This window comes from Brevundimonas sp. TWP2-3-4b1, assembly GCF_049897665.1.
Lineage (GTDB): Bacteria > Pseudomonadota > Alphaproteobacteria > Caulobacterales > Caulobacteraceae > Brevundimonas > Brevundimonas subvibrioides_B.
Window position 1 is genome coordinate 1 of the sequence record NZ_JAFCWQ010000012.1, and the last position, 91,174, is coordinate 91,174.

General features: G+C 65.8%; 82 protein-coding genes and 2 tRNA genes. 49 read left to right on the forward strand and 35 right to left on the reverse strand.

Features of this window, described 5'->3' with window-relative positions; translation table 11 throughout:
• Window positions 1-441: 441 nt before the first annotated feature.
• Window positions 442-1,617 carry a UDP-N-acetylglucosamine 2-epimerase gene (gene neuC / locus ACP7A5_RS10465; protein WP_426041870.1) on the forward strand — a complete coding sequence of 392 codons (1,176 nt, stop codon included), beginning with the start codon at window positions 442-444 and terminating at the stop codon, window positions 1,615-1,617.
• Here the strand turns inward: neuC and ACP7A5_RS10470 are convergent.
• Window positions 1,614-2,327, reverse strand: coding sequence for a cytidylyltransferase domain-containing protein (locus ACP7A5_RS10470; protein WP_426041871.1), 714 nt, complete (start codon window positions 2,325-2,327; stop codon window positions 1,614-1,616). The two genes, neuC and ACP7A5_RS10470, sit on opposite strands and share 4 nt — an antisense overlap.
• 104 nt (window positions 2,328-2,431) lie before the next feature.
• On the opposite strand from ACP7A5_RS10470, the gene ACP7A5_RS10475 reads away from it, so the two are divergent.
• The 6 genes from ACP7A5_RS10475 (at window position 2,432) to ACP7A5_RS10500 (ending at window position 8,216) form a co-directional block, all read left to right on the forward strand.
• Entirely contained in the window at window positions 2,432-3,436 is a 1,005-nt protein-coding gene (locus ACP7A5_RS10475; RefSeq protein ID WP_426041872.1) for a GDP-mannose 4,6-dehydratase, read from the forward strand.
• The gene (locus ACP7A5_RS10480; protein ID WP_426041873.1) at window positions 3,433-4,494 is read left to right on the forward strand and encodes a nucleotidyltransferase family protein; all 1,062 of its coding nucleotides are present in this window, start codon (window positions 3,433-3,435) and stop codon (window positions 4,492-4,494) included. Before ACP7A5_RS10475 ends, ACP7A5_RS10480 begins: the two co-directional genes overlap by 4 nt.
• A 139-nt stretch (window positions 4,495-4,633) precedes the next feature.
• Window positions 4,634-5,410, forward strand: a complete 777-nt coding sequence (locus ACP7A5_RS10485) for an ABC transporter permease (RefSeq protein ID WP_426041874.1) — start codon at window positions 4,634-4,636, stop codon at window positions 5,408-5,410.
• 40 nt (window positions 5,411-5,450) lie between these two features.
• Complete coding sequence (locus ACP7A5_RS10490) at window positions 5,451-6,614, forward strand: chain-length determining protein (protein ID WP_426041875.1); 1,164 nt, start codon at window positions 5,451-5,453, stop codon at window positions 6,612-6,614.
• A 1-nt stretch (window position 6,615) separates the two neighbouring features.
• Entirely contained in the window at window positions 6,616-7,287 is a 672-nt protein-coding gene (locus tag ACP7A5_RS10495) for an ABC transporter ATP-binding protein (protein WP_426041876.1), read from the forward strand.
• The gene (locus ACP7A5_RS10500) at window positions 7,284-8,216 is read left to right on the forward strand and encodes a hypothetical protein (RefSeq protein WP_426041877.1); all 933 of its coding nucleotides are present in this window, start codon (window positions 7,284-7,286) and stop codon (window positions 8,214-8,216) included. The genes ACP7A5_RS10495 and ACP7A5_RS10500 overlap by 4 nt, the downstream gene beginning before the upstream one ends.
• Window positions 8,217-8,235: 19 nt before the next feature.
• On the opposite strand, the gene ACP7A5_RS10505 is transcribed toward ACP7A5_RS10500, so the two are convergent.
• Window positions 8,236-9,297 (reverse strand): class I SAM-dependent methyltransferase, encoded by a 1,062-nt coding sequence (locus tag ACP7A5_RS10505; RefSeq protein WP_426041878.1) that lies wholly within the window; start codon window positions 9,295-9,297, stop codon window positions 8,236-8,238.
• A gap of 243 nt (window positions 9,298-9,540) precedes the next feature.
• Between ACP7A5_RS10505 and gmd the strand changes: the two genes are divergently transcribed.
• Together gmd and ACP7A5_RS10515 are read left to right on the forward strand one after the other, a co-directional pair.
• Complete coding sequence (gmd, locus tag ACP7A5_RS10510; protein WP_426041879.1) at window positions 9,541-10,524, forward strand: GDP-mannose 4,6-dehydratase; 984 nt, start codon at window positions 9,541-9,543, stop codon at window positions 10,522-10,524.
• Window positions 10,525-10,529: 5 nt separating this feature from the next.
• A complete protein-coding gene (locus ACP7A5_RS10515; RefSeq protein WP_426041880.1) occupies window positions 10,530-11,474 on the forward strand; it encodes an NAD-dependent epimerase/dehydratase family protein in 945 nt (314 codons plus the stop codon).
• 4 nt (window positions 11,475-11,478) lie between these two features.
• Here the strand turns inward: ACP7A5_RS10515 and ACP7A5_RS10520 are convergent, their stop codons facing one another.
• Window positions 11,479-13,269, reverse strand: a complete 1,791-nt coding sequence (locus ACP7A5_RS10520) for a glycosyltransferase family 2 protein (protein WP_426041881.1) — start codon at window positions 13,267-13,269, stop codon at window positions 11,479-11,481.
• Window positions 13,266-15,878 (reverse strand): rhamnan synthesis F family protein, encoded by a 2,613-nt coding sequence (locus tag ACP7A5_RS10525; protein WP_426041882.1) that lies wholly within the window; start codon window positions 15,876-15,878, stop codon window positions 13,266-13,268. The genes ACP7A5_RS10520 and ACP7A5_RS10525 overlap by 4 nt, the downstream gene beginning before the upstream one ends.
• Before the next feature lie 332 nt (window positions 15,879-16,210).
• Here ACP7A5_RS10525 and rfbF point away from each other — a divergent pair, with 332 nt between their 5' ends.
• The 5 genes from rfbF to ACP7A5_RS10550 are packed head-to-tail and all read left to right on the forward strand — an operon-like array spanning window position 16,211 to window position 20,718.
• Complete coding sequence (rfbF, locus tag ACP7A5_RS10530; RefSeq protein ID WP_426041883.1) at window positions 16,211-16,978, forward strand: glucose-1-phosphate cytidylyltransferase; 768 nt, start codon at window positions 16,211-16,213, stop codon at window positions 16,976-16,978.
• Entirely contained in the window at window positions 16,975-18,045 is a 1,071-nt protein-coding gene (rfbG, locus tag ACP7A5_RS10535) for a CDP-glucose 4,6-dehydratase (protein WP_426041884.1), read from the forward strand. The genes rfbF and rfbG overlap by 4 nt, the downstream gene beginning before the upstream one ends.
• Window positions 18,045-19,283, forward strand: coding sequence for a methyltransferase domain-containing protein (locus tag ACP7A5_RS10540; protein ID WP_426041885.1), 1,239 nt, complete (start codon window positions 18,045-18,047; stop codon window positions 19,281-19,283). The genes rfbG and ACP7A5_RS10540 overlap by 1 nt, the downstream gene beginning before the upstream one ends.
• Entirely contained in the window at window positions 19,232-19,810 is a 579-nt protein-coding gene (gene rfbC / locus ACP7A5_RS10545) for a dTDP-4-dehydrorhamnose 3,5-epimerase (protein WP_426041886.1), read from the forward strand. Before ACP7A5_RS10540 ends, rfbC (ACP7A5_RS10545) begins: the two co-directional genes overlap by 52 nt.
• An 8-nt stretch (window positions 19,811-19,818) precedes the next feature.
• Window positions 19,819-20,718: an NAD-dependent epimerase/dehydratase family protein gene (locus ACP7A5_RS10550; protein WP_426041887.1), complete on the forward strand. Its 900-nt coding sequence runs from the start codon at window positions 19,819-19,821 to the stop codon at window positions 20,716-20,718.
• Here ACP7A5_RS10550 and rfbA read toward each other — a convergent pair.
• The 5 genes from rfbA to ACP7A5_RS10575 form a co-directional block, all read right to left on the reverse strand.
• Window positions 20,685-21,557 (reverse strand): glucose-1-phosphate thymidylyltransferase RfbA, encoded by an 873-nt coding sequence (gene rfbA, locus ACP7A5_RS10555; protein WP_426041888.1) that lies wholly within the window; start codon window positions 21,555-21,557, stop codon window positions 20,685-20,687. The two genes, ACP7A5_RS10550 and rfbA, sit on opposite strands and share 34 nt — an antisense overlap.
• Window positions 21,554-22,468 (reverse strand): dTDP-4-dehydrorhamnose reductase, encoded by a 915-nt coding sequence (rfbD, locus tag ACP7A5_RS10560; protein WP_426041889.1) that lies wholly within the window; start codon window positions 22,466-22,468, stop codon window positions 21,554-21,556. The genes rfbA and rfbD overlap by 4 nt, the downstream gene beginning before the upstream one ends.
• Window positions 22,461-23,519 carry a dTDP-glucose 4,6-dehydratase gene (gene rfbB / locus ACP7A5_RS10565; RefSeq protein ID WP_426041890.1) on the reverse strand — a complete coding sequence of 353 codons (1,059 nt, stop codon included), beginning with the start codon at window positions 23,517-23,519 and terminating at the stop codon, window positions 22,461-22,463. The genes rfbD and rfbB overlap by 8 nt, the downstream gene beginning before the upstream one ends.
• A gap of 25 nt (window positions 23,520-23,544) precedes the next feature.
• Window positions 23,545-24,126: a dTDP-4-dehydrorhamnose 3,5-epimerase gene (gene rfbC, locus ACP7A5_RS10570; protein WP_426041891.1), complete on the reverse strand. Its 582-nt coding sequence runs from the start codon at window positions 24,124-24,126 to the stop codon at window positions 23,545-23,547.
• A gap of 79 nt (window positions 24,127-24,205) precedes the next feature.
• Window positions 24,206-24,751 (reverse strand): cell wall hydrolase, encoded by a 546-nt coding sequence (locus ACP7A5_RS10575; RefSeq protein WP_426041892.1) that lies wholly within the window; start codon window positions 24,749-24,751, stop codon window positions 24,206-24,208.
• Window positions 24,752-25,351: 600 nt separating this feature from the next.
• On the opposite strand from ACP7A5_RS10575, the gene ACP7A5_RS10580 reads away from it, so the two are divergent.
• The 3 genes from ACP7A5_RS10580 to ACP7A5_RS10590 all read left to right on the forward strand — a co-directional run bounded on the left by ACP7A5_RS10580 (window position 25,352) and on the right by ACP7A5_RS10590 (window position 28,035).
• A complete protein-coding gene (locus ACP7A5_RS10580) occupies window positions 25,352-25,972 on the forward strand; it encodes a prepilin-type N-terminal cleavage/methylation domain-containing protein (RefSeq protein WP_426041893.1) in 621 nt (206 codons plus the stop codon).
• A 61-nt stretch (window positions 25,973-26,033) separates the two neighbouring features.
• Entirely contained in the window at window positions 26,034-26,996 is a 963-nt protein-coding gene (locus ACP7A5_RS10585; RefSeq protein ID WP_426041894.1) for a hypothetical protein, read from the forward strand.
• The gene (locus tag ACP7A5_RS10590; protein ID WP_426041895.1) at window positions 26,965-28,035 is read left to right on the forward strand and encodes a hypothetical protein; all 1,071 of its coding nucleotides are present in this window, start codon (window positions 26,965-26,967) and stop codon (window positions 28,033-28,035) included. The genes ACP7A5_RS10585 and ACP7A5_RS10590 overlap by 32 nt, the downstream gene beginning before the upstream one ends.
• Here the strand turns inward: ACP7A5_RS10590 and ACP7A5_RS10595 are convergent.
• Together ACP7A5_RS10595 and gspG are read right to left on the reverse strand one after the other, a co-directional pair.
• The gene (locus tag ACP7A5_RS10595; RefSeq protein ID WP_426041896.1) at window positions 28,022-28,465 is read right to left on the reverse strand and encodes a pilus assembly FimT family protein; all 444 of its coding nucleotides are present in this window, start codon (window positions 28,463-28,465) and stop codon (window positions 28,022-28,024) included. The two genes, ACP7A5_RS10590 and ACP7A5_RS10595, sit on opposite strands and share 14 nt — an antisense overlap.
• The gene (gspG, locus tag ACP7A5_RS10600) at window positions 28,440-28,946 is read right to left on the reverse strand and encodes a type II secretion system major pseudopilin GspG (protein WP_426041897.1); all 507 of its coding nucleotides are present in this window, start codon (window positions 28,944-28,946) and stop codon (window positions 28,440-28,442) included. The genes ACP7A5_RS10595 and gspG overlap by 26 nt, the downstream gene beginning before the upstream one ends.
• 118 nt (window positions 28,947-29,064) lie before the next feature.
• Here gspG and ACP7A5_RS10605 point away from each other — a divergent pair, with 118 nt between their 5' ends.
• The 3 genes from ACP7A5_RS10605 to ACP7A5_RS10615 all read left to right on the forward strand — a co-directional run bounded on the left by ACP7A5_RS10605 (window position 29,065) and on the right by ACP7A5_RS10615 (window position 32,513).
• Entirely contained in the window at window positions 29,065-29,715 is a 651-nt protein-coding gene (locus ACP7A5_RS10605; protein WP_426041898.1) for a hypothetical protein, read from the forward strand.
• On the forward strand, window positions 29,712-30,188 hold the full coding sequence (locus ACP7A5_RS10610; RefSeq protein WP_426041899.1) for a SctD/MshK family protein: 477 nt from the start codon (window positions 29,712-29,714) through the stop codon (window positions 30,186-30,188). Before ACP7A5_RS10605 ends, ACP7A5_RS10610 begins: the two co-directional genes overlap by 4 nt.
• A 231-nt stretch (window positions 30,189-30,419) precedes the next feature.
• Window positions 30,420-32,513, forward strand: a complete 2,094-nt coding sequence (locus tag ACP7A5_RS10615; RefSeq protein WP_426041900.1) for a secretin N-terminal domain-containing protein — start codon at window positions 30,420-30,422, stop codon at window positions 32,511-32,513.
• A 6-nt stretch (window positions 32,514-32,519) separates the two neighbouring features.
• Here the strand turns inward: ACP7A5_RS10615 and ACP7A5_RS10620 are convergent, their stop codons facing one another.
• From ACP7A5_RS10620 to ACP7A5_RS10650, 7 genes are all read right to left on the reverse strand, one after another.
• Window positions 32,520-32,942: a prepilin-type N-terminal cleavage/methylation domain-containing protein gene (locus ACP7A5_RS10620; RefSeq protein ID WP_426041901.1), complete on the reverse strand. Its 423-nt coding sequence runs from the start codon at window positions 32,940-32,942 to the stop codon at window positions 32,520-32,522.
• On the reverse strand, window positions 32,939-34,147 hold the full coding sequence (locus ACP7A5_RS10625) for a type II secretion system F family protein (protein ID WP_426041902.1): 1,209 nt from the start codon (window positions 34,145-34,147) through the stop codon (window positions 32,939-32,941). The genes ACP7A5_RS10620 and ACP7A5_RS10625 overlap by 4 nt, the downstream gene beginning before the upstream one ends.
• Window positions 34,144-35,934, reverse strand: a complete 1,791-nt coding sequence (locus ACP7A5_RS10630; protein WP_426041903.1) for a GspE/PulE family protein — start codon at window positions 35,932-35,934, stop codon at window positions 34,144-34,146. Before ACP7A5_RS10630 ends, ACP7A5_RS10625 begins: the two co-directional genes overlap by 4 nt.
• Window positions 35,935-35,983: 49 nt before the next feature.
• On the reverse strand, window positions 35,984-36,244 hold the full coding sequence (locus ACP7A5_RS10635; protein ID WP_426041904.1) for a hypothetical protein: 261 nt from the start codon (window positions 36,242-36,244) through the stop codon (window positions 35,984-35,986).
• A 41-nt stretch (window positions 36,245-36,285) separates the two neighbouring features.
• Entirely contained in the window at window positions 36,286-37,212 is a 927-nt protein-coding gene (locus ACP7A5_RS10640) for a glycosyltransferase family 2 protein (RefSeq protein WP_426041905.1), read from the reverse strand.
• The gene (locus ACP7A5_RS10645; protein ID WP_426041906.1) at window positions 37,209-37,892 is read right to left on the reverse strand and encodes a hypothetical protein; all 684 of its coding nucleotides are present in this window, start codon (window positions 37,890-37,892) and stop codon (window positions 37,209-37,211) included. The genes ACP7A5_RS10640 and ACP7A5_RS10645 overlap by 4 nt, the downstream gene beginning before the upstream one ends.
• A gap of 94 nt (window positions 37,893-37,986) precedes the next feature.
• Window positions 37,987-39,540, reverse strand: a complete 1,554-nt coding sequence (locus ACP7A5_RS10650) for a hypothetical protein (protein ID WP_426041907.1) — start codon at window positions 39,538-39,540, stop codon at window positions 37,987-37,989.
• 418 nt (window positions 39,541-39,958) lie between these two features.
• Here ACP7A5_RS10650 and ACP7A5_RS10655 point away from each other — a divergent pair, with 418 nt between their 5' ends.
• The 3 genes from ACP7A5_RS10655 to ACP7A5_RS10665 all read left to right on the forward strand — a co-directional run bounded on the left by ACP7A5_RS10655 (window position 39,959) and on the right by ACP7A5_RS10665 (window position 44,544).
• Window positions 39,959-40,456: a hypothetical protein gene (locus ACP7A5_RS10655; protein WP_426041908.1), complete on the forward strand. Its 498-nt coding sequence runs from the start codon at window positions 39,959-39,961 to the stop codon at window positions 40,454-40,456.
• A 37-nt stretch (window positions 40,457-40,493) separates the two neighbouring features.
• Window positions 40,494-42,671: a tetratricopeptide repeat protein gene (locus ACP7A5_RS10660; RefSeq protein ID WP_426041909.1), complete on the forward strand. Its 2,178-nt coding sequence runs from the start codon at window positions 40,494-40,496 to the stop codon at window positions 42,669-42,671.
• 121 nt (window positions 42,672-42,792) lie between these two features.
• Window positions 42,793-44,544 carry a hypothetical protein gene (locus ACP7A5_RS10665; protein WP_426041910.1) on the forward strand — a complete coding sequence of 584 codons (1,752 nt, stop codon included), beginning with the start codon at window positions 42,793-42,795 and terminating at the stop codon, window positions 44,542-44,544.
• 70 nt (window positions 44,545-44,614) lie between these two features.
• Here the strand turns inward: ACP7A5_RS10665 and ACP7A5_RS10670 are convergent, their stop codons facing one another.
• Window positions 44,615-48,484, reverse strand: a complete 3,870-nt coding sequence (locus ACP7A5_RS10670) for a M10 family metallopeptidase C-terminal domain-containing protein (protein ID WP_426041911.1) — start codon at window positions 48,482-48,484, stop codon at window positions 44,615-44,617.
• 110 nt (window positions 48,485-48,594) lie between these two features.
• On the reverse strand, window positions 48,595-50,808 hold the full coding sequence (locus ACP7A5_RS10675) for an AGE family epimerase/isomerase (RefSeq protein WP_426041912.1): 2,214 nt from the start codon (window positions 50,806-50,808) through the stop codon (window positions 48,595-48,597).
• A gap of 174 nt (window positions 50,809-50,982) precedes the next feature.
• Here ACP7A5_RS10675 and ACP7A5_RS10680 point away from each other — a divergent pair, with 174 nt between their 5' ends.
• The 7 genes from ACP7A5_RS10680 to recQ all read left to right on the forward strand — a co-directional run bounded on the left by ACP7A5_RS10680 (window position 50,983) and on the right by recQ (window position 58,547).
• A complete protein-coding gene (locus tag ACP7A5_RS10680) occupies window positions 50,983-52,053 on the forward strand; it encodes a class I SAM-dependent methyltransferase (RefSeq protein WP_426041913.1) in 1,071 nt (356 codons plus the stop codon).
• 66 nt (window positions 52,054-52,119) lie between these two features.
• The gene (gene argB, locus ACP7A5_RS10685) at window positions 52,120-53,046 is read left to right on the forward strand and encodes an acetylglutamate kinase (RefSeq protein ID WP_426041914.1); all 927 of its coding nucleotides are present in this window, start codon (window positions 52,120-52,122) and stop codon (window positions 53,044-53,046) included.
• Window positions 53,043-53,720 carry a pyrimidine 5'-nucleotidase gene (locus ACP7A5_RS10690; protein WP_426041915.1) on the forward strand — a complete coding sequence of 226 codons (678 nt, stop codon included), beginning with the start codon at window positions 53,043-53,045 and terminating at the stop codon, window positions 53,718-53,720. Before argB ends, ACP7A5_RS10690 begins: the two co-directional genes overlap by 4 nt.
• Window positions 53,717-54,589: a 2,3,4,5-tetrahydropyridine-2,6-dicarboxylate N-succinyltransferase gene (gene dapD / locus ACP7A5_RS10695; RefSeq protein ID WP_426041916.1), complete on the forward strand. Its 873-nt coding sequence runs from the start codon at window positions 53,717-53,719 to the stop codon at window positions 54,587-54,589. The genes ACP7A5_RS10690 and dapD overlap by 4 nt, the downstream gene beginning before the upstream one ends.
• 127 nt (window positions 54,590-54,716) lie before the next feature.
• Window positions 54,717-55,814 carry a GSCFA domain-containing protein gene (locus ACP7A5_RS10700; protein WP_426041917.1) on the forward strand — a complete coding sequence of 366 codons (1,098 nt, stop codon included), beginning with the start codon at window positions 54,717-54,719 and terminating at the stop codon, window positions 55,812-55,814.
• A 148-nt stretch (window positions 55,815-55,962) separates the two neighbouring features.
• Window positions 55,963-56,601 (forward strand): thioredoxin domain-containing protein, encoded by a 639-nt coding sequence (locus tag ACP7A5_RS10705; RefSeq protein ID WP_426041918.1) that lies wholly within the window; start codon window positions 55,963-55,965, stop codon window positions 56,599-56,601.
• Window positions 56,602-56,672: 71 nt separating this feature from the next.
• Window positions 56,673-58,547 carry a DNA helicase RecQ gene (gene recQ, locus ACP7A5_RS10710; protein ID WP_426041919.1) on the forward strand — a complete coding sequence of 625 codons (1,875 nt, stop codon included), beginning with the start codon at window positions 56,673-56,675 and terminating at the stop codon, window positions 58,545-58,547.
• On the opposite strand, the gene ACP7A5_RS10715 is transcribed toward recQ, so the two are convergent.
• A complete protein-coding gene (locus tag ACP7A5_RS10715) occupies window positions 58,544-59,077 on the reverse strand; it encodes a phosphoribosyltransferase (protein WP_426041920.1) in 534 nt (177 codons plus the stop codon). The genes recQ and ACP7A5_RS10715 overlap by 4 nt on opposite strands.
• Window positions 59,070-59,981, reverse strand: coding sequence for a zinc-ribbon domain-containing protein (locus ACP7A5_RS10720; RefSeq protein ID WP_426041921.1), 912 nt, complete (start codon window positions 59,979-59,981; stop codon window positions 59,070-59,072). The genes ACP7A5_RS10715 and ACP7A5_RS10720 overlap by 8 nt, the downstream gene beginning before the upstream one ends.
• Window positions 59,982-60,058: 77 nt before the next feature.
• Here ACP7A5_RS10720 and ACP7A5_RS10725 point away from each other — a divergent pair, with 77 nt between their 5' ends.
• The 4 genes from ACP7A5_RS10725 to ACP7A5_RS10740 are packed head-to-tail and all read left to right on the forward strand — an operon-like array spanning window position 60,059 to window position 63,056.
• Entirely contained in the window at window positions 60,059-60,769 is a 711-nt protein-coding gene (locus ACP7A5_RS10725; RefSeq protein WP_426041922.1) for a cell division ATP-binding protein FtsE, read from the forward strand.
• Complete coding sequence (locus tag ACP7A5_RS10730) at window positions 60,766-61,698, forward strand: cell division protein FtsX (RefSeq protein WP_426041923.1); 933 nt, start codon at window positions 60,766-60,768, stop codon at window positions 61,696-61,698. The genes ACP7A5_RS10725 and ACP7A5_RS10730 overlap by 4 nt, the downstream gene beginning before the upstream one ends.
• Before the next feature lie 9 nt (window positions 61,699-61,707).
• Complete coding sequence (locus tag ACP7A5_RS10735) at window positions 61,708-62,334, forward strand: YdcF family protein (RefSeq protein ID WP_426041924.1); 627 nt, start codon at window positions 61,708-61,710, stop codon at window positions 62,332-62,334.
• Window positions 62,331-63,056 carry a lysophospholipid acyltransferase family protein gene (locus ACP7A5_RS10740; protein WP_426041925.1) on the forward strand — a complete coding sequence of 242 codons (726 nt, stop codon included), beginning with the start codon at window positions 62,331-62,333 and terminating at the stop codon, window positions 63,054-63,056. The genes ACP7A5_RS10735 and ACP7A5_RS10740 overlap by 4 nt, the downstream gene beginning before the upstream one ends.
• A gap of 12 nt (window positions 63,057-63,068) precedes the next feature.
• Here ACP7A5_RS10740 and hisC read toward each other — a convergent pair whose 3' ends face one another.
• From hisC to ACP7A5_RS10770, 6 genes are all read right to left on the reverse strand, one after another.
• Window positions 63,069-64,166: a histidinol-phosphate transaminase gene (hisC, locus tag ACP7A5_RS10745; protein ID WP_426041926.1), complete on the reverse strand. Its 1,098-nt coding sequence runs from the start codon at window positions 64,164-64,166 to the stop codon at window positions 63,069-63,071.
• 30 nt (window positions 64,167-64,196) lie between these two features.
• Window positions 64,197-64,904: a hypothetical protein gene (locus tag ACP7A5_RS10750; RefSeq protein WP_426041927.1), complete on the reverse strand. Its 708-nt coding sequence runs from the start codon at window positions 64,902-64,904 to the stop codon at window positions 64,197-64,199.
• Complete coding sequence (locus ACP7A5_RS10755; protein WP_426041928.1) at window positions 64,904-65,953, reverse strand: DUF2125 domain-containing protein; 1,050 nt, start codon at window positions 65,951-65,953, stop codon at window positions 64,904-64,906. Before ACP7A5_RS10755 ends, ACP7A5_RS10750 begins: the two co-directional genes overlap by 1 nt.
• 393 nt (window positions 65,954-66,346) lie before the next feature.
• On the reverse strand, window positions 66,347-66,931 hold the full coding sequence (locus tag ACP7A5_RS10760) for a demethoxyubiquinone hydroxylase family protein (protein WP_426041929.1): 585 nt from the start codon (window positions 66,929-66,931) through the stop codon (window positions 66,347-66,349).
• Window positions 66,909-67,445 (reverse strand): disulfide bond formation protein B, encoded by a 537-nt coding sequence (locus ACP7A5_RS10765; RefSeq protein ID WP_426038764.1) that lies wholly within the window; start codon window positions 67,443-67,445, stop codon window positions 66,909-66,911. The genes ACP7A5_RS10760 and ACP7A5_RS10765 overlap by 23 nt, the downstream gene beginning before the upstream one ends.
• A 169-nt stretch (window positions 67,446-67,614) precedes the next feature.
• The gene (locus ACP7A5_RS10770; protein WP_425989118.1) at window positions 67,615-68,190 is read right to left on the reverse strand and encodes a YqaA family protein; all 576 of its coding nucleotides are present in this window, start codon (window positions 68,188-68,190) and stop codon (window positions 67,615-67,617) included.
• A gap of 201 nt (window positions 68,191-68,391) precedes the next feature.
• Here ACP7A5_RS10770 and hppD point away from each other — a divergent pair, with 201 nt between their 5' ends.
• Window positions 68,392-69,498, forward strand: coding sequence for a 4-hydroxyphenylpyruvate dioxygenase (gene hppD / locus ACP7A5_RS10775; RefSeq protein ID WP_426041930.1), 1,107 nt, complete (start codon window positions 68,392-68,394; stop codon window positions 69,496-69,498).
• 187 nt (window positions 69,499-69,685) lie between these two features.
• Here hppD and ACP7A5_RS10780 read toward each other — a convergent pair whose 3' ends face one another.
• The gene (locus ACP7A5_RS10780; protein ID WP_426041931.1) at window positions 69,686-69,907 is read right to left on the reverse strand and encodes a hypothetical protein; all 222 of its coding nucleotides are present in this window, start codon (window positions 69,905-69,907) and stop codon (window positions 69,686-69,688) included.
• 35 nt (window positions 69,908-69,942) lie between these two features.
• On the opposite strand from ACP7A5_RS10780, the gene ACP7A5_RS10785 reads away from it, so the two are divergent.
• The 8 genes from ACP7A5_RS10785 to ACP7A5_RS10820 all read left to right on the forward strand — a co-directional run bounded on the left by ACP7A5_RS10785 (window position 69,943) and on the right by ACP7A5_RS10820 (window position 75,929).
• Entirely contained in the window at window positions 69,943-71,001 is a 1,059-nt protein-coding gene (locus ACP7A5_RS10785; protein WP_426041932.1) for an isoaspartyl peptidase/L-asparaginase family protein, read from the forward strand.
• Entirely contained in the window at window positions 70,998-71,474 is a 477-nt protein-coding gene (locus tag ACP7A5_RS10790) for a methyltransferase family protein (RefSeq protein ID WP_426041933.1), read from the forward strand. Before ACP7A5_RS10785 ends, ACP7A5_RS10790 begins: the two co-directional genes overlap by 4 nt.
• On the forward strand, window positions 71,465-71,734 hold the full coding sequence (locus ACP7A5_RS10795; protein WP_426041934.1) for a hypothetical protein: 270 nt from the start codon (window positions 71,465-71,467) through the stop codon (window positions 71,732-71,734). The genes ACP7A5_RS10790 and ACP7A5_RS10795 overlap by 10 nt, the downstream gene beginning before the upstream one ends.
• A gap of 108 nt (window positions 71,735-71,842) precedes the next feature.
• On the forward strand, window positions 71,843-72,592 hold the full coding sequence (locus ACP7A5_RS10800; protein ID WP_426041935.1) for a hypothetical protein: 750 nt from the start codon (window positions 71,843-71,845) through the stop codon (window positions 72,590-72,592).
• A gap of 38 nt (window positions 72,593-72,630) precedes the next feature.
• Complete coding sequence (locus ACP7A5_RS10805; RefSeq protein WP_426041936.1) at window positions 72,631-73,638, forward strand: fumarylacetoacetate hydrolase family protein; 1,008 nt, start codon at window positions 72,631-72,633, stop codon at window positions 73,636-73,638.
• Between the two features lie 97 nt (window positions 73,639-73,735).
• Window positions 73,736-74,278: a DUF1453 domain-containing protein gene (locus ACP7A5_RS10810; RefSeq protein ID WP_426041937.1), complete on the forward strand. Its 543-nt coding sequence runs from the start codon at window positions 73,736-73,738 to the stop codon at window positions 74,276-74,278.
• Window positions 74,279-74,304: 26 nt separating this feature from the next.
• On the forward strand, window positions 74,305-75,057 hold the full coding sequence (locus ACP7A5_RS10815) for a hypothetical protein (RefSeq protein ID WP_426041938.1): 753 nt from the start codon (window positions 74,305-74,307) through the stop codon (window positions 75,055-75,057).
• 50 nt (window positions 75,058-75,107) lie between these two features.
• Entirely contained in the window at window positions 75,108-75,929 is an 822-nt protein-coding gene (locus ACP7A5_RS10820) for a hypothetical protein (protein WP_426041939.1), read from the forward strand.
• On the opposite strand, the gene ACP7A5_RS10825 is transcribed toward ACP7A5_RS10820, so the two are convergent.
• Window positions 75,926-76,969 carry an LLM class flavin-dependent oxidoreductase gene (locus tag ACP7A5_RS10825; RefSeq protein WP_426041940.1) on the reverse strand — a complete coding sequence of 348 codons (1,044 nt, stop codon included), beginning with the start codon at window positions 76,967-76,969 and terminating at the stop codon, window positions 75,926-75,928. The genes ACP7A5_RS10820 and ACP7A5_RS10825 overlap by 4 nt on opposite strands.
• On the reverse strand, window positions 76,966-77,904 hold the full coding sequence (locus ACP7A5_RS10830) for an ATP-grasp domain-containing protein (RefSeq protein WP_426041941.1): 939 nt from the start codon (window positions 77,902-77,904) through the stop codon (window positions 76,966-76,968). The genes ACP7A5_RS10825 and ACP7A5_RS10830 overlap by 4 nt, the downstream gene beginning before the upstream one ends.
• Window positions 77,905-78,058: 154 nt before the next feature.
• Between ACP7A5_RS10830 and ACP7A5_RS10835 the strand changes: the two genes are divergently transcribed.
• Window positions 78,059-78,143: transfer RNA gene (locus ACP7A5_RS10835), tRNA-Leu, on the forward strand.
• Between the two features lie 5 nt (window positions 78,144-78,148).
• Here the strand turns inward: ACP7A5_RS10835 and ACP7A5_RS10840 are convergent.
• Window positions 78,149-79,516: a DUF6880 family protein gene (locus tag ACP7A5_RS10840; protein ID WP_426041942.1), complete on the reverse strand. Its 1,368-nt coding sequence runs from the start codon at window positions 79,514-79,516 to the stop codon at window positions 78,149-78,151.
• Between the two features lie 131 nt (window positions 79,517-79,647).
• On the opposite strand from ACP7A5_RS10840, the gene ACP7A5_RS10845 reads away from it, so the two are divergent.
• The 4 genes from ACP7A5_RS10845 to ACP7A5_RS10860 all read left to right on the forward strand — a co-directional run bounded on the left by ACP7A5_RS10845 (window position 79,648) and on the right by ACP7A5_RS10860 (window position 85,477).
• Window positions 79,648-79,962 carry a hypothetical protein gene (locus tag ACP7A5_RS10845; RefSeq protein ID WP_426041943.1) on the forward strand — a complete coding sequence of 105 codons (315 nt, stop codon included), beginning with the start codon at window positions 79,648-79,650 and terminating at the stop codon, window positions 79,960-79,962.
• An 88-nt stretch (window positions 79,963-80,050) separates the two neighbouring features.
• Window positions 80,051-81,301 (forward strand): multidrug effflux MFS transporter, encoded by a 1,251-nt coding sequence (locus tag ACP7A5_RS10850; protein ID WP_426041944.1) that lies wholly within the window; start codon window positions 80,051-80,053, stop codon window positions 81,299-81,301.
• A gap of 62 nt (window positions 81,302-81,363) precedes the next feature.
• Window positions 81,364-83,322 (forward strand): M1 family metallopeptidase, encoded by a 1,959-nt coding sequence (locus tag ACP7A5_RS10855; protein WP_426041945.1) that lies wholly within the window; start codon window positions 81,364-81,366, stop codon window positions 83,320-83,322.
• A 487-nt stretch (window positions 83,323-83,809) separates the two neighbouring features.
• The gene (locus ACP7A5_RS10860; RefSeq protein ID WP_426041946.1) at window positions 83,810-85,477 is read left to right on the forward strand and encodes an amidohydrolase; all 1,668 of its coding nucleotides are present in this window, start codon (window positions 83,810-83,812) and stop codon (window positions 85,475-85,477) included.
• Window positions 85,478-85,615: 138 nt separating this feature from the next.
• Here ACP7A5_RS10860 and ACP7A5_RS10865 read toward each other — a convergent pair whose 3' ends face one another.
• Window positions 85,616-88,255, reverse strand: coding sequence for a TonB-dependent receptor plug domain-containing protein (locus ACP7A5_RS10865; protein ID WP_426041947.1), 2,640 nt, complete (start codon window positions 88,253-88,255; stop codon window positions 85,616-85,618).
• 79 nt (window positions 88,256-88,334) lie between these two features.
• Window positions 88,335-89,852 (reverse strand): hypothetical protein, encoded by a 1,518-nt coding sequence (locus ACP7A5_RS10870; RefSeq protein ID WP_426041948.1) that lies wholly within the window; start codon window positions 89,850-89,852, stop codon window positions 88,335-88,337.
• A 300-nt stretch (window positions 89,853-90,152) separates the two neighbouring features.
• Here ACP7A5_RS10870 and ACP7A5_RS10875 point away from each other — a divergent pair.
• A tRNA-Gly gene (locus ACP7A5_RS10875) sits at window positions 90,153-90,226 on the forward strand.
• Between the two features lie 200 nt (window positions 90,227-90,426).
• On the opposite strand, the gene ACP7A5_RS10880 is transcribed toward ACP7A5_RS10875, so the two are convergent.
• Complete coding sequence (locus ACP7A5_RS10880) at window positions 90,427-90,855, reverse strand: hypothetical protein (RefSeq protein WP_426041949.1); 429 nt, start codon at window positions 90,853-90,855, stop codon at window positions 90,427-90,429.
• Window positions 90,856-91,174: the final 319 nt, after the last annotated feature.

Sequence of the window (91,174 nt, forward strand, 5' to 3'; positions counted from 1 at the left end):
TTCGGCATTCCAGTTCACGCCGTTGCCGGACGCTTCCAGGTTGATGTCGTCGATCTTGTGGTAACCGGCGTCAATCGCGCCGTACCAGCCGTCCGGCTCAGCCGAAGCAGCACCAGCGGACAGGGCGAGAGCCGCCGCCGCGCTGGAAGCCAGGAACAAGGTCTTGAAACGCATGGGTGTGAGCCCTCCGCAGCCATAATTAATCATTGCGGCGGTCTCACCGCCTTCCGGGGTCATAACAGCGTTGCCGCAGGAGGTCGATAGGTTCCGAAGCAGTTCGACCGGTCAAACTGCAAGCGTGACGTTGAAGCTACAGGAGAAATCGGCGCCCCCGCTTTCACGAACATCGTTCCGCTGTCCGTTCTGGGGGCTCGATCGTCCCGCTATCTCGACGCGCCGAAGCCCGCTATGCCCGCGTGGCATGACGGGAACCATCAACGGATGATCGGGGCGAACACGGGCATAGGCGTCTTCACGGCCACGCGGGCGGAGTACGGCCTGCTGCGGCCGGTGCTCGCCGCAATGGAGGCCTCGGCGACAATTCGCCCACATCTGATTGTCGGGGGCCCCCATTTGTCGATCCGGCACGGCGCGACCCTGGCGGAAATCGAGGCCGACGGACGGCGCCCCGCCGCCCGGGTTCCGTCGCCCATGGCCGGCGATGACGGCCTGTCGGCGGCGCAGGATATGGCTGCGACCCTGTCAGGCTGCGCCGAGGCCTATGCGGCGCTGGGTCTGGAAGCCGTGCTGATCCTGGGCGACCGGACCGAGGCGCTGGCGGCGGCGGCGGCGGCGGTTCCGCTGGGGCTGCCCATCCTGCATCTGGAGGGCGGACACAGAACGGCCGGAGCGGTCGACGATGCGATCCGCCATGCGATCACCAAGCTGGCGGCCCTGCATTTCACCGCCGCCGAGCCCTATCGCCGCCGCCTGCTGCAGATGGGCGAGGCGCCCGGGCGCGTCTTCACCGTCGGCTCGACCGGCGTGGACAACCTGACCGCCTTCGGACGCAGCACGCCGGCGGAGGCCTCCGCCCTGACCGGGCTGGACCTGCCGCCCGGCTTCCTTCTCGTGACCTTTCACCCGGAGACCCTCGGAGCCCTGTCGCCGGAAAGACAGATCGAGGCCTTCGTGGGCGGCCTGGCCGGTGTCGAGGATCGCGTCATCCTGATCACCCTGCCCAACGCCGACGCGGGCGCGGAGGCGATTCGGGGGGCGATCTCCGCCTTTGCCGCCGTCCGGCCCGGCCGAATCCGGATCGCTGAATCGCTGGGCGCGCGCGGCTATGTCGCGGCCCTGACCGCCTGCGCCGCCGTCATCGGCAACTCATCGAGCGGCATGATGGAGGCGCCGGCCGCAGGCGTTCCGGTCGTCAACGTGGGCGACCGCCAGGCAGGACGGCTGCGCACGCCGGGCATCATCGACTGTCCGCTCGAGGCTGAAGCCATAGCCGGGGCGATCGCCCGGGCCCTGTCGCCCGCCTTCCAGTCCATGGCGCGAAGCCAGCCCGCCCTGTTCGGCGACGGCCACGCTGGAGAACGGATCGTCTCGATTCTGGAAGCGACGGACCTGAGGGGGTTGGCGAGGAAGCCCTTCGTCGACCTCGACTGGACCTAGCGCCTTACGCTGTCCAGAGGCCCGGCCGCCTCGCCCCGCACATGGGGCCACAGCGCCTCGCAGACGGCGAAGTCGAAAGCGGTGTCTACGTCCCAGCCCCGCTCGGGCGGCATCAGATGCGCCAGGGTGTCCGGACCGACGAAGGTGCGCCGCTCCAACAACGATTCCGGCCGTCCGACATAGACGGCGCCATTGACCACCACCGGCTCGTCGGGTCGCGGTGCGTCCGGACAGAAGAGGCGGCCTTCGGTCACCCGTCCGTAGAAGGTCTGGGGTTTCAACACCGGCGAGACCCCGATCACCGCAGACGCTCCGCTGGCGTGGCAGAGCTCGACCGCCGCATCAATGTCGGCGCCAAGGCGAAGCGGCGAGGTCGGTTGCAGCAGCACGACATAGTCCCAGGACCCGCCCACCGTCTCCAGCGCATGCGCGACGGCGTCGATGACCGAGGCCTGCGGTCCCGACAGGCTGTCCGGGCGGCGGAACGGCGGCGGGAATCCCATTTCGGCCGCGACGGCGGCCACGGCCTCGTCGTCGGTGGAGACCACGACCTGATCCAGTACGCGGGATTCGCGACAGGCATCGAGGGTCCAGGCCACCATCGGCCGGCCGGCCAGCGGACGGACGTTCTTGCCCGGCAGACCCTGCGATCCGGCGCGCGCGGGAACAAGCCCCAGAACCCGTCCGGCGGATGCGCCCTCGCCGATCATGTCCGTCTCCGTGACGCGCCAGTAGCTGTCCTTTAGACTCTGATTCGGACGGTCCGGGCGCAATCACGCCGCCGGATGGCGTCCTTGCGGACGGCGGGTCTTTCGTGAACGTCGAAGCGATCATTGGCGCCCTGAAGGGCCGACCGGTCCTGGTCACCGGAGGGGGCGGCTTCATCGGCAGCCGGCTGTGCGAACGGCTGGTAGAAATCGGGGCCGAGGTCCGCGTCCTGGTCCGCTACACCTCGGACGGCGACGCCGGCTGGCTGGACCGTTCGCCGATCCGGGGCGAGATCGACGTCCGACGCGGCGACCTCGCCGATCGCGACAGTGTGCTTGACGCAGTCCGCGACCGCGAGATCGTCTTCCACCTCGGCGCCTTGATCGCCATTCCCTATTCCTACCTCGCGCCCGAGAGCTACGTCCGCACCAACATCCTCGGCACGCTGAACGTGCTGCAGACTGTGCGCGAACTGGGCGTCGCCCGCCTGATCCACACCTCGACCAGCGAGGTCTATGGCTCAGCCCAGTTCGTCCCGATGACGGAGGCCCACCCGCTGGTTGGCCAGTCGCCCTACTCCGCCTCCAAGATCGCGGCCGACAAGCTGGCCGAGAGCTACCATCGCTCGTTCGGAACGCCGGTCGTGACCCTGCGGCCGTTCAACACCTTCGGCCCTCGCCAGAGCGCGCGCGCGGTCATCCCCGCGATCGCGGTCCAGTTGCTGGCCGGACGACCGGTCCGCCTGGGCGACACCCGGCCGACGCGCGACTTCGTCTTCGTGGACGATACCGTCGACGCCTTTCTCAGGGCCGCGGCCCTGCCGGGGATCGAGGGTCTGACTGTCCATACGGGCGGTGGCCGCGAGATCGCCATCGGCGACCTGCCCGCCATGATCGCCGCCGCCGCCGGCCTGCCGGTCGAGGTCGAGGCCGATCCGAAGCGCATGCGGCCCGCCGCAAGCGAGGTCGAACGCCTGCACGCCGACGCCTCGCTGGCGAAGGAACGGCTGGGCTGGACGCCGTCTATCTCGGTCGAGGAAGGTCTGGCCCGGACGGTCGCCTTCATCCGCGACAATCCGGCGCTCTATCGTCCCTCGGAGTATGCGGTGTGACCCCCGCGGGCGACATCGCCGGGAACCTGCTGGGACCCGACGCCCCCCTGCTCGACGCCATCGCCCGGCTGGATGCAGTCCGTCGCAAGCTGATCGTCGTCGTCGACGAGGATCGCCGTCTTCTGGGCAGTGTGACCGACGGCGACATCCGGCGCGGTCTGCTCCGTCGCCTGCCGATGGATGCTCCGATCCGCGAGGTGATGAACACAGAGCCGGTCTCGCTTCAGATCGACGGTTCCGACATCGCGGCCCTGCAGCGGCTGGAGGAGCGCGGCGTGACCCTGGCGCCTCTGCTGGACCGTGCCGGTCGGGTTGTCGGCCTCTATCCCGACACGGTCGGCACGCCGCGCCCCCGGGACAATCTGGTGGTCATCATGGCCGGAGGTCGGGGTGTTCGTCTCGCGCCCCTGACCCAGACCTGTCCCAAGCCGATGCTGAAGGTGGCCGGACGCCCCCTGCTCGAGACCATCATCGAACGGCTGAGAGCCCAGGGTTTCGGCCGCTTCCGGCTCGCCGTGAACTACCTTGCCGAGATGATCGAGGATCATTTCGGCGACGGCGCCTCAATGGGCGTCGAGATCGAGTATCTGCGCGAGGACCATCCGCGCGGCACTGCCGGGGCCCTGTCTCTGGTGCGCGATCCCGTAACCAGCCCCATGCTGGTCATGAACGGCGACGTCCTGACGCGGATGGCCTTCGGCGGCCTGATCGACTTCCACGAGGAGCACGGCGCCCTGGCCACCCTGTGCCTGCGCGAGCACCAGTTCCAGGCCCCTCACGGCGTGGCCGAGGTGGACGGCGTGCGGATGACGGCCCTGCGCGAAAAGCCGACCTTCCGCTGGCTGGCCAACGCCGGCGTCTATTGTCTGGAGGGATCGGTCCTGTCGCGGATTCCGGCGCAGGGGCCCTATGACATGCCCGAACTGCTCGCGGGCCTCGCCTCGGACGGAAAGATGGTCGGCGCGTATCCGATCCACGAGTACTGGCTCGACATCGGCCGGCCGCCGGACTTCGAGAGCGCCCAGACAGATTTCGGAGCGGTGTTCGCCGCGGGCTGAGGCGGGCCATCAGCTCCCTTGCGCTAACCTTGGGGGCGAGTATGGTCCCGGCGAATTTCCAAGGGCCGACGGCGCTGCCGAAATCTCCCGCAAGGCTATCGCGCATGTTTTTCCCAGAGAACGTTCCGACCACCAGAATATGAAAATCACGAACATCTACCGGCATTTTCGGATCGTCGGGGCGTTGCTGATGCGCGAGCTGACAACGCGTTTCGGCCGCGAAGGCCTGGGCTTCGCTTGGGTCATCGGTGAGCCTCTTCTGTTCTGCTTTGGAGTGCTTATCCTCTGGACACTACTTAAGCCGGAGTATGAACACGGCATCCGCCTCGGCCCGTTCGTCATGACCGGGTACATGTCCATACTTCTGTTGAGACACCAGGTCAGCTTCTCGATGTCGGCGCTGCAGGCGAATATCGGGCTGTTGCACCATCGCCAAGTCCACGTTCTTCATCTCTACATCGCGCGAAATCTCCTGGAGTTCTTCGGATCGACAGCAGCATTCATTGCCGTCTATGCGATTCTGTTCGTTCTCGGCCAGGTCGGGTTGCCAAAGGACGTTCTACTTCTCTACGGCGGCTGGTTGATTTTGGCGTGGATGGGAATGGGCATTGCTCTCGTCTTTGCAGGGCTATCCCTCCGATTTGAAATCATGGAGCGGCTGGTCCCGGTTCTCACCTATGCCATGGTGCCTGTTTCTGGATCGTTTTTCATGGTCGCCTGGTTGCCTGCGGACGTCCGCGACATCTACCTGACCATTCCGATTCCTCATGGCATCGAGATGGTTCGAGCCGGGGTGTTCGGCGAGTTCGTGAAAACATACTATGACCCCGCCTACGCGATCATGTGGGGCGGCATATTAAACATGCTTGGCTTGGTTCTAATTGCCGGAGCCAAGGACCGTATCGATATCGAATGACGCCGCAGGACCCGTTGCCTATCCAACGCTCGAGAACCAGATGACCACGCCCGAACTCAACTATGTCGGACCTATCCCAAAGGCGCTGACGTTCAACCCAGAACGACCCGTTTGGTGGAAGCGGGTGCCTTGGCCCTTCATTGTCATTGTGGTGCTGCCAACCATCGTGGCGATCGTCTATTTCCTTTTTATCGCCTCCCCTCGTTATGTCTCGGAAGCCCAGTTTACCGTACGGTCCGCAACCCGCTCGCAACCGTCGTCGCTGGGCGCCGCTCTTCAGGGCGTGGGTCTGTCCGTCAACTCAAGCGACGCTTTCGCCGTGCATGAATACATCAGCTCGCGCGACGCCATGCGTGAGCTGCAGAGGCGCAACGACCTGATCGACATCTTCGGATCGCGCCAAGCGGACTTCTGGACGCGCTATCCCGCATTCGGCGAAAGCCGCTCGGAGGAGGGACTTTACAAGGCATTTCAACGTTTTGTCGAGGTGGGTTACGATTCGACGACGGGCATCAGCACCTTGCGTGTCGAGGCATTCAGCGCGGCCGAGGCCCGAAATCTTACCGAAGGTTTGCTTCAGGGCGGCGAGCAGCTGATCAACCGTCTCAACGAGAGATCCGCCGACGACGCCGTAAGCTATGCAGTCTCAGCGCGGGATCAGGCTCGCGACCGACTGGCCGAGGCGCAGGCAGGCCTCACGTCGCTGCGAAACAACCAGCAGTTCATTGACCCGGAGCTCAGCGCGCGTGAGAGCTCCCAATTGATCGGGAGTCTGCGTGCGACTATCGCCACCTTGATGGCCGAGCGGTCCCAGTTAGCGAGCGAGGCGCCTTCCAGTCCCCAGCTGCCTGTGCTCGATTCACGGATCGCGTCCTACAACGCCCAAGTTGCGGCAGAGCGCTCAAAGGTTACAGGCGGGGCCGGTTCCCTCGCGTCACAAGTCGGCGTGTACGAACGTCTGACACTTAATCAGGAGCTAGCCGATCGAGAGTATGCCAACGCGAGCGCACAGCTGATCTCCGCTCAGCAGGAAGCGCGCCGACAAAAGCTGTATCTTGACCGGATTGTGAGCCCCAACATGCCCGACCGGCCCGCGCAACCGAAGCGGCTGCTGTCGATCCTAGCCGTGTTCGGTACGGCAATACTGGTTTACGGCATCGGCTGGATGGTGTGGTCCGGCGTCCGCGAACACAGGCAAGACTGAAGTGGCCGATGAAGGACCCGTCGGACTGAAGGTCACCGGTCTGACGAAGGTATATCATGGCCGAAAGGACCCGGTATTCTCCGACCTTAATTTCACTGTCGGGACAGCGGGCAGGCTCGCCATTCTGGGGCGAAACGGCCAGGGAAAGTCCACCCTGATCAAAATCCTCGGGGGCATCATGCCATATTCGGAGGGCAAGATCGAATGGCCCATGACCTCGTCATGGCCGATCGGTTTCGGCGGCGGCTTCCAGGGCAGTCTGACCGGGCTCGACAATATCCGCTTCCTGTCTCGCATCTACAGGCGAGATTTCCAGCGAACTCTTGAGAGGGTCGATAACTTCGCCGAGCTGGGATCCTCCCTGAAGCAGCCAGTGAAACACTACTCTTCCGGGATGCGGGCGCGCCTCGCCTTTGGCCTATCGCTGGCCATTGAATTTGACTGCTACCTGATCGACGAGCTCGTGGCCGTGGGCGACGCGCGGTTTCAGCAGAAGTGCATGGAAGAACTGTTCCAGCATCGCGCCGACCGCGCGTTCATTATGGCGTCCCATGACGTCTCGTTGATTGGCGCCCACTGCAGTCGAGCGCTGATAATTGAGAGCGGCAGAGCAAAAATGTTCGACGATATCGAAGAAGCGATCGAGGTTTACTCGTGGCTGAGAGTGGCGTGATCAGCAGTCTGGAAACACCGACCGGCGCTCGATGGATCGTTCTGATCCCATCCGCGAACGATGCAGGCTGGCGCGAGGCGATATCCCAGGCGGTTCAGGCGGCTGGCTGTCGTCTGATTATAGAAGGTGATCATTCTTTCGAAGAGCTCGCCGCCGACCCCGCCTGCGTATGCCTCGTCACCGATGCCGCGATGACGGCCTTGGTGCCTTCTGAACGGGTCGCCATTCTTATGCCGGATCCGTCATCCTGCGCTTCCGCCTGCGCTGCGAGGTACGACCTGACGGCACCTTATGATTTGCGCCATGCTTCAAATCTCTTGGCTAACGCCACACGGCGCGGCCTTACCCGCCAACCGTTGGCGCCCGCGGCCTTGGCCGGGGGGCATCCGATCGCCGTGTTTGACGACATCACACTGTCGCCTCCGCTCGTCGTGGCCCGTAACGCCGGCAATGTCGAAACCGCAGTCGACGCCACGCGGGATGCATTGCAAATGTATCAGGACGGCATACCTCAGCCCGGCGCCCAGGCCGTTTGGGATTCCATTCTCTTCCACTACGACCGAGCCATCGAAGCGGCGCAGGGCGGAACGACGTTTGACGTCACAGGCAAACCCCGCACCTTGGCCTATGGCCCCTACTTCACTCTGCCAGCAGGTCGGTGGCGCGCCACCATACGGTTTGCAGTCGACGACGACGCCGCCATGCGGCGATATCGGCTGGATTGGGGCGCCGGCGATGACTACGCCATGATGTTGGTGCACCCCGACGCTTCAGGGATCTACGAACTGAGCATTGATCACCGCTTCGACGGAGAGACGGGCGCGCAGATGCGTATTCTTTTGATGGAAGGCGCGTTTGCGGGTTTTCTCACATTCCACGGCGGGCACGTTGCTCTGCTGAGTGACAGCGAGACCGGAAATCTAGCCTAGCGCTCTGCCGGAAACACGATCAGTCTCCTCGTTGAACAATGATGCCGATCGATGTCGTGGCGTAACCGGCCAAGGCCAGCTTCAGATGCGGCTCGTCTAGGTAAGGGGCGACATCGACATAGCGGTCGACCTTCCCATAACCCGGGTTGAAATCGATGGGAGCAATCCTGTGGCCCTTGCTCGCCAGTCGCGCCGCAAGCGCCTCGAAATCCTGACGCCGGAAGAGAACCGTTCCACCTTCCGACAGCGTGTCGTCGTTGGAGCTAACGTTATACTCGGTCGTATGCACAGCGATCCCCCCGGGCCTGAGTGTTTCTATTGATCGCTCGATGAACGCCATGCCGAGGTCAATGGAACCCAGATGCTCAAGGGCGCAGGCGGACCAGCAGAAGTCGAAGTCGACCAGATGTTCAGGCACGGCGTTCATATCGACGGTCTCGAAGCGCACGCGAGCATCGAAAAGCTCTGGCGGGCACAGGTTGGGGCGACCAAGCGCCTGCTTGCCTGCGGCGTGTTGGGCCGATGCGGCCCAACCAGCTGTTACGGCGTCGTCGGATGCCATGTCCGTTCCAACAACCGTGCAGCCTTGCGCTGCGAAATAGGCGCTCAGAGGCTCTGCGCCGACGCCGAAACCCAGGCCGCGGCGCTCGGGCGCCAGCATGCCGCGTTCGTATAGCACCTGGCAGACGAAGACGAACTCCCAGAGCTTGCGATGATAACGTAGGGGCTCGCCCAACTGGGCAGCCCAGTAGGAGAAGTAGGGCTGCCGGAAGCTGTGCTCTTTACAGAGCCTCCCGTCGGGGAAGATGAAATCGCCGGGGGCCATATCCGGCAAAAGACCAGGCATGGTGTGCCAAAGAGCTCGATCAGGGAGCAGGAGTTGCCGCATCAGCAGCCGGTTCTGGCGCTCTAGCAGATCGAGCCGCGCGATTACCGGTGTCAGAGCCTCGGCCAGATCCCGAGTCATCGAAGTGTATTCGGGAAACGGTAACGGATTTGGAGCGGGTTCGGGCTTGGACCGCTGCAGCTTGCTGGCGATCACCTGCAGCAGGCTTTGCGGTTTTTCGTCACGCGAGGGCATACAAAACTCCGATCCACACGCACGAACGGCGTCTCGGGGGGGGCATACCGGCGGACAGAGGCCTTGACCAGACACCGCTTGCGCTGAGAGGACCAGATCAGGCGTTGTCCTGCAAATGCGTTTGGTACGGCTTCGGAAGGCGGACATTGGGCCGTGACGCGGAGGCGTTGCCGCACTATGCAGTGACTAGGGGCTCCATGAGGAGCAGAGCCGGTCATCTGGGCTGTCTAGAAAGCGGAAAACATGAGCAAACGGGCGTTGATCACCGGCATCACCGGACAAGACGGAGCCTATCTCGCCGCCTCACTTCTCGGCCGCGGTTACGAGATTTTCGGCATGGTCCGGCGCTCCAGCCACGCCGGCGTCGCTGATCATCGCCTTCGCTGGCTTGGCATCGCCGACAAAGTAACGCTTCTTGATGGAAATCTCCTGGATCTGTCTTCACAAATCCGGATCATCCAGGATGTGAAACCTGCCGAGGTCTACAATCTGGCGGCCCAGTCCTTTGTCAGTGCATCCTGGCAGCAGCCCTATCTGACCGGCGAAATCACCGCGCTGGGCGCCGCCAATATGCTGGAGGCGGTTCGGATCGTCGCGCCTGAGGCCCGCTTCTACCAAGCGTCGTCTTCAGAAATGTTTGGTCTGGTGCAGGAGCCCGTTCAGTCGGAAACCACGCCATTCTACCCGCGATCGCCCTATGCGGTAGCCAAACTCTACGCACACTGGATGACCGTGAACTATCGCGAAAGTTTCGGATTGCACGCATCCAGCGGAATCTTATTCAATCATGAATCACCCCTGCGCGGGGTCGAATTCGTGACGCGAAAAGTGACCGACGCGGCAGCCCGCATCAAGCTGGGACTGCAAAAAGAACTGCGGCTGGGCAATATCGACGCCAAGCGCGACTGGGGTCACGCGCGGGACTATGTGGAAGCTATGTGGTTGATGCTTCAGCAGGATACGCCAGACGACTATGTTGTTGCGACCGGGCGGACGACAACGGTCCGGGACATGGTGGAAATCGCGTTCGCCCACGTCGGATTAAGGATCGAAGACCACCTCGTAATCGACCCAGCCTTCCTGCGCCCGGCCGAGGTCGACCTGCTCCTCGGCAACCCGAACAAGGCGCGGGAGACCTTCGGATGGGAAGCCTCGATCAGTCTTGAAGATATGATCGTCGAAATGGTGGATGCCGACTTGAAACGAGTCGCTTCACAGGCGGCGTGATGTCTATGCGCCTGCTGGTCACCGGTGGCGGCGGGTTCGTTGCCGGACATTTTCTCAACCTGGCCGCCAAGAAGTGGGCAGGCGAGATCCTCACAACACGCTTCAATTCAGCGGGCACCACACCCGCTGGCATCGCCTCGGCTCCCCTGGACATCCGGGATCGCGAAGCAGTCCTTGAGATCGTGCACGCGTTTCGGCCGACCCATATCCTCCATCTTGCCGCGATCAGCGCACCTGGTCAGGCACAGCAAAATCCCGCCGATGCCTGGCGTGCAAACGTCCTGGGCGCACTTCACATCGCCGAGGCGGCGGTCATTTGCGGAGCGCAGCAACTCATTTTTGCCAGTTCGGCCGAAGTGTATGGACGGGCATTTCTGGCCTACCCCATCGCTGATGAGCGGGTGGAACCGGAACCCGCCTCAGTCTATGGGCGGATCAAGTATGCAGCCGAACAGGCGGTGGCTGACGTGTTGGCTGGTTCATCTTGTGCAGGCGTTGCCGTTCGCGCAGCAAACCACAGCGGGCCGGGGCAAGACGAGCGGTTCGTCACCCCGGCCTTCGCGGCCCAGGTGGCTCGCATTGAAGTAGGCGAAATCCCACCGGTCGTGGCGACCGGCGATTTGACGGCGCGTCGGGATTTCCTGGATGTAAGAGATGTGGCCCGCGGGTACCTGGCCATCCTGACCGCGCCGTCGCATCCCGGCATGACGGTGCTGAACCTCGGCTCCGGCGTAGCCAGGCCGGTTGCGGAAATCATCGACGTTCTCAAGTCGTCCAGCCGAGTCCCCTTCGACGTGGTTTTGGACCCGGACAGACTACGCCCTCAGATTATTGAGTCCGCTGCCCTGGACGCCACCCGCATCGCCGAAGTTTACGGGTGGCGGCCTGAGATCGCGTTCGAGACGATGGTGAGAGACGTGCTTATCGACTACCGAACCCGCGTCGGGTGACGTTCTACCACGCTCCAACTGCGCAGTCCGTCCGGTCCCTTGGAAGGTTGGGATTGTAGTAGGGGTCTGCGTCCACGAGATGACCCCACCGGCGCAGGAAGGCCGATTGATCGGGTTGGCTCACAGAGTGCCTTACGAGCGATGATCCCTCGAAATGATAGAGGGTCGCGAACGGCGTATAAACGATACGGTATCCCAACTCTCCGAGCCTCAGGCAGAAGTCGATGTCGTTGTAGTCGATGGCGAGATCTGGGTTAAAGCCGCCGATTTCGCGCACCAGGCTCATGCGGGTGGCCAGAACTGCGCCTGTTACCGCGGAATAATTACGCACGAGATGCGAGTATCCGCAGTAAGCAATATCGTCTTTCGGCTGGTTGTGGAAAATATGCGTGGTTGGACCATTCACACCCATCACGATGCCAGCATGCTGGATCCGATCGTTAGTATACAACAGCCGCGCGCCGACGGCGCCGATCCTTTCTCGCCTTGAATGGCTCAACAGCGCCTCGATCCAATCCTCAGAGATTACCTCGATGTCATCGTTCAGAATGATGACGTCCTCTGTTTCGACCAAGTCGAAAGCAGCGTTGATTTTCCTTGGAAAGTTGAAGGGAGGGTCAAAACTATAGGTTTTTACAGTTACACCCTTGGAGACGAGTTCTTCCTCGACATCAGGTAGCATATTGCCGTTGTCGAGCACGACGATTCGAATATTCTTGAAAGTCGATCGGGTCAAAATGCTGTCGATCGCGTGTTTGACCATAAGAATTTCACCCCGGCCCTCGACAAACTTTGAGCGACTGTCAGTCAACATCAACAGCGTCACGGGGCGGTCGGGATCAACCGGCCATTCGACGCGGAAGCTGCCTGTAAACAGGCCAGGCGAAACGGCCGCGCCGGGATCCTCAGCGCACACGACATCACGCACAGCCAGGCCGGCGTTGATCAGTGCCTGTGGCTTCGCGTCGACGACGGCGGCGGCTGATCCCGCGATCTTGCGCCAGTGGTAGAGAACCTTCGGCACATGCACGACGCGCCGCGCTCTTGCGGTGGCACGGAGAGAAAGGTCGTAGTCCTGGGCGCCCGTAAACTCGTGGCGCAAGCCTCCCAATTCAAAGAACAGGGATTTTCTGACCAGCATGAAATGCAGGATGTAGGCTACGGATGTCAGATGCTCGGGCGACCAGTCCGGCTTTAGATAGGGTTCGCTCAGTGACCCGTTCTCTTCAAGCTTATCTTCATCTGAATAGACAACGTCGGCGTCAGGATGGGCCTCGATCGCCCCGGCCATCGTCGCCAGGGCATGAGGCAGAAGCTCGTCATCGTGGTCAAGGAAGCCAACGAACTGGCCCGTTGCGAACTCAGCCGCCAGATTGGTCGCCCGCGCAATGTGCAGGTTGGCTGGGGCGCGGGTGATCTTGATCCGGGGGTCGAAGCCTCGATAGGCCTCGAGCACTCGCAAGGTCTCCTTGGCGCTGGAATGGTCGTCACAGATGCAAAGCTCCCAGCGCCCGAAGGACTGAACGAGAACCGACTTGATTGCGGCCTCGAGCACGTCCGCCGGTGTGTTATAGACGGGCATCAGGATGCTGATCTTCAACGGCGCGCCGGACGTCGACGGCAAGGCAACCACGACAGGCTTTGCCGCCGGAACCGGGCCGGCTGCAACCGCTCCGGCACCCGGTGAAACCACTACGCCACGCAGGCCGCGCGTCAGTACGGCCAAGGCTCGCTTGGGTCCATCGATACGCAAGGCCTCAAGCGCCCGGGTGAACGTTCCTGGCGTAGTCGTCATTTCGCGGCGATCTTTTTGGTTGGGGAGGTCGGTCGGGCGGCAGCCGGACCGACGGGGGTCGAAGCGAAGGTTCCGCCGGACCGCGTCCAGATATTCCTGATTTCATCATCAATGATGCTGGCGACATTGCTGACCGAGAACAGCTCTGCGACTTTCGCTTGGCCTTTCGCGCCAACCTGGGCTGCGCGTTCGCGATCTGAAAAGACAGCCAGCATGGCCTCGCGAAGGGAGTCCGGCCGCGGCTCTCCCCAGACGAATGTGCTCGGGTAAGGCTCGGCGCCCTCGCCAACCTCGACCAGATCGTGATCGACGACATAAGCGGTGTCAGGCGTCACAAAGTCACTGACGCCGCCCAGCCGCGTAGCCACGACCGGCTTTCCGGCCCGCATGGCCTCGACGACCGTCAAACCCAACCCTTCAGAACGATGGGGTGAGACATAGCAGTCGATGTTGGCGAACAAGCCTACCATCTCTTCTTCTGTCAGAAGCTCCGTCATGAAGACGACGTCGGGCCGCCGACGGCTCAGGGCGATCAACTCCTGCAGTGCCGGATCACCGGGGTCTGCATAGTTGAGTTTGATGACCAGACAGGCCCCCTGCTCGGGAGTAAAGGCATCGTCATAGGCCCGCCACAGGGCCTGGGGATTCTTGCGTCGGATCACGCTGCCGGCGTCGGCATTATAGAAGAAAATGAAGGGATCAGCCGGCAAGTTCAAAGAAGCTCTGTCATAGGAACTGACCGTGGGAGCCGCCGATATGGCCGGGCGGATTACCCGCACAGGAACCGGTGTGATGGCTTCGATCGCTCGCTTCATGAACTTGCTGGCGACCCAGAGCTCATCGAAGCGATTGATGACATTGACCCATTCGGGCTTGATCGACAGCAATTCCCAATAGAAGGCCGCGATGTTGAAGCGGCCGGGCATCAATCTGTTGAGGGGCAAGGAATCCAGCAGATTGGCGTCGTGCATCAAATCCAGATTCACATGCACGAGGTTGATTGGCTGCTCTTCGCGGGAAGGATAGGCGTGCGCCTGCATCTTCACGCGCTCAAAGCCCAACTTCCACTCCATGACGTTGAGAGGAAGACCTGTCTCCAGCAGTGCGTCCGCGTAGCCTCGCGCGCTGACGCCAAGGCCGTTAACGGCTCCAACAGGGCCGATAAGCGTAACGCCGGGACGGGCGCCCTTGGGGGCCAACCACGTCAGACGCCGGCCCTTTTTAACCAGGGGAACAGTCTCGGACAGTTGCGCGGTACGGACCGGTAGGAATTGCGCCGGTTGGAAGGTGCTAGTGAAATGAGGCGCTCTTTCGATATCGACGCCTGAGGCGACACGTTCGCCTGTAACGTCCGACAGGCCGATGCGCATGCCTTCCATCGCGACGGCGAGCCCCAGCATCCGCTCTAGCGCATGAGCCAGTTGCGCGTCACTGGAGGTATTTTCGACCTCGAGGCGGGCCTGAAAATCGTTGCCGCGCCAGCGTTTCAGTAGCGCTGGACGGAACCAGAACATTGTACCAGCAAAGAACCCCCACTCGCGGGGTATGACGGCCTCCGGATAGAGCTCACTGGCGATCTGCTTCAGAAGCGGGCCGTTCTTGGTGATGAACATCGGCCCGTCGAGATAGAAGTCCGCTGGACCCACGACGCCCAGGCTGGGATCCTCCGAAAAAGCCCTCAGCACATTCGAAACGAAAATCTGACTTCCCAGAAGACCCTCGTAGTGGAGATAGCGCCACGTTGCAGGCTCGGTCGCGCCCTTCTTGGAGTGGATCTTGCAAACGGCGTCATAGCCGCCGTCCAAAAGCTTCGGCAAAACTGCAAGAAAGCCGCCCAGATCGCGACCAGCGTTCGTTACCTCGAAAACCTGGGCTTCGGGCCGACTTTCCAGGATGCTGGCGCGCAAAGCGGGCGAGCCGATCGGGATGGTGACGAAAAGGTCAAAGTCCACAGCGATTGAGTCGAGCCGGCCATCGATCTCGGGCCAAACATCCTCATAAAAAACGTGAGCCGCTACAGCGATCCTCGCGCCCCTCCCCGCCGAAGCGACATCGAAACCCGGTCGGCCTTCGCTGTGGCCTACAGCCAGATAGTGGGCCAAGGGTTCGGAGCGAGACGCCGCAACGTCATGGTGGCTGGTCAAGTAGAAGTCCGCATCGAACATGGGATGCGGGGATTCCAGGACTTTCGATCCGTAGCGAATGTAATGGATCAGCGGATCAGATCGGCCGATCTCCGGATGCCGACTACGGTACCAATCAGTGTCGAAAAAGGGGTTGGGCGCGCGACCGTCAAGATGACCGACGCGGAGATAATGAACCAGCGGATTGATCCTGGCCCGCTTAACCAGCGGATTGCGGGCAAGATAGTAGCGCGAATGGAACCATGCGCTGGGATGGCGTCCTTCTTGTCCGCCATGCTGAAGAAAATGGTCGAGCGCCTCGTCGGCACGGCCGGTCACGTCAGAATACCGATCAAGGTAAAAGCCCGGGTCGAACAGACCGCTCGCCTCTACCAAGGTCCGATCGTCTACGAGGATGACTTCGGCGCTTGCCGGTGATGGGGAGTATCGGAAAGCATCGCTTCCCGCCAAATCGACTCGATTCATTCCGGTCTCGTAACAAGTGTAAAGTCGAAAGAGGCGTAGGTCAGGAACGAGACGCACGATTGGCACAGCGCCAAAGATAACAACCTAAAGTCGCCGGCAGACAGCTCCTCTTTCCGACTGAGTGTCGTCCATCGAGCTTCGTCCCGCCTTTGTTCTAGACCATTTTGCCGAAACATCACAAGGCTTTCGATCGATCGGGAGCGAGGTCGCGGACATCGTTGCCCCGGTGACAAAGCCAGTTATCATTGACTCGGCTACACACGGTCTTTAGGCGACGGGCAGGCGAATTCGGGATCGACGGGCGGCGGAATTCGACCCGTAAGAGGACTGGGATGAAGGCAGTAATTCTCGCCGGCGGCTTGGGGACACGACTTTCGGAGGAAACCGACGTTCGCCCCAAACCCATGGTAGAGGTCGGCGGCAAGCCGATCATCTGGCATATCATGAAGATATACTCTGCGGCCGGAATTACCGACTTCGTCGTGTGCCTAGGGTATAAGGGTTACGTAATTAAAGAGTACTTTGCGAACTACTTTCTGCACCAAACAGATGTCACCGTCGACATTCGAAACAACAAGATCGAATTCCACCACAGCGCAGCTGAACCGTGGACCGTCACAATGGTGGATACGGGCGGCGAGACCATGACGGGCGGCCGCCTGAAACGTGTGAAGCAGTATCTGGACGATGAACCGTTCTGCATGACCTATGGGGACGGCGTGGCGGACATCGACATCCGCGAACTCTTGTCCTTCCACGACAGCCACGGCCTGGACGCAACCTTGACTGCAACCCGGCCCCCGGGCCGGTTCGGCGCTGTCGACATGGACGGCGACCGCGTGACGGCTTTCGTCGAAAAGCCTCATGGCGACGGCAGCTGGATCAACGGTGGCTTCTTCGTGCTCTCTCCGAAAGTCATCGACCGGATCGCCGACGACACGACCGTCTGGGAGCGCGAACCCCTTGAAGGTCTGGCTCGCGATCAACAACTCGGCGCCTACCGTCACGACGGCTTCTGGCAGCCGATGGACACCATCCGCGACAAGCGAATGCTCGAAGCTCTTTGGGAAAGCGGCGAAGCGAAGTGGAAGCTCTGGTGACGCCGTCGGCCGATTTTTGGCGAGGCCGGCGAGTTCTCCTCACGGGACATACGGGATTCAAGGGCGTCTGGACGGCGCTTTGGCTGGAGAAATTGGGCGCGGTCGTTGGCGGGATAGCGCTGGCTCCGGAAACCAGCCCGGACCTCTGGACTATGGTCGGACGGCCGCTGGAGGCGGACGGTTTCCTCGACATTCGCCACGCCGATGAGGTCCGCGACCGTGTCGCTGCGTTTGCGCCGGAGATCGTCATCCACATGGCGGCGCAGGCTCTGGTTCATGCTTCATACGGTGATCCGGCGGGCACCTTTGACACCAATGTGATGGGCCTGATCAGGGTGCTGGACGCGTGTCGCGCCACCCCATCGGTGCGGGCGGTCGTCAACGTTACAAGCGACAAATGCTACGAGAACCGCGAGCAGATCTGGGCGTATCGCGAAGATGACGCCATGGGAGGTTCGGACCCCTATAGCGCCAGCAAAGGCTGCGCCGAACTGGTCACCGCATCCTATCGCAAGTCGTTTTTCAGCGCGCCGGGCGGCGCGCGCCTCGCATCCGGACGCGCCGGCAATGTCATAGGCGGCGGAGACTGGTCCGCCGATCGTTTGATCCCCGACTGCGTCCGCGCATTTGAGGCGAACAAACTCGTCGTGATCCGCAACCCGCTCGCCACACGTCCGTGGCAACACGTGCTCGAGCCGATCTGCGGCTATCTGACCTTGGCACAGAAGCTGTTCGAGAGCGGAGACAGCGTGGCGGAGGGTTGGAATTTCGGGCCTGCGGATACCGACGCCTGGCCCGTGCGGCAGGTACTCGACGGGATCATCGAGGCCTGGTCGGATGGCGCGTCATGGGTTCAGGACGACGCCGCCCACCCCAAGGAAGCCATGCTCTTGCGGGTCGACGCCACCAAGGCGCGTGTCCGGCTAGGCTGGCAGCCCCGGTTACCGCTCCCCCTGGCCCTGCGCTGGACAGTCGACTGGTATCACAACGTCCGGGCGGGCAGCTCGGCGCGTGACCTGACACTCGAACAGATCGCCGCCTTCGAACAGCTCGCAAAGATCCATTGATGACATTCTCCTGCCGCTTCTGCGCATCTCCACTGACGACCACCGTTGCGGACTTGGGTCTTTCGCCGATCTCGAACGACTATGTTCCCATGGACTCGGCGGCGTCCAGCGAGCCCTATTTTCCGCTGCATGCCCTGGTTTGCGGCGAGTGCTTCCTCGTGCAACTGGGCGACTCGGAAAACGCCGACCGGCTGTTCCGCGACGACTATGCCTATTTCTCGTCCTTCTCGGAATCCTGGCTCGCCCACGCCCGGGCCTATGCCGAGAAGACCGTCGCGGCCGAACGACTGGGTCCGGGCTCGACTGTGGTCGAAATCGCCTCCAATGACGGCTATCTGCTGCAGTATTTCAAGGCAGCGGGGGTCGCTGTCCTAGGGGTGGAACCGACGGCCAATACGGCCGCTGTCGCTCTTGAGGCCCACGGCGTGGAGAGCGAAGTCGCCTTCTTCGGCCGGGAAACCGCCGAACGCCTGCGAGCCCGCGGGGTGCAGGCCGACGTCATGGCCGCCAACAACGTTCTCGCTCACGTGCCTGACATCAATGATTTCGTTTCAGGCTACCCGATCCTTCTGAAGCCCGGTGGAGTCGCCAATATCGAATTCCCTCATCTGTTACAGATGATCCAGCAGGGCCAGTTCGACACCATCTACCACGAACACTATTCCTACCTCTCGCTGACGACGGTGCGCCGGATTTTTGCTGCGCACGGGATGCGTGTGTACGACGTGGAAGTACTGCCGACTCATGGCGGCTCGCTGCGAATCTACGTCGCGCACGACGGCGACCTGAACCGACGGGATACGGTCCGCGTGACCGAGATGTTGACGCGCGAGGTGGACGCCGGGTTGACCGACCTGGATACGTACCGCGACTTCTCGAAGCGGCCGATCGAGACAAAATGCGATCTGCTCAGTTTCCTTATCCAAGCGCACAGGGACGGCAAGTCCGTTGTCGGCTATGGAGCGCCAGCAAAGGGCAACACTCTGTTGAACTACTGCGGCGTGAAACCCGATCTCATTCAGTTCACTGTCGATCGCAGCCCGCACAAACAGGGACGCATGCTTCCCGGGGCGCGGTTGGAGATTAGGGACCCCTCGGCCATATTCGAGGCCAAGCCTGACTATCTGCTCATCTTGCCCTGGAATCTCAGGGAAGAGATCATGGGCGAAATGGCCGGCGTCCGGGAATGGGGTTGCCGCTTCGTGACGCCGATCCCAACCGTCAGGATCTACGATTGATTTTCGAGGAAACCCGCATCTCCGGAGTCTGGCGCGTTCTGGCGTCGCCGATGCGTGACGAGCGCGGCTTTTTCGTCCGCACCTTCTGCAGTGAGGCGTTCGCCTCTCAGGGACTCGTTGCATCGTTCGAACAGAGCAGCCTGTCGCATAACCTGAAGTCTGGGACGCTTCGCGGCATGCATTTCCAAGCCGAACCCGATGCGGAAACCAAGTTCGTGCGGTGCGTACGGGGGGCGGTCTTTGACGTGGCCGTCGATCTTCGACCCGGTTCGCCGACCGAGGGGCACTGGGTTGGCGAGACGCTGACCGACGAGAACGCTCTGGGCCTCTATATTCCACCAGGCGTCGCCCACGGCTTTCAGACCCTGACGAACAACAGCGACGTCCTCTATCAGATTACGCCCGCTTTCCGGCCCGGATTTGGTCAGGGCGTTCGCTGGAACGACCCAGCGTTCGGCATCGATTGGCCGATCGCGCACCCTGAACTCAACACGCGCGACGCGGGCTATCCGGACTGGCGACGATGAAGGTGCTGGTGACCGGAGCCACCGGGTTCGTTGGCCAACGCGTGGTCGCCCAGCTTCGGGCTGAAGGTGTAGACGTGGTGGGCGCCGCTCGAGGCCACGGACCCGGCGGCGAACCTTGGGCTTCCTTCGATCTGCTCAAGGCTTCGGCGCCCCGGGACCTGATTGCCGCCGTTCGTCCGACCCACCTCATCCACCTCGCCTGGAATGCCACGCCCGGTCGCTTCTGGACCGCACCCGACAACCTCTCATGGACCGCCGCCAGCGCCGCCCTGGTCCGGTCCTTCTGGGACGCTGGAGGCGAACGACTGGTCATGGCCGGAAGCGTGGCCGAATACGACTGGTCAACGGACATCCTGGGCGACACCTCGAACATGGCTCCTGCGACGCTCTACGGAACGGCCAAGGACGCTCTGCGGCGATTGATCGAGGCGGCAGCGCGCCAGGAAGACCGGTCCTTCGCCTGGGGCCGGATTTTCTGGCTTTATGGACCCGGCGAACACCGCAATCGCCTTGTATCGGATGTCGCGGCCAACCTCGCAGCAGGGCTGCCGGTGGAATGTTCAGAGGGCTTTCAGGAGCGCGACTTCCTGCATGTGGACGACGTCGCAAGCGCCTTCGTGGCGGCACTCAGATCAGATTGGAGAGGGCCTTTCAATGTCGCTTCAGGCCGTGCCGTGGCAGTGCGAGACCTCATCGGGCGGCTGGGAGAGCTATCGGGCCGCCCCGACCTGATTCGGTACGGCGCCCGGCCCACGCCGGCCAACGAGCCGCCTGTCCTTGTAGCCGACGTCAGGGCGCTGATTGACGGCATCGGCTTCACACCGCGATGGAGCCTCGACGACGGCCTGGCGGACGCCTGGGCCTACTGGCGCGCTCAGCCAGCGCTGGACAGCGCGCCGCGTAGATAACGACCGTAATCGCTTTTTCCAAGTGCCTGGATGAGCGCCTCCATTTGCGTCGCGTCTATGAAGCCCTGGTCGAAGGCGATCTCCTCCGGACAGGCGATCTTGAAGCCTTGCCGCTTCTCGAGGGTGCGCACGAACTCAGCGGCTTCCAGCAGACTGTCAGGCGTCCCTGTGTCCAGCCAGGCGAAACCCCGGCCCATGATTTCGACCGAAAGCTGCCCGCGCTCAAGGTACTCGCGGTTGACGTCAGTGATCTCCAGTTCGCCGCGTGGTGACGGCTTCAGATTGGCAGCGATATCCACGACCTGCTCGTCGTAGAAATATAAGCCCGTGACGGCCCAGGGCGACCTCGGTTGCAGGGGCTTCTCTTCAATCGACAGAGCGCGCATGTCAGTATCGAACTCGACCACGCCATATCGCTCTGGATCATTGACGTGATAGGCGAAGACCGTCGCGCCGCTGGGCCGCGTCATCGCGCTCTTGAACAGGTCGATGATGCCGTGTCCATGATAGATGTTGTCGCCCAGGATCAAGGACGAAGGCCCTCCGGCGACGAAATCTGCGCCGATGATATAGGCTTGGGCCAGGCCGTCCGGGCTGGGCTGGACAGCATACTGGATGTCCATGCCCCATTTCGATCCGTCGCCCAACAAGGCCTGAAACGACGGGACGTCCCGTGGAGTGGAGATAATCAACACCTCGCGAATGCCGGCCAGCATGAGGGTCGACAGCGGATAGTAGATCATCGGCTTGTCGTAGATCGGCATCAGTTGCTTGGATGTGACCAAGGTCATCGGATGCAACCGGGTACCTGAGCCGCCAGCGAGAATGATACCCTTCATGCGATCGTCTCCTGATGCAGTTCCGCGACGATACCGGCCACGGCGTCACGCCATGGCCGGGGGCTGATTCCGTAGTCACGGCTGATCTTGAACGTCGACAGCCGCGAGTTCGCAGGGCGTCGCGCAGGTGTCGGATAGTCGGCGGTCGCGATGCCTTCGACTTGGGCGGACGGGCCGCCGTGCAAAACACTTTCGGCGAAAATCGCGCGCGCCAATCCTGCCCAGCTTGTCGAGCCTGCATTGACGAAATGATAGAGCCCTGTCGGCGCGGCCGGGTCGGCGATCATCCTCAGCGTGATCGCAGCAAGGGTCTCGGCGATGTCCTTCGCAGACGTCGGGCTGCCGGTCTGGTCGTCGACGACGCGCAGCGCAGGCCGGTCGGCGGCCAGCCGCAGCATAGTCTTCAGAAAATTGGCGCGATGCGGGCTCAGCACCCAGGCAGTGCGCAGGACGACCGAGCGACGGTTGCCGGTCCGCACGGCGACTTCGCCTGCCAGCTTTGAGGCGCCGTAGACTCCCAGAGGCCCCACGGGATCGCTCTCGACATAGTCGGCCTGCGACGATCCGTCGAAAACGTAGTCGGTCGAGACCTGAACCAGGGGTATGCCCGCCTTCCCCGTGAGTTCGGCCAGTATGGCCGGCCCCATAGCGTTGGCGGCGAAGGCGGCCGTCACCTCAGTCTCAGCCTTGTCCACGGCGGTATAGGCACCGGAGTTGATGACCGCCTTGAACGCCGTCGCCGCAAACAGTGCGCGAACCGCTTCTGCGTCGGCCAGATCCAGTTCGTCCCGCGGCGGCATGTGCAAACGAACGCTATCCGGCCACCCGGCGCGGGCAAGCTCCAGCCCCACCTGCCCTGCTCCGCCGGTCACCAGGATATCACAGACCTCGTGAGGGACCGGTTCAGCCACCAGCGATGCCCAGTCGCTCGGTTTTGTAGCGGCCGTCCAGGATCGCCTGCCACCAGGTCCGATTGCCCAGATACCAGCGAACGGTTTGCTGGATGCCTTCCTCGAAGGTCACCGACGGATTCCACCCCAGCTCATCGCGAATCTTCGTCGCGTCGATGGCATAGCGGGCGTCGTGGCCGGGCCGGTCGGTGACGAAGGTGATCTGTTCGGCATATGGCTTGCCGTCAGCGCGCGGCTGAAGCCCGTCCAAGGCGGCGCAGATGGACTTGACCACGTCGATGTTCCGCCGCTCGGCATTGCCGCCGACATTGTAAGTCTGGCCCGGACGTCCGCGTTCAAAAACGGCCTGCAGCGCGCGGGCGTGATCGTCGACGAACAGCCAGTCACGCACGTTCGACCCATCACCGTATACTGGCAGAGGCTCCCCGTTCAGTGCACGGATGATGATCAGGGGGATCAGCTTCTCGGGGAAGTGATAGGGGCCATAGTTGTTCGAACAGTTGGTCATCACGACGGGCAGGCCATAGGTGTGACCCCACGCGCTGACGAGGTGATCAGACGCCGCCTTGGACGCCGAATAGGGCGAACGCGGATCGTAGGGCGTCGTCTCAGAAAACAGTCCGGTTTCCCCCAGCGATCCGAAAACTTCGTCAGTCGAGATGTGGTGGAAACGGAAGGCGGCCTTGTTGGCCTCATCCAGCGTGCGCCAGTATCCAAGCGCCTGTTGCAGCATGTTGAAGGTGCCGACAACATTGGTCTGGACGAACTCGCCCGGCCCGTCGATGGAGCGATCGACATGGCTCTCGGCGGCCAGGTGAGCGATGATCTGCGGTTTGAAGTCAGTCAGCGCGGCGGCGACTGCAGCAGGATCGCAGATGTCCGCCTGGACGAAGCCATAGCGGTTGCTGCCGGACGCCGGCTCCAGAGAGCTCAGCAGACCGGCATAGGTCAGTTTGTCGAACACCAGCACCTCGTGCTCGGTGTTCCCGATCAAGCGACGGACCAGGGCCGAGCCGATGAAGCCGGCACCGCCGGTGACTAGAATTCGCATGGGGCCTCTTGATCTTAGACGCGCGTCAAACCGCGCTCAGGACTGCGGTGGTGCCCAACGGAACGCCGTCATAGGCGAATGGACTGTCGAACTGGGACAAAGCCGGCAGGATCGCATCTTTGGACGAGACCATCGCCCCCTCGGTCGGCAGAGGCCAGTCGATCCCGAGCGCGGGATCGCTCCAGAGGATTCCGCCGTCGCACTCAGGGGCGTAGATGTCGGAGACCTTGTAGACGACCTCCGTGTCCGGCTGCAGCGTCACGAAGGCATGGCCGTAACCAACCGGGACCAGCAGCTGAAGGCCGTTGTCCGCCGACAGCTCGACCGCGACATGCTGACCATAGGTCGGAGACTGGGCGCGCAGATCGACGGCGACGTCGAGGATCGCGCCCCGAATGCAGCGGACAAGCTTGATCTGGGCGTGGGGTGGACGCTGGAAGTGAATGCCGCGAACCGTACCGACAGGCTTCGACAGGGAGTGATTGTCCTGAACGAACGGAATATTCAGGCCCATCGCCTCGAAGGTTGCGGCCGACCAGGTTTCGCTGAACCAGCCCCGATTGTCCCCGAAACGACGAGGTTTTATAATCTTGACCGGAGTGGTCATTCGCAATCCTGTCCGCCTCAGCCTTTGGAAGCGGACGTATCGGTTATTCCCGACGCATTCAATACGGAACGCTGGCCGGTCAGTTCGGGCGAGGGGCGTCCGGGCTGGAAGTTGCGACCTGCACCGAAGCCGCGGTTGCGCTGGCATAGGCGGCATCCAGGGCTGCGTTTCGCACGAAAGTCAGACCCAGTGTGCGGACGGGGGCCACGACCGCGTTCGAGGCTCCCGGTGTGGTCCCAGACCGGAGCGGCGCTCCGTAGAAGATGTGCGCACCGATTTGGCGGATGCGGGCAAGCCGGCTGCCCCACGACGGCCGCACATAGTTCGCGTGGTAATTAACCGAACTGGCAGGCAGCAGCGCTTGCGATGACCCGGCATAGACGGAACGGGCGATCCGTTCCGCGCGTGCCCAGGCGGTGGCGTTCACGGCACCCCGACCGATCGACCCGTCGCAGGTGAAGGTGAACTGACACGTCCGGCTGTTGCGCTGATAAACGACCGCGCAGACGTCGGCAGGATAGACCCCGCTGCGCGACCGGTTCAGCACGACCTCGGCGACCGCAGCCTGACCGTCTTCGCTTTCGGTCCGCGCTTCGTAGTAGATGGCCTGCGTCAGGCAATCCAAGGCGTTCGTCGGAACCACCGGCGCGGTTCGCAAGTCCAGGGAGGGAGCGCGATAACCCCGCCCGATTGAACGGACCGCAGAGGTGCGGACCGGTGGCGGCATGATCGTCGACATCGGCTCACGCGTGGACGCCAAGACCGCAGGGGACGTGACCGCACCGGGACTCTCCGCGCGCGGACTGTCGGCGCGAACGACGGCGTTGGTGGGCCTCGACGGCCGAACGGCACGGCGCGTTTGAGGAGCCTTCGGGTCCGCCAGCCTCTGGCCCGAGCCCGCACTGAGGGCCTCGGACAGTCTCGCGTTGAAGGCCGATCGTCTTTGCGCATCAGTCAGGGTCGGGGTCGATGGAACCGACGTCTCAACCGGGGCTTCGATGGACACAGGTGCGAGGGTCGCCGGAGACGCAGCCTTCGTGGTGACGCCCGCGACCCACATGGTGGTCGCGACGCCCAGAACCATGCCGATTGACTTCAGACCGCGCAACGTATCCCTCCGATAGATTGCATCTACCAGTCCAGGCCGACAAGGCCAAGCGGAGCGGCAACGGTCCTGTGCGGGCGGGACTGTCCTGACGCAGCCGCCTTCGCTAGACAGGACGGCATGAACCCCTGTCCCCGACGTTCGGGATTTTCCCTGATCGAGGCCCTGGTCGTGCTCGCGGTCGGCGGCATGGCCCTGGCCATCATCTTTTCGATCGGCGTGAAGGCGGGCGACACCGGCTTTGCCCTGGGCCGAAGGGCAATGTCGGTCGCGGACACGGATATCGCGGTCGGCGATCTGCGGGCGACGTTCCGCAGCTTTTCCCTGCCGCCGGCACGGTTCTTCGACGCCGCTCTGGACACGCCGATCGAGGGTGACGCCCAGCGTTTGACTGCTCCCGTGGTCATGGAGCGCGCGACCCAGTGTGCGCCTCAGGGATGGGCGGGCCAGATGGTCCTGACCTTGGAGACGGTGGGAAACGACGCCGTCGTCTACTGTTCCATCGACGGTCACAAGACGTCCTTGTTGACCATTCCCAATGCGACGGCCCGGTTCAGCTATTCGACCGACGGGTTGGTGTGGGGGCCGAGATACTCCAGCCTGCCGCCAGCCAGCGCCAGATTGGAAGAAGCCCGTGCCCAGCGTGTTTTCATCCGCATGCAGGCGAACAGATCCGACATCATCGAACAGGTCACGTCGGGGCCGCCGGCCGTATGGATGAGGCCCGATGACCTCACATAATCGGACGCATCGCCAAGGCTTCGCCCTGCCGGCGGTTCTGGCCATCACGGGGGTTGTGACCTTGATCTTCCTGGTCGCGATCACTGCCTTGTCCAGCCTGAACGCAGAAGCCGGGTCGGCGCGTGCGCGGGTCAGATTCACGGAACGTGCCCTGACCGGCGAGGCTCTGATTGTCTATGCCGCCACGACCGAACCGATGAATCTGCGTGGCATTGCGATCGGCGGGGTGCGGTTCGAGGAGGATATGGGGGACGGGGCGTTCACCGGTACGAAGCTGGCAAGGGCGGAGATCTTCCTCGACGGCCGACCCTATTCGACCGATGTCCAGGGACCGATCGCGTTGCGCCTTCAGGATCAGGGCGGTCTGGTGAACCTGGCGACGCTGGATGATCGAGGATTTGGAAGACTGGCCGCCTTGCTGGGCATGAATACAGAAAGCGTCCGTGGGCTGCGTGCCCGCACCATGGACTACACCGACAGCGACGCCCTGGAGCAGATCAATGGGGCCGAGAAATCGAAATACGGATCGGCCACGATCGCAAACCGCACCTTGAGACGTCCCAGCGAATGGCTTTCGGTACTCGGCATTCGCAACGCGGTGCAAGGTCGGGCGTGGCAGAGATTGAAGACGTCGATCACCGCCGATCCCGCCGCGCCGTACTGGAACGTCAACACCGCCACGCCCACGACCTTGCGCGTGTTGCTGGGCATGACTGACCGCGAGATCGAAGCCTCGATACGCGAGCGCGGCCAGCGCCCTCTGACCAGCCTATCCGACCTGGGGGCTGCTGCAGGTATGGCGCTGACAGACGACCCCGAGCAGATTTATACCTTTCCGAACGGAAAGATCGTTTTCGAGATACGCGACGGTCGCTCTCGATGGACCTATAGGGGGCGTGTCGTTCTGACACCGTCCCGCCCGGAACGGCCCTTCTGGGTCGATCAGCATGAAACGCTAGAAACTCCCGACCCTACCGGAACCGAACTGTCGAATGCTGAACCGTTTCCTTACGCCGCGAATTGATCGCCTCGGGTCCGATGGCCACGTCGAGGAAGTTCACCCGGGCACAGCCCTAGGGCGGCTGCGTCCGCGCGTGCTGTTGCTCGGGCGCGAGCTGTGCACCTTCTTCTGGTTCGATGCCGGCGCAATGAGCCCCCGCCGCCGGCGTCAGGCGGCTCGTCTGCATGCCCGGATCGCCTCGCCCTACCTCGTCAGCGGCGGCACGATCGTCAAGGCCGGGGCGGGTTTCGGCGTCTGGTGGTGGGATCTCGCCCGCATCCAGCCGTGGCTTCAGGATCAGTATGGCACACGTCGGCCGGTGATCCGTCCCGAGACCCTGGCTCAACCGCCGGGGCGCGACTGGCGGATCCTGAAACTGGATCACGGCTACGAACTGCAGTGGTGGCAGGCGGGGGCACTGATGGCCTCGGCCTGGCGCGCGATACGGCCCGACGCCACATCCTGGAGCGGTTTCGCCAGGCTGCAGCGCGGTGCCGAGGACAGCGGGTCCGTTCCGGTCGTCGAGCAGGTGCCGATTGCCCTGAACAGCGAGGCGTTCGTCCTGTCGGGCGCGGAAATCACGCGTGAACAGGCGGTCCTGGCCACGGCCGGGGGGTTCGCCATGATCGCCATGATCATGGCCCTGTTTTGGGCGGGCCAGGCGCTGCAGCTCCGAAGCGACGCCGACAAGCTGGAAATCCAGGCCGCGACGCTGGGAGCCGGGGCGAGCCGGCCTCAGGCGCTTCAGGTCTTCGAAAACGACCGTCGGCGAATGGCCGCCTTTCAGGAGATCGAGCAGCGCACCAATCCGATCAGTTCGGTGGGCGCGGCGCTCGCTGTTTTGGCGATCCACGATCTTCAGCCCACCCAGATCGAGGCGACGGTCGACAGCCTCACCCTGACCCTGCCCTATGCCGCCAGCCGTCAATCGGACGAACTGGTCGAAGAGTTCGAGGCATCAGGCTATTTCTACGATGTTCAGCCCGCGATCCAGTCGCCAGCCGCAGCCTTGAAGATCACCATGAAGGTCAGGGAACGAGCGCCGCCCCTCAACGGACCCTGATAAACCGGCAGGTCGCATCCCGGCTCTGAAGCGTCATAACAACCCGGTCTTCGCTCAAAAGATTGACCGTGGCGATGCCACAGGCTCCACCCTCTGCGATCGTCAGTGCCGGCGCGACCGTGTAGCGCCAGGGCCGTCGAAGCGAGATTACGCGGTCACCGTCGTCTTCCGAAGGCGTCACCGCCGGATCGATCAGACGAACGGCAAGGCCTGTGCGGTTGGCCTCTCGACGAAGGTCGGACACGTCGCGCTGGAACTCGAAGAACACGGCGTGGGCGGTGGCCTGGTCCAGCAGGCGTGACGTGGACGGCATGATGACCGCCGTAGCCATCGCGAAGATGGCCAACACGACGAGCAGTTCGATCAGCGTCATGCCCGCGCGGGGCGTACGACCTCGGACGCGATCAGCGGGCTTGATCGGACGTGACATCGGCGTTGGGGCCCTGCCCGCCCTCCTGCCCGTCAGCCCCGTAGCTGAGGACCTTCGGACGGACCTCGATCGACGATGGGGCCGCGCCCTCGCTCGCCGGCTGGGCTTGGGCCGGTGTGTAGACATAGGGCCGCCCCCACGGATCGGATGGCAACGCCTTGTCCAGATAGGGGCCATACCAGCCCGAGACCTGCTGCGGATCGGCGGCGACGAGGAGGCCCAGACCTTCCTGAGGGGTTGGAAAGCGCCCGATGTCCAGTTGCATCGTCTCCAGCGCTGCCTCCAGCGAGCGAATCTGTAGGCGGGCCGTCGTCGTCTTCGACCGGTCTAGTTGTGCGAACAAGCGTGGGCCAACGACCGCAGCGATCAGCGCGATGATGGCCAGAACGACGAGGATTTCGAGCAGACTGTAACCGGCCCTGGCAGTGCGCCGCGCCGAGCGGGCCGAAGGCGTTTCCGAAGGTTTTGCGTGAGGAACCAAGGCGACTATCCGGAAAGTCAAAGCTGTATCATCAGGTTGACCGCTGCTATAGCCCAGCCGGGGGGAACGGTCGATGCGAAATACCGCGCTGGAACCTTCTCAGATATTCGGTAGCCACTTGCGCAGACTCTCTTTGGACATCGCGTCGTGGTCGCTCGCGGCGAACGCCCGACTGGCGCGAACGACGGTGCGCGAGCGCGTGTTGCTCGGAGGTCTGGCGCTGTCGGCCCTAGTGCTGGCCCCCGTCACCGCGCTCAATGTGCGGGCCAATGAAGAAGAACGGTTCGTGGAAGCCCAGACCGCAGTCGATACCGCCCGGCTGGACGCAGCGACCGCGCGTCGCATCCAGCTGGCCGCTCTGGACGAGGCAGCACGGCGCGATCTGGACGCGTGGGGGTTCAGGGGGACCAATCTCGCCGTGGTCCGCGTCCGTATCGAGGAACGCATAGCCGCCGCGGCGGCCGAGGCGGGCCTGACCAATGTCACCGTTGCCGCCGGAGATGCCTTGGAAGCCGATGGCCCCACCCAGTGGCTTCGGTTCGACCTTGAGGCCGATCTGAAGTGGAGTCCCACCTTCGCCCTGCTGGACATGATCTCTGCCTGGCCAGAAGGCTTCCGTGTGCTCGAGTTTTCCTTTGAGGGCTATCAGACCGCCGCCCCTGATGCGGCCCCTGTCGCAGGCTACATCATCCAGGCCGGGCCCACTGCAAGGGTCAGCCTGGCCCTGTCATTTCCCGTCGTGGTTCCAGAAGAAGCGGCACCGCAATGAGGGGGCTGCCTCTGCTCATGGTGGCCATCCTCGGTCTGGCATTCGTGCTTGGTCAGGCCTTTCCCGGCCGGCCCGAGGCCGCCATCGGCGTGTCGCGTGGCTCTGGCCGGGGAGAGACCGGGCTACTGCTAAGGCCGGGTGAGAGCACGACCGGCGCGGTGTCGTTCCTGCGGACATTACGTTCCGATCCGCCGCCGCCTCCCCCACCGCCACCGCCGCCTCCTCCTCCGCCCCCGCCTCCACCGCCGGACGTCGCGATTACCTTCCGCCTGGCGCTCAGCGCGATCGTGGCCGACCCGGCCAGCGGCAGGTTTATCGTCCTGGTCCGTGATCCCGCCGCGTCTACGCCCCAAACCACGACCATGAAGGTCGGCGATCGGTTCGGCGACGGTTGGCGGATAAGTCAAATCTCGGCGGATGCCGTTATGCTGAGAAAAGGCCGGGATACGCGCACCGTGCGTCTGTTCGGTTGAGTCAGAGAGAACAAGATGTCCTCACGTCACCGTCTGATAACCCGTACCGCGGCCGCCTATCGGCTCGCGCCAGTGATCGCACTGGCCCCCTTGGTGTTAGCGGGGTGCGCCGCGTTTCCGACCCTGACGACGACGACTGCCGTGCGGCCAGAGGTTCAGAACAGGCTTCCGGAAGACGACCCGTCGTCATCTCAGCGGCCGGGCGGCCCCCGCCGGGATCCGCAGAGCCTGTTGATTCCGGGTGCAGTCGCGCCGGTCGCGCCTGTGCGGCAGTCGGCCACCACCGACCAGATCACCGCCCTCATTCCGGACGAGTTGGTCGACGCCTCCTTGGCCCCACAGACGATCCCCCAGTTCGTCTCCACCGTCTTCGGCGGCGTGCTCGGCCTGCCCTATACGATGTCACCCGACGCCGCCGTCCGCACGGAGATCATCGCCGGTGGAACGGGTGGGACCGTGAGCAAGCGCGATCTGTTTCGCCTGACGCAGCAGGCGCTTAGTCAGTATGGTCTTGAGGTCTATATCGACAACGGCTTCGTGACCGTCGGCCGACCCGAGGCCTCCGGCATCGACGCAGAACTGACGCGCGGGCGGACGGTCAGTGGTTCAGCCGGCCGTGTGGTCCAGTTCTTCCCGGTCCAGACGATCGACGTGAACTCGCTGCAGACCCTTCTGCAGGACCTGTTCCCCAGCCTGACCGGTGCCCGGATCACCGTCGATCCACTGACCAACAGCCTGATCGTATCGGGTCCGTCACGCGAAGTCGCCGCGGTCATCCGGGTTCTCCGCCAGATCGATCAGCCCCGGTTCGCGGGCGCGGAGGTTCTGCGGATCGAGCCGTCCTTCCTGTCGGCCACGGATCTGTCCGCCGCTCTGGAACAGACGCTGACCACCGAAGGCTACATCGTGTCGACCCAGTCACTGGCTGGTCGATCGATCACCATGCTGACCTTCGCCAGCTCAAATCAGATTCTGGTCTTTGCACAGGACCCGGCGCTGCTGTCGCGCGTCCGGTTCTGGGTTGATACGCTCGATCGGCCGGCCTCGCTCGGCGATCAGGCGACGACCTTCGTCTATCAGGTCCGTAATACGGACGCCCAATCCCTGGGTCAGCTGGCGATCGGCCAAGCCCCAACCTCCACCACGGCCCAGGCCCCGGTCGGTGTTCCTGGAACGGCACCGGTTAACGACGCGTCGATGGCGTCGCGACCCACTGCCCAGGGCGCGACGGGCACCTTCCTCGGTGGCCGACTTTTGACGGATCCGACGGGCAACCGCATCCTGTTCACCGGCAAGGCCGCAGACTACGCCCAGCTAAGAACCTTGCTGGACACGCTCGACCAGCCGTCACCTCAGGTCGTGATCGAAGTTATCATCGCAGAGGTCACGATCACCGACAGCACGTCGCTCGGTATCAGCCTGTTCGGCACGGAGGCCCGTGGGGATGGGCTGCTGACAGGCGGGACGGAGGGCATCAATGTGAGCTCCGGCGGTCTTCTGGCCACGTTCATCGGTCCGGAGTTCCGTGCCCGGCTGAACGCCGAGGCTTCCAACAACCGTATCAACATCCTTCAGCGCCCGCAGATCGTGGCACGGAGTGGTGGGACGGCCCGGTTCCAGGTCGGTAGCGACGTGCCGATCATTACGTCGCAACGCGCGACGGATGTTCAGTCTGGCACGGGAAGCACCGACATCCTGCAAAGCGTCCAGTACCGCCAGACAGGTGTCATCCTCGACATCAAGCCGGTGATTTATGGCGACCGTGTCGATCTGACGATCAGCCAGGAGATTTCCTCCGCAGGCGATCCGCCGAACGCCGCGATCGCCAGTCCGACCATATTGAATCGCAGCCTGACGACCCAGATCGCCCTCAGCGACGGCTGGACAGGCGTGCTGGGCGGGCTGATCAGCAATAACTATACGACGAACAACGTCGGCGTGCCCTTCCTGAAGGATTTACCGATCATCGGACAAGCTTTCCAAAGCAGCTCCGTTACCGGCGACAGGACAGAACTTCTGGTCATGATCACGCCGCACATCGTCCGAAACGACGAGGACATGGCGGATTTCGCCGAGCGATATTCGAGGGATATGAACGCGGCGTTCCAGACTGGCAGGGGATGGTCGTATACGCTGACGCCGATCGCGTTGGGCAGCCGGTTCCGGGGCGTGGGCTTCAACCTGCCGACACCGGGACGCGCCTCGGAAACCCAACCGCTGTTCGGGCCGCGTCTCAGCCCGGGCAGCGCCACGCCGTCCGCCGCGCCGCAGCCCGAGATGGCACCGGCGCAGGACGTGCCTGCGACGGCTGCGCCCGTACCCTGACGCCGATCAGACTGCAGAGTCGCCGGCGGAGCGCCAGCCCATTCTGTCAAAGGTCAGCGGAGGGACAGGGCGTCCCGATGGCCGCTCGGTCGTAACGGTCACTGTAAATAGCTGGACCAGATAGCTGCCATTTCCCGAGGGAAAGCCGACGTTGGGGATCGGCGTGCCTTTGGGCACCGAAGTCCAGCGGTAACGGAGGCCGTCAGGCAAGGCGACCAGCCCCGAGGGCTCCAGCATGGGGTTAATGTCGCGGGTCAGGGCGATGGCATTTTCCTGGATCTGGACGATTTCCAGAACCTGCTCCGCGCGGCGCTGACCGCGTGTCATCTGGATCTGAAGCTCGAAGATCGCCGTCAGCGTCATGGCCGCGATGGCGAGGGCGATCAACGCCTCGATGAGGCTGAACCCGGGCCGGCTGGCGAGGCTCAAACGACGCCCTCGTAGACGCTCGACAGCGCGAGTACGAGCGACAGCGCCACGAAGCCGACGATCAGCGAAATCAGGGCGATGGCCGTTGGCTCCAGCAAGGCGGTCATCCGCTTCATGCGGTCCCTAAGACGCCCTTCGTAGTTGTCGGCCATGAAGCCGAACATCGCCCCGACGGCTCCGGACTTCTGACCGGCTCTCAGCATGCTGATATCCATTGCTTCAAGCGAAGTATGCGACGCCAGCGACGCATCCAGCGTCAGACCCGCTCTCAGATCGCTCTCCAGCAGATCCAGACCCTTTCGGAAGGGACCGATCGGCACCGCCGCCTTGGCCAGTTCGGCGGCGGACAGGATCGGAACGCCGTTGGTCAGGGCGAACGCCGTCAACCGGGCCCATGAGGCGATCTCACGGGCCTGAAGCACCGGGCCGACGACCGGCAGGCCGTGCGCGATTTCATAGGCCCGCGACCGGATAGTTGGATTTGACACGATGAGAACGCCAAGCCCGACCAAGGCCCCCAGGATCACGCCGAGCGCGAGCAGATGCGTGTTCGCGAACTCTCCGGCCGAAAGGACCCACCGCGACATCGCCGGAACATTGGTGCGGTCTTCGCCGATCATGGTCGCAAACCGCGGAACCACCTGGGTGAAGATGAAGCCGACGGCCGATACCCCTGCGAATCCCAGGAAGGCCGGGTAGGTCAAGGCATTGCCGAAATCCCGACGCAGCCGGTCGTCATAGGCCATCTGGTCGGCGGCTTCCTTAAGCACCTCGGCCACCCGGCCCGACGCTTCGCCCACCCGCGACATGGCGTAAACGTAGAACGGAAAGCCCGGGATGTTATCTTCCAGCGCCTGACCGAGTGAATCACCACGGCGGAGGGCACCGATCGCGGCCTGAAACTGCTCGCGACCTTTCCGCGACTGCATCCCCTGAGCGACCGTGTCCAGCGTCTCCAGCAGGGAGACGCCCGCCTCCAGCATCAGCGCCATCTGTTGCAGCACCAGAACGCGTTCGGCGGGTCGCAGCGGACGATCCTGACCGGCCGCGCGTTTCTCGACGGCAGGACTGATCTTGACCACCGTCAGACCATCCGAGCCGAGACGACGCGCGAGGGCCCCTTCGTCGACGGCGGTCAGAATGCCTCGGGCGACCGAGCCGTCACGGGCCACGGCTTCGTATTGGAAGGCGCGGACGTCGGTCACGTCTCTTCCAGCGCCCCGGCGATGCGATAAACCTCGGACAGGGCGGTTTCCCCGCGTCTGGCCTTCAGGAATCCGTCATCGGCGAAGCTGAGGAAGCCGGCACCGCGCGCAAGCTGGGTCAATCGGTCTTCATCGGCGCTTTCCCGCAGTGCTGCGGTGATGCCGACGGAAGCGGGCGCAATTTCGTACAGACCAACCCGGCCGCGGAAGCCGCTCCTGCCGCATTGGGGGCAGCCGGCCGGTTCGTGCCAGTTCTGCGGTTCGTCGCCGATGACCGCCTTCAGATGCGCGGGCATGGCGGCCTCATGGACCGCGGCCTCCGACGGGCTCGAAGGACGGGCGCACGTGACGCAGAGCCGCCGGACCAGCCGCTGGCCGGCCACGCCTCGCAGGACATCGGCGAGCAGATAGTCTTCGACACCCAGATCGAGGAGACGCGGGATCGCGGCGAGGGCGGAGTTAGTGTGGACCGTCGAGATCACCATGTGGCCGGTCAGGGCCGCCTGAACGGCGATCCGTGCGGTTTCGGGGTCGCGGATTTCCCCGATCATGATGACGTCGGGATCCTGGCGAAGGATAGACCGCAGGCCCGCGGCGAAGGTCAGACCGATTTCCGACCGGACACGGACCTGGATCACACCGGGCAGGTCCAGCTCGACCGGATCCTCGACCGTGATGATCTTGCGTTCGCCGTCGTTCAGATGGGTCAGAAGGCGATAGATGGTCGTGGTCTTGCCCGACCCGGTCGGGCCGGTGATCAGGAAGACGCCGTTCGGATGCTCCGACAGGCTGAGGAACTGGGCCTCCTGCGCCGGGCCGACCCCCAGCTCGCGCAGTTCCGGCAGGCGGCTGGTCTTGCCCAACAGACGAAGCACCAGCGACTCGCCCCACGAACATGGCAGGCTGGAAACACGCAGATCCATATCCTGGCCCGAGACCCGAATCGACTGGCGTCCGTCCTGCGGAAGTCGGCGCTCGCCGATGTCCATGCCGCTAAGCAGCTTGATCCGCGAACACACCGCGTCGAACTGGGATCGCGGAGCCGCGCGGGCGGTCGTCAGAACGCCGTCGATCCGCATGCGGACCAGGAAGCGATCCTCATAGGGTTCGACGTGCACGTCGGACGCCCGGCGCGTCAGGGCCTCGGCGAAGACGCTGTTCACGAAATCGATCGTCGGCGCTTCCTGGGCCAGTTCGCGCAGGCGGGCTGCGTCTGATGCGCCAGACGGGGATGTAACGTCGAAGCCGGAGGAGGCGTCCGCGCCCACGTCCTGGGTCAGGGCCTCGACGAGGGCGCGCTGGGCCAACAGGAAGATGACGGGACTGGATAGCCCCTGCCCCAGGCGTTCGGCCAGCATGGGGTCCAGAGGCTGGACCGCCGCGCAATAGATCGGCCGTACGGCGTCCTCGTCTTCGGTCGCGTCGGCGCGCCAGGCGACGGCCTCGCGATCGGACCACCAGCTGAGCGGGGCACCGATCTCAGCCAGGAACTCGGCGATCTGGCTCGGGTTGGGGGCATCGTCGGGCGCCAGCACGCCCAGACCCAGTTGCTCGGACAGGACCTCCAGCAGCTGGGCCTCGGAGATCGCGCCCAATCGCACCAGGTTCAGCCCCAGTAGTCCGCCATTCTGCGCCTGCAGGGCCAGACCGTTGGCCAGGTCGGCCGGCCGGATCAGCCCGCGTTGCAGCAGGATTTCACCCAGACGTGGATTCGCGATACGCGGCGTTGCGAAATCAGGAACGATGAGGGCGGCGGTCAGGGGGTCGCTCCGGAGGTGAGGGTCCACCATAGCCGCATGGGCGGGGTCCGTCACGCGCGAGGGGTGCCGACCCGGCTCAGTCGTTCAGTTCTGGGATCAGGCCCAGGACGACGCCGCGCATGTTGGTATGGGCGGGGGCCATGGCCTTGAGGAAGGCCAGGGTGTTCCCTGCGGCCCCTTCAAAGGTGAAGCTGGCGGTGTTGAAGCGGCAGTTGTTGAACGCCGGCGGGGTTCCGCCGCCATAGACCAGGGTGGCGCCGTCGAAGTTGACGTCGGTAAAGGTCTTGCCGTCGACGTTGACGCGGTCGCTGACGATGGTTTCGATGTTCGATGCCATGGGGATGCTCCTATTGACGGCCGGGTGGACCGTCGTTTGCCTCAGCCTATAGCCGAGACGTCGGGAAAGAACAGCCGCCCGACGGCGGGATGGGTCAGGCGGCCGAACAGGAAGGGATGGCGGCTGGCGGGCGCATAGGCGTGACCGCGCACACGGGCGTATTCGGCCGCATAGACCTGGCCCAGGGTCTCGCCGTCGGCGGCGACGGCGCGCCGGATGCCGCTGGCCTGGGTCGTGGCGCCGTAGTGGAGCTGATGAAACGTCGCCTCGCCCACCAGGAGGATCAGGGGTGCGGCCGGATCGGCGAGCGCGCGCTCCATGACGTCGAAGTTGGCCAGGCCGCCTCCGGGGCTGGCGAATCGTTCGTCGAACCCGCCGATGGCCAGAAACCGATCCCTCGCCATGGCGAAGAAGGTGGTTTCGGGCGGAGAGGCCCAGGCCCCGCGCGCGTAGCTTTCTCCCAGGGAGGAGATTTCGAACAGCCGGTAGCCGTCGTCCGGCCAGCCGATGGAGGCCAGAAGCCCGTCCTCGACAGCGCGGTCGTAACCCTCTGTCACCGAGATTTGCTGCACCTTGGGACCGAGGTGGAAGCCCAGGGTGGCGACGAAGGCGAGGGGATCGATACCGCAGGCCTGGACCGCCGCGGACAACAGCCCGGGGGACGCCATGCGGGCCCCATCGACCATGATCGCGATCAGCCGGCCCCGGGCCTCGGCCGCCGCCCGATTTATGCCGCGGCATGGCGAGACCCCGCCGTCCTTGATCCGGATGATGCGCAGGTCCGGGAGGGGGGGCAGGGTCTCGGCGGAGACCGGCGGCGTCGAGCCGTTGTCGACGACGAGAATCTCCACCTCGCCACGCGCCAGTCCCTGCTGAATGTCGGGCGACAGGGACCGGAGGGTGCGCGGCAGCTCGCGCGCCATGTCGAAGCTGACGATGATGACGGAAAGCACGGGCCCGGCGGTCATGCGGCGGCGTCTCGAAGCCGGTCCCACAGGGCGGCGACCGAGGCCGGGGCGGGATCGGCGGCGCGTTGGTGGGTCAGTTCGTCTGTCCGGAAGGGCATCGGGGCTTCGGCGTCCAGGCCCAGGGTCGAGGCCGCCCGGCGCACCCGGGTCTCATAGTCGGGAGCGTCGTAGTCGATGACGGCGGTGACGGCGCCCTGGTCGATCCAGCGCAGCAGCGCCTCGTTGTAGCCGATCCAGATCGACAGGGCCTGATCCAGCGGCGTGTCGTTGCGGGCGGCGAGCGAGGCGGCGACGGCCAGGGGGTGGCGGATGGAGGCGACGAGGCGAAGGTCGGGCAGGACTTCGAACCAGCCGTCGAGAATCACGGTGGTCCGGGGGTCCTTGAACCCCCACGGTCGGGGAAGGCCGTCGTAGTCGGCGAGGACGGCCCGGAGGGCGTCGACCTCATCCGCATTCCAGACCACGGGTTCGGCGGGAGGATGATCCCAGGCGGCGCCGACACGGGCGAGCACCGCGTCGTGGACGGGCCAGAGGCGGGCGTTCTCGCGGTTGCCCTTGCGGTTATGGGGGGCGGCGGTGTTCACCGCGCCGAGGGTCAGGCCGAGATCCTCCAGGCAGCCGGCGAGGCAGGAGGTGCCGGAGCGGTGCATGCCGAGGATGGCGACGGGGGCTGCGGACATGGGGGCCTTCACGACAGGCATGGGGCGATGGGCGGCAGGCAAGAAAAAAGGGAGGGCCGAAGCCCTCCCTTTCCCAGTCGAGCGTGAGCTCTTCTTAGTTGGTGGTCGCCACGTCGGCCGAGATCGCGCCGAGCGACTGCTCGGTGGTGCTCGCGGAGCTCGTGATGCGCATCTTGGCCGACAGGTTCACTGCGACGGCCTGCACCGACACGCGGATGTCCGCGCGGGTGAAGGTGGTGCCAAAGCAGGTGGCGAAGTCTGCCGAGGTCAGCTGCAGCTCGCTGTTGGCACCGATGTTGGCCAGCTTCGGCAGGGTGGCCGAGGTGCAGACTGCACGGGTCACGCTTGCATTGGTAACGACGCCGCTAGACGCTGTGACGGGCGAAAGGATCGTAAGGGTCACCGGGCCCGTTTGAGCTCCGCTGTTACCGACGCGGATCACCGAGGTGCTCGCGGCACCGACGTTACCAACCCAAGGCGCAATGAAGTTGGTGCCCTGCAGAGTGACGGTCTCAAGATTGATGACCGAGGCAGCAGGAGCGGCGACGACGGCAGTTGACGAGAAGAAGGTTGCCGACCCCGTCGTGGCTTGAGCAGCCGTGGCCGTGGTTCCTGTCGCTTGAACCGCGATCGTGTAAGGAACAGACAAACCGGTGTAGGTGAAGCTGGTATTGGTTCCGTTCGGAGCCGGGTTGGTAACCAACGTACCAAGCGTATCGTCGGTTGCCAAGCGGGGGATCACCGAGGTGAACTGGCCACCGTTGGTAGCGATAACGAGGTCGTAGGTCAGCGTCCCGCGAGAAGCAGCCGCGAGGTTGCCAAAGATCGTCGGAGTAAGAGTAACAAGTGCCGCGTTGGTCGGGGCCGCGGCCAACGCAGCCCTGACGGAGCCAATGATGGTGTCGTTGTTGCCAGCGCTTACGACCAGAGCGGAATAGACCGGCGCGCTGGACAACGAAAGGCTAGTCGGCAGCCCAGTCGCCGCGGACGTAGGCAGCGGGCTAACCGCAGCCGACCAGTTGACGGCCTTCTGAACGAGCGACCCGGCGGCGTTGGCACCGCCATAAACGGCAGCCGTTGACGTTACGGTGAAACCGGCACTAACCGACACAGTCGAAGCAGTCTGGTCCATTGTGAACGGCATGTCGAAGGTCACGGTGTCGACCATGTTGACCCCGGTCGAACCGCAGGTCGCGGCTGCGATCGTGAACACCACGGTGACGCTGGTCTGCCCTGCACCGCCGCCGGCAACGACGTTAGCCGTCGGAGTGCAGCTGCCGGTGTTGGCGGCGCCATTCTGGGCGAAACCGATCTGCGAAGGCTGGACGGCGCTCGAGAATGTGGCACCGGTCAGCGTATAAGTCGCGGCGTAACTAGTCGAAGTCGTGCCCGGAGCAAACGCAGCGCCCGACAACACTGAGATGGTGTTGTTGGCGGGGGTGACCGTGGTGGTCCGGTTGCCCAACGTGCTGAAGACCGACTCATTGGCCACAGTGTAGACCGTCGTCGTCGTGCCGCCAACGACACCGGCAGTCACGCCCAACGCGATGTTGGACACCTTGGCGGACGTGATGGTGGAGGCTTGGGCGGTGCCGGCGAGGGCGATGACGCCCAGGGCAGCAGTGGCCAAAAGGATGTTCTTAGTCATTTTCAGAGTCTTCCCCAAAGGAAACAAGTTGTGTGGACGAGCCAACGAGTGAACGCCTTTCGGCCACAGTTCAAATCCTCTAAGGGATCGTGCTGCGCCCACGGCACGTTACTCCTAGCCCGCCTCGCTCCAGACCGTCAAGCGCAATCATCTTTCCCCGGAGAGCAGCGGCGTGGGAAAAATGTCATACTTCACGGGCCGTTACGTTCGCCTGAGAGGCGACAAGCCACGGAAACTGACGATATCCGACCGACGGAGCCAAGCGTCACCGGTAAATCAGAAAACGGCTCCGCTTGGTCGCGATTTCGCCCCACACCGGGCGAGTTGACCTGCGTTCCCCCGGTTTGCCGCGCCGCGCGAACACATTATGGGTGGGGGGAGTCAGCGGCACAGCCGCGCGTACAGGGAACTCATCGGGATGCTGGATAAGCTTCTAACTTTCTTCAAGGGTTCGGGCGCGGGCCGTGTCGCGCCGGGCGCCGCGGGCCAGGCAGATGCCAACGCGCCGCTCGACCCCGCCCATGCCGAGCTGATCGCCGGGGACGAGCGTCGGAACGGCCGCGCCTGGTCAGCGGCGGCCCGCCACTATCGCGCCTATCTGAAGGACCAGCCCGAGGATTTCGCCATCTGGGTGCAGCTGGGGCATGCGTTGAAGGAAGATCACCGGCTGACCGACGCGGACGACGCCTATGGCGAGGCGAGGCGCCTGCGCCCGGCCAACGCCGACCTGCTGCTGAACCACGGCCACCTGAAAAAGCTGCGGGGCAATTTGGCCGATGCCGCCGCGCTGTATATGGCCAGCGCCGAAATACAGCCTGGGAGTGACGTCATGCTGGAGTTGCAGAACCCGCTGATCCAGCATCAGCTTTCGGAGTCCCAGCGGCGGTGGTTGCAGGCCCGGCGGCCGCGCCCTTGACCCCCGACTCGCGGCTCCAGTCCGCACAGGCCGGCGCGTGACCCCGTGGGGCCGCCTGCGCCGCTGGTTCAGGCGGCTGGGACCGCCGCCGCCCGCAGTGCCGCCTTCAAGAGCCCAGCTCCTGGCGGGCGCGAATGCGGCGCGCGACCGACGGGACTGGGCTGAAGCGGCGCGGCTGTACGCCGATGTGCTGGCCCTCGACCCCGCCGACGGGCCGATCCAGGTGCAGAGGGGTCATGCGCTCAAGGAGGCCGGTCTGATGGCCGAGGCCGAGGCCGCATACGCCGCAGCCGTGGCGCTGAGGCCGACCGACGCTGACGCCCATCTGCAGCTGGGGCATCTGTTGAGGCGCCTGGGGCGGCCGGGGGAGGCGAACGCCGCCTTCGCGCAGGCCCTGGCCCACGACCCGAACCTGACCGACGCGCGCGAGGCGTTGATCGCCGCCGGTGTCCGGCGCGACCTCCCCGAGGGCAGCTTCGGCAGGCCGATGGCGGCGACGTCACTGGATCGCATCGCCGTGACCCTCGAGGCCAGCCTGGACGCCGTACGCGACTGGGTGTCGGTCTCGACCTTTCCGATCGAGGCCTATGGGTCGTTTCGCGGGGCCCATCCGATCCAGCCGCCACCCATTGCTGGGGTCGCGGCCGGCGTCGAGGCCGCTCCGCCCGTTCTGGTGATCCTGGATGCCCGCGCCGCCACGCCCGCCCAGGTCCGCACGACGCTGAACGATCTGATCGACCAGAGGGTCCAGGCCTGGACCGCCCTGGTCCGGGCCGAACCGGAGATCGCCGCCCATCCCGTCGCCGGGCACCAGAACCGCGACCCCCGCATCCACTTCATTGCGCCGTCGCCTGAGACCCTGGTCGATCAGGCGCGTGGGCGGCCCGACCACGCCGTCATCAGCCTGCCCGCCGGGGTCCGCATGGACCGGGAGGCCCTGGGCTGGATGACGTTCGCCCTGACCCGGACCGGGGCGACGGCCGTCTATTGTGATCACGACCACCATGACCTGCACTGGCGCGAGGGGGTTATGCACCGCGATCCGGCCCTGCATCCGGCGCTCGACCCCATCGACCTGCTCGCCACGCCTTCGCCGCCGATCGCGGTGATGACCGCGCCGGGCCGTGTCTCAATCGACCAACGGCCCCGGGAAACACTGCTGTCTCTGTCCCGTGTCGCGCCGGTCGCGCACCTGTCGCGCATCCTGTTCAGCCTGCCCGCAGAGGCGACCGGTTTCGCAGCGGACCCGGTTGCCGAGACCATAGCATCCGGGGCCATCCTGGGCGTCGTCATCCCTACTCGCGACCAGCCCGGCCTACTTGCGGCCTGTGTCGCAAGCCTGAGAGCGAAAGCCGCACGACCGGATCTGCTGCGGATCCTGGTGCTCGACAACCGCAGCCAGGCCCCTGAGACGGCGGATGCGCTGGCGCGGCTGGTCGAGGCGGGCGAGATCGAGGTTCTGGCGGTCGACGAGCCGTTCAACTGGTCACGGCTCAACGACATCGGCGCCGCGCGCGTCGCCGGCGACTATCTGGTATTCGCCAACGACGACATCGAGATGCGGACCCAAGGCTGGGATGATCACCTGCGGGCAGTGCTGGAAACCGCCGGGGTCGCGGCGGCGGGGGTGCGGCTGGTCTATCCCGACGGCGCGCTGCAACACGGGGGGATGGCGCTGGGTGCCGGGGACGGACGGCCGGGACACGAGGGCGTCGGGGCGACGTCGTGGGACCATGGTCCCCTGGGCCGCTGGGCCCGCAATCGACTGGCGGCGGCTGTCACCGGCGCCTTTCTGGCGGTCCGGCGCGACGCCTATACGGCTGCGGGCGGTTTCGATCAGGCTCTGGCCGTCGGCTACAGCGACATCGACCTGTGCCTGCGGCTTCGCCAGGACGGGGGGTGGGTCGTCTATGCGGGCGAGGTCGAGGCCACCCACCATGAATCCCGGACCCGAGGCCTCAACGACACCCTCGCCAAGGTCGCGTGGGACGACGCAGAGCTGTTCGACCTGTTCACGCGCTGGGGTCAGGCAATCCTGTCGGACCCCAGCGTCAATCCGCAATGGTTTGGGGACCGCAACCGTCCTTTCGAGGCGATTCGCGACCTGAGCCTCAGTCAGGTTCTCGCCAGCCTGGACGCCAGTGCGACCCGCAATCCCTGGTCGGCGAACGCCGTGCCTGTCGTTGCGGCCGGGGAGAAGACGTTTCCGGGTTGAAAGCATAAGGGAACGGAACGAATAAGGGGGCTAATCCATCATGGCCCGTTCCTGAAGAGCGGGCCTTGGACCATTTTCAGAGACCTGCGCGGGGCGCGCAAGGTTTTCGGAGCGTTGCATCTTGAAAGAAGCGATCGTCGTCCTCGGCATGCATCGCAGCGGCACGTCGTCCGTGGCCGGCGCGATCGCCAAACTGGGGGCGGTGGTGCCCCAGACGCTGATGCCGGACCACCCGGACAACCCCAAGGGATACTGGGAGAGCGGGCCCCTGGTTGATCTGAGCGATCGCATTCTGGCGTCGGGCGGGTCGTCCTGGTCGGACTGGCGCGCGTTCAATCCCGACTGGAGCCAGTCGCCCGAAGGCCTCGCCCTGACCAAGAAGCTGGCCCCAGCGATCCGCGCGGAGTTCAACGGTGCGCCGCAGATCGTGATCAAGGATCCGCGGATGTGCCGGATTTTCCCGATCTGGCAGGCGGGTCTGAAGGGTGCCGGCTATCAGGCACGCGTGCTGACACCGCTGCGCTCGCCGAACGAAGTGGCGGCCTCCCTGCACCATCGCGACGGGTTTACCCTCGCTCACGGGATGATGATCTGGCTGCGCAACGTCCTGGATGCCGAACGGGCCAGCCGGGAGCTGCCGCGCGCGTTTGTTCTATGGCGCGATGTCCTGTCAGACTGGCGTACGCATCTTTTAGCCGCGCTGGCCGACGTCGGGGCAACGCCGCCCCGGCGCTCCGACCTGGCCGACGCCGAGATCGACGCCTTTCTGGACGCCGGGCTTCGGCGACAGACGCACGATGCTCTGGTCGGAGCGCCGGACTGGGTCGAAAAGTCCTGGACTGCACTTCTTCGCCTCCGGTCGTCTCCCGGTGAGCCAGACGCACTGGCGGATCTGGACGAGGTCCGTGAGGAGCTGGATGCGGCGACCGCCATCTTCGGCCCTGTCCTTGTGGGCCTGGAACGGGACGCGGGCGGCTTCCTCGCCGCACGTCGCGAACTGGACGTCCTTGGCCCGGACCATGTCAGGCTGGGTCATGAACTGATCGGCATGACCGCCAACCGGAATGACCATGCTGGCTTAGCGCATACGAGACTTGAGGCGCTGAACAACGCCGAGGCGCAACTGATCCATGCGCAGGCCGAGTTGGACAAGCTCGCGGTCGCCAGGCTGGCCTTGGACGAGCGCCTGACGCAGACATTGAACGAACTCGTCGGCATGACGGCAAACAGGGACGATCACGCCCGACTGGCCGCCGCCCGCCACGTGGCCCTCGAAACGCTTGCCCTTCAGTCCAACGACCTGTCGGAGAGGCTGGCTCGCAGCGAGGCCGTCCGAGATCGGCTAGAGGTCGTGATCGTCGCCAGGGACGCGGCCTCGGCTGAGGCGTTGTCCGCGAGCGAGGCGCAGCTGGGACGTCTGACCCAGGCCTTGGAAGGCATGACCGCCAACCGCGACGAGCATCAGAAAATCGCCTCGGAGCGCCAGATCCTGATCGATCAGGTGAAACACGAGGCCATGCGGCTGGCTGCGCAAGCCGACGAGCAGCAGGCGGCCGAAAGCCGGAAAATCGCCAGCCTCGAAGCGACTCTGCGCGAGGAATCGGACCAACGTCAGACGCTGGCGGACGCCCTGGATCAGGCCGTCGTCCGCGAGGCGCACCTGCTCGAACAGGCCGCCGAGGCCTCGCGGCTTCTGTCGGAAAAGGAAGCCATAATCGCGATCGCGCTTCAGGAGCGGCAGGCGATCGAGGGCGAGCGAAAGGCGCTTTCGCAGGATCTGAACGCTCTGCGACAGCGCCAGATGGAGCGACCGGTCCGGTCGTCGCTCGACCTGATCGGCGATGCCTGGACCCGTAGGGCCAAGGCCTCCTGACGCGCAGTCGGGAGCCTACTTCACGGCATCAGCGAAGTCGCGAAGCGATGCGATCTCAGCCGATCAGACCCTAGAACATCCAGGCGTGACTGGTGCCGGTCTCATGATCCTGCAGTCCATGCCACGCCAGGGCACCGAAGTCGTCCAGGCCGTCCAGGCCGATCAGGGCGGGGACATGGCTGACGTCGGAGACTGGCCAGCCCAGATGTCCAGCGTCGAAACCGAAGCCGGCATCAGTGTCGTGATTCTGGGCCACATCGAAATGCTGGAGCAGGAATGCATCGGCGATCGCTGCATCCTGCAACGACATATGAGCGGCGGCCTCCGGTTCGCTAGCGGGAGCCGAAGCCACCGACGTGACGGAAACGCCGTATCGCCCTGACGCGCCGGCCATGCCGTTGACGACGACGTACACGCTGCCGGGCGACGTGGTGGAGATCGAAACCGATGCCTGGCCGGCTTGCAAACTGGCTGTGGTCAGAAGCTGCCCCAAGGTATTGTAGATCGAGATCGAACCGGAGGCCAGGGCCCCGGCACCTGTGGCTGCAAGGTTGATCGACACCCGCTGAGAGCCCGCGATGTCCAGCTGGAACCAGTCCCTATCGCCCGCCTGCTCGATAGAGGCGCTGGCGGCGACGGAGGCGGAGAGCGCGTGGTTCGGCTGTTCCCGGCCGAAGGCGGCGTCGCCGACGCGATTTTCGTCGGCACCGTATCTCAGCCAGTGGGTCAGCGCGCCGCCGGAATTCATCCCGGCAAGATCGGAATAGGTCAGAAGGTAAGCGACCGAATCGAAGCCCGACGTCGCTCGGCCCTCCAAGACGCCGAACTGAAGATAGTGGTTCGTCGCGGCGAGACTGTCGGCACCGAACGCCGCCGCCAGGTCGGTATGGCTCGCTGCATAGAGACGCGCGTCGAACAGCGTCGCGCTGCGCCCCTCATAAACCCCCGACTGCAGATAGTGTCGCGTCGCGGCGTCCGCATTGGTCCCAAAGGCCTTGGCCAGATCGACGTAGCTGGCGGCATAGGTCAGGCCGCTGAAGGTTGCGGCGCGCCCTTCAAAGACGCCCGACTGAAGATAATGCCGCGTCGCTGCCGCCGCGTCTGTCCCGAACGCCTTCGCAAGGTCCACATAGCTGGCGGCATAGGTCAACCCGCTGAAGCTGGTCGAAGAGCGCCCTTCGGTCGCGCCATAACGGACATAGTGTTCCGCACCCGCGCGGATATCGACGCCGAAGACGTTCACCAGGTCCAGGTTGCTGGCCAGGTAACGCAGGCTGTCGAACCCCGTTGACGACCGTCCTTCCGCCTGGCCGGTGGTGATGAAATGCCGGTAGGCATCCCCGGCAGAGCTCGAGAAGGCCGCCCGAAGGTCCGAATAGGCCGCCATATAGCGGTAAGCGTCGAAGCTTGATGCCGCCGCAGTTGCGATGGCTACCGATGCGGCCGTACCCGCTCTGACCAACTCCACGCCCGATACGGTGTCCACGTCTGTCGCGCCGTCATAGACCCGCCATCCATTACCGGAGCGTTCGAAGAAGTACGATGACGTCGCACGGTCGATCACAAGCGTGTCGACACTGGCGCCGCCCTGAATGATGTCGCTGCCGGCGCCGCCATTCAAATCCGACCCCACACTCACCAGAGGTACGACCGAATGACCTGGAACAGAGACGTGCAGGGTATAGGTACCCCCGGCCGGCGGCGCACTGGAGGTAAAGGTGTTGCCAGAGTTGGCGGCCCACTGTCCGACAGCGACGTAGTAGACCCCGGCCGTTGCGGCGGTGAATGAAATCTGGGAATCTGTGGCTGGTCCGCCGTCCGGATTCGCGTCGTCGTTAGTGGCGACTTCGACGCCGTTCGCGCCGAACAGGCGAAGCGTGGAGTCAAACGAACCGTTGTCTATGTCGATCAGGATCGTCTGGCCAGCTGCGACGGTGAAGGCATAGTATTCAGTACCGCCATGGGCGATGGCGTTTACCGTGGCGTGCGGAATGGTTGTCGAATTGGTGATATCGGCTGCCGCAAGAAGGTCGAACGCTCCGTCCAGCGCGACAGCAGTCGCGAAGCTGGCATTGGCCAAGGTGCGAACCTTCACGACATCGGGCGCACCGCCCGCCAGCGCACCGGCTCCAGCAATGAGGAAATCGTTGCCCGCGCCCCCGTTCAGAACGTCGGCACCGGCGCCCCCTTCGATCCGGTCGTCACCCGCAGAGCCAGTCAGCACATCCGAGAAACTGCTGCCCCGTATCGCCTCGATGCCTGTCAGAGTGTCCGCGCCTGCCGCTCCGGTCGCCGTTCCCAGAGACAGATTTACGGTCACTGCGCCGGACGCGCCCGAATAATCCGCAGTGTCGAAGCCGTTTCCGCCGTTCAGCGTGTCGTTGCCCAGACCGCCGATCAGGATGTCGTCGCCATCGCCGCCCAGGATATTGTCGTCGCCTGAACCGCCGTCCAGCGTGTCATTGCCTGCGAGGCCGGACAGGGTGTCATTGCCGCCCAATCCGTTCAGGGTGTCGGCGGACGCCGTGCCGGTCATGGTGTTGTTGAGAATGTCGCCGCTGACGTTCAGGCCGCCGGTGAAGGCCGCCGCAATCGTCTGGTCGGCGAAGCGCAGGGATTCGACGTTTGAGATGACATCGGTGCCGTCCGGCCCGACGACGGTGGCCGTCTGGCCGTTCCAGGTGATGGTATAGGCCGAGCGATTGCCGCTGAACACGACGGTGTCGGTCCCCAGACCGCCGTCGATGCGGTCATTACCGGCGCCGCCGGTCAGGACATTGTCGCCGGAGTTGCCGAACATAGTGTCCGCACCCGAGCCGCCGATCGCATTCTCGATCACCGCGCCGATCGCGATGGAGACGTTGCCGATCAGGGCGCCCACATTGGAGAAGCTGCCCTGACGCAGATCGATGACCTGGGCGTTGTTGTAGCCCGAGAAGTCGAAGGTGTCGGTCCCGCCGGCATCCCACACCGCGAAGATCACGGCCGAGGTGGAAGAGGTCGCACTGAACCAGGCCTGAACCGCATTGGAATTAAAGCCATAGGTCGTGTCGGCAGTACGGGTCGTCATGTTCGCGCCGTACAGGCGCTGCGCTGCGGCGATGTCGTCCATGAGCGGGGCCGAGGAGTATCGCCCGGAACCGAAACTGGCCCCGGTGTTGCTCTCGCTGAAATAGCTCATGACCGTGTACTGGCGGCTGTCCTCGAAATAGCCGGCGTTGGCCGCGTAGGTCAGGCTCTGGCCGGGCGCGGCGTTGTAGGCCGCCGGGTGGGACAGGCCGATGGCGTGGCCGATCTCGTGCGTCAGCACCTGCTGCCCGTAGCCCAGCAGCACCGGCGCGGCGTTGTAGGACAGGCTGTTGTTGATCCAGACGTCGCCGCTGTTGCTGCTGTCGGTCCGCGTGGCGGGCAGATAGGCGAAAGCCGCCGCGCCGTCGGAACCGGACGCATAGTTGCCGAACAGCATGGTGGCGCCGTCGGAGAAGCCGTCGCCCGCGTCCACCCGGGTGAAGGTGATATTGGCGACCTCGGACCAGGACGCCAGGGCCAGCAGGGTGGCGGTGATCTGCGCGTCGGTGAAGCGGGTGAAGCCGACCGTATCCGACGGCATGGTCGTCGGGGCCGTGGAGCGGAAGGCAAAGGTGACAGTGCCTGGCTGGCCCAACGTCGTGGTCCAGGCCAGGTTCGAGCGCGTGATCTGGTTTCCGGCGCCGACGGTCGTCAGCGACACCTTGCCGTTGGTCCCGAAACCCCCGCGATCGTCGGCGTTCAGCAGGCCCATCGGTCCACCGCCTTGCTCGAAGATCGCGTGGAAGCCGCCGCAGCAGCCGCACGGTGAATAACCACCAACATCGCCAAAATCGATGCGACCCTCCGTGGCGAACGAGCGGGCATTGCCCGGAAACGTATCCACCTCTTGCAGCGCCAGGGCAGCGGTCATGATGTTCGCACTCTGCTTACGTGAAGCACCACCCTAGCGGATGGCTAGCCGGTCACAAGCGGTGCAGGCGATTTACGGAACAACTCCCGGTGAACCGCTTTCCCGGCCGTCTACCCAAGGCCAATATCGGACATGCCGCGCAGCCCCTCGACGCGGCCCGTTTCGGCCAACTGACCAAAGGCAGCGGCGATATGATAGAGCGAGCTTGCCGGCGCCGGCTCGTCGATGAATCCCCCGCGCGGCAGTCGCTTGTCGCGCCACAGCCCGTCCGGCGTGAGATACAGCCACAGGGCTCTCATCGCCGTCGCCGCGTCGTCCATCAGCCGCTGGCGTTCGCCGTCCGTGGCCGTCTCGGCCAGGATCAGCGAGGCCTTTAGCCATTCCGTCTGCGGCCACAGCCGGGCCCGATGGCTGCGCACCGTTCCGTCGTCGTTCAACGCATCGATGACGATCATCGGACGCTCGGAAACGCCCGTGCGACCGGCGGCGTACAGACGCTGCGCCGCCCGGGTCACATCGGCCCGGTCCCGCGCCCGCCCGACCCGAGCCAGCAGCCACGCCCATTCGAACTGGTGGCCCGGCTCGACCAGCCGGCCGTCCTCGCCCGCCGCCGGCGCCCAGTCCGCGCCGAAGAACTCGCGCAGGAATCCGCCGTGCGGGTCGATGAATTTGGTCAGGGCCAGGTCGACCATGCGGTCGGCCAGCGCCGTCCATCCGGCGTCGCCGCCCGCCGACTCCCAGCCCAGACACGCCTCGAGCAGGTGCATGTGGGCATTGGACTGATACGGCTGCTCTCCCGCCTCTATCAGCCCGCCGGTCGCCGGTCCGGCAGCCAGCAGGGCGTCGCGCAACTTGATCGCCCGGTCTTCCAGCGTCGGGTCGTCGATCCCCGCGCTCTTCGCCGCGGACAGGGCGAACAGGACGAAGGCCTGATCATAAAGGTAGGCCGTCTCGTCCAGCGGCGCCCCCTCGAGCGTCAGCGTCGTCCGGCACAGGCCGTCGGGCCTCAGATAATCGCTGTAGAGCCGTTGAAGACCGCGCTCGACGATGCCGCGCCACGGTCCCTGCCAGCCGTTCATCCCGGCATTGGCGTAGACGAAGATCTGGCGGGCCTGCACCCGCGCCCGGCGCGGAAGCGTTAGCGCCCGCCCCTCCAGCGACAGGACTTCGGCGAAGCCGCCGTTCGTGGCCTGACCGAGCGTCGACCAGACCGGCAGGGCTTTCAGCCGCATCCAGTCGGCGAAACGGATCGCGCCCTGGGCCAGCCCCTCCTGCGGCGCCGTCTCGAAATCCAGGTGGCGCGGTGAGGTCGCCTTGATCCGCTCGACCACCTGCTTGACGCTTTGCGACTGCGACAGGTCGCAGACCAGGACCGCGTCCTCCTCAACCACGATGGCCAGGTTCCGCACCCCAAGGGCCGCCACCAGAATACCGTCCGGAGCCCGGACCAGGCACCCTTCCGCATCCTCGAAGATATGCTGCCCGGTATCGCCTTCGCCCGATGCGGCGATGGAGTCCCAGGCCCCCAGATCGGACCAGGCGAAGTCGACCTCCAGCACCGAGGCGCGGGCGGTCTTTTCCATCACCGCATAATCGATGGAGATTTTCGGCGAGGTGACGAAGGCTGATCCCAGAGTCTGCACATTGTACGCCGCCTCGTCCGGCAAGGCCGACCGGGCGGCCTCGAGCACGGCCGGCGCATGCGTCGCCAGCTCGTCGATCAGCACGGCGGCGGCGACGATGAAATTGCCGCTGTTCCAAAGATAGCCGGCGTCAATATAGGTCTGCGCCTGGGTCCGGTCCGGCTTCTCGACAAACGATGCGATGGCGGACAATCCGCGCCCGGACGGCCTGATGTACCCATACGCGCGGGACGCTCCCGACGGCGTGACCCCCAGCGTCACGATCCGCCCCTGTGCGGCCCCCCGGGCGGCCTCAGTCACTGCTTGGCGAAAAGCCTCGTGGTCTGGAATGTGGTGATCGGAGGCGACGACGGCGATGATAGCCTCGGGATCGCGGCGCGCCGCCCAGGCGGCGGCAACAGCCATGGCGGCCGCGGAATCACGCGCCTCCGGCTCCAGCAACACCTGCGCCTCAATCTCGAGTTCACCGAGCTGGTCGACGATCCACTCGCGGTGACGCAGGCCGCCGACGACGATCAGTTTCCCGTCGTCGCCAGCGAGAGGCGCAACCCGGGCCGCCGTTTCCTGGAACAAGGAGCGATTGCCGGCCAAGGGAATGAATTGCTTGGGGCGAGATGGACGTGAAGCGGGCCACAGACGGGTGCCGGCGCCGCCGCACATGATCACTGGGAATATCAGCATCCATTATCCCTAAGCTGCAGGGGGTGCCCGGCGATACCCCGGAGCGCAGGCTAGGCTGATACCTCGAGCCTCCGACTCTTGTAATGCTTTCTTTTTTAGTCATTTCGCAGACGGCTTCGTTGCGTGTACGAAAGTCACGTACCTTAGGCGAGAGCCGCTCTCACGGGATTTCGAATGTCAGAACCTCATTTCTTCCCGTTGCTCAGAAGCGAGATGGGCGGCGAAACCTGGTGCCTGGATAGTTTCACCATTGACGCGCACCATTACCACGCCAGCGGCTGGGCGATCCCTATCGAGGGCGACCTTGGGCGCGGCCGTATTCTGGTCAACGGTCTCGCCCCAACCCATGCGTCCTATAACGGTCACCGCAGCGACATCGAGCAAATATACGGCTATCTCCCAAATGCGGGGTTGAGCCATTTCGTGATCTCGGGACCGCTCGACGTCGCGGGGCGGGACTATGTCGAGTTGAGCTACGACGACCCGACACAGGCGAGCTTCGCGGATGCTCACAAGAACTATTTCATTCCGCTTTCAGCGGAACGATTTCCGTTCCCGGATGACGCTCGTCGTCACCGGACGACCGGCCCATCGCCGGAAGCGACCTTTGCCTACGGCGGCTATACGATTGCTAGGAAGATGGACGGCATCCTGAAGTCCGTGACCGGCCAGGGCCTGAATTCGCGCAAGTCGATCCTCGACTGGGGCGGTGGATGTGGGCGCGTGTCCCGCTATCTCGCAACGTTGGCCCCCGACGCAAAGATCACTCTGGGCGATATCGATGCGGACAACGTCGCATGGTGTGCAGCCAACTTGCCCGGAGTAGAGACTTTTACGCTTGCGCTTTATCCGCCTTCGCCCTTCGAAGACGGCGCGTTCGACACAGTGATCGGAAACTCCGTGTTCACCCATCTCATGGAGGACACACAGTTCCTCTGGTTGGAGGAGTTGCGTCGAATAACAACGTCGAAGGCGATCTTGATGGTCACTGTGCACAGCATCAAGGATTTGATGCGGAGAACAGATGATCCAGCCGCGTATGACGAACTGATCAGCAAGGGCTTTGTCGACCGCTATATCGACGAGGCCCTGACCGGCCAAATATCAGACGAAACCTACTATCGCGCCTCGTTCCACACCCACGCATACATTCGAGAAAAGTGGAGCGCGTATTTCGAGGTCGTCGAGATTGTTCGGGATGCGTCCAACAACCACCAGGACATCGTGGTGATGCGTCGCGCCTGACCGGGGACGCGTCCTGACGCTTTATCTCGCGTGACACCGGGGGGCCTCGCCTTTATCAGGCCGGGCATGGACGAAAGCGAACGGCAATCCGAGGAACGGGGCTGGGCTACGGCAAAGACGCTGGCCGAAGCCCTGCCCTACATCCAGGTTTATGACCGCGAGACCGTGGTCATCAAATACGGCGGCCATGCCATGGGCGAAGTCGCCGTGGCCAAGCAGTTCGCCGCCGACGTCGTGCTGCTGAAGCTGATGGGGGTCAACCCCGTTGTCGTCCACGGCGGCGGGCCGCAGATCAGCGCCATGCTGGACAAGGCAGGCGTCAGGTCGAGCTTCATCGACGGCCTGCGCGTGACCGACAAGGACACAATGGCCATGGCCGAAATGGTCCTGTCCGGCGCCGTGAACAAGGAGATCGCCCACTGGATCACGGTCGCGGGCCGCGAGGCCGACGTTCGTGGCGTCGGCCTGTCCGGCAAAGACGCCGGCCTGCTGACCGTCGAAAAGACGACCCGCACCAAGCGCGACCCCGACAGCCTGATCGAGCACGAGGTCGATCTCGGCTTCGTCGGAGAGCCGACGAAGGTCGATCCCAAGCTGATCGCGGGCCTGATCGCCTCGGAGACCGAGGACTGGGTGCCCGTCATCGCCCCGATCGGCGTCTCCGAGGACGGCCTGACCTACAACGTCAACGCCGATACCGTGGCCGGCGCGATCGCCGGGTCGCTGAACGCCAAGCGCATGCTGCTGCTGACCGACGTGAAGGGCGTGCTCGACAAGACGGGAGCGATCATCCGCCAGATGACGGTCGCGGAGGCCCAGGCCCTGATCGATGACGGCACCGCCTCCGGCGGCATGATCCCCAAGCTGGAGACCGCCATGGCCGCCGTCCGCGCGGGCGTCGAGGCTGTGGTCATCCTCGACGGCCGTCGCCCCCACGCCATGCTGGTCGAACTGTTCACCGAATACGGTGCGGGCACCCTGGTGAAGGCGTGAGACTCGATCTCTCAAGCATCAACGCCTGGGTCTTCGACCTCGACGACACCCTCTATCCGCCTGAACAGGGCGTGATGGGTCTCGTCCAGGGCCGGATCAACGCCTTCATGGTGGACGCCGTCGGCCTGCCCGCCGACGAAGCCAGGATGCTTCAGCGTCAATTCCTGAACGAACACGGCACGACCCTGGCCGGGCTGATGGCCAACTACGCCGTGGATCCGGAGACATTCCTCCGTGAGGTTCACGACGTGCCGCTGGACTCACTGGAGCCGAACCCGCGTCTGGCTGAGGTCCTCGCCCGGCTGCCCGGCCGCAAGTTCGTCCTGACCAACGGCGCCCGCTGCCACGCCTCGCGCGTCCTGGACCGGATCGGCGTCATCGCCCTGTTCGACGGCGTCTTTGCCATCGAGGACATGGACCTGACGCCCAAGCCTGCGCCCTCGACCTATCGGCATTTCCTGGAGCGTTTCGGCATCGATCCGACGCAGGCCGTCTTCTTCGAGGACACGCCGCGCAACCTCGAGCCGGCCAAGGCCATGGGCATGACCACCGTGCTGATCGCCTCATCCGAACACCTTGCGGCCCGGGGGCTGGCGACCGGCGACTGGATCGACGCCACCGCGCCTGATCTGCTCGACTTCCTGACTCCCTATGCACTCAAGGAGGCCGCATGACCGATCACGCCCAGCTTGAAGCCGTCATCGAATCCGCCTGGGAGGCGCGCGCCGACCTGTCGCCCTCGACCCACGGGGAGACCCGCAAGGCCGTCGAGACCGCCATCGACCTGCTGGACTCTGGGCAGGCCCGCGTCGCCTCCCGCGCTCCGGACGGCGTCTGGACGACCCATCAGTGGCTCAAGAAGGCGGTGCTGCTGTCTTTCCGCCTCAACGACAACGAGATCATGCGCGCCGGGGAGCGCGGCCTGTCGGCGCCCTCCTCCAGCGGCGGCGTACCCGCCGTCGGCCCCTGGTACGACAAGGTGCCCAACAAGTTCGCCGACTGGACGGCCAACGAGTTCAAGGAAGCCGGCTTCCGCGCCGTCCCCGGCTCGATCGTGCGCAAGGGCGCCTTCATCGACCGCAACGTCATCCTGATGCCGTCCTTCGTGAACATCGGCGCCTACGTGGGCGAAGGTTCCATGGTCGACGGCTGGGCCACGGTCGGCTCCTGCGCCCAGATCGGCAGGAACGTCCACCTGTCGGGCGGCGTCGGCATCGGCGGCGTTCTCGAACCGCTTCAGGCCAACCCGACCATCATCGAGGACGGATGCTTCATCGGCGCCCGCGCCGAGGTCGCCGAGGGGGTCATCGTCCGCGAGGGCGCCGTCCTGTCGATGGGGGTCTATCTCTCCGCCTCGACGAAGATCGTCGACCGGGCCACCGGCGAGGTCACGCGCGGCGAGGTCCCCGCCTACAGCGTCGTCGTCCCGGGAACCCTCCCCGACGCCAACGGCGGCCCGTCGCTCTACTGCGTCGTCATCGTCAAGCGCGTCGACGCCCAGACTCGGGCGAAGACCGGCGTGAACGAGTTGCTGCGGGACTAGCGGTCAGGACAGGTCATGATGTCTCGCCTCGTCACGCTTACGCTGGTGTCAGTCCTCCGGTTAACCGCAGGGCTGACATCGGCGTAAACGAAGGAATAGGATCGCGGTCAGACCGGAGGCCAGCACGATGACGATCAAGGGCGAGGACGCTTGGCGTAACGCAGCGGGGCGGTCGAACAGCCGTTGGTTCGATGACATCGAACGCTTCAATCACGCGCCGTCACGGGTCGCGCACGAGGCCAAATTTTCGATCGGGAGGACCGACCGCTTCTTCTGTCTTGGGTCATGCTTCGCCCGAAACATAGAAGAATATCTGATCTATAACGACATCGACGTGCTTAGTAAGCAAATCCTGTCGCCGAAAAACGAGTACTCTGACACGGTCAGGGCGAACGCCTTGGTGAACAAGTTCACGACGGCCTCCATCCTAAACGAAATCCGCTGGATCAGCGACACACCCGAAATGACCGCCCGCTTTTTCCTTGAGACGGCGAAAGGTTGGATCGATCCGCAACTGGGGCCTGGTCAGTTGCCCGTAAGTCTGGAGAGGGCGATCCAGCGCAGAACCTATCTGATGGCAGAATATTTCCCGAGGATCGCACGGGCCGATGTGATTGTGATGACGCTGGGCCTCAACGAAGTTTGGAAAGACGACGCGCAGGATCTCTATCTCAACATCGCACCTGGCTTCGCCGCGACGAGAAGGGAGGCGGCTCGCTACGTTCTGGAGGAGACCGACGTCGCAGAAAACATCAATGCTCTCGAAGAAATTTGTGGAATGATTTGGCGGCTGAACGCCTCGGCGCGCATTGTCGTAACAGTGTCGCCGGTTCCAATGCAGGAGACGTTCTCCGGACGAGACGTCCTGATTGCCAACACTGCATCCAAATCGACGCTGAGGGCGGCAGCAGAATCTATCGCGAGACGACATCAGGCCGTCGACTACTTCCCGTCGTTCGAGATGGTCACAGCGGGGCCTCGGGCGTTTGCCTACATGGAGGATTGTCTCCACGTAAACGACGCCGTGGTTGGCGCAGTGGTCCAGGCATTTCTCAGAAGCTATCTGGGCGAAGATGGTCGCGCGCCGCTCTTCACGGACCGAGCCTATCTCAGGGCGAACCCTGACGTCGAGTTGGCCGTGCGGGCGGGCCAGTTCGCATCCGGCTATGAACACTGGATCATATACGGTCGTGCCGAGGGGCGAACGGTGACCTTCGATGGCTGAACCCGCAGCTTGAGAAACGGACGCGGCGCCTGCAAAGGACCCGTTCAATGCTGGCGGGGATGGGCGGCCGAGCTGCCGGGTGCCAGGTTGACCGCAGCCAATTTTGTGGCAATCGGGACGACGCAGGCCGTCACCCAGGAGTTAGAAAATGTTCTTGCAAGCCGTCGCCTTGATCTTGGGGCTCGCCGCCGGCCCCATCCAGGCCGAAATGCCGCCCCCACCTGCGGACGGCGTGGCCCGACCGGTACCGCCAGTGACGGAGGACGAACTGGTCCTCGGCGATATCGACGCGCCGGTCACCATCATCGCCTACACCTCCCTGGTCTGCCGCAACTGTGCGGCTTGGCATGAGGAGGTTCTGCCGAGAATTATTGAGACTGAGATCGCGACCGGCCGCGCACGTCTGGTGTATAGGCAGTTGCCGACGGATCCGCGTGCAATTTCAGAGGTCGCCACCGGAATCGTCCAGTGCGCCGTACGCGAAAACCGGATGAACGTCGCGGGCGCCCTGTTCGACGCCCAGCAGACGATGATCGACGGCGGCCCCGTGATGGACTGGTACCTGGCCGGCATTGAGGCCAGCGGCCGCAACAGAACCGAGATCGAGGCCTGTCTCGCCGATCCGGCGACGATCCCTGCCCTGCGCGCGGTCCGGGCCAGCGGCATCGCTGCAGGCGTCACCACGATGCCCGAATTCTTCGTCAACGGTTCGCTCGTCGCCAGCGGGGCTCTCGACCACCTTCAGAGAGCAACCGAGGCGGCAATATCGGAGTCGCCGACCCTCTGACGGGTCGTCTGCGGTGTTCCCCTTCTGTTTCGGCGGATGACACCCGGGACCGGATCGGGCACAAACCGCCGATGCTCGCCGACTCACCCACCTCCCCGCCCGGCCTCGACGCCGCGCGGCAGACGCTGGAGCGGGTCTGGGGCCATGCCGACTTCCGGGGGCTGCAGGCCAGGGTCGTCACCGAAATCATGGCCGGCCGCGACGTCCTCGCCGTCCTCCCGACCGGCGGCGGCAAGAGCGTCTGCTACCAGATCCCGGCCATCCTGCGCCCGGGCCTCGGCCTCGTCATCTCCCCCCTGATCGCCCTGATGACCGATCAGGTCGAGGCGCTGAAGCAGCAGGGCGTGGCGGCGGCCCGGCTCGACTCCGGCCTGTCGCTGAACGAACGCACCGATGTCCTGCGCGCGGCGCAGTCCGGCGAACTGGACCTGCTCTATGTCTCGCCCGAAGGCCTGGCCTCCGGCGCCCTGACCGACCGTTTGCGCGACCTGCCCCTGTCGCTGATCGCCATCGACGAGGCCCACTGCGTCTCGCAATGGGGCCACGACTTCCGCCCCGACTATCGGACCCTCGGTCGCCTCGGCGAACTCTTCCCCGGCGTCCCCCGCATCGCCGTCACCGCCACCGCCGACGCCCGCACCCGCGACGACATCCTGGCCTCGCTCCGCCTCGAGCACGCCGCCGTCTTCGTCGACAGTTTCGCCCGCCCGAACCTGCAGCTCTCGGCCATTCGCAAGGAGAGCGCCTCGCGCGCCAGGACCGACGCCCACGTCATCGAACTGGTTCGGGCCCGACGCGGCCAGTCGGGCGTCGTCTATTGCGGCAGCCGCGACGGCTGTGAACGCGTCGCCGACGCCCTGAAATCCGCCGGGACCAACGCCATCGCCTATCACGCCGGAATGCCGGGCGGAGAGCGCGACAGGCGGCTCGAACGGTTCCTGGCCGAAGACGGCGCCGTCATGGTCGCGACCATCGCCTTCGGCATGGGGGTCGACAAGGCCGACGTCCGCTTCGTCATCCACGCCGATCCGCCCGGTTCGCTGGAGGCCTACTGGCAGGAGATCGGCCGCGCCGGCCGCGACGGCGAACCGGCCGAGGGCATCACCCTCTACGGCCCCTCCGACATCGCCTGGACCCTGAAGCGTCTCGACAGTCGCCCGATGGCCGAGGAGGTCAAACAGGTCCAGACGCGGAAAGCTCGCCAGCTGTTCGCCATGCTGGACGGCGCGACCTGCCGGCCCCAGGCCGTGCGGCGCTATTTCGGGGAAACCGACGCCGGCCCGTGCGGCGTCTGCGACGTCTGTTCCGACCCGCCCGCCCTCTATGACGCCACCGTCCCGGCCCAGAAGGCGCTCGCCGCCGTCCAGCGCCTCGGCGGCCGCTTCGGCAAGGGGCGGATCGTCGACCACCTGCTGGGCAAGACGAAAGACGTCCAGCCGTGGGAGAGCGACCTCTCCACCTGGGGCATCGGCAAGGAGATCTCGCTGGGCGGCTGGCGCGACATCGTCGACCACCTGATGTTCGAAGGCCTGCTGCTGGAGGATCCCAACGACGGCAAGCCGCTGGTCGGCCTCGGCGACGCCGAACGGGTCCGCGCCGTCTATCGCGGCGAGATCGCCGTCGAGGTCCGCCGCACCCCGCCGGGTTCCGACACCGGCCGATCCGCCAGCCCGAGGAACCGCACCCGCAACGACCGCAACGCCGCGGTCGAGGCGCTCGACGCCGACGTCCGCGCCCGTTTCGAGACCCTGCGCGCCTGGCGCCGCGACCGCGCCGCCGAACAGCACGTCCCGCCCTATGTCATCTTCCAGGACAAGACCCTGCTGGAGATCGCCCAGCGCGAGCCGGGCTCGCTCGACGCGCTCGCCGCCATCTCCGGCGTCGGCCAGACCAAGATCGACCGCTACGGCAAGGGCGTCCTGGCCGCGCTGACGGGCGCGGATTAATCCAGCGCGCAGATGTCCGGCAGGCCGCGCAGGGCGCCGGCGTGGTCCAGACCGTAGCCGACCAGGAACCGGTTCGGCGCCTCCCAGCCGACGAAGTCCGGCTCGGGTGCACGGGGCTTCGGCCAGGGCTTTCGGGCGAAGACGCAGGTCACGACCTCGGCGGCCCCTGCCTCCCTTGCATGCCGCACGGCCTCGGCCAGCGACAGGCCGGTATCGAACACGTCGTCGAGGATCAGCACCTTGCGATCCGTCAGCGACCGCTGGAACGGCGCATGCACGTCGATCCGGCCACGGCTTGACTTTTCGTCTCCGTAGGACGCAAGCCACAGGGCGTCGAACCGGACTTGGCGTCCGTTCCGCGACAGGGCCCGCGTCAGGTCGGCGGCGAACCACAGGCCGCCGGTCAGCAGCACCGCCGCCACGGTCTCGTCGTCGATGACCGGGGCGATCCGTTCGGCCAGATCGGCGACGATCCGGCCGATCTCGGCTTCGGAAAGGAGGACGGTGGGCGTCGGGGGAGCTTCAGCCATGCGAGGCGGATACCGCCTCGGCCCCATGGCTGTCGATAGACTCATGCGTCGGCGCGGCGGGGACCGGGGTCGCGTCGATCGGCTCGGCATGCATCGTCGGGGCCTCCTCGATCATGGCGGGCCGCAGGCCGTGCTCGTCGGGCGTCGGCAAGGGCCGGGCGCGGGCGGCGGGCGCGGCCTCCGTATGCGCGGCCGGTCCGGCTCCCGCCCTGGCGAAATCGACGCCGACATCGACGCCATGCGCGCCGGGGTCGCGGATCAGGGCGGCGAAGCCCTGGACCCCGCCCGGAAGGACGGGGGCACCGTCCAGCTCGATCAGGGCATACCCGACCTCGGCCCCATGGGCGTCGAGCAGGGCGACCCGGACCGGCGGCGCGACGATCTCGCGATCCCTGACGTTCCGAAGGGCGCCGGACACCATCACCATGTCCGGCCGTTCGGCCACGGCCTTGGCGGTCAGGGCCTCGAACTCGAGCCCGGTCGGGTTCACCGGCGTCCCGACCATGGCGTAGGCGGCTGCGGCCCGGGGATACAGTTCCACCACCTCGACCCGGAACAGCCAGCCGGCGCCGATCAGGCCGACGAACAGGCTGGCCAGACCGGCCCAGACCGCGCCATGGGTCGCGGCACGGCGCAGCCGACGCTGTTGTTCGGCCCGGGCACGGAAGGCCTTGGGCAGTTCGGGCGCGGGGATCTCGGGCGAGACCGGCGGCGCGTCCTCAAAACTCCTGGACTCCTGAGCGAGGATCGGTTCGCTGGCCGCCGTCAGCTCCAGCGGTTCGTCGCTGGGCATGCCGTGCCAGACATGGGCGCAGGACTGGCAACGCACCTTGCGGCCGCCGGGCGGAATGGCGCCGTCGGGGGCAAAATAGCTGGTGGCGCAGGACGGGCAGGTCAGTATCATGGTCGCTGACTGCGAGGCCGCTCGCCGGCCCCCTCCTGTCGGAACGCAAAGCGGTCCGGTCCTAACGAAAACAATCGATGCTTCAGTCGCCCCGTCGCGCCGCCGAATCCGCGCCTTCGCCCGAAACCGTCCGCCTGTCGGCGGTCGGGTTCGGCTATGCCGAATCGCCCGGCGTGCTGCGGGACGTTAACCTCATCCTGCCGCGTGGCTCTTTCCACTTCCTTACCGGCGCGTCGGGAGCGGGAAAGTCTTCGCTGCTGCGTCTTCTGACCCTCGCCGACCGGCCCGAGGAAGGCCGCATCGCCCTGTTCGGAGAAGACGTCACCGGGATCACGGCCCGCGACCGGCCCGCCTGGCGTCGGCGCATGGGGGTCGTGTTCCAGGACTTCCGTCTGCTGGATCACCTCAGCGTCTTCGACAACGCCGCCCTGTCGCTGCGGGTGCGGGGCGGCAAACGCAGCGACTACGCCGCCGACGTCGAGGAGATGCTGGCCTGGGTCGGGCTGGGCGATCGCGCCGACGCCCTGCCGACCGCCCTGTCCGGCGGCGAGAAACAGCGCCTCGCCATCGCCCGCGCCGTCATGGCCAAACCGGACCTGATCCTGGCCGACGAACCGACCGGCAGCGTCGACCCGGCCATGGCCGACAGACTGCTGAAACTGTTCCAGGCGCTCAATACGCTGGGCGCCACCGTCCTGATCGCCAGCCACGACGAAGATCTGGCCAGGCGGTCGGGCGCGCGCCGGCTGCAGTTGCGCAATGGCCGCATCTCGGGGGTCGCGACGTGATCCGCTGGTCCACCCTGTTCGGCTCCGGCCCGCGAGCCCGACCGGTCCGGCCCGAGAGCGGTCTCCTGCCGCGCGACGCGGCCGGGGAGCGCTGGCTGGCCGCGGTCATCGCCGTCCTCTGCTTCCTCGCCTGCCTCGCCGCCGTCGGCGCGGTCGCCGCGGACCGGGCGGCGCACGGATGGGCCCGGGAACTGCGGGCCGAGGCCACGGTCCAGGTCCGTCCGCGTGTCGGTGAGAGCGGCGCCACCTCAGCCGCCCGCGCCGCCGAGACCCTGGCCGGCGTCAACGGCGTGGCCGAGGCCGCCGCCATGGACCGCGAGACCGCCGAGGCCCTGCTGCGTCCGTGGATGGGCGAAGCCGTGCTGGCCGACCTGCCCCTGCCCTATCTGGTCACCGTCCGCCTGGACCGCAGCGCGCCCGCCAGCGCCCTGACCCTGGGCCGCGCCCTGGCCGAGGCAGGGCTGGACGCCACGGTCGACGACCACAGCCTGTGGCGCGGCGAGGTCGAACGGTCGGCGACCCTGATCACCGTCCTGGCGCTCGCGGCCTTCCTGACCACGGCCTTCGCGGCGGGGGCGGCCATCATCTACGCCGTCCGCGCCGGCATCCAGGCGCGCCGTTCGGTGATTGAGACCCTGAGCCTCTCCGGCGCCACCGACGCCGCCATCGCCTGGTTGTTCCAGCGCCGCTACGCCCTGCTGGCCCTGGTCGCCGGCGCGGCCGGAACGGCGACAGCCATCGCCCTGCTCGCCCTCCTGCGCGCGCTCGGCGGATCCGAAGGCCTGACCCCCGCCCTGCCCGTCGCCTGGGCCGATATCCTGATGCTCTCGCCTTGCCCGCTGGTCGCCGCTACGGTGGCGCTTGTCGCGGCACGACTTGGCGCCGGACGGGCGATGGCGAGACTTGGCGCGTCCCAGGTCGGCGGCTAGAGATTAAGCATGAAGTTTCTGGCGCTTGTCGGGATCGTGGCCCTGATCTGGCTGGTGGGGCTGTTCGCCTTCGCCGACCGGGTGCGCGGCTTCACGCCCGCGCCGGAGCCGGAACGCGCCGACGGCATCGTCGCCCTGACCGGCCCTTCCGCCGAGCGGGTCAACGCCGCCATCCGCCTGCTGGAACAGGACAAGGGCGAGCGGGTCCTGATCTCAGGCGTCAACCGCGAGGTCCGCCGCCAGGAACTGCGGGAGCTGACGCCGGGGTCCAACCGCCTGTTCAACTGCTGCGTCGACCTGGGCTTCGAGGCCGAGACCACGAACGGCAACGCCCAGGAAATCGCCGCCTGGGCCCGCGCCAGGGGCTATGACAGCCTGATCGTGGTCACCTCCGACTACCATATGCCCCGTTCCATTCTGGAACTGCGCAGCGCAGCGCCGGATCTGGAGCTGACGCCCTATGCCGTCTCGACGCCGTCGCTGGACAACTCGCGCTGGTGGCGGGCGGCCGTCACGGCGAGACGGATGACGCTGGAATACGTCAAATACCTCGCCGTCCTCGGCCGGGAGACCTTGCACAGGGTCACCGGCCACGACGAGCGGCCGACGGCCGAGAAGGAAGCGGCGCCCGCGTGAAGAGCCTCCGCACATTCCTGTTCGTTGTCTGGTTCTACCTGTCGATGGCCGCCGTCGCCGTAGGCCTGTCGCCGGCTCTGCTGATGGGTCACCGCCAGGCGATGGGCGTGGTCCATATCTGGGCCCGGACGGCTCTTTGGGGTTACCGCTGGATTGCGGGCGTGAAGGTTCAGACCCTGGGCCGTGAGCATCTGCCGACCGGCGGCGCCCTTGTCGCGTCCAAGCATCAGGGGCTGCTGGATTTCGTCGCCCTGATCGCGGTCCTGCCGGACCCCTGTTTCGTGCTGAAGAAGGAGCTGACGCACATGCCCTTCCTCGGCTGGTTCGGCGTGAAGACCAGAATGATCGCCGTGGATCGCGACGGCCACGCCAAGGCGCTGAAGGACATGGTGCGTCAGGCCCGCGAGCGGATCGCCGAGGGCCGTCAGGTCATCATCTTTCCCGAAGGCACTCGAGCTGAAGTGGGCGCCGTGCCCGAGTACAAGCCCGGGATCGCCGCCCTCTACCGCGATCTGGAGGTCTCCTGCATTCCGGTCGCGACAGACTCCGGCGTCTGGTGGCCGGCGGAAGGGTCCATTCCGCAGGGCGTGGCCACCTTCGAATTCCTCGAGCCCATCCCCGCCGGACTGAAGCGCGCCCCCTTCATGGAGGAACTGGAGGGGCGAATCGAGTCGGCCTCGAAAGCCCTGCTGTCCCAAAGCGCGGTGGCGCCCCGCCTCTAGCCGCAAGGTCGATCAGCTCGCTGCGAACTCGCTCAGAGCGTCGATGACGGCGCGGTTCTGGTCTTCCGTGCCGACGGTGATGCGCAGGCCGTCGTGGATGCCGTAGCCTCCGACCGGGCGAACGATGATGCCTTTGGAGTTCAGGTAATCGCTGGCGGCCGCCGCGTTCCGCTTCTCGTCCTTGAACAGGACCAGGACGAAGTTGCCGGCGCTCGGCAGGACCTCGAAACCGAAGCCGCGGATGGCCTGGGTCAGGCGCGGGCGCCAGGTCTGGACCATCTCGCGCGACGCTTTCTGGTGCGCCTCGTCGCCAAGGGCGGCGGTCGCCGCCTCGATGCCCGGGATGGACACGTTGAACGGCAGGCGGATGCGGTCCACCGCCTCGGCCACGCCAATCGGCGCGTAGCCGAAGCCGACGCGCAGGCCGCCGAGGCCGTGGATCTTGGAGAAGGTGCGGGTGACGACCACGTTGGCCGCCTCGCGGGCAAGCGGGAAGGCGGTCTCCCAGTCGGCCTCCGTGACGAACTCGGCATAGGCCTCGTCAATGACCAGCACGATGCGTGGCGGCAGGGCCTCGTGCAGGCGGCGGATTTCCTCGCCCGAATTGTAGCTGCCGGTCGGGTTCGACGGGTTGGAGACGTAGACGATCCTGGTCCGCTCATCGACCTCGGCCAGCAGCGCGTCGACCTCGGCCTTGTAGCCCGGTTCCGGCGCCAGCTTGACCTGGGCCTCGCAGCCGAGGGCGCTGATCCGGTAGGCGAGGAAGCCGTACTGGCCGGTGACGATATTGTCGCCCGGCGTCAGATAGGCCTGGTTCAGCAGGGCGAAGACCTCGTCCGACCCGTTGCCGAAGATCAGCCGCTCGGGCTCCAGACCGTGGTGTTCGGCGACCGCCGTGCGCAGTTTGGTGGCGCGGCCGTCGGGGTAGATGTGGATGTTCTTGATCGCGGCCTCATAGGCTTCGCGGGCCTTGGAGCCGGCGCCCAGGGCGTTCTCGTTCGACGACAGCTTCATCGGCTCGGCGATGCCGATGATCGACGACTTGCCGCCGACATAGGGGGCGATGTCGAGGATGCCCGGCTTGGGCGCGGGCGCGATGATCTCGGTCATGGGGGCGGTCTTTCGGAACTCGGGGAGACGTCAGAACAGAGGAGCTGAGCCGATGACGCCGGACAGCGAACCAGGCGCATGGTTCAGCCGTCCGTCTTCGGCCTGCACATAGCCCGCCAACATGAACAGCTTCAAGCCGCTGGCGGAGGCAAGCGGTTTGCCGACGAAGCCGCAAGCGGCCAGCGCCTCGACGATACGGCCATCGGACATTCCCGAATCGGTCACCCAGAAGGTGCGGTCCTCGCCGGTCGGGCCGGTTGGCGCGGCGGCGATCATGAGCGTCGAAGGGAGGCCGTGGCGGTCGTCAGGCAGGGCGGCGATGACCCGCAACCCGGGCCGGGCCAGCAGCTTGCCCCACCAGGGATGGCCGGTCGCGAGGTCGATCAGGGCGCGGGCGCCGGACGCGGCCCGGGCCAGGGCCGCGTCGGGGTCGGCGACCGCCTGGGCCGACAGTCCGAACCGGTCGGCGGCCAGCAGTTGGGCGGCGGCGCCGGCGACGACCATAGCCGGACCGGTGCGGGCCTCGATCCGCCCCCAGAGGGCGCGGAGCATGGCGGCTTGATGAGGATCGTAGGCCTCGGCCAGCAGGGCGCGCAGGGCGAGGGTGGACGCATCGGGCGAGGGGTCGGGCCCGACAGCCAGCCGGTCGGTCAGGGCCTCGATCAGGGCCTGATCGAGCACCAGCCGGTCGGTATCGACCCTGGGCTCCTCCAGCAGGGCTCCGTGCTTTCTCGCCATCAGAACAGCTTGGGCGCCGGGACGATGGCGAAGGGGCCGAGGAAGGTGCGGCCGTCGCGGAAGGTCAGCTCCAGCGCCATGTCGTCGTCGCCCCGCACGGCGGTGGCTGCGGCGGCCCCGGCCGCGCCCACGCGATTGACAGAGTCCGATCCCGAACGCGCCAGCCCGGCGATGGCGGCCATCGGCTTGACCGCCTGGAGTGAGACCACGCCCTGCAGACGGCCGTCGGCATTGGCCGACAGGACCTCGCTGGACAGGGTGGCGCGGCTCTCGCCCGCCGACAGCTCGCCACGCACGGCGGTGAAGCGTCCACCCGCGCGGGTCCAGGCGGCGAAGACTCCGGCCGCATCCGCGCCCTGGAGCCGGTCGGCGTCTTCGATGACCGTTTCGATCTGCGCGGTCAGCTTGCCGTTGCGGGCCATGCCCTCGACCGGGCCGCCGGGGCGACCCTCCGCGTCGATCAGGCGGAACAGGACGTCGACACTGGTGTCGACGCCGGGCGAACCGGCGGGCGCCAGATGGGGCCGCAGATAGAGTTCGGCCTTCTCCGCGCGGGAGATGGGGAAGACCTCGGCCCCCTCATGCGAGGTGAACTCCGGCTTCGCCATCTCGATGGCGACATTGGGCCAGCGCTGGGTCAGGCCGTGGACGCTGGCGCGGATGAACTGGCCACGTACGGCGACCTTGCCCTTGCCCGGGCGGGTCAGGACCAGGCCTTCGTCGACGACGAGCACCCATTTGTCGGGATTCCAGGCGTTGGCCTCGGCGGCCAATTCAGGCGCGGCGACGGCCAGGCCCGACGGCGCGGTGATGGAGACGTTCCCGGCGCCCAGCCGGACGCGGAACGGCCAGCCCGAGGTTCCCAGCGCGGTATAGGTCACATCCCATCCACCGGCGCGCATCGCCTCGACCCGCTGATCCAGCTGGTTGCGGACCTGACCGGCCAGCACGAACCACCAGATGGACCAAGCGATCAGCACGATCAGGAACAGGCCGATCGGCGCGAACAGACCGGAGCGTTTGTGGCGGATCGGCGGAGCGTCGGTCATCGTGGCCTTTGGCGAGCAAACGGGAAATGAAGTCCGAATAGTCCGGGAAGTCGGGACAACCGGACTCCCCGAAACGGAGTCTGGATAGTCTGTAGAGTGCGGAACGTTTGCCTGAGCAATAGGCGTCAAGACGGGCGGATATGGGGCTGGAACAATTCGGCGGCAAGCTGCCGCACGGCTCACTGAACGGCATCGTCATCGTGGTGCGGCCGTTCTGATCCGATCAGCGAAGGCAGACCGCCATGGAGACCCGGTCGCTGCATCAGCGTCCACTGAGCGATTCTATCCAGGCGGTCGTTCGCGACCGTCGTGGCGCATGAGCGCTCGGCGGAGAGTGGGGTGGTGACGTTCGAGCAGTGACCGCTTCCTGCTCCCGCAAGGGGAGAAGGGAGGCTAGACCCGCTCCGACACCTTGATCGCCACCCGGCATCCCGCCTTGATCACAGCGCTGAGCAACCGATACCCCGGCGCCTCCCGGCTGCCATGCGCCACCGCGTGGTCGTGGTGTTCCAGCTCTTCGTCGCGGAATTTCGTCAGCTCCGCCGCCAGTTCCGGCTCGCGGTCCGCCAGCTCGGCGATCTGATCGGCGTAGTGTTGCTCGATCACGCTCTCCACCGCCTCGGTGCAGGCATGGGCCGCCTTCTCGCCCATCAGGGCCGTCGCAGCCCCCAGCCCGGTCGCCGCCAGGGACCACAGCGGCAGTATGGCAGTCGGCCGCACGCCGTGTTGTGTCAACAAGGCATCGAAGCGCGCCTTGTGCACTGCTTCGCCCGCCTGCATCTCGACCATGTCGGCGGTGATCGCCGCCTTGCCGCGCACGCCCTCGAAGACCCTTGCCTGGGCCTCGTAGATCTTCACGGCCCCAAACTCCCCGGCGTGATCGACGCGCAGGATCTCGGCCATCCGCGCGCGCATCGCTCCCCGCCCCGGACGGGGCAAAGCCGTGCGGCGGGGTTCAGTTGCGAGGGGCTCTGGCATCCTTGGGCCTCTTGGCGGCGAGCAGGCTGATCCCTGCAAGCGCAGCGGAGATCAGGGCGTTCCATCCTGCCATAGACAGGCCGAGGAAGCTCCACGTCACCGCGTCGCACAGGGCGATCCGGACGGCCGGACCGGTGCCCAGCGCCAGCGAGGTCAGGCCTTCCAGGTCCGCGCCCGCGCCGCCGCCGGCGCAAAGCGCCGGCAGGTCCCACCACTTCAGCTCACCCCCGGCATGAAAGCCGGCGGTGATCGCGCCGGTGGCAAAGACGGCGAACAGCAGGAAGGCGGCGATGCGCGGCGTGCCCCGGCGCGACTGACTGATGAGGGCCCAGAGCGTGGCCACGAGTGAGATGGCCACCGCGCCCCAGAACACCTCGCGCTGTTTGAGGCAGAGGTTGCAGGGGCTGAGGCCGGCGAACCGCTCGAACGCATGGGCTGCGCCCAGCATCGCCAGCGAAATCGCCAAGGCGAAGGCGGTCCACCAACGGGTCAGGAGACGATAGGCGCTTCTCATAGTCTCGTTCTTAGACCGACCCTGAGCGTCCGTCGATCCAATCCTCCCCCATCGGGGGAGGTGGCGCAGCGCGCCTTCGCGACGTGACGGAGAGGGCCCACGCCACACTCGGCGTCCGGAGCCGGCCCCCTCCACCATTTCATGGTCCCCCTCCCCCGACGGGGGAGGATCACAGAAGCTTCAGCGCAAGGAATCCGCCGACCAGCAGGACAAGGGCGATCACGAACGACAGGACCAGCCGCTTCTCGACGATCGCCAGCATGGACGGTCCCCAGGTCTTGAGAATCCAGGCCTCGAGGAAGAACCGCCCCGATCGGGTGATGGCCACGGCCAGGATGAACAGACCCAGATGGAAATGGGCCATGCCGGCGGCGATGGTCACCAGCTTGAACGGGATCGGCGTCAGGCCCTTGCCCAGGATGACGAGGAAGCCGTTCGACGCGAACCATGACTGATAGACGCTCATGTCCATGCCGTGGCCGAAGAACTCGAGCAGCCGCACGGCCACCGGCTCCAGGAAGACGCCAATCGCATAGCCCAGCAGTCCGCCCAGCAGCGATGCGATCGAACAGACCGCCGCATAGCGATAGGCCCGATCCGGCCGCGACAGGATCATCGGCGCCAGCATCACGTCCGGCGGGATGGGGAAGAACGACGCCTCGGCGAAGGACACCACCGCCATGGTCTTCTCGGCATAGGGCTTGCGCGCCTGTTCGAAGACCCAGTCGTAGAGTTTGCGCAGCATGAGCGTCCCCGGAGATCGACTCCAGCCCTAGCAATGAACGGGATCGCCGGTCCATCCGCCTCGGCGCCGCATCGTCGGTCTTTCCATCGTGATCATCCCCGACTTGGCTTGTCGTCCCGGCACCACTAGGTTCCGCGCCAATCGACCGGCCCCGCCCTCAAAAAGCATGATCTGGTCCCGCAACATTGCAGGAGACGCCCCATGGACGATCTGACCGCACGCACGGCTGACGCCACCATTCCCGCCTACGAGAACCCGCTGGGCGTCGACGGCTTCGAATTCGTCGAGTTCACCGGCCCCGATCCCCAGTCGATGATCAAGCAGATCGAGGTCATGGGCTTCGTCCAGACCCATGTGAACCCGAAGAACGGCGTCGTGCGCATGAAGCAGGGCGACATCACCTTCCTGGTCCATACGAAGCCGGAAGGTCACGCCGGCGAGTTCGCGCGCGATCACGGCCCCTCGGCCAACGGCATGGCCTTCCGGGTCAATGATGCGAAGAAGGCCTATGACGAGGCCGTCGCCCGAGGCGCCCATCCGGCCGACGCCCACGACGGCGGGGCCCTGGGCGAAGGGGCCTATGTCCTGCGCGGCATCGGCGGGTCGCTGCTCTATATCATCGACGCCTATGGCGAGACCGGCTCCCTCTACGACAGCTGGGACGAGATCGAGGGCTGGGAGGAGGCCGAGCGCAAGAACAACGTCGGCCTGCACCTGCTGGATCACCTGACCCACAATGTGAAGCGCGGCCAGATGCGGACCTGGTCCGGCTTCTACGGCGACATCTTCGCCTTCGAGGAGCAGAAATATTTCGACATCAAGGGCAAGGCGACAGGCCTCTTCTCCCAGGCGATGATCGCGCCCGACCGCGCCATCCGCATCCCCCTGAACGAGAGCCAGGACGACAACTCCCAGATCGAGGAATATCTGCGTCGCTATAACGGCGAGGGCATCCAGCACATCGCCCTGGCCACCGACGACATCTTCGCCACCGTCGAAACCATGCGCGAGCGCGGCGTGGTGTTCCAGGACACGATCGAGACCTATTTCGAACTGATCGACAAACGCCTGCCCAACCACGGTCATGACGTCGAACGCATGCGCAGGAACCGCATCCTGATCGACGGCTCGGACGAGGAGGGCCTGCTGCTCCAGATCTTCACCCAGGACACCTTCGGGCCGATCTTCTTCGAGATCATCCAGCGCAAGGGCAACGAGGGCTTCGGCAACGGCAATTTCCAGGCCCTGTTCGATTCCATCGAGCTGGACCAGATCCGTCGCGGGGTCATCAAGGTCGACGCCAATTAAGATCGCGCCTCCCTCCTGGCTGCCGTTCCTCGGCCCGCTCGTCGCGGCCGTGGTCGGGGGCCTGATCGGACAGTGGCTCCAGATGGGCTTCTGGCCCGTCCTGGCCGGCGCCCTGATCGGCGGCTTCGCTCCGATCCTGGCCTATCGCGTCTGGAAATGGTCGCATCACAAGCGCGAGCCGTAGGTGTCAGACCTCGACGAGATCCAGCCTGCGTTCCACGCGCTCCATACGCCGTTCGAACATGTCCATGCGGCGGTTCATGCCGGCCATATTCTCTTCCATGCCGGTTACCCGCACCTTGATCAGATGCATGTCTTCCTTGATGGCGGAGACATCTGTTTCAACACGACCCAACTGGTGCTGGATTTTCTGGAGCAGCGGCACGACGATGTCGGTGACCTCGGACATAGCCAAAATATAGCGCGAACAGGGATGACACGCCAATGCACAATCTAAAGACGCGCTCGCTCGCGATGTTCGCCGCCTTGGCTCTCGCCTCCCCCGTCGCCGCGCAGGACCGCCCCCAGTGGTCCTTCGCCATTCACGGCGGAGCGGGCGTCATCGAGCGCGCGAACCTGTCGCCGGAACAGGACGCCGCCTATCGCGCCGCCCTCACGCGGGCGCTGGAGGCCGGCGCCGAGGTCCTTCGCAACGGCGGCGAGGCGCTCGACGCCGTCGAGGCCGCGATCCAGCTGATGGAGGACGATCCCCTGTTCAACGCCGGACGTGGGGCCGTCTTCACCGCCGCCGGCCGCAACGAACTGGACGCCGCTGTGATGAACGGCTCGGACCTGACCGCCGGCGCCGTGGCCGGCCTGACCACCACCCGCCACCCGATCGCCGCCGCCCGCGCGGTGATGGAGCAGTCGCCCCACGTCATGCTGATCGGCTCGGGCGCCGACGCCTTCGCGGCCTCGCAGGGGCTGGAGCAGGTCGATCCCTCCTTCTTCTTCACCGAGCGCCGCTGGCAGGGGCTGGTGAAATTCCTGACCGACAACACGCTGCCGATCCCCGAACGGCCCGCCGGCGCCCCGCCCGCCGGCATGGCCTCGCTGGAGCCCGCCCCGCCCCTGAACGAGCGCAAGTTCGGCACCGTCGGCGCCGTCGCTCTCGACAGTCAGGGCCACCTCGCGGCCGGCACCTCCACCGGCGGCACGACCGGCAAGCGCTGGGGCCGGGTCGGCGACGTGCCGGTGATCGGCGCGGGGACCTATGCGTCCAACCGCGACGGCTGCGCGGTTTCCGCGACCGGCGACGGCGAATTCTACATCCGCGCCTCGGTGGCGCGCGACATCTGTTCCCGCATCGCCGACGGCGCGACCGGTCAGGTCGCAGCCCAGGCCGAGGTCGACGACGCCCTGTCGCTGGGCGGATCCGGCGGGGTCATCGTCATGGACGCGCAAGGCCGCCCCGCTTTCGCCATGACCACCACCGGCATGTACCGCGGCTCCATCCGCGCCGACGCCCCCGCCGAGGTCGCCATCTACGGCGACGAGCAATGACGGCGCCGCGCCCCGAAGTTTCCGGCGTCCTCGCCCCGCCGCCGCTGATCTTTATCGGCTTTCTGATCGCGGGCTGGGGTCTGGGCCGCCTGGTCGGCGAGCCGTCTCTCGGCCTCGACGCCCCGATCCGGCGCGGCCTCGCCATCGCCGGCCTGGTGATCGGCCTCGGGATCGAGGGCTGGGCCGTCGGCCTGTTCCGCCGCGCCCGCACCGCCCCCGAACCATGGAAGCCGACCACGGCCCTGGTCACCGACGGCGTCTATCGATTCACGCGCAACCCCATCTACCTGGGCTTCGCCGTCACCTTTCTGGGCCTGGCCATCGGCCTCGACAGTCCCCTGACGATCCTGTTCCTCCTGCCCTGCCTCGTCGTGATCGACCGCTTCGTGATCCAGCGCGAGGAACGCTATCTGGCGGGTCTGTTCGGCGCCGCCTACGACGCCTACCGCTGCCGGGTGCGCCGGTGGCTGTGACGCGGCCCGACGAACTGACCGTCATGGCGCAGGAGGAGCTCAATGCCGCCTGCGCCCTGACATGGCCCGAGCTGAAGCGGATCACCCCCTGGGGCGACAGTTTCGAAGGCTTTGCCCCATCCGGACGCACGGTCGAGATAGAGCGCCGCTACCTGTGGGCCCTGGATCCCGAGGGCGCCATCATCGTCGAGGTCGAGGTGCGCGATGCTGCGGCCCGCGAAGGCGTCGAGACGCGCGCCATCCTGCACGCCCCCTCCTGAACCGCTGAACCCACAACCTTCACCTTGCGCCATTAACCTTTTCCGTGGTCAGGCGCTGGCCCCTGCGCCATGATCGCACGGCGTTCGGCGACAGTGGGGGAACGGGCCTTGTATCCATCGGATTTCGAAGCAGCCGACGCCGTCTTCACCCCGAACCAGGACAACCTGTTCCTGGGCCTGCCGCCCCTGCTGGCCCTGATCCTGTTCCTGCTGTTGCTGGCCATCGCGGCGGGCATGTTCTTCCTCGGCCGCTGGCATGCGGACCAGTCAGGCAGCAGTGACGCCGATCGCGCGCCTGACGACATCCACCGCGCCATCCTGCACGCCTCCATGGCCGCCATGGCCGCATCGTCCGACGAGCTGAAGGCGCGCGCCAAGGCCCTGCGCGCCGCTATCGACGATCACCTCGGCCCGGTGCTGGAGGTCGGCAAGGGCGTCAACGGAACAGTCAAGGATCTGGATGCGGCGCTGAAGGGGGAGATCCGGGAGACCAGGCCGGACGACAGGGGCCATGGCCACGGACACGGCGGTGATCATCACCCGGCCGTACAGGCGGGCGTCCCGCCGGTGACGGTGAACCAGATCTTCGTCGGCGGCCCGCCCCCTCCTCCCCATGGGGTCCACGACGACGGCCACACGGCCGAAAAGCCGAATCGTGAGCCGAAGCCCGAGACCCGGCCCATGACCGGCCCGGAACAGGTCGAGGCCCTGTCGAAGGCGGTCCGCGCCTTCCACGACCACTGGTCACGCGGCCCCGAGCGCGTCCGGGAACTGCGCGAGGCGCGTCGCGCCCTGTCGCGCCGCCCGTCATTCGCCGCCCTGCGCGCGACAGACGGGCGGGCGAGGGACCGCCACTGACAGTTTGCAGGCGAGCCGAAAACGCCTAGCCTGAACTCATGAAACTCGCCTCGCTCAAGCACGGCCGTGACGGTCGCCTCGTGGTCGTCTCCTCGGACCTCGCCTGGTTCACCGACGCCTTCCTGATCGCGCCCAGCCTGCAGGCGGCGCTCGACGACTGGGAGCGTTGCGAGCCCAGGCTCCGCGCCCTGGCCGAAAGCCTCGATCACGAGGCCGTGCCGCGCGGACGCTTCCATGAGCGCGACGCCGCCGCCCCCCTGCCCCGCGCCTATCAATGGGCGGATGGTTCGGCCTATGTGAACCACGTCGAACTGGTGCGGAAGGCGCGCGGCGCCGAGATGCCCGCCAGCTTCTGGACCGACCCCCTGATGTACCAGGGCGGCTCCGACCACTTCATGGGCGCCCGCGACCCGATCCTGCTCGCCGACGAAAGCTGGGGCTGCGACCTGGAGGCCGAGATCGTCGTCGTCACCGGCGACGTGCCCCAGGGCATCTCATCTGAGGAGGCGCGCGGCTGTATCCGCCTCGTCGGCCTCGTCAACGACGTCTCCCTGCGCAACCTGATCCCCGGCGAGCTCGGCAAGGGCTTCGGCTTCGTCCAGTCCAAGCCGGCCTCGACCCTGTCGCCCGTCTTCGTCACCCCCGCGGCCCTCGGCGATCGCTGGAAGGACGGCAAGCTGTCCGGCGCCCTGTCAGTCCAGTTGAACGGCAAGGCCTTCGGCGCCGCCGACGCGGGCGTCGACATGACCTTCGACTTCGGCGTCCTGATCGCCCACCTCGCGAAGACCCGCAGCCTGGGCGCGGGCACGATCATCGGCTCGGGCACCGTGTCGAACAAGGGTGCCGACGGGGGCCCGGGCAAGCCGGTCGATCAGGGCGGCCACGGCTATTCCTGCATCGCCGAGATCCGCACCGTCGAAACCATCACCGGCGGCGCGGCCGTGACCCCCTTCCTGAAGCACGGCGACACCGTCCGCATCGAGATGCTCGACGACAGGCATCACTCGATCTTCGGGGCCATCGAACAGGTCGTGCAACCGCTCTGAGGACTCCCTCTCCCCCTGCGGGAGACGGAAACGACTGCGGCGGCTTGCCGCGCTTTCACCCTCTGGGGTAGCGTTCGCCGAGCTTCGGGGAACAACCATGACGCCGCAACAGTACGCACCGCTCATCGCGCTCGTGATCATGCTGCCGCTGATCCTGCTCAGAAACCGCGCGCCCCGGACGCTGCGACCGAAATGGATCTGGGTCACCCCGGCCATCATCGTCCCCCTGATGGGTCTGGCCCTCTGGGGCGCCAGTATGGAGCCCGGTGCCGATCACACGCCGTTTGACGTGACCGCCTGGGCCATTCTCGCCCTCGGCCTCTCGCTCGGCTGCGCGGCGGGCTGGTGGCGCGGCAAGATGACCACCATCCAGCGGGCCCCCGACGGCACGCTGAAGGCCCAGGCCTCGCCCCTCGGCATCATCCTGATCATCGGCCTTTTCCTCGGCCGCAGCACCCTGCGGTCGCTGCTGGAACCCCACGCCGCCGCCTGGCATTTGAATGCTTTGGCCATCGCCGACGCCTTCCTGGTCTTCGTCGTCGGTATGATTGTCGTCCAGCGGATCGAGATGTTCATCCGCGCCCGCCGCGTGCTCGCCGGCGGAACCGACAGCCACGTCGCGGCCGCCCCTGCCGCCTGATCCGTTCCCCAGTTGAGAGTGAGCGTATGCGTCTGAAAGCCCTTGCCTCCCTGATCGCCCTCGCCGGCGCCGGATCCGCCCTGGCCCAGGACGCGACCGCCGACTGGGAAATGGTCCGCCGGCCGGACCAGAAGTCGGTCATGGCCTTCATGCCGATGGACTCCGGTCTGACCGTGGCCTTCCGGTGCGTCGACGGAGTCTATGGCGCGGTGATCGCCGGCCTGCCCCCGGCATCCCGCGGCGCCCGGACCCGTGTGCTGCGGATCGGCATCGGCGACGACGAGCCCCACGAGACCGTCTGGAACGTGACCACCGATCTCACGGTAGCCGTGGCCGACTATCCCGCCCCTCTGGCGCGGGAAGTCCGGGAGGGCGGGCGCGTCAGCATCCTCATCCCCAACGGCGCGGGCGACGGTCGCAACCTTCGCCACGATCTCGAGCTGCCTGCCTCCCCGACCGCCATCGACGAGACCCTGACCGCCTGTGACCGGCCTACGATCGATCCGCGCGACGAACTTCTGCCCGAGATCGAGGAGGACGGCCTGCCGCGCGGCGTGACCTGGGCGCGCGAGCCTCGTCCGCGTTATCCCCGAACCAACTACGCCGAGGGCTCGGCATACTGTCCTGCGTGGTCCAGCCCGACGGCGGGCTGGAACAATGTGTCGTCGAATCCGAGTTCCCGGTCGACGGCGCTTTCGGACGCGCCGCCCTCGCCGCGATCAACAACGCCCGCATCGTCAGCCCGGGCAAAACGCCGGGCCAGTATGCGCCCCGCATGATCGCCTTCCGCAACGTCTTTCGGATGCGATAGCCGATGATCGGAATCCGCATGCCCAGAGCCCTCATCGTCGGCGCGCTGGCACTACTGCTCGCCGCCCCCGCCTCGGCCCAGGACAGCGAAGACTGGGACTTCGGCCACGACGCCGATCGGGACCTGACCATCGCCGCCGTCACTTTCGACAATTTCGGCGTCGCCGTCCGCTGCTTGGACCAGACTCTCAGCGTCGTCGTCTCCGGCGTTCAGGCGGTCGAAGGGGAACAGAACATTCGCTTCTCCATGGCCGACAATGCCGAGGCCGACACCGCATGGGTCGGCTCTCGAAACGGGACCTCCCTGTTCAGCATCTGGCCCGCCTCGATCGCGGCCTTTCTCCGTGAAGGGGGCCGGCTATTCCTCGGAGTATCAGACGGAGAACGGGTGCGCCGCATGGCGGTCGATCTGCCCGCGTCGCCGTCGGCGATCGACCGCGTCTTCGCAGCGTGCGAGCGGGAGATCCCTGGCCGGGGACAAGCGCAGGTCGACAGCGAGAGCCTCGTCGGCCTGCGCTGGCGGGACATCCCCCAGCCGGTCTTCCCGCCCCGGACCGGGTCCGCGTCCGGGATCGCCGCCCTGCGATGCACGACGGATGCCAATGGCGCGCCCCGCGACTGCCGGGTCGAAAGCGAATTTCCGGAGGGCGGAGGCTTCGGCCGCGCCGCCGTTCTGGGCGCGCACCGCAACGGTCGGGTCGCCCTCGCTGCCGGCGCGACAGGCGAGATCGGCGCCCGCTTCATCGCCTTCGTGGTCCGCTACAATGTGGCGTCCATCGAACTCCAACCGCCGTCGCGCCTCGGCAACGATCGCGCGACCAGCCGCCCTCCTGGAAATTAGTTCGGCCGGATCACCTGGCCCGAGAACCGTTCCATCTCTTCTTCCTGCGGCGACATCTGCAGCAGGACCAGGTCCAGACCGGCGGCCTCGAACTCTTCCATCCGCGCACGGACGGTCTCGGGCGTGCCGACGAAGCCGGGGCGCAGACCGCGGTTCGAGACGCTGTACTCGCGGATCTTCAACTCCCGCTCCAGCTCGGTCCCCGACAGCCACTGGTCGAAGTTGGCGAAGCCCGCCGGCGGCGTTCCATCGGCCAGCCCGGGGATGGTCGTGATCCGCTCCAGCTCACGCTCGGCCTCGGCCTCGGTGTCGCGCACGATGGCATAGCCGGCCATGCCGTACGACATCGGCGGCAGGCCGAAACGCTCGCGCCGTTCGCGCATGTCGGCGATCCTGGCCGCGATATGCTCGGGCTCGTCGCCGTGCATGACATAGGCGTCGCAGTGTTTCGCGATCAGGGTCTTGGCCGCCTCCGACTCGCCGCCGGCATAGATGACCGGGCGCGGCCGCTCGGGGGTAGAGGTCGGCTTCGGCTCCACGATCGCGTCCTGCAGCCTGTAGTATTGGCCTTCGAAATCGACGCGCTTCTCGGTCCACAGGCGCGACAGCACGGTCAGCCACTCGGCCGTCCGGCCATAACGATCGTCGTGCTGGTCGAACTGCAGGCCGTAGGATTCCGCCTCCTTGGCCCACCACGACGAGACGACGTTCAGGGCCAGCCGTCCGTTCGAGATCCGGTCGATATTGGCCGCCTGTTTGGCGAACAGGGCCGGCTGGTGGAAGTTCGGACGGACCGCGACCATCAGCTCGATCGTCTCGGTCACCGCCGCCAGCGCCGCCGCCGTGGACCAGGCGTCCAGCGCCGGTGCCTCGATGCCCTTGATGTCGTTCAGGTTGAGCTCGGCGATCAGGGTCAGGTCATAGCCCAGGGCCTCGGACCGCTTGACCAGCCGCGACGCATTCTCCCACGACGCCTCCCGCTCATCGGCGACATTGCGCAGCCAGCCGCCGAAGACGGGGGCCCAGTATCCATACCTCATGCGCGCTTCGCCTTTTCTTCCGCCACAATGTCCTTGAGCCAGTCGACCAGATCGTCATGCGGGTCGAAGCCCAGCACCTCGACCGGTCTGGCGACGAAGTTCGATAGTCCGTTGATGTCGTAAAACAGGACCGACCCGTCCCGGTCGTCGATCAGATATTCGACGCCCCCGACCTCCAGCGCGCCCGCGACGGCCAGCCGCTCGACCGCCTCGATGATCTCGGGCGGCGGCGTCGTCTTCGTCATGGTCAGGGTCGGCGCCCCCGGCCGCACCTGACAGGCGTCGGCGGGGCACAGATCAAAGGCGTCGCCCGGGCTCTCGATATCGATGGCGTATAGATATTTGCCGTTCAGCGTCTCGACCCGCGTGATCTTGCCGTCCCGGCGCGGCGCATATTCCTGGATCAGGGAGAGACCGTTGACCCCGACCGGGCACCATTTCTCGCCCGCCGCCTCGGCCAGCTTTTCGGGGTCGTCATAGCGGGTGATGCCGGCCCCGGCCCCGCCGATATCGGCCTTGACCAGCACCGGATAGCGCAGCCCCTCGGCCGCCCCCGGAATGTCCGCCTGCCGGTGCGCGACCCGCGTCGCCGGCCCCTTCAGGCCCAGCCGGGCGATCAGGGACATCTGCCGTGCCTTGGACGTGTCGATGTTCAGGGCGGAGGCGTTGACCACCCGCGTCCCCTGTCCCTCCCAATGCTCGAACAGGCTCTGGGCGTAAAAGATCGGATGCTCCGGCTCCCGCAGGAAGGACGACATCGCCACCCTCGAGAACACCACCGTCGCCGGCGCCGGCGACCCGGCCGGATCGAAGGTGCTGTCACCCAGCGGGACCTTCACATGGCTGACCCCGTGCCGGTCCAGGGCCGCGAACAGCGGCTCGAACCATTCGGGATGCTCATAGACGATGGCGAGGTCGGCGAGAGGCTCGGTCATGGCGGGGATGTGCGTTACACCATGATGGAACGCAAGGGGCGCAGCTGAGAATCTGGCTCAAGCAGCGAGCGACCGCGTCGCGAGCGGTAGCCCACAAAAAATGGTAGGGTTGCTGTAGCGCGAGGCCTTCCCTCGCTCTACAGCAACCCTGCGGGCCCCGGTGGTGGAACTGGTAGACGCGCCGGACTCAAAATCCGGTTCCGAAAGGAGTGCCGGTTCGACCCCGGCCCGGGGCACCAAATTCTCAGCGCCACCCTCGCCGCACCGGGCGCGCCGCCTCTTCCAGAGCCAGCAGGAACCCGTCCTGTCCGTCGTCGCCGGTCTGGGCGGCCAGCGCTGCGGCCTGCTGGACCAGATGCTCGATCTCCTCGCCCCCGCGGCTCAGCGCCAGCCGCGTCAGGGCCACCGCCCGCGCCCGCAACAGCACCAGGGCCGCCGCCGGATGCCGCCCCTCCAGCCGCGACGCCCACAGCGGAACCTCATCGGCCGAGCCGCGCAGGTCGCCGGCCCGCACCACCACCATCTCCCCCGCCTCGCGCAGCGCCGGCCAGGTCATCAGGAACCTCAGGCCCGCCGTCGCGTCGGGGTAGGCGGCGGCATGGGCGAAAGCGCGGTCCAGGGCGACGACGTCCTCGAAATCGGCCAGTTTGGCGATCTCGGCCCGCAGCGGCGCCTCGGCCAGGGTCCGCTCGAACAGCATCCAGCGCGCATCGCTGGCGCCCTTCGCATCGCCCTCGGCCTCCAGCACGGCGATCTCGGCGGTCAGCCAGTTTTCCGGCGGAGGCGGCGGCGGTTCCGGTTCACGCCGGCCCCAGCGTGACGCCTCGACCGGCCGCGGCCGCGACGCTTCCAGCGCCGCCCGCGCCTCTCCCGCCCGTCCCGCCTCGGCCAGCCGTCGCGCGATCTCGGCCCCGATTTCCGGCTTGCCCCGATCCTCCTCCGGCAGCGAGGAGACCCAGGCGTCCAGGTCGCCCGCCCGGTCCGCCAGCTTCCTCACCACCAGCGCCAGCCGCCCGGTGGGCCTGGGCCTCCCCTGGGTGATCCCGAGCAGCAGGGCCTGCGCCAGGGGCCTGCTCAGCCCCGCCGCCCCGCGCCCGATCCAGCTTCCCCATTCCGACAGTCGCGTATTCAGCGCCTCGATCAGGATCGGCGCCGCCACCTCCGCCCCCGCCAGCGAGGCCGTCGCAGCCAGTTCCGTCGCTGACCCGTCGAACAGCAGGGCCAGCTCGCCCTTTGGATCCTTCACCCGCGCGGCCAGCCCCGGATAGAGGTCGAACCAGGCCACCAGCCGGTCCAGCCCCAGCCGCGCATCCATGGCCGCCAGCCTGTCCACAATGATCCGGCGGACGGTCGCCAGGTCGGCCAGCAACTCCGGCCGCTTCCGCGACGACACCCGGGTCCGGCTACCCGCCAGGGTGTTCAGCCGCTTGTCGATCTCCAGCGCCAGATCGGCCGCACCGACCTCGGCCGCCAGCTCCATGCGCAGCCGCCGCTTCCAGCCCGCGTCCTCGCCCGCCATCTCCATCAGCAGATCGGCCAGACGCGCGTCCCCGAGCGCCTTCAGGTTCGCCGCCGACAGGGTCTTCTTCGCCGTCGCCGGTCTCTTCGCCATGGATCGCCTTCCGTCAGGATCACACAGTGTGCCGAACGGGTCACATCAGCGATAGGTCCGACGTCGTCTGCGGCACAGCGGGAACGCTCCGGTTCGCCGATCATTAATCCGGCAGTCCAAAGGCCCGTCCCATGATTGCTCTGACCCTCGCCCTCGCCCTGTTCGCCGACCCCTCGCTGGGCCAGCTCACCCGCGCGGCGCTCACCGTCGAACCCGCGTCGATGACGGCGCTCGAACCCGCTCCGGCGCCGCTGCTCCAGAGCGTTGCGGTTACCCTGGAATGCACGGCCTTCGCCGACGGCCGCGTCGGTGAATGCGCCGTTCTGGAAGAGACCCATCCCGGCATGGGCTTCGGTGACGCCGCCATCGCCCTGATGGCGGATGCGACGACCGACCGGTCCGCGGTCGATCACAGGTTCGCCCGCACCATCCAGTTCATGCCCTAGCCCCTGCGTCGCAGCCGTCATCTCGCAGTTGCGAAAAGTTACAGACTGGCCGGTTGCGGGCCGGCGCCTCAACGCGCATCTGGACACGATGACCTCAGCCACAAACGAAATCGCCAGGCCCAAAGGCCCGGGCTTTCCCGAGTTCGTCTGCATGATCGCCTTGATGATGGCGCTCAACGCCCTGGCCATCGACTCCATGTTGCCGGCCCTGCCCGACATTGGAGACGCCCTGGGCGTCGCGAACGAGAACAGCCGCCAGTGGGTCATCACCGCCTATCTGCTGGGCTTCGGTGCCATGCAGATCGTGTACGGCCCGCTCGCCGACCGGTTCAACCGCAAACCCGTCCTGATGATCGGCGTCGGCATCTATGTCGCGTTCAGCCTCCTCGCCATGCTGGCCCCGACGTTCGAGACCCTGATCCTGGCCCGCATCGGCCAGGGCATGGGCTCGGCCGCGACACGGGTTCTGGCCGTCTCGATCGTGCGTGATCGCTTCTCCGGCCGGACCATGGCGCGGGTGATGAGCCTCAGCTTCCTCGTCTTCCTCGGCGTTCCCGTCATCGCCCCCTCGCTCGGCCAGGCCATCCTTCTGGTCGCGCCGTGGGAGGCGATCTTCGGCGTCCTCGCCTTCGCCGGCGTCGCCCTGATGATCTGGGCCGGCCTCCGCCTGCCCGAGACCCTGCACCCCGAGGATCGCCTGCCGATCGAGGCGCGTCGCGTCGCACTCGCCTTCAGGGAGGCCGTCACCAACCGCATCTCCATCGGCTACACCCTGGCCATGACGGCGATCACCGGTGCCCTGTTCGCCTTCATCAACTCCTCGCAGCAGATCTTTTTCGACGTGTTCAAGGCCCCGGGCCTGTTCACCACCGTCTTTGCCCTGATCGCCGGCGGCATCGCCATCGCCTCCGTCATAAACGCGAAACTGGTCGAGAAACTGGGCTCGCGGATGATCGGCCACACGGCCCTGCTGGGCTTCATCACCTTCGGCGCGATCCATCTCATGGTCACCCTCTCGGGCCACGAGACGATCTGGACCTTCGGCATTCTTCAGGCCTGCACCATGTTCTGCTTCGGACTGCTGGCCGGCAATTTCGGCTCGATGGCGATGGAGCCGATGGGCCATATCGCCGGCACGGCCTCCTCGGCCCAGGGCTTCATCTCGACCATCATCGGTTCGCTGATCGGCTTCGCCATCGGCCAGGCGTTCGACGGCACGGTCGTCCCCATGACTCTCGGCATCACATCCTGCGGGATCGTCGCCCTCGGCTTCGTCCTGCTGGCGGAGCGGGGCAAGCTGTTCGTCGCGCGCAACACGATACCGGTCACCGCCGGGTAGGACTTGATCTCGCCGCGCTTTCGAGGCTCCCTCCGCGCCAAACCGTTTCGGAGTACGCCTCGATGTCCCGCGCCCGCCTTCTCATCATGGTTTCCACCGCCGCCCTGCTCGCCGCCGTCGCGGCCTGCGGGCAGTCGGATACGAAGTCCGACATGCCGCCCCTGCCCGCCTCGGCCACGGCCCCGGTGACCTTCGAACGCGACATCCACTCCTGGGCCCAGCCCGCCATCGCCCGGGTCAACCATGTCGATCTGGACCTGGTCGCCGACTTCACGGCGAAGACCCTCAGCGGCACGGCCACCCTCGACGTCACCGGCGAGCCCGGCGCGACCCAGGTCATTCTCGACATCAAGAACCTCGAGATCCGCTCCGTCGCCGACGACAAGGGCAATCCGCTTCAGTTCGCCCTCGGCGCCGAGGATCCGATCAAGGGCCAGGCCCTGACGGTCACCGTCCCCGCCTTCGAGCCCGGCAAGGTGCAGAAGATCGTGGTAACCTATTCCACCCGCCCTGACGCCGCCGCCCTCCAGTGGCTGACCCCGGCCCAGACCGCCGGCGGCCGGCAACCCTTCCTGTTCAGCCAGGGCCAGGCCATCCTGACCCGCACCTGGGTCCCGACCCAGGACAGCCCCGGCATCCGCCAGACCTATTCGGCCAAGATCACCGTCCCCGAGGCCCTGACCGCAGTCATGTCCGCCGAGATGCTGACCCCCGACGGCGAGCGCGCCGCTGACGGCATGCACGCGTATCGCTTCCGAATGACCAATCCGGTCCCGCCCTATCTGATCGCGCTCGCGGTCGGCGACCTGAAGTTTGCGTCCGAAGGCGCCCGCGTCGGCGTCTGGACCGAGCCCGGCCGTCTCGACGCCGCCAAGGCCGAATTCTCCGAAATGGGCCAGTTGGTCGACGCCGCCGAGGCCCTCTACGGTCCCTACCGCTGGGGCCGCTACGACCTGCTGATCCTGCCGCCCTCCTTCCCGTTCGGCGGGATGGAGAACCCGCGCCTGACTTTCGCCACCCCGACCGTGGTCGCCGGCGACAAGTCGCTGGTCTCGCTGGTCGCCCACGAACTGGCCCACTCCTGGTCCGGCAACCTCGTCACCAACGCCACCTGGGCCGACATCTGGCTCAACGAGGGCACGACCACCTATTTCGAGAACCGCATCATGGAGGCGGTCTACGGCCGCGACCGCGCCCTGATGCTCCAGGTCCTGGGCTGGAACGACCTGCAGTCGTCGCTGGCCGACATGGCCCCGCTCGATACCCGCCTGCACGTCGACCTCGACGGTCGCGACCCCGACGACGGTCTGAACGACATCCCCTATGAAAAGGGCGCCGCCTTCCTGCGCACGATCGAGCGGATCGTCGGCCGCGAGCGCTTCGACGCCTGGCTGAAGGGCTATTTCGAGCGTAACGCCTTCAGGCCCATGACCGCCGGCGGCTTCCTGGTCGATATCCGCGCCAATCTGGTGCGTGGCGATTCCGCGCTGGAGCGTGAACTGCAGCTCGACAACTGGGTCTATCAGCCGGGCCTGCCCTCGAACGCCCAGGCCCCGGTCTCGACCGCCCTGACCGCCGTGGACACGGCCGCCGACGCCTTCTTCGCCGACAAGGGCCCGGCCTCGGCCATCCCGTGGAGCGGCTGGTCGACGCAGGAGCGCCAGCATTTCCTCGCCTGGCGTCCTGAAGGCGCCGCCGCGACCCGGCCGTGGCTGACCAACGCCCAGCTCGCCGATCTGGAAACCACCCTGAACCTGCGCGCCGAAGGCAATGCCGAGGTCCTGTTCCAGTGGCTCCAGATCGCCGTCGCCCATCGCTACCAGCCGGCCGTTCCGACGCTGGAGCGGTTCCTGACCTCGCAGGGCCGCCGCAAATTCGTCCTGCCGCTCTACACCTCGCTGTGGGGCCAGGGCGACTGGGGCCGTCCCATCGCGACGCGCGTCTATGCGACGGCGCGGCCGGGCTATCACCCGGTCACCACAGGATCGGTCGACAACGTGGTCGGGGTTCCGGCGGCTTGATCCTGCCCCTCTCCCCTTGCGGGAGAGGGAGCCCGCGCACGGCGGCGACAGCCGTCGTCCTGGCGCGGGCGGGTGAGGGGTCACACTGACCGTTACTCCGACCGCCCGCGTGACCCCTCATCCGTCAGCCTTCGGCTGCCACCTTCTCCCGCAAGGGGAGAAGGAATGGGCCCCATACCCATCAACGGATCGGCCGAATCTGCCTTTGAAATCAACGGTCGGAATTATTCAGAGGCCTTATCCCAGCCGCTCCCGAAAACCGTGAGACACTGGTCGCGGTCTTTGACATCGCCATCACGCCCCCCAGCCAGGTAGACTCTACGGACTATCTGGACTCCAATTTCCGGAGTCCGGACGCCTTCCCGGACACTTCGAACGCTTCGGGCGGTGTTCTGGAGTCCGGGCCATCTCCACTCCGCCAAACCTTGACCTTCGCGCGCCAATCCCCGCAACTCCGCCGTCCGATTTCCACCAGCCCGGTGACCCCATGCTCCGCTCGTTCCTGACCGCCGCCGCCCTCGCCGCCCTCGCCCTCCCCGCACAGGCCCAGGACCTGCTGATCCGGGGCGGAACCATCCACACCGGCAATGACGCCGCCCCGACGGCCGAGGTCGTGATCGCCCGCGACGGCCGCATCGCCTGGGTCGGGGCCGCCGCCGATGCGCCCTCGACCGAGGGTCTGACCGTCATCGATCTGGACGGCGCCACCCTGTTCCCCGGCTTCACCGACGGCCACGCCCACCTCGACGGCATCGGCTGGCGCGAGCTGACGCTGAACCTCGAGGGCTCGACCTCCGTCGTCGACGCCATGGCCAGACTGACCGCCTGGGCCGAGGCCCACCCCGAGGGTCCGATCATCGGTCGCGGCTGGATCGAGACCCGCTGGCCCGAAAGCGCCAACGGCGCCCGCTTCCTGACCGCCGCCGACCTCGACGCCGCCGCACCCGGCCGGGTCGTTTTGCTGGAGCGCGCCGACGGCCACGCCATCACCGCCTCCTCGCCCGCTCTCGCCGCCGCCCGGATCGATGCCTCGACTGTCGCCCCCTCGGGCGGAGAGATCGCCAAGGGCCCCGATGGACAACCGACCGGCTTCATCGTCGACGCCGCCATGTCCCTGCTCGCGCCCCTGATGCCCCAGGCCGATCCCGAGGCGAAGCGGAACGCCTATCGCGCCGGCTTCCGGGTCGAGGCCCGCTACGGCTGGACCGGGATCCATTTCATGAGCGCGCCCTGGTCCGACATCCCCCTGCTGGAGCAGATGGCCGAGGCCGGGGAGGCGCCGCTGCGAGTCTACAACTCGGTCACCCCCGACGGCGGCGCCGCCCTGATCGCCTCGGGCCCCCGCAGCGTCGCCGACGGACGGATCGTCACCCGCGCCATCAAATACTATGTCGACGGCGCTCTCGGCTCGCGCGGCGCCGCCCTGCATGAACCCTACAGCGACGCCCCCCACACCTCGGGCCTGATGCAGACGACGCGCGAGGACATGGCCCCGCTCTACGAGAACGCGCTGCGCAGCGGCATCCAGGTCGCCACCCACGCCATCGGCGATCGGGGCAATACCGAGGTTCTGACCTGGTACCGCGACGCCATGGCCGCCGTGCCCGCCGGTGAACGCGGCCTTGCCCAACCGCGCTGGCGCGTCGAGCACGCCCAGATCCTGCGCCCCGGGGATGAGCCGATGTTCCGGGACCTGCAGATCATCGCCTCGATGCAGCCCAGCCACGCCATCGGCGACTTCCACTTCGCATCGGCTCGCCTCGGCGACGCCCGCCTGGACGGCGCCTATGCCTGGCACAGTCTGGTGGATCTGGGCGTCGTCGTGGTCGGAGGCTCCGACGCCCCGGTCGAGCGCGGCGATCCCCTGATCGAATTCTACGCCGCCGTCGCCCGCCGCGATCTGGAAGGCTTCCAGGGACCCGACTGGCGCCCGAACGAGGCCGTGGACCGCGCCACGGCCCTGAAGATGTTCACCCTGTGGCCCGCCTTCGCCTCGTTCCGCGAAGACGAGCTGGGCACCATCGAGGTCGGCAAACGCGCCGACTTCACCGCCTTCGACATCGACCTGATGACCGTCCCTGAAGCCGACATCCCCGGGGGCCTCGCCGTCCTGACCGTGGTCGATGGCGAGGTGGTCTATCGGGCGGTGGACTAAGATCCTCCCCCATCGGGGGAGGTGGCGCGGCGCACTTCGCGACGTGATGGAGGGGGCCGACCACGACGGGGGAGGAACAAGAAAAGGGCCGCCCACCTCGCGGTGGACGGCCCCGGTCTTTGAAATCGCAAGCCCCTTTTAGAAGCGGGCGGTCAGGCTGATCGAGGCGCTGGAGCCCAGGTCATACGAGTTGACATCGATCTTCGTCGAACCCAGCTCGATGTATTCCTGATAGTCGGTGCCGAGCAGGTTACGCAGTTCGACGGCCAGACCCAGTTCGCGGCCGATGACGTCGAAGTCCTTGCGATAGACGAAGTCCAGGAAGGCGCCGGGTTCCTGGATCAGATCCGGGTTGCCGGCGATGTTCCGGGCGGAGGTCCGCTCCGAGACGTAGTTCAGGATGAAGGTCGCCTGCGAGCGAGCCATGTCGTCTTCCCAACCCAGTTGCAGGTTGGCGACGTGATCCGACTGACCCTGCAGACGGCTGCCATCGATCACGTAGAAGGCCGCATTCTCGGGCACGCCCAGACCGCTCTGCGTCAGGACCTTGTCGCCGGTCTCAACGGTCACTTCGGAGTCCGAGAAGGTGTAATTGGCCTGCACCAGCCAACGCTTGTTGGCGATGAAGTCCATCCCCGAGTCCGGGAACTCGAAATACTTCTTGGCCTCGATCTCGGCGCCGATGATCCGCGCCCGGGGCGCGTTCAGGAACGTCTGCGAGATGCTCGCGCCCTGATCGACGACGCTGGATTCAACCGGATTTTCCAGGTCCTTGTAGAAGACGCCGGCCGTGATGAACTGCTGGCGGGCGAAGTACCACTCGAAACGGGCATCCAGGTTCATGATCTCGGTATCGACCAGGAACTGGTTGCCGATGAAGGTCCTGTCCGTTTCCGGATCGCGGAACTGCTGTGGCGCCAGTTCGCGGAACTGCGGACGGCCGATGGTCTTGGACGCGGCCAGTCGCAGTTGCATGTCCTCGGCGAAGTTCCAGGTCACGGTGGCCGCGGGCAGGACGTACTGCTCTTGGATCTCGGTGCGGACCAGGCCGGTCGTGCTGCCGAACAGGTCGACCGGGCTGACCGTCTGCTGGCCGTCCTCGTAGCGAACGCCAACGGTCAGGTTGACCAGCGGGATCACCTCGGCCTCGATCTGGCCGTAGACGGCGTTGACCGTCAGCTGGCCTTCGAAGGCGGCGGCGCCGTTCGACCCGGTCACTTCCTCGATCTGGAGGAACGGGCCGATGTTGAAGTCCGAGAACAGATAGTCGACCCGCGATTCCAGCTGGTCGGCCGAAAGCGTGTTGATCGCGTTGAAGCGCAGGCGGCGCTCCTGGGAGTCGCGATTATTGTCATAGCCGGCGACGCCGACCGTGAACTTGGCCTCGCGGTAGTCTGATAGCGGAAGGATATAGCTGAGGTCCGCGCCGCCCGACACAACGTCGTCATCAAGTTCGCTGAACGCCATCGAGTTGGACTGGATCGAATGAACGAAGTTTCCAGCGGCATTCACGCCGTAGCCGAAACTGTTCTCGTAAGGCGCGTCACGCGACGTCTTTGCGTAGGCGGCGCGCCAGTTGAACTCCCAGGCCTCGCCGAAGAAATGGTCGCCGGTCAGCTGCGTCGAAAGAAGCTGACGGACATACCAGGCCGTCAGGTCCGTGCGACGCCGAGCCTGGCCGCCAAGATCGTCGATGCCGTCGACACTCTGCGCTTCCTTGGTCGTGTTGCGGACGTAGAGGTTGGTCCACTTGATCGTGTTGTCGCCACTCTCGAGGCTGAGCGCGCCCAGGAAATTCAGCTGGATGTCGTTCTGGGTCGAGATGAAGTCGTAGTCGTTTGCGAGCACCAGCTTACCGCTGTCGAGGCGGCCGCTGTCGCGCTGACCCTCGCGGGTCCTCGAGCTGTTGTCGTATCCGGCCACGAACACGGCCCCGAGCGTGCCAATACCGGTCTCGGTCGACGCGCCGCCCGTGAAGCCCAGGCCGAAGTTGACCGGGATCTGCTCGCGCTGCAGCAGGCGAAGCGGCGCGTTGACCAGCGACTGGCCCATGCGGCGGAGTTCTGTGGCCGTGAAGTTGGCCGAGTTGATGCGCCTGCCCGAAGCGAAGCCGAGAGCGACCGGACCGGGGATGTCGCGAGTGTCGTCGTCAAAGCCCAGGAAGTCGGTACGCGCGCCGTAGTAGATCAGGCCGTCCTGCGCCGTGGTCTCGGTGTTACCGCCGAGCGAGGCCTTGAAGGTGAAGAACGGATCATTGGGGGTCGAGATCGTCTGCAGGTCGATCAGACCGCCGCCGAACTCGCCGGGATAGTTGGCCGAGTAGGTCTTCTGGACGGTCACGCCGGCCAGAATGTCGGACGGGAACAGATCCAGCGGAATCACGCGCTGCAGCGGCTCGGGGCTCGGCAGGGGCGAGCCGTTCAGCAGGGCCGAGGAGTAACGCTCGCCCAGGCCGCGGACATAGATGAAGCGGCCTTCCACGATCGACAGGCCGGTCACGCGGGTCAAGGCCTCCGCGGCGTTGGAATCGCCGGTGCGGGCCAGGTCTTCCGCGGTCAGGAAGGCCGCGACTTCCGGGCTCTCGCGGTTCGGCTCGGGAATGTAGCGGCCGAGGACGACGATCTCGTCGACCTGGGTCGATTCGTCCTGCGGTTCAGCCGGCGCCGCGACCTGGGCGGGAGCTTCGGCCGGAGCAGTTTGAGCGTAGGCGAGCCCCGGCGCGATCAACGCGCTGGTGGCCAGCAGGACCCCGCTCAGGGTCAGGGAGAGCGTCTTCATGATCTGCGCCTTGAAGGGGGTTCAACGAAAGGGACGGCGAAATCGGGGCGGCCCGCAAGGACCGCCCCGGCCTTCGTCATCAGCAGGTCGAACCGGCCGCCAGACCGCAGGTCCAGCCGAGGTACCAGGTGTCGGCGGTGTTCCGCACGGCGCCGATGTAGGTCACCGACGTGAAGAACGGATACAGGGCGTTGCCGTTGGTCGCCACGACGGCCGTCTCGTTGGCGCCGTTGATGAAGGTCAGGCCGTTGTTGGTCATCGTCGCGCCGGCCGGGGCCGTCATCGTCGAGGTGCCGGCGGCCGTGTTGTTCACGTTGGTGGCCGAGATGAACACTGCGGCGGTGGCCGCCGCGTTCACGTTCGAGTCGTCTTCGTAGGGACGCGAGCAGGCGAAGTAGACCGAGCGGAAGATCGGAGCGTTGGTGACCGTCTGGGCGTCGTCGATGTCCAGGCAGGCGGCGGCCGAGGTCGTCGGGTTGGTGAACACCGAGTTGATGACCGTCGGCTGGGTGCCGGTGTTCATCGTGATGAGCGCGTCAGCGGCCACAGCGGCGTTACGGCCGACGATGGTGAAGTTCGAGACCTTGGGCTGGGCGAAGAAGGCAGTGCCCGACGGAGCGGCCGACCATTCCAGGCCACGGCTGCCGTTGGTCACGGCCGTCGGCTTCTGGGTGATGATGCCGAACTGGGCTCCACCGCGCCAGCCGGTGTCGGTGTCCAGACCGTCGTCGTCAGCGCCGTTGATGACGATGTTGCGCAGGTTGACGGTGCCGCCGAAGATTTCGATGCCGTCGTCCGACGAGTTGTAGGACTGGAAGAACTCGACCGTGGTGCCCGAGCCGACGCCGGCCAGGGTCAGGGCCTGCAGTTCGTTGTTCGGCGACAGTTCGAAGCCCGAGAAGTTGACCTGCACGTAGCGCAGGCGGCCCGAGTTGTCGGCGAGGGTGTTGCCGCCGTAGTTGGCGCTGGTGCCCTCGACCTGACCGACGCACGAGGCGTTCGGGGCCGTGACGCCCGCCGGGCAGACGGCGGTCGGCGCGCGGCCGGCGATGACGAGGCCGCCCCACTGGCCTTGCGAGCTCAGGTTGGTGGCGCCTTCGACGTTCTGGCGGCTGGTGAAGATGATCGGCTGGGTCGCGGTGCCTTCGGCGAAGATCTGTGAACCGCGGTTGACCAGCAGGTAGTCCGAACCGCCCGAGGCGAAGACCTTCACGCCCGGATCGATGGTCAGGATACCCTGGACGCTGCCGGCGACCGGAGCGGCCGGATCGGCGCCGCGGTCGGTGCCGACCTGGGTGCGACCCGAGATGGCGTAGATGGTGCCAGCGCGGACCGACAGGGTCAGCGAGCCCGAGATCGTCTCGGGCAACTGGCAGGCGCGCAGGGTGCCGCCGGCGACGGTGCCGACATTGGTCAGGCCCGTGGGGCAGTCAGCGGCCGGGGTGCCGGGCGGGAGCGGGGTGGGGCCTGTGCCGCCACCCGTGCCGCCGCCGGAGCCGAAATCGCCCTCGCCGGGGGACGCCACTTCGGCGGAGCCGCAGGCGGCCAGCGCCATCACGGCCGCACCGGCCATCAGAACCTTGGTCAGACGAAGCATCGATATCCCCTCGGGTTGGAAACGGGTTGATCGCCGCCGCATCGTTCCGACACGATCTGGCGATCCCGTCGCCGCCTTTAGGACTTCAATGCAAAGTTCAAATGACAGAAAAACGTGCAATTATTACAGTCGATCCGGATACGGACTTATGTTCTCCAAACATTTGTAACGAATACTCTACGTCGCGCAGATGACAAAGACTCTGATGTCGGAGTGAATGTCACAGGATTGGAGAAATCGGCCCTGCGTCAGTCCGCGCTTGAGCGTCCCGCGCATTCCGCTAGGCTGGCGCCAGCTTCCGCGGGCGTGATGTAGTGGTAGCCTGAAAGCTTCCCAAGCTTTTCGTGCGGGTTCGATTCCCGCCGCCCGCTCCAATAAATGGTTGTTTTTGAGGCATAATCTGAAATAAATTTGATCCGCCTACGGATCATATTTGGCTGTTTTGGACGAGCGATTCCCAAAACCATTTCGGCGTGTTTTTAGTTGGAATGGCTTTGTGAGTTCATGGAACGCGCGGCTAAGGGCGCACCGATCAGTGTGGCGTGACACCTTCGTCGAAATATCGCCGTTTGACTTAGCGGTAGGAGGCTGTCAGTCGGCGACCCATCTCTTCGGCCGTTGCGGCGGGGATCGGCCACCGCAACGCGTCAGCGTCGGACGGCAGATCGAAGTAGCCAGCTTCAAACTCAACTTCGCGGAACAGCCACGGATCGCGAGCGATCTCGGCGCCGAGCCAATCGTCGCTCACCCATGGGCTTCGACGTTCAACCCCCTTGTCGCCCATCAGTGCGCAGAGTCCGATCAAGGGGTATTTCATGCGGTTTCTTTCCTCGTTGCTGGCCGTCGCCAACTTACGGACCGTCGACGGCTTCGTTGACCCGACTGCATCGACCGACGCTCTTGTCATCGAGACAGGGCCAGGCGGTTTTTGCGCGACTCGGGCTTCGGCTTCGAGCCTTTGGATCCGTTCGGCGATTCCCATGACGATGGTCTGACGATCCACGTAGATCGCGAGCAGCTTCTCGACCCGTTCCTCGTCCCATCCGAGTACGTCAGCAATTTCTGGAGCGGTCAGCCCTGCTCGCCGAAGACGCGTTGCGAATGTACCCCGAGCATCATGCAGATGTTTGGTAACCCTGGGAGATGATGCCTTCTGCGTATCGCTGACCCGAGTTGAGAGGCCCGAGTACTTCCAGCTACGGCCTAGAGCACTTTGCGACCTGATTGAATCTCCGGGGATTCCCAAGGGAGCCGGGTTCTGATTCAACATTCCTGCTGGAGGCGGAGGCCAGCATGAATGAGCAAGGCGCTTTCGGTGGATC

Bases quoted from the DNA above. Each gene is read 5' to 3' on its own strand.
- ACP7A5_RS10485 (WP_426041874.1), top strand. From the start codon at position 4,634: ATGAAAATCACGAACATCTACCGGCATTTTCGGATCGTCGGGGCGTTG.
- argB (WP_426041914.1), top strand. From the start codon at position 52,120: ATGGACGAAAGCGAACGGCAATCCGAGGAACGGGGCTGGGCTACGGCA.
- ACP7A5_RS10675 (WP_426041912.1), bottom strand. From the start codon at position 50,808: ATGCTGATATTCCCAGTGATCATGTGCGGCGGCGCCGGCACCCGTCTG.
- ACP7A5_RS10765 (WP_426038764.1), bottom strand. From the start codon at position 67,445: ATGAGAAGCGCCTATCGTCTCCTGACCCGTTGGTGGACCGCCTTCGCC.
- ACP7A5_RS10860 (WP_426041946.1), top strand. From the start codon at position 83,810: ATGCTCCGCTCGTTCCTGACCGCCGCCGCCCTCGCCGCCCTCGCCCTC.
- ACP7A5_RS10590 (WP_426041895.1), top strand. From the start codon at position 26,965: ATGCTGAACCGTTTCCTTACGCCGCGAATTGATCGCCTCGGGTCCGAT.
- ACP7A5_RS10680 (WP_426041913.1), top strand. From the start codon at position 50,983: ATGTCAGAACCTCATTTCTTCCCGTTGCTCAGAAGCGAGATGGGCGGC.
- ACP7A5_RS10815 (WP_426041938.1), top strand. From the start codon at position 74,305: ATGCGTCTGAAAGCCCTTGCCTCCCTGATCGCCCTCGCCGGCGCCGGA.
- ACP7A5_RS10735 (WP_426041924.1), top strand. From the start codon at position 61,708: ATGAAGTTTCTGGCGCTTGTCGGGATCGTGGCCCTGATCTGGCTGGTG.
- ACP7A5_RS10810 (WP_426041937.1), top strand. From the start codon at position 73,736: ATGACGCCGCAACAGTACGCACCGCTCATCGCGCTCGTGATCATGCTG.
- rfbF (WP_426041883.1), top strand. From the start codon at position 16,211: ATGAAGGCAGTAATTCTCGCCGGCGGCTTGGGGACACGACTTTCGGAG.
- rfbC (WP_426041891.1), bottom strand. From the start codon at position 24,126: ATGACCACTCCGGTCAAGATTATAAAACCTCGTCGTTTCGGGGACAAT.
- ACP7A5_RS10725 (WP_426041922.1), top strand. From the start codon at position 60,059: ATGCTTCAGTCGCCCCGTCGCGCCGCCGAATCCGCGCCTTCGCCCGAA.
- ACP7A5_RS10610 (WP_426041899.1), top strand. From the start codon at position 29,712: ATGAGGGGGCTGCCTCTGCTCATGGTGGCCATCCTCGGTCTGGCATTC.
- hisC (WP_426041926.1), bottom strand. From the start codon at position 64,166: ATGACCGAGATCATCGCGCCCGCGCCCAAGCCGGGCATCCTCGACATC.
- dapD (WP_426041916.1), top strand. From the start codon at position 53,717: ATGACCGATCACGCCCAGCTTGAAGCCGTCATCGAATCCGCCTGGGAG.
- ACP7A5_RS10540 (WP_426041885.1), top strand. From the start codon at position 18,045: ATGACATTCTCCTGCCGCTTCTGCGCATCTCCACTGACGACCACCGTT.
- ACP7A5_RS10790 (WP_426041933.1), top strand. From the start codon at position 70,998: ATGACGGCGCCGCGCCCCGAAGTTTCCGGCGTCCTCGCCCCGCCGCCG.
- ACP7A5_RS10845 (WP_426041943.1), top strand. From the start codon at position 79,648: ATGATTGCTCTGACCCTCGCCCTCGCCCTGTTCGCCGACCCCTCGCTG.
- ACP7A5_RS10770 (WP_425989118.1), bottom strand. From the start codon at position 68,190: ATGCTGCGCAAACTCTACGACTGGGTCTTCGAACAGGCGCGCAAGCCC.
- ACP7A5_RS10825 (WP_426041940.1), bottom strand. From the start codon at position 76,969: ATGAGGTATGGATACTGGGCCCCCGTCTTCGGCGGCTGGCTGCGCAAT.
- ACP7A5_RS10705 (WP_426041918.1), top strand. From the start codon at position 55,963: ATGTTCTTGCAAGCCGTCGCCTTGATCTTGGGGCTCGCCGCCGGCCCC.
- neuC (WP_426041870.1), top strand. From the start codon at position 442: ATGATCGGGGCGAACACGGGCATAGGCGTCTTCACGGCCACGCGGGCG.
- ACP7A5_RS10830 (WP_426041941.1), bottom strand. From the start codon at position 77,904: ATGACCGAGCCTCTCGCCGACCTCGCCATCGTCTATGAGCATCCCGAA.
- ACP7A5_RS10645 (WP_426041906.1), bottom strand. From the start codon at position 37,892: ATGTCCGCAGCCCCCGTCGCCATCCTCGGCATGCACCGCTCCGGCACC.
- ACP7A5_RS10515 (WP_426041880.1), top strand. From the start codon at position 10,530: ATGCGCCTGCTGGTCACCGGTGGCGGCGGGTTCGTTGCCGGACATTTT.
- ACP7A5_RS10490 (WP_426041875.1), top strand. From the start codon at position 5,451: ATGACCACGCCCGAACTCAACTATGTCGGACCTATCCCAAAGGCGCTG.
- ACP7A5_RS10635 (WP_426041904.1), bottom strand. From the start codon at position 36,244: ATGGCATCGAACATCGAAACCATCGTCAGCGACCGCGTCAACGTCGAC.
- rfbA (WP_426041888.1), bottom strand. From the start codon at position 21,557: ATGAAGGGTATCATTCTCGCTGGCGGCTCAGGTACCCGGTTGCATCCG.
- ACP7A5_RS10820 (WP_426041939.1), top strand. From the start codon at position 75,108: ATGCCCAGAGCCCTCATCGTCGGCGCGCTGGCACTACTGCTCGCCGCC.
- ACP7A5_RS10655 (WP_426041908.1), top strand. From the start codon at position 39,959: ATGCTGGATAAGCTTCTAACTTTCTTCAAGGGTTCGGGCGCGGGCCGT.
- ACP7A5_RS10640 (WP_426041905.1), bottom strand. From the start codon at position 37,212: ATGACCGCCGGGCCCGTGCTTTCCGTCATCATCGTCAGCTTCGACATG.
- ACP7A5_RS10715 (WP_426041920.1), bottom strand. From the start codon at position 59,077: ATGGCTGAAGCTCCCCCGACGCCCACCGTCCTCCTTTCCGAAGCCGAG.
- ACP7A5_RS10580 (WP_426041893.1), top strand. From the start codon at position 25,352: ATGAACCCCTGTCCCCGACGTTCGGGATTTTCCCTGATCGAGGCCCTG.
- ACP7A5_RS10855 (WP_426041945.1), top strand. From the start codon at position 81,364: ATGTCCCGCGCCCGCCTTCTCATCATGGTTTCCACCGCCGCCCTGCTC.
- ACP7A5_RS10670 (WP_426041911.1), bottom strand. From the start codon at position 48,484: ATGACCGCTGCCCTGGCGCTGCAAGAGGTGGATACGTTTCCGGGCAAT.
- ACP7A5_RS10840 (WP_426041942.1), bottom strand. From the start codon at position 79,516: ATGGCGAAGAGACCGGCGACGGCGAAGAAGACCCTGTCGGCGGCGAAC.
- rfbC (WP_426041886.1), top strand. From the start codon at position 19,232: ATGGGGTTGCCGCTTCGTGACGCCGATCCCAACCGTCAGGATCTACGA.
- ACP7A5_RS10805 (WP_426041936.1), top strand. From the start codon at position 72,631: ATGAAACTCGCCTCGCTCAAGCACGGCCGTGACGGTCGCCTCGTGGTC.
- ACP7A5_RS10760 (WP_426041929.1), bottom strand. From the start codon at position 66,931: ATGCCAGAGCCCCTCGCAACTGAACCCCGCCGCACGGCTTTGCCCCGT.
- ACP7A5_RS10755 (WP_426041928.1), bottom strand. From the start codon at position 65,953: ATGACCGACGCTCCGCCGATCCGCCACAAACGCTCCGGTCTGTTCGCG.
- ACP7A5_RS10700 (WP_426041917.1), top strand. From the start codon at position 54,717: ATGACGATCAAGGGCGAGGACGCTTGGCGTAACGCAGCGGGGCGGTCG.
- gmd (WP_426041879.1), top strand. From the start codon at position 9,541: ATGAGCAAACGGGCGTTGATCACCGGCATCACCGGACAAGACGGAGCC.
- ACP7A5_RS10870 (WP_426041948.1), bottom strand. From the start codon at position 89,852: ATGCTTCGTCTGACCAAGGTTCTGATGGCCGGTGCGGCCGTGATGGCG.
- ACP7A5_RS10650 (WP_426041907.1), bottom strand. From the start codon at position 39,540: ATGACTAAGAACATCCTTTTGGCCACTGCTGCCCTGGGCGTCATCGCC.
- ACP7A5_RS10780 (WP_426041931.1), bottom strand. From the start codon at position 69,907: ATGTCCGAGGTCACCGACATCGTCGTGCCGCTGCTCCAGAAAATCCAG.
- recQ (WP_426041919.1), top strand. From the start codon at position 56,673: ATGCTCGCCGACTCACCCACCTCCCCGCCCGGCCTCGACGCCGCGCGG.
- ACP7A5_RS10785 (WP_426041932.1), top strand. From the start codon at position 69,943: ATGCACAATCTAAAGACGCGCTCGCTCGCGATGTTCGCCGCCTTGGCT.
- ACP7A5_RS10850 (WP_426041944.1), top strand. From the start codon at position 80,051: ATGACCTCAGCCACAAACGAAATCGCCAGGCCCAAAGGCCCGGGCTTT.
- ACP7A5_RS10520 (WP_426041881.1), bottom strand. From the start codon at position 13,269: ATGACGACTACGCCAGGAACGTTCACCCGGGCGCTTGAGGCCTTGCGT.
- ACP7A5_RS10865 (WP_426041947.1), bottom strand. From the start codon at position 88,255: ATGAAGACGCTCTCCCTGACCCTGAGCGGGGTCCTGCTGGCCACCAGC.
- ACP7A5_RS10505 (WP_426041878.1), bottom strand. From the start codon at position 9,297: ATGCCCTCGCGTGACGAAAAACCGCAAAGCCTGCTGCAGGTGATCGCC.
- ACP7A5_RS10595 (WP_426041896.1), bottom strand. From the start codon at position 28,465: ATGTCACGTCCGATCAAGCCCGCTGATCGCGTCCGAGGTCGTACGCCC.
- rfbB (WP_426041890.1), bottom strand. From the start codon at position 23,519: ATGCGAATTCTAGTCACCGGCGGTGCCGGCTTCATCGGCTCGGCCCTG.
- ACP7A5_RS10750 (WP_426041927.1), bottom strand. From the start codon at position 64,904: ATGGCGAGAAAGCACGGAGCCCTGCTGGAGGAGCCCAGGGTCGATACC.
- hppD (WP_426041930.1), top strand. From the start codon at position 68,392: ATGGACGATCTGACCGCACGCACGGCTGACGCCACCATTCCCGCCTAC.
- ACP7A5_RS10720 (WP_426041921.1), bottom strand. From the start codon at position 59,981: ATGATACTGACCTGCCCGTCCTGCGCCACCAGCTATTTTGCCCCCGAC.
- ACP7A5_RS10470 (WP_426041871.1), bottom strand. From the start codon at position 2,327: ATGATCGGCGAGGGCGCATCCGCCGGACGGGTTCTGGGGCTTGTTCCC.
- ACP7A5_RS10525 (WP_426041882.1), bottom strand. From the start codon at position 15,878: ATGAATCGAGTCGATTTGGCGGGAAGCGATGCTTTCCGATACTCCCCA.